This window comes from Streptomyces sp. NPDC096046 (genome assembly GCF_040303285.1).
Classification (GTDB): Bacteria; Actinomycetota; Actinomycetes; order Streptomycetales; family Streptomycetaceae; genus Streptomyces.
Window position 1 is genome coordinate 1 of the sequence record NZ_JBEOSZ010000011.1, and the last position, 114095, is coordinate 114095.

The window sequence follows — 114095 nt, forward strand, 5'->3', positions numbered from 1 at the left end:
CCTGCCCGGCCGAACGGAAGCATCAAGGCAAGCCTGCCCGACCTCAACTCCACCAACCAGAACGACACTTAGCCGCGACAGTCTACTAGTGCCGCAGCAGGCAACGTTCGCCCTGTTCGGCTGCGGCTTAGGTTCAAAGGGCGCGACCGCAGCACTGTGGCTGACGAGGGCGTCGGTCAACGGGCCCCGCGCCAAGTTGAGAATCCTTGGACCGGCGGGCTGCTCTTCTGCCTAGGGTCTCGAGCATGTTCAGGTCAGGGGTGGGGTTTTTCGCGTTGTTCGGGCTCGGCTGGTGGCTGCTGGGTTCGAGCGCATTCGACGGCTTGATGCGGCAGGTCCTGGTCGCAGTTGGCTGTGCCGTCATGGTGGGGCTGATGCTTGCCGCGCGCCGTTTCCTTCCCTCGTCGGCAGGGGGGCCATTCCCCGTTGGCCGACGTCGGCGGTTCAACCAGATCAACGGGCTCCAGTGGCTGCTGATCATCGCCGTCGCCGCAGTTTGCCGTCACGTCGGGGTGCCGATGCTCATTCCCCCGCTGATCGCGGTTGTCGTTGGGCTCCACTTCCTGCCGTTGGCAGCGGTGTTCGAGCAGCCCCAACTGCGCATACCGGCGGCACTGTTGATCGCTTCCGGGGCGGCGGGCATAACTGTCTGGCTCACGAACGGCCCGGACGAGACCGTTCGCCTCGTGGTGGGCCCTACTTCTGCGCTCTCCCTGTGGGGTATGACGGTCTGGACACTCGCAGGGGCGGCATCTGCTGCCGGGCATGGGGCAAATGAAGGATCTGGCGGCGCGTGACAGGCACCCTGTCCTGGTGGCAGAACGAGTACGCGTACGTGGGATCGACGATGGCGAGGGGCGGCGGCTCCTGCGGATCATCCGCAGGGGCACCGGGTCGGTGGTGACCTGGCGGCGGGCCCAGATGGTCCTGCTGTCCGCTCAGGGCATGCCCGTGGCGAAAATCGCCGAAGTGTCGTTCACCAGCGCCGACCGAGTCCGCGATGTCATCCACAACTTCAACACTGACGGCTTCGACTCGCTCTACCCGAAGTACAAGGGCGGCCGCCCGAAGACGTTCACGCTGCCCGAACGCCGCGAGATCAAGAAGATCGCGAAGTCCAAGCCAGCCGAGCACGACCTGCCGTTCTCGACCTGGAGTCTGACCAAGCTGGCGGACTTCCTGGTCGCAGAGGGGGTGGTCGACGACATCAGCCACGAGGGCCTGCGCATCCTGCTCCGCGAGGAAGGCGTCTCCTTTCAACGTCTGAGGACCTGGAAGACTTCACGCGATCCCAACTACGCGGCCAAGAAGGCCCGGGTCGAACACCTCTACGCGATCGCCGACGGCGAGGTCATACCCAAAGAAGGCGAGCCCGAAGTGGTCTTGTGCATGGACGAGTTCGGGCCGCTCAACCTGATGCCCCACCCCGGCCAGCAGTGGGCCGAACGGGGTGGCAGGCACAAGGACCCCGAACGCGGACCCCGCCGCAGACGCCGGGCCACCTACAACCGCTACGGCGGAGTGCGGCACCTGTTCGCCGCCCTGGACCTGACCAAGGACAAGCTCTACGGCCACATCAAGCCCCTCAAGAAGCGGACTCAGTTCCTGGAGTTCTGCCGCTACCTGCGCAGCCTCTACCCGCCCGAGACGCGCATCGCGATCGTCTGCGACAACTTCTCCCCACACCAGACCCACGAAGAGATGCCAGCGGGTCGGCACCTGGGCGGTCGCGAACAATGTTGAGATCGCCTACACCCCGACCAACAGCTCCTGGCTCAACCGCATCGAGGCCCAGTTCACCGCCCTGCGCTACTTCACCCTCGACGGCACTGACCACGCCACCCACAAAGAACAAGGCAGCATGATCCGCCGCTACATCATCTGGCGAAACCGCCATGCCGACGACCGGCGCCTACGCGCCATCGTCGACAGGGCGAACGTTGCCTGATGCGGCACTAGATCTCGAATGGGTCAGAGCCTCACGCTGACGTGCTTCACGGTCTGGACGAAAGAACGCCACGCGATGCTGCTCACCGCGATCACGTGCGTCTCCCCGCTCTTGGTGTCACGGACAAGAGCGCCGTCACCCGTGAACGCACACTCGACGCACTCACCTCCGGCACCGTTGCTGTAGGACGACGTGAACCACACCAGACGGCTGTTGCTGCTGGACTCGGGCCATATCACTACGTGTAATCCTTCAAAATCGACTCGATCAACAGGGCTGAGCGCTGAGGACTGAGAGCTGCCGCTCGCAGGCCGTCGAACGCCCTCGTGTACTCACGCACATGATTCTCGCCCTCCAAGTACACGGCATCCGTGATGCCGTCCCGATACACGACGTCCGGATCCTCGGGGGCCGGAAAGCCCAGCATGGTGAATGAACCGGTGGTCGGATAGGTCCCGGCGTCGAAGGGGAGGACCTGGAGGGTCACGGTCGGCAACTCGGCCGTGCCGAGGACTCGTTCCAATTGCTCCCGCATCAAGGCGCGATCTCCGATGACGTGGCGCAGTGCGCCCTCGTTCACGATGAACCACGCGTCCGGAGCATCCGGCTGTCGCAGCATGGCTTGGCGTTCCATGCGCACACGTACCGCCTTCGCAATGTCCTCCACGGACATGTGTGCACCGGCCTTGTGAAGCTCGGTCGCGTACACCTCAGTCTGCAGGAGCCCGGGAACCACCTCGCACTGGTACTGGCGGAAGGTGGAAGCGTCCTGTTCAAGACCGATGTAGATGTTGAACCACTCGGGAACGCCTGCGCCGTGGACCTGCCACCACCCACGCACCTTTGCCTGCCTGGCCAGTGACTTGAGGAACTCACGCAGTTCGTCGCTCGTGTCGTAGAAGCGACACAGGGCGTCGATGTCCGAGGGCTGGACACGACCACTTCCCGTCTCCATGCGGTTGACCTTGGAGCCGCTCCAGTCCAGGGCGTCACCGACCTGGGCGCAGGTGAGGGCGCTCTTCTCGCGGAGCTTCTTCAGCTCGATCGAGAGGCGCCGGCGGCGCGCCGTGGGTGATCCGGCCATCTCAACCCTCTTTCGAATAGCGAGTGTTCAGTCTCGCGCCAAGAGATGTGGCTGCCAATCACTCAGAAGTGGGAATCCCTTGCTGCACATTGCAGAACAGGATGTTCTCCCCGCACTCTGGTCCCGACGCAACCCACGGTGAACGTCCGTGACGCTGCGCTTCGGATGCGGTGCCAACTGTGATGAAAGGGGTCCGCATGAGTCAGGAAACCTGCATGCCGCGCAAACGATGGGACATTGCCTTCATGGCCGAGCCCGCGGAAGTGGCTGCCCTGCGCCGGATCATGCGGCTGCACCTGGAGGTATGGGGACTGCACGACGTTGTCGACGAAGCTCAGCTGTGCGTCAGCGAACTGGTGTCCAACGTCATCACCCACGTAGGGCCCGGCACTCCCGCGACCCTGGCAGTCTCCATGAAGGGCGCCCATCTGCGCATCGAGGTGCACGATCCTCACGCGCGTGCCCTGCCCACCGTCCGCGACGCGACCGCGGATTCGGAGGAGGGGCGAGGGATGGCGCTCGTCGATGCCGTCGCCGACCGCTGGGGCGTGCTGCTACGCCCGGACCACAAGGTCACGTGGTGCGAGCTGACGACACAACCCACCACCGCCGACGGCCACGGGGAAGTCGCAGGCGTGATCCGGGCAGAGGACCTTCTGCGCCACTATGCCGCCGCTGCGCAGCCGCAACGGAGAGCGGGTGCGAGCAGATTGACCTCGACCGTGGCGGAGGAGACGGTGATCGCGGCGATCACCGACTTCCTCCACTGGTTCCGAGCCCACGGCCGAGACGCGGACGACATGCTGGACCGAGCACAGATGCGTTTCGAGGCCGAGCACGCCGCTCGGCGTCGAGCGAGGTGAAACTTCCCTTCGTCAGCTCTGCAGTACGGCCGCGAAGTAGCCCACCTCGGGATCCTCCGGGGTTCCGACCAACAGTGCGCGGTCGAGCAGGATGTTGTTGTGCTCGCAGCTCGTCTCCGGGAGCATGACGCAGGCATGGCAGGCGGCGAGGTTCGTCCCGCCGGTGCCGGAGGCCTCGGTTTCGACGCACAGGGGGTCGGCAGAGCACCAGGAGGCGCGGCGGATCGCCGACCGGATCGCGTCTGCCAGCTTCTCGGGCTCTCCCTGGGCGACCAGGCCTCCGAGACTTCCCGCGGAGTCGCTGGTGGCGGTGTAGACGAGCAAGCCCGCCATTTCCTCGTCGGCATAGAGGCGTTCGCGGAGGGCCGCAGCCGGGTAGCCGGCATCCAGGCTCCACTCGTTGATCAGCACGTGGGCCAGGGTGTGCAGCAGCACCATGCGGGGAGAAGCAGGGGAGGGCTGAACCTGGGTGGGGTCGGAGGCCCACTGCTCCATAAGGCGCTGGTGGGCATTACGAACGCGTTCGGCGCGGTCGGTCACAGCGGTGAGCTTTTCCCAAGCGGTGAGCCGATCCTCTGCCAAGCGCAGGAAGACGCCTTCGCCGCGTACCTCCATTGCGGGCAGCCAGTTCAGGCGAGTAGCGGAGAGCGCGGCCTCGTAGGCCTCGGTGGCAGAGTTGGGGTCGGCGAGTCGGGTGAACGCCTTGAGCGCGCGGACCTCGCGCAGCTTCTTGACCAACATGGGGCCGGTGACGCCTGTGCCGTCGAGCGCGGCTGGGGAGGTGAGCGGAGTCTCGCAGATGAACTGTTCGTTGCGGGAGCGCTCACGCTCGTCGTTGCCACTGCGGAGGCGCTCGTACTCTTTGTTACGCAAGGCGCGGTAGCGGTGGTCGAAAGAGCGCACCTCGCTGGCTGCGGGATCTTCCTCGCGTTCCGCGGCGAGGAGCGCCATCACCTCGTCGACGGGCACCGGAATGTCATCTCCGAAGACGAACTTGAGGCGATCCTCCACCTCTGCCCGACTGTCCAGTTCGCGAAGCCGGTCCCAGTACTCGGCAAGTACGTCCGCCCGTCCGTCACTCCACGGCGGGATGGACAGCGCGGACTTCAGCACCGGCTGCCATACAGCGGACGAACCACGCTGGAGGGTGCGGGCGGTGCGGCTGCAGTTCTCCGCGGGGACGGAGGTGCCGAGCCACGGTCGGGTGCCACGGCAGCGCAGACCGAGATCCTTGAGCGCGCTCTTGCGGAACGAGCCCTCCATCGACACCTCGGGCACCCCGCAACTGCAGGACACGAGGATCGAGCGGAGCGAGGAACTGCGGCCGGAGGTGCGCAGCCCGAGCGTGCCGCCGCACTGGCCGGCGGTCATCGTGCCGCGACCTGCGGCGCGGTGAACCCAGTGCCAGTACGGGAACTCGTCGAGGTGTCCGGCCTCGCAGGCGACCACGAAACGGGAGGGAACCAGATCCGCCTCGCACGTGCCGCAGAGGCTCTTGCCGGGCGGCGAGTTGAAGTCGCGATGGCGGCGCAACTCGTTGCACTCGGGGCAGGAGTGCATGAGAGGGAAGCGGCGGACACGGAGGCCGTCCTTGCTGTACTCGTCGGACGCGGGTGGCAGCCGGAAGTGCTCAACTTTCAGGATGCGAGCGAGTCGACGTTCGTAGATGCGCGGTGCCTCGTCCGTGCTCCAGTGCTCGTCGGCCCCGTCCAGGCCGGACACGACGAAGGACTCATGATCGACCGCGATCAGCGAGCCGACACCGTACGTGGTGATCGCCTGGGCGCGACGGACCGCGCCGCGACGCGGAAGGTTGTGGGCTGGCGCGGAGCCGTTCGCGCCGGAGCGGCGCCGGCGCGCCGGGGGCGGGGTCATCGGGTGGCCTCCATGAACAGGGCGGACTCGGCATCGACGTCGCGCAGGCTCCACAGGGTGGGCCAGGCCTCGGCGTTCTCGGCTTCGTCGTCGTACGGCTGCAGAAGCGAAGGAGTGCGCCTTCCCCTCTTCGGTTCGAAGAGCAGTCCGCCGTGGATGTCGGCCTCCTTGCACCACCAGTCGAGGAATTCGTCGAAGGCACTGGAGACGGCGTCGGTCTCCTCAGGGGTGACGGCGCGGACTCGGTCGAGGAGGACAGGCTTGATCTCGTCACGGATGCGGTGCTCGTAGGACTCCACACTGCCTGCGGCCTCGTTGGGACGAGCCTCCGGGATCATGATTCGGGTCAGAGCGACGATCACCGCGTGCAGTCCGCGTTCGCGGGCGCGGGTGGAGAAAGGGGTGACGGAGGTCGACTCGACCTCGCGGTAGAGCGCAGAGTGGAAGTGGAGGAAGTTCTCGTAGTGGGAGCGGTCGCGCGAGCGCGTCGCGTTGAGCATCACGGCGACCAGACCCGGGTGGGCGCGGCCTACGCGGCTGGTGGCCTGGATGTACTCGGCGGTGGTCTGGGGCTGACCCATGACGGCCATGAGGCCGAGCCGGTCCACGTCGACGCCGACCGCGATCATGTTGGTGGCCAGGAGGACGTCCACGACGTCAGGATCGGGGTACTCCCGCTCGATGCCCTTGAGACGGGCCGGGATCTCGCTTGCGTCGATGCGGCTGGTCAGCTCCGAGTAATTGTCGAGGGCCCGCACGCTGGTCCCCTCGCGTGCCGCGAGCAGTTCCAGGTACGCCACCACGTCGTCGTGCACCTGGAGTTCGGCGGCGGAGAGCAGTCGGAGGCTGTTGAAGTAGCCGACCAGGCTCCAGTAGGCGTCGCGCACCTCGTTCGAGGTCTGCGCCTGCTGCGCCCGGTGCAACAGAGTCGCGTAAGTTCGGATGAGCAGGGTGGACTGGCTGGTGCCGGGGGCCAGGAGGCCCACGTAACGTCGACTCGCCTTGTCCTCGCGCGGGGTTTCCACGGCGAACCAGGAATCCCGGGAGTCCAGGCCCGCGGGCGGGAACTGGCGGACCTCGCGGTCGAAGAGACTGCGGCCCTGGTCGGCGGCGCGTCGGATGGTCGCCGTCGAGGCGATGACCTTGGGCCGTCCCGCAAGCTCGTCGACAGCGGTCTCGTAGAGGCCGGTGAGCGTGCCCAGCGGGCCGGAGATGAGGTGGAGTTCGTCTTGGACGATCAGCTCGGGCGGTGGGGTGCGGTCACTCGGGTCGTCCCGGTTGAAGAGGGCAGCGGTAGCCGGACGCCATGGCATGGACGCGAACTTGTCGACTGTGGCGATGACCAGCGTCGGTCGGGCGTCGTACACGGCCTCGTCGATCAGGTGGACGGGCAGACCGTCCGCGAAGTCGCAGTCCGCTCCGGGGCAGCGGACGTGCATGCGCTTGGCGTCCTCGTCGACCGCGTAGGCGCGCGCATCCAGGCGGGTGCCGCACCAGGGGCAGGCGTGCAGCTGGACGGGGTTCTTGGTCGCCAGGCGCTTGTCGAGGTCCTTGTGCAGTTCTGCCAGTTGGTCGTGCGCGTCCTTCAGCTTGTTCGGAGTTGCCGATTCACCGACCCACATGCCGAGCGAGAACGGTTCGGAGCCCAGTTCCGTCCCCCTTTCGCGACGCATCCGTTCCATGGCGCAGAGCAGGATCGTGGCGCGCTCGAACTGCTGAAGGGTGAGCAGGCGCAGGGTGTACCGCATCAGCACGGTGACGCCACCGCCGTTCGCACCGAGCCGGATCCGGCGCAGGAAGGAGGTGAGTGCGATCAGGCCCAGGTACGCCTCGGTCTTGCCACCACCGGTGGGGAACCACAGGAGGTCGGAGATCTCACGGTCGCGGTGCTCGGGGTCGTCGATGCCAGCGAGGCAGAGCAGGACGAAGGCGATCTGGAACGGCCGCCAGCGGCCCACTGCGGGATCGGGAGAGCCTTGGCGGCCGCTCTTCACCCAGGCGCTGCGGGCACGCTGGTCGGCCATGGCCTGGTTGGCCAGTCGGAATGCCGTCATCAAATCGGGCTTGCCGCGCAGGCGGTCGATGCCTTCGCGGATCCGGCCCAGTGCCTCGCGGCAGGTGTCGACCTGGTCGCGGGCGGCTTTCTCGTATGCCCTGCCGATCAGCGCATCGGCCTCGGCCTGTTTGCGGTCGATCCACTGCTCGTAGCCCACGGCGAGTGCTTCGAGCGCTGTGAGAACTTCCGTGTCCGGGCGCTCGGCCAGACCGAGCATGGACAGGGCGGAGCTGTCGATCTCCGGATTCGAGTCGGTGAGCAGGACTTCCACGGTCGGGACGAACTCGCTCCGCACCTCGGGCACACCGGCTCGCCTCGAATCCGTCATGCCGATCGGTGCCGGAGTCCAGTCCCATTCGGCGGCGCAGCCGTGCCCGACGGCGAAGGTCGGGGCATGGCGATGCAGCAGGCGGCTGGTGGCGACTTCGGGATCGTGTGCGAGGTCGGGGGCTGGACGCTCGACGAAGGCGCTGGAGCCGTCGGCCGCACGGACGACGAGCCCGCACTGGAACAGGGAGAAGGCGTCCTGCAGCTCCCGCTCGCCGACCTTGTGCGTGTTGACCAGGGTCACCGTGACGGTCACCGTGCGCGCCACAGCGTCGGGCCGTCGGACGTTGACGCGCAGCGCGACGCCGTCGGCCAACTTGAACCGCAGGTCAGGGGCAGGTGTGGTCACGTCGACCGTGGTCTCGGGCAACGCGAGTTCCTCCCGCCGCCAGTGCTCCTGCTGATCGGAGGTGGTGCGGGCCTCCGCGCGACGGGCAGGGACGGGGTTGCCGTCCGCATCCGTGGGCCGGTAGGCGGCGGCCCGCGCGCGGACCACGACGGAATCGCTTATGGCCGGGTCGATCGCGAAGGTGAGCCCCATGGAGGAGGGTCGGCGGGCCCCGGCGGCACCGACCTCCTGCGCCGTCCCGGACTCCTCCATGTTGTCGCGGGTACGGACAGGGGTCATGTCCAGCCCCTCGTGCTCCGCCTCGTCCTCGCGCATCCTCTGCTCAGCTGCGTCGTCTACCGACCTCGGGTAGAGGACACCGGTCAGGTAGCGGTCGATGGGGGCGTCCCGGGCAAGGACTTCCGCACGGTCCTCCGGAGCCGCGTCCGGGGCAGGACCGAGAAGCTCGCGGCGGAGGCCGGCCAGCAGTTCCTCGTCACGGACTCGGTAGTGCTCCACGTGCCGGTTCTCCGTGTCGCTCATGCGCGCTGCTCCTCGTAGTCGGACCGTCGATACCTTCCGATTCCGGTGATCCGAGGCGCGATCCAGACGCCCCGGTCGCCGAGGCCGGCGTTGGCACCGGCGGCAGTGCTGCCCGCGACGGACTCCAGGGTGTCGACCCGAAGCCCGTGGATCTCGTCCGGCCACCAGGGGTCCCACGTGCGGTTCACCTTCTGCACCTGGAACAGTTCCTGTCGGAACCGCTCCGAGACCTCGCCGATCTCCCTCCCGTTGTGCATCAGGGCGTACGGCGGGCTCTGCGACTCGCCGAGCGGCAGGTCATGGCGCCTGCGCAACACCACTTCGTGGCCAGGGGCGACGTGTACCAGAAGGTAGGACTGGAGCGTCACGGCGTCGGCCTCGTGGCCGGGAGGGTTGTCCGCGCACACGTCATAGGACTCGCCGACGATCCCAATGCGGTCGTACGGTCTCCAGCCGCCGAGGAACCTGCGGCCGTTGGCCCTGCCACCGGCCCGTTTGAAGATCGGCAGCTCGGGCCGATCCACGTGATACAGGTCCTGACGGGCTCGCGTCAGGGCCACGTACAGAGCGCGAGCCTCAGCCGGGAGGTCCAGACCCTCCTTGAACTGCTGCTGCAACTCCGCAACGGTCGGCGGGGCGAGCACGATCACTCGGTCGAACTCCAGGCCCTTGGCCCGGTGCACTGTGGAGACCACGATGCGTGCCGTCTCCGGATCGGCCAGCTCGTCCGGGAAACGGCCGTCGGCAACCAGGCGGCGTAGCCGGTCCAGGTCGAGAATGCCTCGTCCCGGGCCTCGCGCGGCTCGACGCAGCGCGGCCCACATCGCTTCTGGGTCCGGCTCGTACGGCAGGGATATCTCGGTGAGCAGTGCCCGGAACCGATCCTCGGAGAGTGTCGCGGACTCGGTGCGGCGCAACAAATCAGCGACCCAGTAGGGGACCGGGCGATCCTCCAGCGGACGCCGCAACCGGTGTTCCACGCCATGCCCGTGCAGCAGTTCCGAGACGACGAGGGCTTGCCGATTGTCGCGAGTGAGAATCGCGCAGGTGTCGGGGGAATTACGCAGTCCGTCCAGGGTGAACGGGTCTGCGAGGGGTCCCATCCCGTTCGCCGGATCGAGGAGCAGTTCGCGCATCTCTTCGTAGAGGGCCGCGGCCTCGTCGGCATCCGTGACGTTCTGGAGGCGCTGCCCGTGGGCGAGCGCGATCCGGGCCTCCGGGGTTGCCGCTCGAAAGTTCTTGGTGAGGCGAAGTTCGACCAGGTCGTCCGGGTACGAGGCGCGCAGCCAGTCGAAGAACCGGCCGGTCTCGTCGGCACGTTCGGAGAGGTCCGTGATCTGGAAGCCGTAGACGGACTGCGCGGCATCACCGACCACGGTGAAGCCGCAACTCTCCTGATAGCGATCGAGCAGCGCTTCCACGAGGTCCCGACGGTCGCCCAAGAGGTCCTGCACCTCGTCGATGACCACGTGGGCGGGGGGCCTGGCGTCGCCGGCCTCCAGCGCTCCTTTCTCGACCGCACGGGCAGCGGCCTCGATCCGCTCCAGAAAGGAGGCCGCACCCCAGTCGTTGTCCGGGTACGCCTGCCGCAGCACGCCGTATGCCCAGGCGTCGAAGGTCTGCGCCCGCACCCGACGCGCGCGTTCACCGTGCCGGGCGATCCGCTCCCGCAGCTCTCGGGCTGCCGCCCGGGAGAAGGTGAGCACCAGCACGTCCAAGGCCTCCAGCGCCTCCTCGGGGTCCTCGTGCCCGCACAGCGCGTCGAGCCGGCGCACCAGTGTGTGGGTCTTGCCGGCCCCCGCGCCGGCGGTCACCAGGACGCGGGCGTCCCAAGGCTGCTCCACAACCGCCCGCTGCTCCTCGGTGAGCGGAGGACTGTCGAGGTACGCGTCGGTCACGAACGGCTCCAGAGGTGCTCGAACTGGGTGAAGGCGAGATGGGTGTCGAAGTTCTCGATGTTGTCGCTGACGTTGAGGATCAAACAGCTGTCCTTGCCGCCGTTCCGGCGTCCGCGAAGGCCGCGACCGATCATTTGCTGGTAGACGTTCGTGCTGTAGACCGGCCTGGCCACGACGACGGCGCGGGTCGCCGGCGCGTCGAAGCCCTGAGTGAGAACACCGTAATTGGTGAGCACACGAATGCGGCCGTTTCGGAAGTTCTCGATACGGGTCCGACGGTCCTGTGTGCTGGTGGTCGAGTCGACGGCCGCGGATCGGATGCCCCGGTCGTTGAGCATGGCTGCCAGGTACTTGGCGTGATCCACGGAGGTGGCGAAGAGCAGCGTCGGCCAGCCCGCCGGCAGAGCGGCCACCTCGTCCACGATGCGACGGCTTCGCTCATGGTCATCGGCGAGCCGCTGTTCGGCGGAGCGAGAGAGCATCGCCATGCGGTCGGCGTGAGTCTTCTCGTCCCGGGTCAGTTCGATCTTGCCGCCCTGCAGGGTGCGGTGTTCGACCTGGGCGAGCATCCCCCACTCCTGCAGGTCCCGGTACGGGTCCCCGGACGGGAACACACCCTCGTCGAGGCGGCGGTTGCCGAAGCGGTTGACCAGCCGGCGGGTCTCCTCCTCGTTGGTGTTGCGGAACGGGGTCGCCGTCAGGCCGAGCAGATGACGCCCGGTCTCGTACTGGGTGAGTCCCAGCTGTCCGAGAATTTCGGTGTACCGCTTGGAGATGGCGGTGTGTGCCTCGTCCACGATCACGAGGACGGCCTGTCGCAGCCAGGCGTACTGGTCGGTGCCCAGGCACCGCTCGAGCTTGGCGTCGGTGGCGACCACCAGGTGGGGGTGGTCGACGACGTTTCCGACCTCGTGGCTGCTCCACAGTCGGCTGATGGTGAGCGGACGTTCCGCACCGACCTTGCTCCAGACGAACCTCCAGCTTTGAACTGCTTGTTCGCACAGTTCCTCGGTCTGCGCGATCCACAGCAGCGGACCTTTGAGGTCACCGAGCCGCTTGACCCAACGGATCACGGCCTCGGCGGTGACACGGGTCTTGCCAGCACCGGTGGGCAGGGACAGCATGCCGCGCTGAGGAGCCAGCCGGTCGAGCATGGTGGAGATGTTCCGGACCAGATCCTCCTGGTAGCCATGGAGGCTCGGGAAGTCCCGAGGGCCCTCGACCGTCTCGAATGGGGGAAGGGACGGGGTCCTCGAACCGGCGAAGGCGACGGGCAGCTTCAGCTCCGATACGAAGGCGATGGCGGCCGACGAGCCCGTGTAGCCGACCGGGGCGTCGGGGAAACGCGCTTGAATGTCCCGGGCATGCTGTTGCAGCACCCCGTCGCCGTGCGCGTTGAACGCCATCTGCGCGATCCGCCGCCCGGACGGCTCCACGCCGTCGGTCGCCTGCAGCTCGGCATCCATCAACCCTTCAGGGAGACCGGCGCGCAGCGCCTCCGCCCCGATCAACAGCTCGAGCTTGGCGACCACGTCCTCGACCTCGCGTACGGCCTTCCGGGCGGCCTGTGTCGCGCTGTCCCTAGCCATGCGCTCCTGGTGCTCCAGGACAGCCCGACACCCGGCCGTTCCGAGGCCGAGCCCGAGTTCGCGGTCGATCAGGATCAACATCGGCTCGGGATCCAGCGGGACGCGGACTTTGACTATGCCGTTCTGACTGACCGCCTTGAGGGGAGCGGCGTGTGTGCCGTTGGGCGTACGAGTGATCTCCTCCAGTTCGGCGCAGCGCTGCACCAGGCTGTTGCGGTTCCCGCTGTTCAAACGCTGACGCAGGGCCGGGTACAGCTCGACGAGCGGCACCGGGTCCCCCTCGACCACCTCGCGGGTCTCCCGGCTGATCACGTCGGCGTACCGGAGCATGCCCCACTTCTCGATCATCAGCTCGGCGTCCTCGGCGGTCGGTACGAGGAGCGCGGGCAGCTGTTCGGCACGGAGCGCCCTGTACTCGGCGGCATTGACGGCGAGGGTGATCTCCTCGTCGGGGCGGGTGTCCCACGAGTCACCGACCCGGCAACGGGTCAGGGAGTCCTCGGGGAATTCGGCACCGAAGCGGGTGAGCATCACATAGGTGGTGCCCACGAAGGAGTCGTCCTCGCTACGCGACACCTCGTCGAGGAGGGTGTTCCAGCGGTCGGCGGGAACCTCGTCGACGGTGATCGGGAGCCGCAGCTTGCGGGCCTTCTCGGGTGAGATGTCGGCGACCGGCAGCACGTCGCGGTAGGCGGCGAGTTGGGGACCGACGGCCTCGCGCAGCGGCTTGATCCCCTGCGAGGTGGCGACCGTGCCGTACTTCCTCAGCATCCACCGGATCGGCGAGACCACCGCCTGCCGGGTACTGGTCTGTGCGCCGATCTGACGCGTCCAGTTGTCCACCACTGCGTCATCGGGCAGCACCTTCAGAAATGCCGCTCGGGACTCCTCGGAAAGGACACGGAAGAGGTGCAGTGGGCCACCGATCGCGGCGCCCTCGACCTTGATCCGGTTCAGTGCCGGACGGGGGGCGCGGCTGTCGAGGCCGCGCAGATAGGCGGCGTGGACGGCTGCGCGGTACTCCTCGAACCAGGCCTCGTCCGCCTTGGGTTGCACCCCACCGGAAGGTCGCTCCTGCAGGCCGACCTGAGAGAAGAAGGGAGTGTCGTCGGAGTGGAACCCCATGTCGACGGCGACGCTCGGGTCGCGCTTCGCGTCGATCACCGCACCCGGCAGCATGCAGTTCTCGACCGGCCGGAACCGCCCGTCGGCCGTCCGCACATGGAGTGTCGAGCGTGGCGCGGGCACCCGCTCCAGAACCTTGTGAGCCACTCGACGGGCCCCGGCCTGGCGGAACAGCTCCCAGAACCGCTCCCAGTCCGACTCGCGGTAGTGGTCGAAACCCTGGTCGAGAACACTGAAGAACCGACCCTCGACATCGGCCTCCCGGATGCCCAGGACGTTGAGGGCGTGCAACAACGACGGGTCCTGCGCGAGTTGGTCGACCACGTACACCAAAGACTCGCGCAATCCACCCTGATCCGCTCGGCGGAACACCTTGCCGTGCACGGGCGCGACGAGACCGTGCTCCTCGGTCAGCACGATGCGGGCCCTGCGAGCTTCATCGGCGTAGGGGGAGCGGACCTCGATCATGTCGGCGAGAATGCGGATGGCGACGGCCGACGCCTCGGCGGTGCCGCTCTCGACCAAGGCCTCGAGCCATTCACGGACATCGGTTCGCCCGTGCCCGGACGCCGTCAGAATGTGCTCGACCTTGCCGGAGCGCAGGGAGTCCGCCTCGACGCTCGGGTGCAGCCAGTTCACAGGGCGCCCCGGGCACTCGTGCCACATCCGGAGCCAACCGGCCAGCTTCTTCATATCCCTGTCGAGCCGAGGGTGGACCCGCAACTCGGTCGGGACGCGCAGGACTCCGTCCTGGTCGGGCAGCGACGGACTGTCCGCGGTGCGATCCCAGATCTCCCGAGTCAGGAACTCGTCGGCCCAGCTGATCGCCTCCTTGACACGGCCGGGCAGCAGCGGGAGGTAGGCAGCCGGGTCTTCGGCGGGGGCCAGCGCGGGAAGAGACCCGACGACCAACTGCGCCGATACCCTGATCATCTCTTGGTTGAAGGGGGAGGAATCGAGAAGGTTCTGACGGTCCTCGTTGGTCTTCCAGGCCCCGTTGAGGATGCCGCTGAGCGACACCTCGTACTTGGTCGGGAAGAAGGACCAAAACTTGCCGCGACCACGCGACCGCGGGCTGATGTGCAAGCCGCTTACCGGGTCCTTCTCCAGCGCGGGCACTGCCCAAGCGATTTCGAGCGTGAGCCGGTCGTGCAGCTCTCCGGCGTCCGCACGGGCCGCCGGACCGGGCTCGTGGGTGGTGGTGAACACCCGCCACCGCTCGGTGGCGACAGCCTTCCCCGTCCGCTCCTCGACCACGGTGTGCAGATCACCGGCTTGCTGAGCGGTCAGGACGCGGCGCGCCACGGGCCGGGGCCGGCGGTCTTCCAGCACGACCCTCGCGACGTGCGGGGAGAAGAGCTGGAAGCCGGCCGGGAACTCTTCACGGGGCTCGCCGTGGTCCTTGGCGCGCCCCCCGTGCATGTCCCGGCCCAGGCGGTCGTCGGCCCTCCGGATCAGGGGGAGGCGAACTACGGTGGTTGCCCAGGTCAGCAGCTCGTTCAGGACGTGGTCGGAAGCGCGCTCGGCCTTCTCGTCGAGCGGGCGGGCCATGCGCAGGACCGGGGCGTCGAACTTCGGTCCGTAGCGCGCCGTCACGCCGGGGACGGCCCGGATCTGCTCGTACGACCAGGCCCGGTCAAATCCGAAACTCCCTGTGCGGCTGAAGAATTGAGGTGTGTCGGTCACGACCAGGACTGATTTCACGCCGACTCCGAATCGACCGATCTGTCCGCCGCGTTTCTTCGACATACTCATTCGGAGAATGGTCTCAGCGCCCTCCGGGGTCACCGCATTGCCCTCGTTGGCGCAGTACAAATGACTGTCTGTGAGTACGACATGGACGCGTCCGCCCGGCTCTTCGGCGATTTCATCGGCCGCATTCTGGACTAGCTCAAAAAGCTGACGGTCACCGTAACCTCCCTGCGTGATACGGCGTTCGCCATTGGCGTGCTCGGCGACGAGGCCGGGGTCGACAGCGTAAGTCTGCAGGACGCGGGTGGATTGTTCGAGGACGGTTTGAATAACCGGGTTCGGCGAAGACGACACTGCTCCTGCACTCCTCGGGTCAAGGGGGTTCGAACGTAATCGGGCGACGGGCCGGCTGTGACTCTGCAACAGTCGGCCGTCATCTTCGTGCGGTGTAGCACTTGTGGCGCATCGGGCGCCTTCTAGCGATTTCGGTGCGGGTGCGAGGAGAAGAGCAACCTCCGAACGCCCTGCTGCACCGCAGGAGTCATTTAGAGACGGAGGTGTGGTCCGGCAGCTCCTGAACCTTCTTGGCCAGTCCTGGGAAATTAGCGATGAAGTCGACCTCGGGGACGTCGAACCGCAGGAGAACCATTGCTGCTTCGGCCTTGCTCTTGGACAGCAGAATGTCCGTCCTGAAGGCACTTATCTCGCGGTCAGAGTTTACGTGGTCGCCGCAACTCTGTTCGTGCGTTTCGTTCATGAAGTGGTACACCCCCGTGATGTTGGGCCGTAGATTGGCACAGGGGTGTGTTGTGCGCAGGTTCCCCCGTGGAAATGCTGTTCTTCTCGGGTGAGACGCTTCCCTTGGATCACGCTAGCGGACGGGAGTTGTGCGCCACCACCGTTTTGGGAAAGGTGCTGCCATGCAGGGTCGAAACTGGTCCAGCGAGGTCATGCGCGAATTGCGGAATTTGGACAGGGTTCTGCCCCGGCCGCCCGGCCCAATCGGTCAAGAGTTTCGTGAGCGAGATGGATTCCCCATCGTTGAATACGGTATCGATGGTCACCCGATCGTGCAAGCAGAACTCCGGTTCCCCGTTGGGAAGTTGGGAACCGCGGCCCATCGGGCGCGTCGCATAACAGGTGAATCTGGATGTTCTGCGCAAGTCGGGCAGTAGAGCTGAAGCAGGTAAGGGGGCGACTTGGATCAACTTTTGGTTGACGTGGTCGCTCACGTCAAATTAGCCTGCGGTCGGCAGCAGGTGATCTGCAGGGCACTCCGAGGAAAGAGCAGGTGGCGCGTGGAGGCAGGAGAGGAGTTCGGGCCCTGGCTGGCCCGTCAACTCAAGCTCGCGGGGAAGACGCAGGCCGAACTGGCCCAGGAACTCGAGCTGACTCGGGCGGCCGTCTCCGCGTGGATCACCGGAAGGTCGACTCCCCGCCCGACTGTCATGCAGGACATCGCCAAGGCACTGGGCACGGATCTGGGTACGGTGCACACCCGCACCACCGACACCCAGGCCGGCCTACCGGTCACCTGGTACCACCGTCCCGGCTATCCCGACGGCGGCCGTGACCTGGGCAATGCCGCCGCCTTCGCCTTCGACGCCGACGTGCAGGTTCTCGCTCGCGAGACCTGCCAGAACAGCCTCGACGAGCGACTGGACAATGGTCGCCCGGTCCGCGTCCGTTACACGTTGCACGAGCTGACCGGTAAGGCTCTGGACGACTTCCGAGAGGCCATTCTCTGGAACGATCTCTTCCCGCACTACTCCGCCGTCTCGGAGATCGCCGGTAACCAGAAGGTCGGTCGGGTCGTGGACGCCGGGGTGCGTGACATGTACGAGAAGGGCCGCCTCGTACTGCTGCGCGTCGACGACTACAACGCTTCCGGGCTCGTCGGCGACGACTACGCGGACGGAAAGTTCGCCGCCGTGGTCAGACGTCAGTTGGAGAGCCTCAAGTCCGGGCACAACGCGGGTGGTTCATACGGCCTAGGCAAGGCGACGCTGTGGGCCACCAGCGCCCTCGGACTCGTGCTCATCAACTCCACTCTGTCCGAGTCGCACGAAGGGCGTAAGGAGGGCCGACTCATCGGCCGACTCGAACTGCCCTGGAGGGAGGTCGACGGCAAGCCCTACGCAGGCCCCGCCTGGTTCGGCCGCCCCGATCCCGATTCGCCCGGCGCGGAGGTCGCCCGCTCCTGGTGGGCGGACGAGGAGACCATCGCCAGACTGCACCTGACCCGGGAAAACGGCGAACCCGGTACTTCCTTCCTCATCGTCGGCGCACACGACGTGGCCAGCCTCGAAGAGAGGTCGTCCGACGTAGAGGACGAGACCACGGATGTGGATGAGGAGGGGACCGAGGACACGCGTGACATCCGCAGGATGCACCGGCGTCTGGTGAAAGCGCTGGGCCGTGACTTCTGGGCCGCGATGACCGGTGGTGGCGGCCAGTTGCCGCGCCTGGAGGTGTTCGTACGTGCTGTGCGGAACAACGGCGAAGTGGTCGTGGCGGAAGAGCAGGTGAATCCGGCTGCCGAGCAGCCCTCCCGGACCCGTGCCCTACGGACGTACTACGAAGGTGCCACCGTGGACCGGCTCACCGAGGCCGGGCAGGTGGCGGCACGGAGTATTCCCCTGAAGCTGCCACTGCTCGGAGGGGCCGCAGGGACGCTCGGGACGCACCAAGCAGTCCTGTTGGTCACCGAGGCGGCAAATGATGCGGACGCGCCGAAGAACCAGGTGCACTCGCTGCGGGGCAACCGCATGACCGTCAAAAAGGCCGGGGTTCAGAAACTGCCGCTGGGGACCAACCCGTTCCAGGCCGTTCTCCTGGTGGGAGAGGCTGCTGGTGAGTCGGCTCCCTTCGCTCAGGAAGCCGAGGAGTTTCTGCGGGCCGCGGAACCGCCCGAGCACGATCGCTGGGGACAGACGGAGGAACTGACCTTGCGCTGGTCACCCTCCGCATACCGGCGGATCAACCGGCTCACCACTGAAGTCAACCACGCGGTCAGGGAACTCGTCGCACGGCCCAGGCGCGGCAGAAGCGAGGGTGGTGAAGCCCTGCGCAAGGCCTTGACCGTGAAGACGAGGCCCAAGGCCAAGGCGCCCGCCGGGCCGGTCGTTCCGGTGCTGGACGCTCTCGACGCGACGATCGGCGACGACGGGGAGTGGCGGATCACCGCCGAGGTGAGCATCCCGCGCGGCGACGAGATTGTCCCGATGGTGCCGGTCGCCCAGCTGGACGTCCGATCAGGAGGTCGTCCGAAGCTGGAATGGGCGGAACTCGTGGCCGTGGAGGGCTGCGAGGTGGAGGACGGGGTTCTGCGCTTCCCACCCGGTACGCGGCGCGCGAGGTTCCGAGGGGCCACCGATGTCACCAGTCACCCGGTCCGGACCACGCTCACCCGCCTCGTCCTCGAACTTCGCGCCGGCAAGGGGGAGTGACGCGTGAAGATCTACCCGTACAAGCGACTCAACCGGCCGATCACGCTCAGAGTGACCTCGGTCTCCTTGAGTCTTTCGGACGGCACTCGCGACCAACTGGAGACCACCGCGTACTCGACCCAGCAACAGGCCGTCGCACTCGGTACAGCGGGCCACGCCGACTGGGTGAGCGCCACGATCGGTCTGTCGGCCACGCTCCCGCCCGGGGCGAACGCGCCGGACGCGGCCTGGTCCGATCTGAGCGTCCTCGCGGTGCTGACGGACGGCGAGACCAACGTCCGCACGTCCACGGTCCTCACGCGTGAGGCGGAGGGTGGTCTGGACTGGTCGGGCTCCCTGAAGGTGCTCCGCGACGACCATCTGGGACGGGCCTCACTCTCCGTGCACGCCGTCGGCACGGTTGACGGAGTGCCGGGCCGGTCGATCGCCGAGACCGATCGGAGCTGGATCGTCGACACGGTTTCCGACGAGCCGGTCCGTGGACTGCAATTGGACGTTCAGAAAGCCTCCTTCACGAAGAGCTCCCGGGAGATGTTGCGGGCCTGCGCCGACGCGCCCTGGGTCGTGGACGCCTCGGCCCGGGTCCCCACCGTGTTCGTCAATACCGAAGTCGAAGGGGTCATCGGACTGCTGGACAGCAACGGCTCCGGGGTCGACAGCAAGGTGCGTGATCTCTTGGTAGCTCAGATGGCCACCGACGTCTGGACGGCCGTGTTCCACGGCGCCATCGGCGATCTGGAGGTTGGTCCGGGCGGTAGCCCGGTCTTCCCGACCGACTGGCAGGGCGAGGTGCTGCGGGAAATGCTTCCGGATGTGATGCCCGGCATGCATGTCGAGGAGGCCCTACGACAGGTGCATCGCCGACGAACCGGCGAGTCGGGCTGGGTGGAGCTCCAGACCCGCATCCACTACGCGGCCGTCCGCCGCACCGATGCCACCAGGGCGCTCGCCTACGTCATCCGCAGCCTTGAACAGACGAACCGAGAGAGTGAGACGTGATCACCGCACCGAACCACGTACCCGAGCGCCTGGCCCTGCTCGCCACCTCGGCCGTCGATCCGTTCCTCACCGAAGAGCTGCTCAGAGGTGAGCAGGTGCACAGAGGCATCGACCTCGCCAGGGTCGTCGAGGAACTGCCCGAGGATGACGACAGGTGGTTGGTGGAGCCGATCCGAAGCCTTGTGGAAGACGCCAAGTTCGAGTTCCGCGAGGACCGTACCCGAGCCGACGCGTGGCTCGCCCCGCGGCTGCACGCCACGTTGCGCCTGACACGGCGAGAGGCGGCGGACAAGCGCTTGTGGAACCACCTCGCCTTGGCGGTGGCCCCCGACTATGTCGCCTGGCGCCACCGGTCGGAGCCGACAGCGAGCAGGCCGGAAAGGCGCATCGCCGCGGAGCGGTTCCGGGGCCCCGCCGACCGGCAATGCTTCTCCCGCCTGTGGTGGGCGGCTGAGCTGTTCCGGAACGGGCCGGACTACGAGCCGGTCGAGGCCGCCTGTGGAAATCAGGACCTCATCCACACCGTTCTCCGGATGGAGCTGATCGACCATCGTCCCACCGCCCAGGCCTTGGTCCGCCTCTTGAAGAGCGGTCAGGTAACCACTGGGCGAGAGATCTTCGGCCTCAGCGTCGCGATCAATGCAGCCGGAGCGACTCTGGTCTATGACGTCCTCGCGCGGGACGAGCCCAGGGACCCCCACCGTCTGAGGGACTGGATCGCGGGGGCGGGATCAGCACCACCGGTCGGGCGACACGAACTCCCACAGGGGCCCGACGAGGACCCCGTTCCCGAGGAGTCCGTGACCCGGCTCACGGACTACTTCGCGGAGCTGTTCGAGACCGCGCCGGTCAGGGGCAGGAAGAGCACGGACTGACCCGATGACTACTTCTTCGCGGACGCCTTCTTGCGCGCCGGCGAAGAAGGACGGGGCAGTGCTTGATCCGCAGGCTGAGGGCAGCTGGCTGTGCAGGAGTTGGCATCTCCGCAGCCGTGACTCCGCAGCTTGGCCCGCCGATCCTCCGTGGTCGGCGGCCATGGCTCCCGCATCACCTCCGGGTCCGGTGTGGGGAGGCCGAGCGCGGCGCTCAGCAGATGTGCACCGAACAGGGGCGGTACAGCGTTGCCCACTTGCTGCGCCTGTGCCGTACCGGACCACGGATAGTCCGGCGGGAAACTCTGCAGCATCCCCGCCTCGTTCATGCTGAACCGCGGACCTTCGTAGACGATCTTCTCGTCGAGGTGCTGGAAGACCACGAAGCGGGAGATGCGGCCGGTGACGGTGGCAGCGGGTTGTTGGTCGGTCCGCACTCCACGGCGCCCCGGGTTGCTTGAGCTGCCGTAATTCGAGCGGACCAGAAAGGGTGTGGGGCGGCCTGGATGTGAGCCCACGCGTTCCTCGAGAGCATCACCCATCGACCGCCAGTGCTTCAGGTTCTCATCGCCCGCTTTCCGGCATTCCTCCGCCTTCGGTGCGGTGCTCTCCTCAAGGGTCGGCTGGTGGACCTGGCCGGCCGCACGGCCGGTCGTCCGGTTCCAGTTCTTCGCCTCGTATGCACAGTGCGTCGCCGCGGGAAGCGAGGGCTCGCCGAGCCCGAAACGCCGAGCAATCAGTACTGCACGGGATCGCGTCTGCGGTACCCCATAGGTCTCGGTGTCGAGGACATCGACGACGACCTTGTACTTGGTGCCGTCGGGCAGGCCGGTCCTCTCCAACACCCTGGCATAGTGCTCCCAGAGTGGCTCCACCTCACGCACCTGTTCCAGAACGATGACGTCGTACGGGCGATTTTCCCGATTAGGACTCTTGATCGCCCTGATCGCGTACCTGAGCGGCTCGAGGACCATGGCGGTGCGCGGATCGCTCAGTGTCTTCAGATGCTCGTCGATCTTTTCGTCGGAGTCGCCCGCCACCAGTCGCTCGATGGCGTCTTCGACCTTGTTGCGGTCCTGGCGGCCGGCGCCCTTGCCGGCCGCCGAGAAAGTCTGGCACGGAGGGCCACCGGCGAGCACATTGATCTCCGGCGGCAGCGACTCGAAGCCATCCCTGCGCACCGCGCTCACATCAGCGTGAAGAGTGTCCAGCCCGGCCGCGTAGCGCGTCAGACACGCGCTTCTGTCCCACTCGATGCCGAGACTCGGGACGTCGAGCACGTGTGCGGCGACGTCCAGTCCCCCGGGCCCTGCGAACAGGTCCAGGACGAAGGGCTTGTCGAGGATGGATTCGTGGGGCGCCGAGCTGGTCATGTGGCGGAAGTGTAGCCGGCAACGAAGGTCGCTGGATCCCCGACGAGGGCTTCGGCGACGGCCCGACCCAAAGCCTCTCCGACCGGCGGGGGTGTGGCGTGCCCGACCTGGCGGTACCGAGCGGTCTTGCGCCCGGCGATCTCCCACGCCCCGGGGAAGCCCTGCAGCAGCGCCGCCTGCTCGACCGTGATCTTCACCATGTTGTCCCTGCCGAGTTGGGGGTCCCATATGAAGTCCGGGCCGGGGACCAGGTCGCCCACCGTGTGAGCGTTGACGCCCATGGTCGCCCACTTCCGCTTCGCCCCGGTCGGGCCGAGGTCCGCACCGCCTCGGTTCTTAGAGCCGCCGACCAGTGTCGGAGCCGGTTGATCGGCCTGGGCGGCCCAGCGGGCGGCGTCCTGCCAACCGCGCGAGGCCATGGACGGCCCTAGAGCGGTACCGACCGTAGTCGGCTCCCGCACGGTGGGTGTCGGTGGTCGGAACGCCTTTGCCCGCTGCCGTTCGACCGCCAACAGGACGCCCTGCTTGCGGTTCTGCGGTACGCCGAAGTCGACGGCGTTCATGACGAACCAGCTGAAGTCGTATCCCAAGTGGGCCAGTTCGGCCCGCGCGAAGTCACGGAACCGCTGATACTCGTCCGCATGAGCGAGCCCGGGGACATTCTCGATGAGTACGGCCCTAGGCCTGATCGCGTGGACGAGGTAGACAGCGGCCTCCAACAGCCGCTCCTCCATACCCGAGTCCGTCCGTCCGACGGTCGCATTCGACTTCACCCGCGGCAGGCCCGCCGCAAGGAGGTCCACATCGAGGCTCACCGGATGCTCAGCCGGGTCGAAGTCCAGCAGGTCGGTGTGAAGCACGTTCCACTGTGGCCGATTGGTCCGCAGAGTCGTGACGGCGGCATCGTCCTCGTCCAGTAACAGGCGCGGCTCGAATCCCGCCCGCTCGAGTCCGAGGGCAAGTCCGCCCGCCCCGGAGCACACGTCCACGAAAGTGAGTCCAGTCACTCCTCTTCCCCCCTGATTCGTTTCGACCGACGCCGCTGCACGGCTGCAGCCACCTGTATGGCTACTTCTTCGGGAGCTTCGTGCTCCCAGAACCGCAGCACGGTCCACCCCGCCCCGAGCAGATGCTCCGTCGTCTCCCGGTCACGGGCCATGTTCCGTTCCAGCTTCGTGCGCCACCACTCAGCGTTGGCCTTCGGATGAGTGGCGTGTTGGGGGCAGCCGTGCCAGAAGCAGCCGTCGATGAGGACCGCGACCTTGGCCCGGGGGAACGCCACGTCGATACGCCGCCGAGGCAGTCCTGGCACCGGATACTCCACGCGGTACCGAAGCCCGGCTGCGTGCAGCAGCCGCCTTACGGTCAGCTCGACGGCCGTGTCCTTGCTTGCCTGCCTGCTCATGCGCGCCGAGACGCCGGGAGACGAAGGCGTCATGCCGTTCACTGTCGAACCTCACGCATGCATGTCGTCACGGTTGAAGGGTCGCTGCTTCCGGGCTCAAGCTGATCCGCACTCGATCACTCATGGCCATGTGGTCAGTTCTAGCAGCAGCCACCGACATGCAGAGGGTCTTCGCCAGAAGCTGATCGTGGGAGCTGTAGGACCGCTCGCTTCCTGGCCATTGTCGCGCCTCCGCGCCCCGCCCCAAGGGCGCTTCACTCCGCTGCGCTGCGTTCCGCGTCGGCTGGCGCCGATGGCCCTTCAGCCACCCTTGAACCGGGCCGCTCCAGCACGGGAGAGAAGCGAGCGGGCGGCCCGCGAAGGCGGGCCAGGGTGGGGAGCGCCGCAGTGGGCTCCCCAGGTGCCCGGCGTTACGGGCGCGTCAGCGGTTCCGCGCACGCCGGGTCGGCTCAGCGGCGACCTGCCGGTCGCCTGGGTGACCCTCGTCAGCTGCGGCACCGCGGTGAGTTCGGCGGCCGGATCTCAGGCAGCGCTGCCGTGGCACTGGCTGTACGTCTCGCCCGAGCCGCACCAGCACGGTGATCCCTGCTGCGGCGGCCAAGCCACCGCCCGAGCCCGTGCCGCCAGCGTCGTCGCGTACTGCGGAAGGAGTGTCGTGTCGCCCGGGGACGAGCCCTCCGAGGCTGCGAAGGCCTCGTAGGACGGGACCGTGCCGGTGACGATGCCCAGGTTCGGGGTGCCGGAGGCGGAGAGTTCGCGGAGGGACTGCTCTATCGAGGAGAGGTGGTCGGCGTGGGAGGGGTACTCCGTCGACAGCGACGGGTACGCCTCCAGGAGTTCCGAGAGTTCCGGTGCCGGCCAGTGCAGGACCGCCACCGGGAAGGGGCGGGACAGGGCCGCCCGGTACGCGCCGAGTTCCGCTCGCAGGCGCAGGATCTCCGCTTCCAGTTCCGCGGGGTTCTCCGAGCCCAGGGACCACACGCGCTTGGGGTCGTGGAGTTCGTCCAGGGTGATCGGGAGGGAGTGGACCGAGTCCGCCAGGGCGTCCCACTCGTCGTGGGACTTGCCGAGCATGCGCCGTACGCGGTGGCGGCCGAAGAGGAGGGGGTGGGTGGCGTAGGGGGGCTCCGCGACGTCCGTCAGGAGGCGGCGTACGGCCTCGGAGAAGGTGTCGTGGGCCGCTTCCAGTTCGTCGTGGGATTCCAGGGACTGCGCGACGATCACCCAGGGGGCGGGGTCCTCGGGGGACGCCACCCGGACGCCCTCGATGATCGCGCGGGCCTCGGCCTCGTGGCCGTACTCCCAGAGGTTGGAGGCCTTGAGCGCCCGTACCAGGTGGGGGTTCTCCAGGCCGTCGGGGGAGGAGAGCAGGCGGTCGTAGAGCGTGGTCGCGGTGGGGCGGTCGCCGGAGAGCTCCAGGTGGGCCGCTGCCCGCAGCAGCAGGGCCTCGGCGTCCTCGGGATACAGGCCGGCGGTCCGCTCCAGGCGTGCCGCCTCGGCGGTGTGGTCGACGTTTTCGGCAGGCGTGTCGGGGCGCATGGGGGACACCGTACTGCCGACAGGTGACGAGCGTGAGAGATGTGCAGGCCAGACCCGATATGGGGGGCCTCAGAGTCTGCCGCGCTCGTCACCCGGGGGCTGCGGTTCGCCCCGAACCGCCTGCCGGCGTCGGCCTACCGCGTCACACCGTCGATGTGCAGGGTCTGCACCGACTTCGCCGCGAAGGGGACGCTGACCGACTTGCCGGACAGGCGGATGTCCGAGCGGGCCGTGTAGAGGTCGCCGCCGCCGGTCGTGACCGTGTTCCAGCGCGGGACCAGGCCTCCTGAGCCGCCCGTCACCGTCGAGAAGCGGGAGAGGTCGAAGGTGAGGGTCTGGGCGGATGCGGAGGTGTTCACCGCGACGATCACCAGGCGGCGAGCCGTCCCGTCGTACGCCGCCACCGCGTAGCTCACCCCCGTGTCCAGGATCGTCATGCCGGGGCGGATGTGGCGGCTGAACTGGGCCAGTACGTAGTGCTTGGTCTGGACGGTCGTCGGCTGGAGGGTGTCCTTGTCATAGGCGATCATCGCCCAGCCCGCCGTCGGGTCCATGACCTGCCAGTAGCACCAGGCCGTGGGGTGCAGCCAGCGGAAGTCGTAGCAGAGGTTCGAGGCCATGGTCAGGCCGGTGCCGTCGCTGTCGCCCGTCTCGGAGTTCCACAGCTTCTTGCGGGAGGTGGTGACGACGTCCGTGTAGAGGAGGTCGCGGCGGCCGCCCGAGCCCTGGTAGCCGTGCACGTTGACCTGGGAGACCAGGCCCTTGGTCGTCGAGTTGAAGGACGACCACGTGGAGCGGGCCGTGTCGTAGTTCGTCTCGTCCGAGGCGGCGATGCGAAGGCTGGTGAGGCCGCGTTTGTCCAGTTCGCTGCGCATGTGGGGGAGGACGGCCGCCTGGACCGCCGGGTCCATGTGGCAGCCCTCCTGGGTGCCGGTCGCGGTCCACCAGGTGGAGGCCGGCTCGTTGAAGGGGTCGACGGTCGCGAAGTTCACGCCCCAGTTGTTCTTGGCGTGCAGGGCCGTCGCCGCCAGGTGGGAGGCGTGCTGGCGGTAGTTCCAGGTCTGGAGGTTGTTGCCGCCGCCCGACGCGCCCGAGGGGTTGTGGTTGTTGCACATCCACCACATCGGGGAGTTGGCGAACAGTTCGGTGATCGCGCCCCGCTGCGTCGCCTTCACCAGCATCGCGCGCTGGTTGGCGTCCGCCGTCCACTTCCACGCCGAGGAGGTGGGGTCCTCGTTGTTCCAGTCCTGCCAGAAGCCCTCGATCTGCTTGAAGGCCGGGATGTTGGGCGACTCGACCATCGTCTCGCCGCCGACGCTGTTCCAGCTGCACGCGCCGAGGTTGTAGCGGGCGATGTTGAGGCCCAGGCCGGGCAGGGAGCGGCCGTTGTACGTCACGGACTTGGTGGTGAAGAACAGATCGGCGAAGTCGTCCCGGGCGCCGAAGACGTTGGCCCACCAGGCGAGGGAGGTGCCCCAGCCCTCCCAGGTGCCGTACGTCGTCGACGGGTTGACGGCGATGGTGGCGTCCGCGCGCGCGGTGCCCGTCGCCAGGGCGCTGCCGAGGAACGTACCGCCTGCTGCGGCCAGCAGACTTCTGCGTCGGATCACGGCTCCTCCGTAAGGGAGTTGGGTGCGCGCGCCGGTCCCCGGCCCGGCGCCGCAGGGGTGTCCCGTTGTCGGGTGACGAGAAGCATCGGGCGTGGCGGGTGGGTTGTCGAGAGTTCTGACGAACCTTCCTCAAACCCGTGTACGAAGTCGCGGGGCCGCCGGTGGTGGTGATCCTGTATAACGAACAGCAGGGTGTGCACGCGTAGGAGAGGAGGGGCAGCTCATGAACCGGAGCCGGGTGACCGTGCGTCCCGCTCTCACGCTGCTCTTCCTGCTCGCCGGGGTGGCGCTGCTCGACTCCGGCAGCCTCTCCGCCACCGTCGCCCTCGCCGCGACCGCCGCCGCCTCGTCCGCCCTGGCGCTCTGCGCCCTCGTCGCCTCGCGCTGCGCGCCCGCCGTGCCGCGTACCCGCGTGCGCACGGCCATCCGCGACCGGGACCGGCGTACGGCCTTCCTGCCGCAACGCGATCCCGACGGCCGGGGGCGTACCCGTCCCCGGGCACCCGGCCACGCCCTCCGGGCGACCGTCGCGTAGGGGCCACCACCACATCTGAAGTGACCCCGCGCGGGTCGTCATGCCGCCCTGATCTGTTCCGGCACGACGAGACCCCCGGAGGGCTCACCCATGTCCGTCTTCGCCAGCCTGGTCGAGCACCTGGCCGACCTGCTTCAGCCGCTGTTCGGCGCCTCGGCGGCCGCCGCGGCGATCGTCCTGTTCACCGCGCTCGTACGTCTCCTCGTCCACCCTCTGTCCCGGGCCGCTGCGCGCGGCCAGAAGGCCCGGACCGCGCTCCAGCCGAAGATCGCCGAGCTGCGGAGGAAGCACGGGAAGAACCCCGAGAAGCTCCAGAGGGCCGTGCTGGAACTGCACGCCGAGGAGAAGGTGTCGCCGCTGGCCGGCTGCCTGCCCGGACTGCTCCAGGCGCCCGCGTTCTTCCTGCTCTACCACCTGTTCTCCAGCGACACGATCGGCGGCCAGGCCAACGGGCTGCTCGCGCACCGGCTGTTCGCGGCGCCGCTGGGGGAGCGGTGGGCGGACGCGCTCCAGGGCGGTGTCCTCGGTGGCGCGGGCCTCGTCTACGCCGGGCTGTTCGTGGTCGTCGGATGTGTCGCCGCGTTCGGTTACCGGCTCAGCAGACGCATGATGGCCACGAACCCGGCCGCGCAGGCCGGTGCCGGGGAGCAGTTGCCCGGGCTGGGGGCGGTGACCAGGGTGCTGCCGTTCATGTCGTTCTTCACGCTCGTCACCGTGGCCGTCGTACCGCTGGCCGCCGCCCTGTACGTGGTGACCAGTACGACGTGGAGTGTCGTGGAGCGGGCCGCGCTGTACCGGTGACCGGGCGGTCGGGGTCCAGTACGTGAACGGGTGTTGCGGAGGGGACTCCCAGCTTGGAGGATCGACCAGTCCTCCGATGGCTGCCCGCCGCATCCGGGTCGCGCGCATCGGTCGGGCGCCCGCGATCGAGGGAGACAGATCATGAAGCTGCTGCGAGTCGGTACGGCGGGGTCGGAGCGGCCCGCTCTGCTCGACGCCGAGGGGACCCTGCGGGACCTGTCGGGCCTCGTACCGGACGTCGACGGCGCGCTGCTCGCCGACGAGGAGGCCCTCGGCCGGGTGCGGGCCGCCGCCGACGCCGGTGATCTGCCGGTACTGGACGCCACCGGGCTGCGGGTCGGGCCGCCGCTCGGGCGGATCGGCAAGATCGTCTGCATCGGGCTGAACTACCACGACCATGCCCGCGAGACCGGTGCGGAGCCGCCCGCCGAGCCGGTCGTCTTCATGAAGGCGCCGGACACCGTGGTCGGGCCGAACGACACGGTCCTCGTGCCGCGGCGGTCCCTCAAGACCGACTGGGAGGTCGAGCTGGCCGTCGTCATCGGACGTACGGCCAGGTACCTCGGGTCCGCGGAGGAAGGGCTCGCGCATGTCGCCGGGTACGCCGTGGCGCATGACGTGTCCGAGCGGGAGTTCCAGATCGAGCGGGGCGGGACCTGGGACAAGGGCAAGAACTGCGAGACGTTCAATCCGCTGGGGCCGTGGCTGGTGACGGCGGACGAGGTGGGCGATCCGCAGGACCTGTCGCTGAAGCTGTGGGTCAACGGGGAGTTGAAGCAGGACGGGACGACGGCCGAGCAGATCTTCCCGGTGGGGGAGGTCGTGCGGTATCTGAGTCGGTTCATGACGCTGTACCCCGGCGATGTGATCAACACGGGGACGCCGGCGGGGGTGGCGCTGGGGGCGCCCGAGCCCAAGCCGTTCCTGCGGGCCGGGGATGTCGTGGAGCTGGAGATCGAGGGGCTCGGGCGGCAGCGGCAGGAGTTCAAGGACGCGTAGGCGCTCCGCTGGGTGAGCCGGGGAACTGCGGTCCGCTTTTCGGCTGCGGGCAGTCCGTGACCGGTCGCGCAGTTCCCCGTGCCGCTCAGGGCGCGCTCCCGTCACGCCAGTGCTGAAGCCAGGTCGCGCCACGCCTTCCTCGGGAGGTCGTCCCGCGGCTCGCCGGTCAGGACCTGGAGGGCCACGTGGTCCGCTCCCGCTTCGAAGAAGGCGTCGATCCTGGTGCGGATCGCGGTGTCGTCGCCCCAGGCGAACAGGGCGTCGACCAGCCGGTCGCTGCCGCCGTCCTCGAGGTCGTCCTCGGTGAAGCCGTGCCGGAGGAAGTTGTTGGTGTAGTTCGCCAGCGGCAGGTAGATCCCCAGGAACTCCCGGGCCACGGCGCGGGCGCGGGCGGGGTCCGTCTGCGGGATGACGCCCAGTTCCGGGGCGAGCAGCGGGGTCTCGCCCAGGATCTCGCGGGCGTGCGCGGTGTGCTCCGGGGTGACCAGGTACGGGATCGAGCCGGCCGACCGGTCACGGGCCAGCCGGAGCGACTTCGGGCCCAGGGCGGCCAGGAGGCGGCGGTCCGCCGGCACTCCGGCGGCGTCCAGGCCGTCGAGGTGGCCGGCCAGGGCCGAGTAGGGGCGGGAGTACTGCTCCTCGCGCTTGGCGTGGCTCACTCCGAGACCCAGCAGGAACCGCCCGGGGTGCGTCGACTCCAGCTCCGCGAAGGCCGTGGCGGCGGCGTCCGGCTCGTGCTGCCAGATGCTCTGGATGCTGGTGCCGACCGTGAGCTTCGAGGTCGCCTCGATCAGCGGGGCGGCGTTGGCGGCGGAGCTGTTGCCGCCCAGCCACACGGCGCCGTAGCCGAGCTCCTCCAGTTCGGCGGCGGTCTCGGCCAGTTCACCGCGCCGGTCCGGGTCCTCCGAGCGCAGGCCTACGCTCCAGATGCCGTACCGGCCGACGGTCTCCTTCAAAGGGGTGGTCATGGTTCGGGATCCCTCCGGTCGGGGCGCCGCGCTCGATCACGCGTACGCGGGTGCCAACCGGAGGGAGCCGGTGATGATTCCGGCGCGGCCTACCGGTTCAGGAACCGCTCCAGCGCCTCCACCACGAGCCGGTGGTCCTGGAGTTGCGGCAGCCCGGACACCGTCACCGCGCCGATCACGCCCACGCCCTCGACGGTGATCGGGAACGAGCCGCCGTGGGCCGCGTAGATGTCGGGGTCGAGGCGCGAGGACTCCTCGAACGTGCTGCCCTTGGCGCGGAAGCGGGCGCCGACCAGGTAGGAGGCGGAGCCGTAGCGCTCGACCACCCGGCGCTTGCGGGCGATCCAGGCGTCGTTGTCCGGGCTGGAGCCGGGCAGCGCCGCGTGGAAGAGCTGCTGGCCGGAGCGGTGGATGTCGATGGCGACCGGGGCCTGCCGCTCCCGGGCCAGTTCGACGAGGAGTGAGCCGAGCGCCCAGGCGTCGTCGTGGGTGAACTGGCGGAACACCAGGAGGCGTTCCTGCTTCTCCAGCTCCTCCAGGCTCGGGGTGAGCTCGGGGTGGAACTTCGGGGTGAGCCCCTGGCTGTGGGAGGGGTTGCTCTTGTGGGTCACAGCGTCACCGTCACCTTCTCGCGGGCCGAACGTCGGGCGGCCTCCAGTACGTCCAGGGCGGCGGCCGCCTCCCGCGCGGTCACCGGGTTCGGGGCGCCCTCCAGCAGGGCCTTCGCCACGGCCGCATAGTAAGCGGGGTAGTCGCCCGGGAGGGTGGGTTCGGGGCGGCCGCCACCGGTGACCGGGGACTCGCCGGAACCCACGCGGCCCCACAGCGACTGGGGCTCCACGCCCCAGTCCGGGCCGGGGCGCAGTCCGTCCCGGAGCGCCGCCTCCTGGGAGTCGAGTCCGTATTTGACGTAGCCGGCGGTGGAGCCCAGGACGCGGAAGCGGGGGCCGAGTTGGGCGGTCGTCGCGGAGACGTAGAGATGGGAGCGGACGCCGTTGGCGTGGGTGAGCGCGATGAACGTGTCGTCGTCCGTCTCGGCGCCCGGGCGGCGGATGTCCGTCTCCGCGTAGACGGAGGCCGCCGGGCCGAAGAGGGTCAGGGCCTGGTCGACGACATGGCTGCCGAGGTCGTAGAGCAGACCTCCGATCTCTGCCGGGTCGCCGGACTCGCGCCAGCCGCCCTTCGGCTTCGGACGCCAGCGCTCGAAGCGGGACTCGAAGCGCAGGACGTCGCCCAACTCGCCCTCGTCCAGCAGCTTGCGCAGGGTGAGGAAGTCGTTGTCCCAGCGGCGGTTCTGGAAGACGGAGAGGAGCAGTCCGCGCTCCTCGCCGAGGGTTGCCAGCTCGCGGGCCTCGGCGGCCGTGCCCGCGACCGGCTTGTCGACGACGACCGGCAGACCGGCCTTCAGCGCGGTCCTCGCGAGGGGCACGTGCGTCTTGTTGGGGGACGCCACGACGATCAGGTCCAGCTCGTCGGCCCGGTCGAACAACTCGTCCGGGGTGGCGGCGAGGCGTACGTCCGGGAACTCGGCACGGGCCTGCTGCCGCCGTTCCGGGTTCGAGGTGACCACCGTGTCGAGGACAAGGCCCTCCGTGGCGGCGATCAGCGGGGCGTGGAAGACGGAGCCGGCGAGGCCGTAGCCGACGAGGCCGACGCTCAGGGGCGAGCCGGAGGCTGTGCCGAGGGGTGTGCCAGTCATGCCACCCACTTTCGCAACGCTGTTGCCAAAGTGCAAGCGCCAGGGACAATGGGTGGCGTGAACAGGGCGGACGACCGTACGGGCGGAGTGGGCGGCATGCGCGGGCCGGGACGGACGGGGACGGCCGGGGTATCGGCCGGGGCAGGGAGCGGGGTGAACCTGCTCGCCCTGCGCAGCCACAACACCGCGCTGGTGCTCGACCTGCTGCGGACGGCCGGGGACGAGGGCATCAGCCGCCTCGAACTCGCCGAGCGGACCGGGCTCACCCCGCAGGCCGTCAGCAAGATCACGGGCCGGTTGCGGGAGGACGGTCTGGCGGCGGAGGCGGGCCGCCGGGCGTCGACCGGGGGCAAGCCGCGCACGGTGCTGCGGCTGGTGCCGGAGGCCGGGCACGCGGTCGGGGTCCATCTGGACCGGGACGAGGTGCGGGCCGTGCTCGTCGATCTGCGCGGGACCGTGGTGGGGGAGCGGCGGGCCGCGCTGGATCTGGGAGCCGGGGCGCAGGCCGTGCTGGCGGCGGTGACGGGAGCGGTGCGGGAGTCGGTGGCCGGGCTCGGCAGCGCCCTGCTGGGGGCGGGCGTCGCACTGCCCGGGCCGCTCGACCATGCCCGGGGCGTGCTGCGCCGGGTGACCGGGTTCCCCGAGTGGGACGGCTTCCCGCTGCGGGAGGCGCTCGCGGAACGGCTCGGGGTGCCGGTCGTCGTCGACAAGGACACCAACGCGGCGGCGCTCGGCCTCGCCGCCGGGGGCGAGAGCGGCTCCTTCGCCTATCTGCACCTCGGAACGGGGCTGGGAGCCGGGCTGATGATCGGCGGCAGTGTGCACCGGGGTGCCAGGACCGGGGCCGGGGAGTTCGGCCACCAGGTGATCCAGCTCGACGGGCCGCCGTGCACCTGCGGGAACCGGGGCTGCGTCGAGGCCCTGTGCCTCGGAGCGGTGGAGCGCGGCGATCTGGAGGAGGCGGCGCGGGTCCTGGGGGCCGGGGCGGCGAATGTGGTGGGGCTGCTCGACATCGACGTCGTCCTGCTGGGCGGCCGCAGGGTGACGGCGGCACCGGAGGCCTTCGTGACCGGGGTCGCCACGGTTCTCGAGGCCCGTGCCCGGCGGACGGGCCAGGACACGGTGCCGGTACGCGTCGCGCCGGGAGGTGGCCGAGTGGTGGCGGTGGGCGCGGCCCAACTGGTGCTGGGGCCGGTGTTCGGCCGTGGGGGTGGCTGAGGTCGGGGTGCGCGTGTCCGCCGACCGGGGGGGGCCTGCGCCGGGTGGCCTCGCCGGGCGGCATTGCCGGGCGGGTCCCCGGCCACGCCCTTACGGGCTCGGCCGGGCTGGGCCGGGCCCGCCTCGCCGGGCGAAGGCGAGTGTCTGTGCGCTGACCGGGGATCGGTGCCGGTGCTTTGCTGGCGTCGGTGGCGTCGGTGGCGTCGGTGGCGTCGGTGGCGTCGGTGGCATCGTGGCCACCCTGGCGTCGGTGGGGAGGCTTCGGTCATACCCCTCGTAGGGGGCCTCGCCCAGGTGACGGCGGGGTCCGTTTGTGCGGTGACCGGGGACCTGTGCCGGTGGCCTCGGTGAGGGAGGCCTCGGCCGAGCCTCCCCTGCAGGGCGCGTCCCGCCCGGCCTCGCCGACCTCCAGGGCACCCCCGCCGCGAGATCGCCCTGCGCCGCCCGGCGACGGCGTGGGTCTGTCCGCATGTCGGGGGACCTGCCGGGCGGCCTCGGCGGGGAGTGCGCGGCCGGGTCTCCCCGCCGGGAGAAGGGCGGGGCGTGTCCGCCGAGCGGGCGGATCCCTGCCGCCGTTCGAGGGCTGTTCGCTGCGGCGGGGTATGCGGAGTGCCGTCGGTCGGAATGTCACATCATCATGCGACTCTGTACACCCGCTCACCTCGGCCTGGCGGCGGCAGCGGCGACCGCCGTCCTGCTCCCCGGCGCTCATCCGGCGCACGCGGACGCCCCGGCGCCCGCCTGTGCCGCGCCCGACGACCACACCTTCCCGCTCACCACCCGCATCCACGGCGGCCCGGCCTCCTACACGGCCGGTGGCGGGTTCGGGACCTGGTACGTCGACCTGACCAATACGACCGACCGGACCTGCACCGGCATCCACCCCGTCGTCGTGCTCGTCGACGACAAGCGGGCCCTGGAACCTTCCCAGCCGCGCCTGGAGTTCTTCGAGGGGGCGCGGGCCCACCCCGTGCGGTTCGAGAAGACCGGCGAGGACGAACTCGTCGGGGCGTTCGCCGACGAGGAGGACCGCTTCGCCGGGTTCACGGTCGGACCGGGCGGAACCGTCACCGTGAAGGTGCGGCTCACGCTCACCTCGGACGCCGTGCCCAACGACGTCACGGCCAACGCCGCGGTGGTGCAACGGCACGACGACGACGGCGACTGGGTCGGGCAGTCGAACGACTACCGGTTCGTGATCGACGGCGGTGAACCGGCCACCGACACCGACAGCGATACCGACAGCGATACCGACACCGACACCGACAGCGACATCGATACCGAGCCGCGCCCCGACTCCGACGCCTCCGTCCCGCCCCGCGAGGACCGGTTCCCCTTCGCCGAGGAACTGGCCCGGACGGGAACCGGCACACAGGTCGCCGCGGCCGCCGCGGCCCTGCTGCTCACCGCGGGCGGGGTGCTGCTCATCGCACGCCGCCGCCGCTGAGCGGCTCGTCCCGCCAGTCGGGACGCCGCACGCGGGCCGTTCCGCGAGATCCCGCCACTGTTTAGGCTGGGTCGCACGCTGGACCGCGCACGGCAGGGAGATCCCGCACATGGCAGACCGCAAGCCCATCGAGTCGTGGCTCACCGACATGGACGGTGTACTCATCCACGAGGGCGTACCGATCCCCGGAGCCGACGCCTTCCTGAAGAAGCTGCGCGAGTCCGGGAAGCCCTTCCTGGTCCTCACCAACAACTCGATGTACACCCCGCGCGACCTGCACGCCCGGCTGCGCCGCATGGGCCTGGAGGTGCCGATCGAGTCCATCTGGACCTCGGCCCTGGCCACCGCCCAGTTCCTGGACGACCAGCGGCCGGGCGGCTCGGCGTACGTCATCGGCGAGGCCGGCCTGACCACCGCGCTGCACGACATCGGCTACATCCTGACCGACCACGAGCCGGACTACGTCGTCCTCGGCGAGACCCGCACGTACTCCTTCGAGGCCATGACGAAGGCGGTGCGGCTCATCCTCGGCGGCGCCCGGTTCATCTGCACCAACCCCGACGAGACGGGCCCCTCCACCGAGGGCCCGCTGCCCGCGACCGGCGCCGTGGCCGCGCTGATCACCCAGGCGACCGGCAAGAAGCCGTACTTCGCGGGCAAGCCGAACCCGCTGATGATGCGGACCGGGCTGAACGCGATCGGCGCGCACTCCGAGAGCAGCGCGATGATCGGCGACCGGATGGACACCGACGTGCTGGCCGGCATGGAGGCCGGGATGCAGACGTTCCTGGTGCTCACCGGCCTGACCCGGCCCGAACAGGTCGAGGACTTCCCGTACCGGCCCTCCCAGGTCGTGGACTCGATCGCGGACCTCGTCGACCGGGTCTGAGCCCCCGCGGCAGCGCACGCGGCCTCAAACCCGCCGTCACCCGTACGGAGCAGCCGCCGCGTCCTTGAGGATGCGGCGGCTCACCGGGCGGGGGAGGCTCCAGGCATCTGGAGGTTCACGATGGGTTCCCTGAGAGTCACTGTCTGTACAAGCGTCCTGGCTGCCGTCGCTCTCGCCCCGGCGGCCTCCGCGGCGGACGCGGGGAGCGTGTCGGCGATCCCGGCGGCCCTCGCTCCCGGCAGTGACGTCACGCTCCGCGTGACAGGCTGCGCGCAGCGAACGGCCGTGGCCACCTCGCCGGCGTTCGTCGCGGACGCACGGCTGACCGTCACCGGCGCGCACGAGCTCACCGGCGAGAGCCGCGTCCGCTCCACGCTCGCCGCGGGTTCGTACGCGGTGCGGGTCGACTGCGGCGACACACGACGGACCGGCACGCTCACCGTCCACGACGATGCCCGGCACCGGCCCGGGGCCGCCCCCGTGCCGGGCGTCGGCGAACAGCCGCCTGTGCCCGGCGAAGGGGAACAGTCCACCGTGTCCGGCGAGGACGGGCAGCCGTCCGTGCCCGGGTCCGCGGGGCAGGAGCCCGCGCCCGGCGAGGGCGGACAGCCGTCCGTGCCGGAATCCGCCGGACAGGAGCCCGCGCTCCGCGAGGGCGGGGAGCCGTCCGTGCCCGGCGCCGACGAGTCGTCGTCCTTCTCCTCTCACCGGCCCGGCGCACCGGCCTCGCCCGTGGCCCCCGTGCAGGCGGGCGGTGGCGGCGCCGCCGCTCTCATCGCCGCCGAGGACCGCGGGAACGGTCCCGGTACGGCACAGGGGGTGACCGGGCTGGTGCTCGCGGGGGTGGCCGCGGTGGTCGTCGCCTGGCGCGGTGTCCGCCGGCGCCGTGGAACGGACTGACATGCGGCATCGGGACGAGGATCGGGACCAGGTGCGGGTTCAGGGACGCTTCTCGGGCACCGGACGGATGCTGACCGGCCTGGCCTGGGTGGTGCTGCTGCTCGGGTTGTGGCTGTGGGGCCGTGAGGTCACCGAGACGCGGCACGGCATATCCGCCCCCACCACCGGCGACATGGCGGCGGCGGGACGGCCCCCGGACATCAGGCTGCCGCCCGAGCACCGCCCGCTGGGCGACGCCCTGCCGCAGCGGGTCGACATCCCCGGGCTCGGCGTCCAGGCGCCCGTGGTGGGACGTGGCCTCGACGAACGCGGGGCGCCCGATCCGCCACCGTACGACCAGCCGGGCGTGGTCGGCTGGTACGCCGGCGGGGTCGCGCCCGGGGCGCCGGGCACCGCTCTCATGGTCGGTCACGTCGACACCGACACCCGGCCCGCCGTCTTCTACAAGGTCAGTGCCATGCGGCCGGGCCAGACGATCCGGGTGATCCGGGCGGACGCCAAGGTCGCCGAGTTCACCGTCGAGTCCGTCCAGGTCCTCACCCGCGACCGCTTCGACGCCCACCAGGCCTACGGGCCGCGCGAGTCGGGGCGGGCCGAGCTGCGGCTGGTCACCTGCGGCGGCAGCTTCGACCGTACGACCCGCAGCTACACGGCGAACGTGGTCGTCTCGGCGTACCTGACGGGAACCGGCCTGTGACGGTCGACGTGAACGCGGCCACCCAACCCGGTCGACGGCCCGCTCCCCCTGAAGCCGCCGACCGGGCCGGTCCTCGACCGCGCGCGCACGGGCCGCGGGAGTAACCCGGCGAGCTGCGCGGGAGGCCACCGGAGCCACGGTGGGTGAATCTCTGGCCGAAGGCCGGGCACGTGCTGAGAAGACTTTAGAACCAAAGGGCCGCCCCGGCCTAGAGGTTGATTAACGCCACGTCCCGATACGGTGGCGCTGCGTCATGCACGCAGGTGGGGTTTGCCTCGTGAGTGCTGCGGGGCGTATGTCAGGATTGAGACTTGGAACGGTGCATCAAGGGGGAGTTGGATGTACGGCAGCAGGGGGGTCGGGGCGTTCGCCGGGAGGCGGATGTCCGCAGTGGTGCTGGGGGCGGCACTGCTGATCACAGGGTGTTCCTCCTCCGGCGGGGGAGACGGATCGGACGAAGGCGCCGACGCGAAGATCACTCAACAGCCCAAGGAGGAGGCGCCTTTCTGGGTCAATCCGGAAGGGACCGCGGCCCAGGAGGTCGCCGCCCTGGAGAAGTCCGGCAAGAAACAGGAAGCCGAGCAGATCCGCGAGATCGCCGAGCAGCCGGTCGCCGAATGGGTCGGCCCGGACGATCCGCAGCAGCAGACCCGGGGCTTCACCGAGGCCGCCGACAAGGCCGGTCGTACGGCGCTGCTCGTCCTCTACAACATCCCGCACCGCGACTGCGGCCAGTACTCACAGGGCGGCGCCGCCGACGGCAACGCCTACCGGGAGTGGCTCGACGGCGTCGCGGCGGGCATCGGCGACCGGTCCGCCACGGTCATCCTGGAACCGGACGCCCTGCTGCACCTGGTGGACGGCTGCACCCCACAGCAGTTCCACGAGGAGCGCTACGACCTCCTCAAGGGCGCCGTCACCAAGCTGAAGTCCCTGAAGAACACGAAGGTCTACCTGGACGCGGGCAACGCCGGCTGGCAGCAGCCCGACCAGATCTTCGAGCCCTTGAACCGCGCGGGCATCGCACAGGCCGACGGCTTCGCGGTCAACGTCTCCAACTTCTACTCCACCGAGGACTCCATCGCCTACGGCAAACAGCTCTCCGCCAAGGTGGGGGGCAAGCACTTCGTCATCGACACCAGCCGCAACGGCAAGGGCCCTTACACCGGCGGCAACCCCGACGAGCGCTGGTGCAACCCGCCGGGCCGCTCCCTCGGCGAGACCCCGACGACGAAGACGGCCGACCCGCTCGTCGACGCGTACCTGTGGGTGAAGCGGCCGGGTGAGTCGGACGGTGAGTGCAAGGGCGGGCCCAAGGCGGGCCAGTGGTGGGCGGACTACGCGCTGAAGCTGGCGAAGGCCACCGGCTGACGTACCCCGCCGGGCAAGACGAACGGCAGACGAAAGGGGCGCCGGGAGGGCGCCCCTTTCGCCGGATCTCAGGGCACCTTGACCCACTGGGCCTTGCTCGGTGTGCCCTCGGCGTCCGTGACGAACATCATGTACCAGCCCGCCTGGACCAGGTTCCGGTTCTCCGGGACGGTGACCGTGAGCTTGTCGCCGGACGCCTTGAAGTCCAGGGCGATCGACCGCTGGTCGACGTCCGTGACGTGCGTGGCGGCGCTCGGCCGGATCAGCCGGACCTTCTTGACCTTCGCCGCGTCCGGCGAGGTGAACGTCCCCGTGCCGCCGCGCTCGATGGTCTGCGGCCCGCCCGCGAGCGAGGGCCGGTCGGCGTGGCCGTACAGATAGGGCGGCGTGTAGATCTCGATGCGCTGCTCGAACTCACCCGGCTTGGTGTTGGCCTTGTCCCCGTAGAGCGAGTCGGAGCCGAAGAACATCACGCGTCCGTCGGGCAGCAGGACCGACCCGGAGTGGTAGTTGCGGCCCACGAGCGGGTCGGCGACGCGCCTCAGCTCGTTCTTCTCCGTGTCGTAGAGCCGCGCCTCGAAGATGTTCGAGGCGCCGCGGCCGCGGTAGTCCTCCGAGCCGCCGGAGATCAGCACGCTGTCGTCGGGCAGGATCGAGGCGTTCGGGTACCGCGTGCCCTTGTCGAGGGACGGGCCGTCCACGAAGCGCGGGTTCGCCTTCTTCAGGTCGACGATGCGCGTCTTCTCGCTGGACCGCTCGGACTCGCCGACGCCACCGCCGCCGACCACCATGTACTTCTCGTCCTGCGCCGGCGGCAGCAGCACCGTGCCCGACGTCTCCATCAGAGTGGGGTCGCTCAGGCCCGGGATCTTCTTGAACTTGTTGGTGTCCACGTCCCACACGCCCGGCTCACGGCCCACGTCGTCCGGCCCGTACCCCGCGTTGGAACCCGAGTAGAAGACCTTGCCGTTCTGCATGAGGAACAGCGCCGGGTAGGTCGGGAACTGCCGGACCTTGCCGGTGTAGGTCCACTTCTTGGTCTTCGGGTCGAAGACCTCGTTCTTGCCCGGTACCAGCTGGCCGATGTCGTCGAGGCCGGAGACGCTGAGGATCTTCCCGTCGCTCAGGGTGGTGAGCGTCGGGTACCAGCGGGCCTCCTTCATCGGGTCGACCTTGATGTACTTCTCGGCGACCGGGTCGAACTCGAAGGCGTCCCGGATGCCCTGGAAGTCCTTCTTGTCCAGGGCGAGCTTCTGCGCGATGCCGTAGGTGTTCTTGGCGTCGGCACCCTTCAGGCCGTGCACACGGTAGTTGTCCTGCGTGCCGGTCTCGAATTTCTTGCCGCGCTTCTGCGCCTCGACGTAGATCCGGCCGAGACCGGGGTCGTTGCGCAGGAACCTGCCGGTCGCCTTGTCGAAGACCTTCTTGGCGCGCGGCACCAGCACCGGGTCCTTGGAGACGAAGGTCTTGCCGTTCTCCTTGCCGGTGAACCTGGTGCCCGCGGGCAGGGTGATCGGGGCGTCCGGATTCTCGTTGTGGACGATCATCAGGCCGCCGGCCTTGGTGACGTCACCCTTGAGCTTCTCGTACCGCTTGGTGCCGCCCGCGATCAGCAGATTGCCGTTGGCGAGCTGGGTGTGACCGGTGCAGAACAGGTCGGCGGGCGTGGGGACCTTCTTGACGGTGCCCTTGACCGGGTCCCAGATCCGGGTGTCGAACTTCTTCGCGTCGAAGTTGTCCTGGTCGTTGCCCGAGCCCGCGACGAGCAGCACCTTGCCGGTGCGCAGCAGCGCCGCGTGGATGGTGTTCTGCCGGTACTCCTCGGGGAAGTCGACGATCTCCCACTTGCCGTTGGCGGCCTTGTACTCCGGCTTGTTGATCGTGTACTGGTGGTATTTCTCGGTGCTGAAGCGGTAGAGCCACGGCCCGTTCATCCCGGCCAGCGCGAGTACCACCGCCGTGCCGATCGCGAGTCGACGAGCCCGGCGGCGGCCTGCACGGTCGTTCATTCCTTACGTCCCCCAAGTCCACCAAGGGCGATCTGCATGGTCTGGTCGGATCCCCCGACCTCCCCGGGTGCGCCCGGGGTCGCGGCCCACGTGGGCTTGTGCTGCGGGGTGTGCCCCGTTTGCTGCTGCGGGATGGGCAGCGACTGCGTGCGGGGCGGCGCCTCCGCGGGGTCCTGCGGCTGTCCCCCGGCATGAGCGGGAGGCTTCTTCGCGTCCTGCCGCAGCTGCCAGCGCCAGGCGAACACCGGCGAGGCGGTGATCAGCAGCGCGAACGTCGCCCAGATGATCATCGCGGGGTGGGAGTGGCCGAAGACGAAGCCGGCCGCGATCGACCCACCGAAGATCGCGACGAAGTACCAGTGGTAGCGGAACGTGCCGAACCAGCGGTCCGGGCTCGCCGAGTCACCCTTGGGCGTGACCACGAACTTGCTCTTGCGTCGCAGCACCGAGTCGATGAGCGCCTTCGCGTACAGCGGCGCCGACAGCGCGGACATCACCATGCCGGCCACACCACCGGAGCCCTCCGGCTCGTGCGGCGAGACGTTGTGCCGGCGGTTCCAGACGTACAGGCCGATCTGCAGGGCGGAGGCGTTGCCGTAGAGCATCAGCCAGACCGCCGGGTCGATGTTCACACCCGAGGCGCCCAGACCCAGGAACAGGCAGCAGCTCAGCGCCGCCAGGATCCAGTTGAGGGCCGACATCGGGTAGAAGATGATCATCATCGTGTAGTTGAAGAGCTTGCTCGGCGGCAGCGAGTACCAGCCCTTCCAGTACTGCCCGATGATCGTCTCGTACGTGCCTCGCGACCAGCGCATCTGCTGGGTGAAGAAGTCCGTCCAGGCGCTGGGGCCCTCACCGACGGCGAGCACGTCCGGCGTGTACACCGAGCGCCACTTGCGGCCCGTCGCCGGGTTCTTGTGGCGGTGCATCTCGAAGCCGGTCGCCATGTCCTCGGTGATCGAGTCGTACAGACCGCCGATCTGCTTCAGCGCCTTGATGCGCACGGCGTTGGAGGTGCCGACGAACATCGGGGAGCCGTAGCGGTTGCCCGCGCGCTGGATCAGCGCGTGGAACAGGAACTGCTGCGACTCGGCGGCCTTGGTGATGGGGTTGTCGTAGTTGCCGTAGACCTGCGGGCCGATGACGAAGCCGACGTCCGGGTCGCGGAAGAAGCCGAGCATCCGCTCCAGGTAGTTGGGCAGCGGCACGTGGTCGGTGTCGACCGAGGCGAAGAAGTCGTAGTCGTCGCCGTGCGCCTCAAGCCAGGCGTTGTAGTTGCCGTGCTTGGTCTTGGCGCGGTGCGGGCCCTTGGCCTGGTTCCACTTCGCGACGCCCTTGCGGGAGAAGTGGTGCACGCCGAGGCGCTCGCAGACCGCCTTCACGTCGGGGTCGTCGCCCTCGTCGAGCAGCCACACGTGCATCAGGCCCCGGTGGCGGATCTTCACCGCCGCCTCCAGGGTCTTCGTCACCATCTCCAGCGGTTCCTTGCCGGGCACGAAGGAGGTGAGGAAGGCCACTCTGGTGCCGGTCTCGGGCACCACCGGGATCGGGTCGCGGGCCACCAGCGTGGCGTGCGCGTTGGACAGCACGTTCATGCAGCGGAAGAACTCGATCAGGCCGATCGAGACGAGCATCACCATGTCGAGCGCGGGCAGCCAGTCGAAGGCCGGGTAGTCGCGCTCGGTCCAGTGCTCGGGCTGGAGCAGCCAGAACAGCAGCACCAGGGACAGCACCGGGGCCGCGGCCAGCATCAGGGCGACCCGGATGCGGTGCGGCTCCTGCGAGATGAGCGAGCGGTACTGCACCTTGTACGGCTTGCTCGGATCCGGCTGGGTGAGGGGACCCGCGAGCCGGCTGTAGTGCTCGTAGTCGTACCTCGGCAGGGTCTTCTTGATCCTCCGGAACGTCCCTGTCGTGCTCATCCGGTGTGACGGCACCCTGAGCTGGGTGGTCTGGGACGGGTCGTGGTCCTGCCGGGCACCCGTGGGCCTCGACGTCATGAGTCATCCCCCCACACGCGGACAACCGCGTGTTTCGTAGCTTCCTACCGTCTGCTCGGGTCCCCCTCGACCTTCACAGACGTATCAGTGGTGGATCGCAGTCACCACGTCATCCACACCCTATAGACACGGCAACGCGACCTTCCGGTTGCATGATGCCCCCCTAGGCATCGGTTCATGAACGAGGCCCCTACCCCCGCCCAGCCCGCAACCGGTTCCAAAGCCCCCCAACTGCCGCGAACCCGCAGCATCTTGTAAAACCAGAAGCACAGGGTTCTATGGCGTCCCTCATGATCGCAAGGTGCGAAACGCGGTGCTTACCGGTCATACGCGTTCATTGTGGCGGGTGCGGGGGCTCTGTGGAGTCGCTGTGGACAGACGGGCGCGGATGGTGCCGAAGTGCTCCCTTATGGCCTCCTCCGCCCGGATCGAGTCGCCGGACCGCACCGCGTCGAGGATCTCCCGGTGCTGCCGACAGGTGACCCTCGGGACCTGCGGCTCGCCCCCGAGATCCGTGCGCACCCGGTGGAAGGCGTCCCGGAACACCTCCAGGACCTCGCACAGCAGGACGTTGTCCAGCCCTCGGTAGAGGGCGGCGTGAAAGGCCCGGTCGGTCTCGGCGAGGCCGGCTCCCCGCGCGGCCTGCTCATCCATACGGGCGGCGAGCGCGTCCAGTTCAACGAGGTCCGCTTCCGGCATCCGGCCGGCGAGCCGGGACACGAGCCCCGTCTCCACCGCCTCCGTCAGCTCCAGCAGCTGGAGCAGGGAGTCCTCGCCCCGGTAGTGCCCGGCGACCGTGCGGAAGGCCAGACCCTCGATCATCGGGGCCGAGGACATCGGGCCGACGTACGTGCCGAAGCCGTGCCGGATCTCCACGATGCCCATCGCCTGGAGCGCCTTCAGCGCCTCCCGCACCGAGTTCCGGCTCGCGCCGAGGAACTCCATCAGCTCGCTCGGTCGGCAGCGGGGCCCCGGAGGCCAGCCGGCGGTCGATGATGAGCTTCTTGATCCGCTCCTGAAGGTCTCGCGCTGCCATGGCGAGAGGGTATCCGGCCCATCGTGCGGTGGGCCGGGTTCCGGCCAGAGAGATGTCTTGGCCAGGGGGAGGCAGGGAGGGGCGGGCCCTCCAGGGAGCGCGAGAAGGCCCCTCGCTTTCGCGAGAGGCCCCTCATCCGTGCGCCGCCAGGGACTCGAACCCCGGACCCGCTGATTAAGAGTCAGCTGCTCTAACCAACTGAGCTAGCGGCGCGCGCTGACGTCGTAACTCTACAGGACGCCGCGAGGTGCTCCCGACCACCCCGGTCGGGCCCGGGCGGACTCCCGCGAGGCGTCCGCGTACATCATTCGGACCGTCAGCATGCGCGTGCGGAAGACAGTTGCGAAACTGACGCTGCGCGCCCCGAGATGCCCGGGCGCCGCATTTTCCGCCGGAAGTGTGAGGGGAATCGCATGGAGTCTCCGGTATTCGAGGAAATCGACCCCGCGAGCGACTGCGACTGCCCCGGCTGTGTCCACTGGCGCCGCGTCCTGCCGCATTCCCGGTCCGGCCGGACCGGTGCCCACCCGGCCGCGCGCCTCCAAGCTCTCGGCGGCGCTCGGGCCGGGGGGACCCCCATGGCTCTCGCGCTGGCGGCCGTGGCCTCCGCGGCCCTGGGGGCGGGCCATGCCGTACCTGCCGCGGCCGCCTCGTACGGCCCCCACCGCCCGGGCATTCCGGCAGGTGACGAGCCTGACAGCCCGCAGGGTGACACGGCTCCGCTGCACGGCCTCGATGGTCGGCCGGGGAAGCCCTCGGTCGCCCCCAAGCCGACCGCGATCACCCGCTCGGAGATCATCGACCGGGCCAGGACCTGGGTCGCCGCGAAGGTGCCGTACAGCATGAGCGCCTATTGGCCGGACGGTTACCGGCAGGACTGCTCCGGCTATGTCTCGATGGCCTGGAAGCTGCCCGGAAACGAATGGACGGGAAGTCTCACCCAATACGGGGAGAGGATCTCCAAGGAAGAACTGCAGCCGGGCGACATACTGCTGTTCCACAATGCGTCCGACCCCGAGAACGGCTCGCACGTCACCATTTTCGGCGGCTGGGCGGACTCCACGCACACCCACTACATCGCCTACGAGCAGACCCGCCCGCACACCCGCCGGCAGTCCATCCCGTACGCCTACTGGAACAACTCCGACCGGTACGTGCCCTACCGCTACAAGGGCGTCACGCCGGAGGAACCGGCGCCCGAACCGGACAGCGGTCTGCCGGGCGCCCCGGCCGGCACGCCGTACCCGGGAGCGGCGTATTTCGGCCCCGGCGCGAACAACACATACGTCACACAGCTCGGCCGCATGCTCGTCGCGCGCGGTGCCGGCGGCTCCTACGCCTCGGGTCCGGGGCCGCGCTGGACCGACGCCGACCGGCGGGCGACCCGGGCGTTCCAGCTGGCGCAGGGCTGGAAGGGGGCGGACGCCGACGGGCTGCCCGGCCCGCGCACCTGGGAACTGCTGGCCACGGGGAAGGGCAAGGACGTGAAGGGCGGGGCGGCCGGCCCGCCGCCCGCCTCCCATGGCGTCCCCGGCTACCCGGGGCGGGCGATGTTCCGTCCCGGCGCCGACAACACCTACATCACCCAGCTGGGCAGACAGCTCGTCCGGAAGGGATTCGGCAGGTTCTACTCGGTCGGGCCCGGGCCGCGCTGGGGCGAGGCGGACCGGCGCGCCGTCGAGGCCTTCCAGCGCACCCAGGGCTGGCGGGGCGGCGCGGCGGACGGCTACCCCGGGCCGGAGACCTGGCGGCGACTGTTCTCGTAGCGCGTTCTCGGCCCCCTTCGGGTGGGCCTCGACATCCCGGTCGGCCCTTTTCGGGCGGGCCTCGGCAACCTGGTCGGCCCCTTTCGGGTGGGCCTCGACATCCCGGTCGGCCCTTTTCGGGTGGGCCTCGGCAACCTGGTCGGCCCCTTTCGGGCGGGTCTCGACATCCCCCGGTCGGTCCTCTCGCCGGGCCCTCATCCCGGTCCCCCCTTCGGCGGGCCCAGCGCCCGGGATCCACCGTTGTGACGCATCTGGCGCGGAGGCTGGAGGCACGTATGAGTACGACCACTTCCCACCCGTCCGAACCCGACGGACCGGCCGACGGCACGGTACGGCCCGCCCGGCTCATCCAGAACGAGTCCACCACCGAGATCCCCGTCCACCTGCTGTTCCGCGACGACCCCGACCCGGCGCCGGTACCGCTGAAACAGGCGGTCGTCGGCCGCAGGCAGGGCACGGGGGAGCAGCCGCGCCTGAGGCGCCCGGCGATCGCGCCGGGGCGGCCGGTGCCGCAGGTCGACCCCGACCTGGTGGAGCGGCCCGCGACGGTGCTGCCCGGCGCGGCGGGCGTACTGGCCGGTGCCTGTGGTGCGGCCGGGTGTGTGGCCACCTCCTGGTGGGCCGGGGTGCTGCCACCGCTCGCGCTGGAGGTGTTGCGGCTGCCCGCGTACGCCGGGGCCGGGCTCGGTCCCGCGCAGTGGGCGGCGTACGCGGCGGCCGGGGCGCTCGGGCTGTTCGGGCTCGGCGGGCTGGCCCGGGGCCGCACCGGGCGCGCCTGGGTACTGGACCTCTTCGGGCGCTACCGGGGGACCGTCCGGCGCTCCGGCCTGCTGTGGGTCAATCCGCTGCTGCTGCGCCGCCGGGTGGACATGCGGCTGCGGCACTGGCGCAGCGAGCCGGTGCCGGCGGCCGACGAGGCCGGGGTCGCGTTGCGGGTGGTCGTCCTGGTGGTGTGGCGGGTGCGGGACACCGCCCGGGCCACACTGGCCGTGGACGATCACGAGACGTATCTGCGCGAGTGCGTCGAGGCCGCGCTGGCCCGGGTGCCGGTGCCGATGCCCGGCGGGCCGAAGGGGGCCGGGGACGCGGCGGCCGAGGCGCTGACCCGGCTGGTGGCGGCGGACGCGGCCCCGGTGGGCCTGGAGGTGTTCTCCGTGCAGCCGGTCCGCGTCGAGTACGCCCCCGAGGTCGCCGCCGCGATGCACCGCCGGCGGATCGCCGCGCTCGACGCCCAGCACCGGGCGAGCGTGCTCACCTCGGTCGTGGACTCGGTGGAGGACACCGTGACCCGGCTGACCATGCGCGGGCTGGTCGAACTCGACGACTACGAGCGGAAGGCGCTGGTGAAGGACCTGACGGTGGCGTTCTGCGCGGGCCGCGGGGAAACAGCCCGGTGATTGGTATGGACATGTTCAACCACCGTCCCTACCCTCAGACTTGGTCTAGACCTACCTGCACGCCTCAGTGAAACTCCCCACGTTCTCCAGGAGCGGCAGCATGCGCACAAGGACCAAGTTGTCCGCGGTCGCGGTGGGACTGGCCACGACCGGAGCTCTCGTACTCTCCTCCGGCGGCGCCAGCGGCCACGGCTACACCGACCTCCCCATCAGCAGGCAGAAGCTCTGCCAGAACGGCACGGTGACCAACTGCGGTTCCATCCAGTGGGAACCGCAGAGTGTCGAGGGTCCGAAGGGCTTCCCGGCCTCCGGACCGGCCGACGGGCAGATCTGCAACGGCGGCGTCGGCCACTTCAGCCGGCTCAGCGCACCGCGGACACCGTCCGGCGGAGCCTGGCCGGCCACCCGGGTGTCGGGCGGGCAGAGCTACACGTTCCGGTGGCAGTTCACGGCCATGCACGCCACGACCGACTTCAAGTACTACATCACCAAGCCGGGCTGGAACCAGAACCACAACCTCGCCCGGTCCGACCTGAACCTCACGCCGTTCTTCACGGTGCCGTACAACGGGCAGCGCCCACCGCAGACCCTCTCCCACACGGGCAGGCTGCCGTCCGGGCTCAGCGGCCGGCACGTCATCGTCGCGGTGTGGACGATCGCCGACACGGCCAACGCGTTCTACGCCTGCTCGGACGTGACCTTCTGAACCTTCCGAGGTTCGCCTGAGTCACCGGTGAGGCCGGCGCGGGCAGGTTCCTCCCGCGCCGGCCGCGTCGCCGACCGCGGAAGGCGCGGGGCCCGGGACACGCTGAGGGGCCCCTCGCTCCCACGAGAGGCCCCTCATCCGTGCGCCGCCAGGGACTCGAACCCCGGACCCGCTGATTAAGAGTCAGCTGCTCTAACCAACTGAGCTAGCGGCGCATGACTCTCGCCTGCTGCTGAAACCGCGTTCCGCGGCGGGCGACGGAGAAAATAATACCCAATGCCGAGGGGTGCTCCGGACCACCCGGCGGCGTCCTAGATCGCCATGGAGAGCAGCACCGGAGCCGCGTTGCGGTTGAGGGCGTCCGCGGCCCGGCGCAGCCGGTGGGCGTGCTCGACCGGGAGGGACAGGGCCAGACAGCCGACGGAGGAGCCGGCCGTGATCGGGACGGCCGCGCAGACCGTGCCGATCGCGTACTCCTGGAGGTCCAGGACGGGCACGGTGGGCGGCTGGGCCTCCAGGCGGGAGAGCCGGAGCCGGTCGCTGGTGATGGTGCGCGAGGTGAGGCGGGCCATCTTGTGCCGGGCGAGGTGGTCGCGGCGGCCGGCGTGGTCGAGCTGGGTGAGCAGGCTCTTGCCGATGGCGGTGGCGTGGGCCGAGGAGCGGAAGTCGACCCACTCGTTGACCTTGGGCGCGGCCGGGCTGTCGGCGTACTGGGTGACGCTGATCTCGCCGTCGACGTACCGGCTCATGTAGACGGCGGCGCCGACCGAGTCGCGGAGCCGGTCGAGGGTGCGCTGGAACTTGTCGCGCAGGGCCTGCTCGCGGTGGTGGGCGGAGGCGAGGCGGGCCAGGGTCTCGCCGGTGACGTACGCGCCGTCGGCGATCTGCTCGACGTAGCCCTCGCGGCGCAGCATCCGCAGGAGCGTGGTCAGTCGCTCCGGGATGATGCCGGTGTGCCGGGTGATCTCGGTGTCGGTGACACCGCTGGAACCGTGCGCCACCGTCTCCAGGACGCGGAGGGCTTCCTGGGCCGAGTGGTACGGAGTGGTCGGCTCGTGCTTCAGCGCCACGGTGGTCTCCCCCTGCGCTTGCTGTAGGGCCGTAATCCGGTCAGTGAACCTTGTCCAGGTTAACCGGCAAAGGGCTTGCGCAGAGCGGGCGTTGACAGGATTCCCGGGGCCCGGACTGGGGCGATGACACACTGGCATATGCCGTACGCATGCCCCAGTCCGGTCCCCGTCAAGGGGCCTGGCGTTCCTCCTGTTCACGGGGTGTAGTCACAGCACTGCGCTGAGGAAGTCCCGTGTCCGGTCCAGCTCGGGCTCGCTGAAGATCTTCTCCGGTGTGCCCGACTCGATGATCCGGCCCGAGTCGAACATCAGTACCTGGTCGGAGATGTCCCGGGCGAAGTTCATCTCGTGGGTCACACAGAGCATCGTGATGTCGGTGGAGCGGGCGATGTCCCTGAGGACGTCGAGGACGCCCGCGACCAGCTCGGGGTCGAGCGCGGAGGTCACCTCGTCCAGGAGCAGCACCTTCGGGCGCATCGCCAGGGCCCGGGCGATCGCCACCCGCTGCTGCTGGCCGCCGGACAGCTGCGCCGGGTGCGCGTCCTGCTTGTCGGACAGGCCCACCATGTCCAGCAGGCCCTTGGCCCGTTCCACCGCCTCGTCCTTGGACATGCCGAGGACCGTGACCGGCGCCTCGGTGATGTTCCGCAGCACCGTCATGTTCGGGAACAGGTTGAACTGCTGGAACACCATCCCGATCTTCTTGCGGACCTCGCGGACCTGCTTGTCGGAGGCCGGGAACAGCTGCTGCCCGTCGACCGTGATCGTGCCCTCGTCGGGCTTGAGCAGGGTCATCAGCAGCCGCAGGATCGTGGTCTTGCCGGATCCGGACGGCCCGATCAGGGTGACGTGCTTGCCGGCGTCGACCGAGAAGTCCAGGTGGTCCAGGACGGTGTTGTCCCCGAACCGCTTGGTGACCTGTTCCAGCCGGATCAGCTCGCCGGTGCTCCTGGCGGGGTACTTCTCGGGCTCGGGGAGAGTGTCAGTGGGCAAGGCGTCGCTCCAGGGCTCGCAGGGCAAGGGAGGCCAGGTAGGAAATGACGATGAAGGCCACGCCGATCACCGTCAGGGGTTCGGTGAACTGGAAGTGCTCACGGGCGAAGAGCTGCGCCTCGCCGAGCATCTCCAGCACCGTGATCGCCATCAGGATCGGGGTGTCCTTCAGCATGGCGATGACGTAGTTGCCGAGTGCCGGGACGACTCGGCGCACCGCCTGCGGAAGGATCACCGCGGACCAGGTCCGGCGCAGGGGCAGGTTCAGCGCCGTGGCTGCCTCCCACTGGCCCACCGGTACCGCCTCGATGCCGGCCCGGTACACCTGCATGGTGTAGGTCGAGTAGTGCAGGCCGATGCCGACCACACCGGTGGTCAGGGCGGAGAAGGTCAGGCCCCACTCGGGCATCACGTAGAACAGGAAGAAGAGCTGCACCAGCAGCGGGGTGTTCCGGATGAACTCGGTGACCACGCCGACGGGCCAGGTGACCCAGCGCGAGGGCGACCGCATCAGCAGGGCCCACACCAGGCCCAGCACGAAGGAGATCACCGAGCCGATGACCAGGATCTGCAGGGTGACCAGCAGACCGTCCCAGAAATGCGGCATGAAATCGGCCACCGCGCTCCAGTCCCACTTCACGAGAAACCTCCCACACCGGTGGCCTGGGGCTGCAGCCTGGATTCGGCGTCGGCCTTGGGCTCCTTGCCCACCCCTGCCTTCAGCTTCTTCTCCAGGCCCCGCATGAGCCGGGTGAGCAGGAAGGCGATGACGAAGTAGATCAACAGGATGTACGTGTAGATCTCCGCGCTCTCCTGGAGGGCCAGGCGCACCAGGTTGCCGCTGAACGCCAGGTCGCCCATGCCCATGAGGGACACCAGCGCGGTGCCCTTCAGCAGTTCCACCAGCAGGTTCGAGAGCGGTGGGATCATCTCCGGCACCGCCTGCGGCAGCAGGATCAGCCGCATCCGCTGCCAGGGGGTGAAGCTGAGGGCGATGCCGCCCTCCCGCTGGGCCGGATCGACGGCGGCGATGGCGCCGCGCACGATCTCCGAGCCGTACGCCCCGTAGGTGAGCCCGAGCGCGAGCGTGCCCGCCCACATGGGAACGAGCTGCCAGCCGAAGCTCAGCGGCAGCACGAAGTAGATCCAGAAGATCATGATGAGCGCGGACGTCCCGCGGAACACCGTGGTGTACAGGCCCGCGAGGAACCTGACCGCCCGCGACTGGTGGGTGCGGGCGATGCCGGCGACGAACGCGACGGCCGCGCCCAGCAGGGCGCTGAAGACCAGCAGCTGGACGGTCGTCCAGATGCCTTGGAGGACGAGTTCCCAGAGTCCGGATGTCATCCGCCGCAGAGCTCCTTCGCGGTCATGTCCGTCATCTCGTTCTCGGTGAAGCCGAAGGGCTTGAGAATGCGGAGCAGTTCGCCGCTGTCCTTGAGCTTGTGCAGCTCCCGGTTGAAGGCGTCCCGCAGGTTGGCCTCGCTCGGCCGGAACGCGAAGGCGCCGCCGTCGACATGCGGTTCACCGTCGACGATCGGCTTGAACGGCTCGGTCACCTCGGCCTTGGTGGACTTCTTCACCACTTCCCGGGTGGTCAGCGCCGTACCGGCGAACACGTCGGCGCGCCCGGTCTCGACCGCGTTGAGACCGGCCACCTGGTCCGGCACGATGAGGATGTCGTCCTGCGGGTAGCCCGCCTCGACGGCGTAGGCGATCTCGGCGTAGCCGGTGCCGGTCGCGAACTTCGCCTTCTTCTCGACGACGTCCTTGTAGTCGCGCAGACCCAGGGGGTTGCCCTTGCGCACGATGAAGGAGTCGAGCATCTGGTAGTCGGGGTCGGAGAAGATGACCTGCTCGCAGCGCTCGGGGTTGATGTACATCCCGGCGGCCACGATGTCGAACTGCTGTGAGTTCAGGCCGGGGATGAGGGAACCGAACTCGGTGGGGACGGGCTGCACCCGGTCCACTCCGAGCCGCTTGAAGATGACCTTCGCCAGCTCCGGCGCCTCGCCGGTCAGTTCGCCGTTCTTGTCGATGTACCCGAAGGGGATCTCCCCGGCGATGCCGAGCCGCGCCACGCCCTGTGCGCGAAGCCGTTCCAGGAGCTCACCCCCCTCCGTTCCGGAGTCGGGGGCCACGCGCGAGCATCCGGACGCACCCAGCGCGCCGAGCGCCGCGACCCCCGCGAGCAGCGATCGGCGGGTGGGTCCTGACGCGCGGTCGCGCCTGACTATGGGCGGAATTCTGTCTGGTGGTGAGGCCATGGGCGCGCGGCTACCCGAAGCCCTTCCGGTTATGCCGATCTTTTTGGGACCGATATCGCGCCGATGCGCCCTTGACCGCGGCGGTCCTGGGCACTGCCATGGGGGGATGGCTGATCGCTTCATCGAAGTCTCGCTGGTCACACGCGACATCCAGTGCACCGCCCGGCTGCTGGACGACCGCGCCCCCCTCACCTGCGCGGCCGTCTGGGACGCGCTGCCACTCGCCGGCGACGTCTATCACGCGAAGTACGCGCGCAACGAGATCTACGCGCTGTTCCCGCCCTTCGCCCCGAGCGAGCCACCCCTGGAGAATCCGACCGTCACCCCCATTCCGGGTGATCTGTGCTATTTCGCCTTCGCCGGGGCGGAGTTGGGGACCAAGGCCTACGGCTACGACCGCGAGGTCCGCGCCGGGACCACGCTCGTCGACCTGGCCCTGTTCTACGAACGCAACAACCTGCTGCTGAACGGCGACGTCGGCTGGGTCCCCGGCATCGTCTGGGGCCAGGTCGTCGACGGCCTGGAGACCATGGCCGAGGCGTGCAACGACCTGTGGCGGTCGGGAGCGGCGGGGGAGACGCTCAGCTTCCGGAGGGCGTGAGCCGGCCGGCCGACGCCACCTCGGCCTCGTACAGCGCGTGGGCCGCCCGCAGCACCAGATCGTCCCGGTGCCGGCCGGCCACGAGTTGCAGTCCGATCGGCAGCCCGTCCCCGTCGGCACCGACCGGCACGCTGGCCGCGGGCTGCTGCGTCATGTTGAACGGGTAGGTGAACGGGGTCCAGCCCGTCCAGCGCCGGTGACCGGATCCCTTCGGCACCTCGGCGCCCGCCTCGAACGCGGTGAGGGGCATGGTCGGCGTGACGAGCAGGTCGTAGGTGTCGTGGAAGCGGCCCATCCGGCGGCCCAGATCCATCCGGACGTCCACCGCGGCCAGATAGTCCAGCGCCGAGTAACGGGCGCCCCGCGCGCAGATCTCCCGCAGGCCCGGGTCCAGCGACGCGCGCTGGTGCGGGCCCAGATGCTGCGTCACCCGGGCCGCTCCGCTGAACCACAGGGTGTGGAAGGCCTCCACCGGGTCGGTGAGGTCCGGGTCGGTCTCCGTGACGTACGCGCCGAGTTCCGCCAGGCGCTCCACCGCCCGCCGGACCGCCCTGGCCACGGCCGGCCGCACCGCCACCTGCCCGCCCAGCGACGGCGAGTACGCCACCCGCAGCCCGCGCACCCCGCCCGCCAGAGCGTCCGTGTACGGACCGGCCGGGGACGCGAGCGCCGACCAGTCGCGCGAGTCCGGGTGGCCGATGACGTCCATCAGCAACGCCGCGTCCGCCGCGTCCCGGGTCATCGGCCCGACGTGCGCCAGCGTGCCGAACGCGCTCGCCGGGTAGAGCGGCACCCGCCCGTAGGTCGGCTTCAGCGCGAAGATCCCGCAGAACGACGCCGGGATGCGGACACTGCCGCCGCCGTCCGTACCCAGCGACAGCGGCCCCGCGCCGAGCGCCACGGCCGCCGCGCTGCCGCCGCTCGAACCGCCCGCGGTACGCGACGGGTCGTGCGGGTTGCGCGTCACACCGCTGAGCGGCGAGTCCGTCACGCCCTTCCAGCCGTACTCGGGGGTCGTCGTCTTGCCGAGGAAGACCGCCCCGTGCTCGCGCAGCCGGGCCACGGAGGGGGCGTCCTCGTCCCACCGCCCCGCGGGGTCCACGGCCTTCGACCCGCGCAGGGTCGGCGCCCCGCGCAGCAGCAGGATGTCCTTGACGGTGACCGGCACCCCGTCGAGCAGCCCCCGCGGCTCACCGCGCCGCCAACGCTCCTGCGACTCCCGGGCCCGCTCCAGCGCGTCCTCGGCGGTCAGCCGGACGAAGGCGTTCACCTCCGGCTGGATCGCCTCGGCCCGCTCCAGCGCCGCCCGGGTCGCCTCCACGGGACTCCACTCACCCGTGCGGTACCCGTCGAGGAGCCGTGCGGCGGTCAGCTCGGTGAGCTCGGTCATCAGACCTCCCAGGAACGTCAGTGACCAGGTACGTACCCACGCTGCTTGTCGACCACGTTCGTCAGCGGCTCACCGGCCGCCCACCGTTCGTACAGCTCCACGAACTGCGCGCCGAGTTCGTCGCGCCAGCCGACGGTGTCGCCGCTCATGTGCGGGGACACGATCAGGCCCGGGGTCCGCCACAACGCGCTGTCGGCGGGCAGGGGTTCGGCCTCGAAGACGTCCAGGGCGGCGCCCGCGATCCAGCGTTTGGCCAGGGCCTCGGCGAGCGCGTCCTCGACGACCAGCTGCCCGCGGCCGATGTTGACGAACCGGGCGGACGGCTGCATCAGGCCGAAGCGGCGGGCGTCGAACATCCCCCGCGTCTCGTCCGTGAGCGGCGCCGCCGCGACCACCCAGTCGGCGCGGGCCAGCAGCCGGTCCAGGTCCTCCGGGCCGTGCACGCCGGAGCGCGCGGCGCGGCCCACGAGCGCGGTCGTGATGTCCAGCGCTCCCAGCGTGCGCGCGATCGCCCGGCCGATCGGCCCGGAGCCGACCACCACGGCCCGGGTCCCGGCGATCCTGTGCGACTCGCGGTGCCGCCAGGTCCGCTCCCGCTGGAGTTCCAGCGTCCTGGGCAGGTCCTTGGCCATCGCCAGCACGAGCGCGGCGACGTACTCGGCGATCGGCTGGTCGAAGACGCCGCGCGCGTTCGTCACCACCGTGTCCGAGGCGGCGAGCTCCGGACACATCAGATGGTCCACGCCGGCGCTCGCCGTGTGCACCCAGCGCGGTCGCGGACCCTCGCCCGGCCACGCGTCCCGTACGGCGCGCGAGGTGAAGTCCCACACCAGGAGTGCGTCCGCACGCGGGAGGCGCTCGGCGAGATGCGCCGCGTCGGTGTGCTCGACACGGGCGCGACCGGTGAGGCGCCCGAGGCGGGGGAGGGGTTCGGCGTCCAGGACGAGGAGGGTGGGGGTGGGCATGAGCAGCCGTTTCTCCAGCCGTTCGGCGAGGGCGGACGGCCTGGACGCGACCGCCGGTGACGACGAGTTAACCCGGTGTTGACCAAGGAGTGATCCGGGCGGATTGACCACGCTCGCACCCGAACCTACCGTCGTCAACACGGGCGTTCCCACGATCCGTTGCACACTCGTTGCCCAGCGTGAGGCCGGTGGCTGCCATGGACGTCTCATTTCTCGGCGGGCCGAGCCCGCAGCGGGGGGTCGGCGTCGTCGCTCCCTTCGACTTCGCCCTCGACCGTGAGCTGTGGCGCTGGGTGCCGGACGAGGTCTCCCTCCATATGACCCGGACCCCGTTCGTACCGGTCGAGGTCAGTCTCGACCTGGCCCGCCTGGTCAGCGAGCACGAGACGCTGAGCGAGGCGGTCCGCACGCTCAACGCGATCGCCCCCGAGGTGGTGGCCTACGCCTGTACGTCGGGCAGTTTCGTCGGCGGCATGATGGGCGAGCGGGCGATGTGCGAGGCGATGAGCCGCGCCGGTGCCGTACCGGCCATCACCACCTCCGGTGCGCTGCTGGAGGCCCTGGTCGAGCTGGACGTGCGGCGGGTGGCCCTGGTGACGCCGTACACGGTCTCGGTGACGCGGTCGCTGGAGGAGTACGTCGCCCAGGCCGGTGTCACGATCTCCGGCTGCGCCTTCATGGGGCTGACCCGGCACATCTGGAAGGTCCCCTACCGGGAGGTGGTGGACATGGCACGGCAGGCCGTCCGGGGCGACGCCGACGCGCTGTTCATCAGCTGCACCAACCTGCCCACCTACGACGTGATCCCCCAGTTGGAGGCCGAGCTGCGCATCCCCGTGATCTCGGCCAACCAAGTGACGATGTGGGCGGCACTGCGCCGACTGGGTACCCGTGCGGTGGGGCCGTACCAAGCGCTGATCAATCCGGCGGCGCGTTCCGGTCCCGTGGCGCCGGGGGCGGACCCCGGTCCCGTACTGCCGGAAGAAGAGCAGCAGCAGGAAGGCTGGACATGACAGCGCTGGGATTTCTCTACCCGGGCCACTCCGCCGAGGACGACTATCCGCGCATCGAGCAGTTGCTGGGCAGTGACATCCGGGTGGACCTGGTGCACACCGACATCGGCGAGGACGCGCACCGGGTGGACGCGCTGCTCGAGATGGGCTCCGCCGGCCGGCTGGCGGCGGGCGTGCAGGAACTGCGGCACGCGGGTGCCGACGCCGTGGTGTGGGCCTGCACGAGCGGCAGTTTCGTCTACGGCTGGGACGGCGCGCAGGAACAAATCCGCGCCCTGGCCCAGACCGCCGGCATGCCTGCCTCCTCCACGTCCTTCGCGTTCACGCACGCGGTGCGGGAACTGGGGGTGCGGCGGGTCGCTGTCGGGGCGACCTATCCGGAGGACGTGGCCCGGCTGTTCGCCGAGTTCCTCCGCTCGGCCGGCGTGGAGGTCGTCTCGGTCGGCAGCTCCGGCATCATCACGGCCGCCGAGGTCGGCACCTGGGGCGAGACGGAACTCCTCGCCCTGGCCCGGAACTCCGACCACCCCGACGCCCAGGCCCTTCTCCTGCCCGACACCGCCCTCCACACGGCGGCCCACATCCCCGCCCTGGAGAAGGAAGTGGGCAAGCCGGTCCTCACCGCCAACCAGGTCACGGTCTGGGAGGCCCTGCGTCTGGCGGACCGGCGGGTGAACGCGCCGGAACTGGGCGCACTCTTCTCGAGGGAGCCGCTCGTCCAGGCGTGAGGCCCTGGGCCAACCCGCCGTCCGCGACGGCACCACCGCGGGCGGCGCACGTGCCTACCTCGCAGGCCCGGGTGACAGCGGCTTGAGCCGGTGTTTCCGGCATGGCTCAGGCTTTGTGTTCCGGTGGTGGGGGCGGGGGGTGCGGCGGTGGCGGGGCGGCGGGCCGCTCCCGGCGGCGACGCGGAAGGACGGAGGGGAAGGCGAAGCCGGCGGCTGCGCCTTGCGACAGCCCCCACCGCCAAGGCCAGAAGGAGGTCCCCTCCGACTTCCCGAGTCGAGCGGCCTCCGCGGCCCGGCGACCACGGCTTTGAAGAAGCCCAGCGCGCAGGCGCCCTGTCGGCGGTCGCGCGGACCTGGCCGGTTCCTGCTCATGGACGCTCGGTCCTCGTGCGACGCCACCGCAGCACCCGCAGTACGACGTAGGTGACGAGGGCGACGGTGAAGAGCACACTCGCCGCCGTCCGGGCCGCCCTCCAGGCGAGTCCATCCGGGTCCCGGACGGCCTCGGTCGGATTCATGGCGACGGCCACCACAAAGGCCGCCTTGAGGCAGCCGGCCGCTCGTGCCACGCGGTGGGCACCCGTCGTCATGGAGTCCGAGTGCCCCGGAGCGGGGTGAGAAAGGGGGCCGTGCCCTCGAACGCGCGCCCCATACGGGCCGGAATCGGTCCCACCCCTTCTTCGGGAGGAAGCGGGACATCGGTGCGCCAACGCACCACCCGGAGCTGAGGAATGCTCAACTCCGCCGCGACAGGCGGCCCTTGGGTTGACCGAAAGCGCGTTCCCCTTTCGCTGTCCATTCCGTGCACACTGGCCACGTCCGCAGCCAGTCGTGCCGTGAAGGACTCCCCGATGGCCGAAACGGGCCCGTTCAGAACCTCCGCAAGCGCTGTCCAGCTGTCCGGTCGCCTGCTGTGCCGGAGTCTGGCCGTGGCCATGGCCTCCGCCGCCGCGGACGCCTTCCTCGATCCCCGGGCCGACTGGTGGGGCGTCGTGTGGCCGGTGCCCTGGTGGCTCGTCGGCGCGACCGCCCTCGCGTGGGCCGTCCTGCGGGCACGCGAGAAGGCCCACCGCCCGCCCCCGCGGGGCAGTGCGCGCGGCGACTGGGAGCAGGCCGCCTGACGCCTCGGCCGCAGTGGCCCGGAATAACCGGAGACAGTCCCCTGTTAGGGCCGGTACGACAGCACACGGCCCACAGCAGGAGGCACCCCACCGTGGCGGCAGACGAGATTCGCGGCGCAGCCCAGGGCAGCGCCCCCGTCCCCCTCTCCGTACTGGACCTGGTCACCGTGGGGGCCGGCCGTACCGCCTCCGACGCCCTGCGCACCAGCGTCGACCTGGCCCGTCTCGCGGAGAGCCGCGGCTTCCACCGGTACTGGGTCGCCGAGCACCACTCCATGCCGGGCGTGGCCTCCTCGTCCCCGGCCGTGATCCTGGCCCACCTCGCCGCGCACACCGAGCGCATCCGGCTCGGCTCGGGCGGTGTGATGCTGCCCAACCACGCCCCGCTCGTGATCGCCGAGCAGTTCGGGACGCTGGAGGCCATGGCCCCGGGCCGGGTCGACCTCGGTCTCGGCCGCGCCCCGGGCACGGACGGCGCCACCGCCGCGGCCCTGCGCCGCACCGAACGGCTCAACGAGGGCGCCGACGACTTCCCGCAGCAGCTCGCCGAGCTGACCCGGTTCCTCGACGACGACTTCCCCGGCGGGCACCCCTACCGCCGCATCCACGCCGTTCCCGGCCCGGTCCAGGCCACGTCCCCCGGCGGCGTCCAGTCCCCGCACCGCCCGCCGATCTGGCTGCTCGGCTCCTCCGGCTTCAGCGCCCGCCTGGCCGGCGTCCTGGGGCTGCCCTTCGCCTTCGCGCACCACTTCTCGGCGCAGAACACCGTCCCGGCGCTCGACCTGTACCGCGAGTCATTCCAGCCCTCCGCCGTGCTCGACGAGCCGTACGCCCTCATCGGCGTCTCCGCCCTCGCCGCCGACGAGGAGCGCGAGGCCCGCCGGCAGGTGCGGGCCGCCGCCCTGAGCATGGTCCGGCTGCGCACCGGGCGCCCCGGCCTCGTGCCCAGCCCGGAGGAGGCGGAGGCCCACGAGTTCAGCCCCATGGAGCGCGACTTCGTCGATTCCTGGAACGCCAACGTCGTCCACGGCACCCCCGACGAGGTCCGCTCCGGCCTGGACGACCTCGCCAAGCGCACCGGCGCCGACGAGTTGATGATCACGGCCAACGCGCACGGCGGAGACGTCCGCGTCCGCTCCTACGAACTCATCGCGGACGCCTACGGGTTGCCGACGCCCGCCTGAACATCCGGTGTGCCCAGCAGTTCGGAGATGCGATCCGGCGGCACCGGACGGGAGTAGAGCCAGCCCTGTCCGGTGTCGCAGCCGATGCGGCGCAGCCGGGTCGCCTGGGCCGAGGTCTCCACGCACTCGGCGGTGACGGTCAGCCCGAGCCGGTGCGCGAGCTGGATCATCGCCTCGACGACGACCTCGTCGGCCGGGTTGGCGCGGGCGGCCGCCTCACGGTCGTCGCACTGGAAGCCGCGTACGAACGATCCGTCGAGCTTCAGCACCGACACCGGCAGCCGGCTCAGGTAGGCGAGGTTCGAGTAGCCGGTGCCGAAGTCGTCGATGGCGATGCGGACGCCCATGTCGCTGAGGGCCTTCAGGGTCTGCAGCGGGCGGCCCGCCGAGCCCATCACCGCCGACTCCGTCAGCTCCAGCTGGAGCAGGTGCGGCGCGAGTCCCGCCTCGGTCAGGGTCTCCGCGACGTCCGCCACCAGGTCGGAGTCCCAGACCTGGCGTACCGCCACGTTCACGCTGACGAAGATCGGCGGTTCGTCCGGGTGGTCCAGCTGCCATCGGCGGGCCTGCTTGCAGGCCGTGCGCAGCACCCAGCGGCCCAGCGGGACGATCGAACCGTCCTCCTCGGCAAGTCCGATGAACCGATTCGGCGTCAGTACGCCGAACTGAGGATGATTCCAGCGGACGAGCGCCTCGACCCCGTGCAGCCGGTCGTCCTCCATGCCCACCAGCGGCTGGTACTCCAGCCGGAACTCGCCCCGGTCGATGGCCGGGCGGAGGGTGGAGGCGAGGGCCTGGCGGGTCATGCGGTGGGCGTTGCGCTCCGGGTCGAACAACGTCCAGCGGGCCTTGCCGTCGGCTTTCGCCCAGTAGAGCGTCGTGTCCGCCGCCTGCATCAGCGCGGTGGCGGTGGTGCCCGCCGCGTGGCGCTCGACGACGCCGATCGACGCCGAGACCGACAGCCGCTGGCCGCAGACGTCGAACGGGTCCTGGACCGCCCGCAGCGCCGACTCGGCCAGTTCGGCCAGCTGTTCGGTGCCCGTGGAGTCCTCGACGAGCAGCGCGAACTCGTCACCGCCCAGCCGGGCCACCAGCGGGATGCTGGCCCGTGAGTGGCCGGCCTCGTCCGCGCAGCGCGTCAGACGCTCGGCGACGGCGGCCAGCAGCCGGTCGCCGACCCGGTGGCCGAGGGTGTCGTTGATGGCCTTGAAGCCGTCCAGGTCCAGGTAGCACAGCCCGATCCGGCCCGTGCCGCTCTGCTCGTACGACTCCGCCTCCAGTGCCGCCGACAGCCGCTCGAAGAACAGCGTGCGGTTGGGCAGCCGCGTCACCGGGTCGTGCATCTGCAAGTGCCGCAGCCGGGCCTGCAGTTCCCGGCGGGCGCTGATGTCGGTGACGGACATCAACACACCGCTGTCCTCGGCGGGCAGCGGGGCGATCGTCACCTGCACCCACAGCGAGTGCCCGTCGGGGTGCTTGAGCCGGCGCGTGCAGCGCAGTCGTGACTGCCGGCCGCGCAGCACCTCGCGGTACGCGTGCCAGGTGCGGGCGTCGGAGGTCAGGTCGACCAGGTCGGCGGCGACGGACCCGGCGAGCTCGTCCGGGGTGCCGCCGAGCAGCGCGGCGAGCGCGTCGTTGGCGCTGACGACCGAGCCCTCGCGGTCCACCACGGCCATGGCGAGCGGGGCGGCCGTGAAGACGGAGCGATAGGGCTGCCGGGACGGGGGCTCGGTACGGGGAGACGTGTCGATCTCACTCTCTGTGACGACCGGCCGGTCCAGGTCTGCCGCGGGCGCCGGCCCTTCGGAGGTTCCGCTCACCGCTCGCTCCCGCATGTATTCGATCTCTGTCCGTGCAGGAAAGGTCAGGAAAGTGTGCCGATCATAGAGGCTGGCCCCGGGGCCTTCCAGCCGGTGTTCAGTCTTCCCGGCCAACCGGCCCTTCTGCCAGATCGTTTCTGCACGCACCTGGACGGCTCCTTCAGGGCCCCGACCAGTTGTGACGTTCTGTGAGTGCTTCGGGGGTGTCGGCTTTCGTGATTTTTCGCCCCCTTCACCCGACCGGTGTAGGCAAACAGGGTGCGGTAGGACAAATCATCACAGGCTGGGTGCGGTGTCCCGCGAACCGCACCGGAGGTACCCGTGCCGCGTCCGTTTCCGCGCGCCCGACTGCGCAGCACCGCGGCCGTGTTCACCACCATGTCCGCGCTCGCCGCCACCTCCCTGGGCACCGGCCCCTCGGCCGCCGGGCCCGACTCGGCCGTGCCCTGCGCCCTGACGCGCACCGACGCCCACCACTCGGAGGGCCTGGACACCTGGAACGCCGACTATCCCCGCCCGGCCAGGGCCCTGGACGCGGTCATGGTCTTCCTGTCCTTCCCGGACTCCCACCCGCTGACCACCCCGCAGGAGCTGACCGCCGACCACTTCCCGGCCACCACCCGCTTCTTCGAACGCGCCTCCTACGGCCGCTTCACCCTGCGCCCGCATCCGCTGCGGCACTGGATCGGGATGCCGCAGCCGTCCACCGCCTACGACATACGGCGCGACTGGAGCCCCGGGCACCGGGCCGCGTACCTGCGGGACGCGCTCTCCGTGGCCGACCCGCAGGTGGACTTCTCGCGCTACGACGTCGTGTACTTCATCGCCGACCCGGACGCGCCCGGCGTGGACTCCGACGCGACCAAGGTGGTGAACCTGACCAGTCCGCTGCGGGCCGACGGCACCGACCTGCGCCGGATCGTCACGGTGTTCGAACAGCACCCGCCGGACCGGCTGGTCCTCGCCCACGAGACCGGGCACGTGTTCGACCTGCCGGACCTGTACCGCCGTCCCGTGGACGGCAAGGGCGACTGGGACACCCACGTCGGCGACTGGGACCTGATGGGCAGCCAGTTCGGACTCGCCCCCGACCTCTTCGCCTGGCACAAGTGGAAGCTGGGCTGGCTGGATCCGCGGCAGGTGCGGTGCGTGCAGGACGCCGGGCCCGCCCGGCTGACCCTGGAACCGCTGGCGGCGGGACCCGGAGGGCCGATGACCGGGGCCGCGGGCGCGCAGGCCTTCGGTCTCGGGCGGGGCACCAAGCTGGCGGTGGTGCGGACGGGACCCGACAGTGTGCTCGCCTTCGAGGCACGGGGGCAGGTGGGCAACGACGTGACCGCCTGCCGGCAGGGGGTGCTCGTGTACCGGGTGCGGGGCGGGGCGCAGTCCGGGGGCGGACCCATCGAGGTGATCGACGCCCATCCGCGCACCGAGGCCTGCTGGGAGGACTCCGTCTACCCGCCCCTCGCGGACGCGCCGATCGGCATCGGGGAGCGATTCACGGTGCCGGGCGAGGACGTACGGGTCGAGGTGGAGGGGCGTACGGCGTCGGGGTCCTGGACCGTGAAGATCGCGGTGGGGCGCTGACGGGGCGGCGGTACGACGCTCGGAGGCGGGTGTGGGCAGCCCTCACGGCGCGCGGCGAAACCGCGCACAGACGACGGTGGCGGCTCGCGCTCGCGTTGTCCGCGAACACAAGCCGCCACCGGTACAGTGCGCCGCCAGGGACTCGAACCCCGGACCCGCTGATTAAGAGTCAGCTGCTCTAACCAACTGAGCTAGCGGCGCCTGCTGACGTCGTAGACCTTAGCACCCTGGTCGGCGGTAGGAAAAATCGAAATCCGCACGGCGGAGCGGGCCGCCCGGACGGCCGCCCAGAGCAGTACCTCGGGGCCGGGGAGCCAGGGCTGACGGGTGTCCGGGGCGACGAGCCAGCGGGAGCCGGAGCGGGACGGGGCGGCGGCTCGGCCGGACCCCGACCCGGTGCGGGCGGCGGGCGCCGGGCCGGTGGCGGAGGTGCTCTGCGACGGGGCCGGGACGGTCACCGCGTCGCCGGTGCCGTGGCACAGCAGCGGCGGCACCGCGTCCGTGCGGTGGGTCTCCCGGCGGCCCCGCGCGCCCCACTCCTCCCACTCCAGCAGGGCGGGGAGCCGCTGCGCCGTCCCCGGGGCGGCGAAGAGCAGCATCCTGCCCCGGAACTGCGCGACCGGCCCCGAGCCGGGCCCGTCGTCCCACAGCCGGTCGAGCATCCGCCGGCCGAACATCGCCGGTGTGCTGACCACGTCGAAGACCGAGCCGCAGGGCAGCACGACCGGCGCGTCCGGCCGCTCCAGCCAGAGGGCGAGTGTGCTTCGCGGATACGTTCCTGCCGAGGCGAGCCAGGCGGCCCCGTCCGGGGTGACATCGGAGGCGTTCCATGTGCTGCTCATGGCATGCAGGTCTACCCGCCGTGAGCACTCGGTTTCCATGGGTTGCGGGAAAGCGGGACAGGAGGGGGCCGGGAGGGGTATCTTGCCCACCTGGCATATGCCAGGTGATCGGGAAGGGCCGGTGTCAGGCGGTCTCGCCCGGTCCCCGGCCCTCGGCGTCGCCCCGCATCAGGTCCCGCCCGAACTCGACCATCTTCTTGGCGTAGTCCTCGGTCCACTCGGCCCGTTCGGCGATGTCCGCGGTCGTCAGCCGGTCGAACCTGCGCGGGTCGGCCAGCTGAGCCGCCGCCATCGCCTGGAACTCCACCGCCCGGTCCGCCGCGGCCCGGAACGCCAGCGTCAGCTCCGTCGCCCGGGCCAGCAGGGCCCGGGGGTCGTCGATCGACTCGAGGTCGAAGAAGTGCTCGGGGTCGGAGGCCGCCTCCGCGGGCTCGAAGAGCAGGGGCGCGGGGCGTAGCCGCGGTTCGTTCCGACGCGGCGTGGGCTCCGCCATGTCTTCTCCTCCTCGTACGTCGCGCTGACCCTCCCGGTGGAGTGGGCCACCGTCCATTGTCTCGCGGGCGCGCAAGTGGGCATCGCGGTCTCGGGTACGGCCGGCACACCACCCTGTGTTCGTCACAGCTCCCGGGACAGGCGAAGTCCGGCCACGCGCAAGTGCTCGCGGGCGCCGGTCACGGGCGCCACTCCACGCGGTGCTCCGCCAGGTGCGCGAGCACCGCGTGGTTCGCCTCCCAGCCGTCCGGGAACTTCACCACCGTCCCCAGCTGCACCGGCTCCGTCGACGGATAGTCGTCCAGCAGGTCGGTCACCCCCGCTCGGCAGACCACGACGCAGGCGTGCCGGTGGCGGGAGGCCAGGACGCACAGCCGGCCGGTCTCCAGGTGGAAGGCCGTGGCGTCGGGGCGGCCGGACAGGGGGTGGAGGACCACCGTGACGTCGTACTCACGGCCTTGCAGCCGGTTGGCCGTGTCCACGACCACGTCGGTGGCGCCGAGACCGGCCAGGGCCGAGCGGACCGCCGCCGCCTGGTCCCGGTGGGCCGTGCCGACGGCGATCCGGTCGGCGGTGAGGGGGGAGGCGAAAGGGGATCGTTCCGAGGTTGCCGCGCCCGCGCGGTCCAGCAGGCGCCGTACCACCGTCGCCACCGCCCGGACCGCCTCCGGGTCCGTGCGCGGGGTGTGCCGGGCCGGCAGTTCCAGCAGGCCCCAGCCCGACCCGGCCGCCTCGTCGATCACCCGATCGGGGGCCGAGCCGTCCGACGGCACCCCGAACGCCAGGGTCCGGTCACCGTGGCCGGTGCCGCTGCGGAACGGCGTGTACGGGTAGAAGGCGTCCGAGACCAGGGGCGCGGCGGAGGCCGGGAGCCGCCAGGAGACCGGCAGCCGGTGCTGCGGAAGGTCCGGGTTGTGCGCCAGCAGGGTCGTCACCGCCGAGGCCGACGGGTCGTAGGACAGGCCCGCCCACTGCTCGCTGCCCACGATCGCGAACGGATCCAGCTGCCCCGGGTCCCCCACGAACAGCGCCCGCTCGAACAGCCCGGCCACCGCGAGCAGCGCGTCCGAGCGCATCTGGTACGCCTCGTCGACGATCGCGTGCCGCCACGGTTCGTCGACCTTCACATGCGCCCACTTCGCGGCGGTCGAGATCGTCACGGCCAGTCCGGCGAGGTCGGCCGCCTTGGCCGACGTGCGCACGTTCGGCAGCTCGTCGAGCGCCTTGTCGTACGGGTCGGAGTCGCTGCTGTGCAGCCGGCCCACGGGCAGCTCGGGGTTCTTCTCGGCGAGCCGCAGGACCAGGTCGTCGACCTGGGCGTTGGTCTGCGCCACCACCATCAGCGAACGGCCCGCCTCGGCCAGTTCCAGCGCCGCGCGGACCACCAGCGTGGACTTGCCCGCGCCAGGCGGGGAGTCCACGACGACACCGCGCGCGGTGCCCTGCAGCGTGTCGCGCAGGATCGCGTCGGTCGCCTGCGCCGCGGCGGCCGAGGGATCGAACACCGTGGTCACAGCACGTCCTCCTCGGTCATCGGGTCGGCGGCCTCCAGGGTCGCCTCACCGGGCGGCCCGCCGTGCGTCCACGGCGTCCGGTCCGGGTCGGGCAGCTTCGCGCCACCCCGCTGCTCGTGCTCGAAGAGCGTGAAGCAGACGCGGTCGCCCTTCTCCGGCACCGAACCCGGTTCGGGCTCCTTGCCGCGGCCCATCTTGTCGAGGACCCGCAGCACCACGTGCCCGCCGTCCTCCTCGGCCGCGACGAACTCCGCCGCCTGCGGCTTCCCGCCCAGCGACCGGTACACCCTCGTCCGCTCGCCGAGATGCGGCCGGTCGTCCGTGCGCACCGTGACCAGGGGGCGCGGGGTGGGGCGCCTGCCCTCGCCGTACGCCATCACGACGTCGGTGACCTCACCCGCGAACGCCTCCCCGGACAGCCGCCGACCGGCCATCACCAGCGGGTCGTCGAGGGCCTCCTGCGCCTCCAGCCGGGCCTGTTCGCGCTCGCGCGTGGCGAGCTTGTTCGCCGCGGTGACGGCGTCGTCGCGGCGTGGCTGCGGGGGCTCGCCCGCCAGGACGCGGTCGCGGTGGCCGGTGAACGACCAGCGGTCGCGGGTCCACCGCTCCTCGACCCGTGTCCCCTCGGGCAGCTCCCGCAGCAGGTCGAGGCCGCGCCAGACCGCGTCCCAGGTCGGGCGGGTGCGGCTGAGCACCAGGTCGCGGATCTCCCGCTCGGCGGCGGTCAGCGCCCCGAGCCGGTCGTCGGCCTCCAGGCCGTCCTCGGCGGCGGCGAGGGCGGTGCGGGCCCGGTCGTAGCGCTCGATGGCCGGGGCGAGCAGCTTGTTGTCGAACGCCGGGTCGGTGGCCGGGCCGGCCGGCGGGCAGATCAACTGGCCCCGCTCGTCGCGCTCCAGCTCGGCGCGCAGCGCGGCCTCGGCGCCGGTGACACCCTCCGGCGGGTCGATCCAGGCGAGCAGCGCCCCCAGGTGCTGGTCCTCCAGGGCGGACTGCCCGGTCACCCAGTGCCGGCTCAGCACGTCGGTCATCGCCAGCAGCAGCGAGGAACCGGGTACCCGGGCCCGCTCCCCGAAGTGCGTCAGCCACCGCCCGAGCAGCGGCACCCGGGGCGGTGCCGGGTAGGGGGCCTCCGGATCCTGCTCCGCCGTGCGCCGGAACCGCGTCGAGCGCCCGAGCAGCCGCACGAGGTCGATGCCCGCGCGGCTCGGCACGATCAGCTGGGGCGCGTCCGCGCACAGGTCGACCTCGACCTTGACCCGCTTGCCGGTCTCCGGGTCGGTCTCGGTGCGCTCGGCGGCCTCCACGGCCTCGGCGTACGCGTCGACGTACGGCAGCACGATGTCGGCCAGCTCGGCCAGGAACGCGAACCTGAGGTCGCGGTCGCGGGGCTGCGGGACGGCCAGCAGGCGCGGCGCGTCCCGGTCGGTGCCCACCAGCGCGCCGAGCGGGGCGCCCGCCTCACCGGCGGTGGTCAGCGGCACGAACACCAGGGGGCGCTCGCCGAGATGCCGGTGCCGGACGGTGGCGGCGGGCTGGGCACGGCCGGTGCTGACGGCTTCCAGCCGGGCCAGGGTGGAGATCAGCGACACGCCGCCTCCAGCGCCTCGGCGCGCAGGGCGGCCGCCCGTCGCAGGGCCGCCACGGCCGGGTCGTCGGGATCGCCCGCCTCACCGCGCGCCGCCGCGAGGACGTCCTCCACGGTCGTCAGGCCGCCCAGCTCCGCCCGCACCGGGCGCCCGAGCGTGGTCACCGCGCCCTCCCGGCGGGACCGGGCCCGGCAGTGGAACGCCAGCTCGCACGCGGACAGGCACTCGGGCGCGTACGCCGCCGGGACCGACTCCACGGCCGCCGACAGGTCCTCCACGGGAAGCTCGGGCGAGAAGCACGTGCCCTCGGGGAGCGCGTCGGCGATCTCCTCGATACGGGTCAGCCGGGCCAGCTGGCGGGCCGTCACCGCCCGCTGCTTGCGGATGTCGACGGCGGACGCGGCCGGCAGGTTGGAGAAGTCCCGCGGGCAGACCAGCAGGATCCGGTGCCGCACCCGCGGGGCCCCGCCCGGGGCGCTCGGCCTCGGAGACGCTTCAGCCGGTGCCGCGACCTCCTCCAGGGCCAGCACGTACACCGCCGCCTGCCGGGCCGCCGCCCCGACCTTCGCCGGATCCGCCGAACCGTCCAGCAGCGGGAACGACTTGATCTCCACCACCGTCCAGCTGCCGTCCGGATGCACCACCACCGCGTCGGGCTCCAGGAAGGCCGGGGAGCCCGCCACGTCCAGGGCGAGCATCGGATGGTCGAGCAGCGTCCACGCGCCCGGGTGCGCGACGGCCTCCCGCAGCTCCAGCGCCGTACGGGCCGTGCGCCCCTGGGGGCCGGTCGCGGTCAGGTCGGGCACGCGCGCCCGCGTGGGCGGCTCGGCGGACCGGTCGAGCTTCTCGTGCACCAGCCGCAGCAGCTCCGCGCCGGCGTCGGCCTTGACCTTCGCCTCGAAGGCGTTGCCTCTGGTGAGGGCGAACTGCGACTGCCCGAAGGCGGACGGCGAGCCCAGGGCGCTCGCCAGCGCCGCCTTGTTCACCCCGGCGCCGTCGAGGATCGCGCGCCGCGCACAACCGGGGTTGGCGGCCAGCGCGGCCAGGGCGCGCGCGTCCAGCGCCTTCGCGGGTACGTCGGGGCCGCGCAGCTCAGCGAGCCGGTGCCGGAGCGCCGTCCCCCGCGTCCTTGGGAGAGGCACCCGGCTCGGCTCCCGCTCCGACCGACTCGCGCTGCCGTGGAATTCGCTCACCCGCGGAAGTCTGGCATCCGGCACTGACAATCGAGGAACCCGCGGCGGAAGAGTCCGCCGTGACCGGTGCGGCAGACGGCACGAACCGCGCCTTGATCCGGTCCGCGCCGCGCATCACGAGGGGTGCCAGCAGCAGCCCGACGCCCATGACGGCCGCGCCCGCGACCGCGTCGAGGAAGTAGTGGTTGGCGGTGCCCATGACCACGATCGTGGTGATCAGCGGGTAGGCGACACCGGCCGCCTTCGTCAGGCGCGTACCGCCGTGACGCCACAGCATCACCCCGCACCACAGGGCCCAGCCCACGTGCAGACTCGGCATGGCCGCGTACTGGTTGGTCATGTCCCCCATGCCGCGCGGCGCGCTCGCCGCGCCGCCCCACCAGCCGTACGAGCTGTACTGCGCCATCGTGTCCACGAAGCCGTGGCTCGCGTCGAGGAGCCGGGGCGGGCAGGTCGGCAGCAGTGTGAAGCCGATCAGGCCGATGAGGGTGGACGTCATCAGCCAGGTGCGCGCGGCGCGGTAGCGCACGGCGCGGGAGCGGAAGAGCCACACCAGGACGGCCGGTGTGACCAGGTAGTGCAGCGACGCGTACCAGAAGTCGGCGGGTATGCCGATCCACGCCTCGCGTGTGAAGAGGCGGTTGAGCGGATGCTCGAGGTTGAGATACAGCGCCTTCTCGAAGCGCAGGATCGTCAGACCGTGGTCGACCGCGCCGGAGACGTCACCGCGGGCGAGGAGCCGGCCGGCCGAGTAGCACGCGTACACCAGCAGGATCAGCGGCAGCTCGGTCCACCAGCGCAGCCTGGGCGCGGGGGCCGCCTCGGTGCCCGGTGTCTCGGTGTGCGGCATCCGATCGCCCTCCCCCTTCAGTTCAGTCTCGTAGCCCGGTCGGCCGTGCCACTTTACGGTGTGCGCGCCCGCCACGAGGGGGCGCCTCCGGACCTCGAAGACGCAGAGATCGCCCCCCGGGTTGCCCGCGGCGGCCGTGCGCGATGATGGAGGAGTCCCCCTTGCAGTTCCTCTTGCGTTCCTCCTCCGGAAAGGTGCCTCATGGCCGCGCGCATCCTGCTGGCCCGCCACGGACAGACCGAGTGGTCCCTGTCCGGCCGACACACGGGCAGGACCGATGTGCCGCTCCTCGAGGAGGGCCGGCGCGGCGCCAAGCTGCTCGGCGAGCGCCTGCACCGGGCACCGTACGAGGGTCTGGCCGGGGTCGAGGTGCGCACCAGCCCGCTGGCACGCGCGCGGGAGACCTGCGAGCTGGCCGGTTTCGGCGACCGCGCCCGGACCTGGGACGCGCTGCTGGAATGGGACTACGGGGCGTACGAGGGCATGACCCCCGCGGACATCCAGGCCGTCCGGCCCGGCTGGCTGATCTGGCGCGACGGTGTGCCGGACGGGGAGTCGCTCGCCGAGGTCACGGCCCGGGCCGACGAGGTGGTCTCCTGGGCACGCGCCGAGGACCGCGACGTCCTGGTCTTCGCCCACGGGCACATCCTGCGCTCCATCGGGGCGCGGTGGCTCGGCCTCCCGGTCGACTTCGCGGCCCGGATACGGCTGAACCCGACCTCGCTGTCCGTGCTGGGCTGGGCCTACGGGGAGCCCGCGATCGAGAGCTGGAACGACCTGGGGCATCTCGCCTGAGGCGGGCCCGCGCCGCCCTCCGGTGCCGCGGCGGGCAACGTTCGCCCGTCGCGGAGCGGTGTCCGGTGCCTGCTCTCGGCGGGCCGGCCGGGCGTCGTCGTACGGGACGTCCTCCGGCTTTGGGCCGGTGCGGCGGCGGGGGGCCACTCCCGTTCGAGCGCGGCCGGAACGGGGGAGCGCCCCGGGCGTCGCGGCGGGGCCGCGCAGCCGGGACCGGAGGAGCGTGCCGGGTGTCGCGGCGGGGCGAACGTCGCCTGCCGCGGCCTCAGGTCATCCGCGGGGACGCGGCGTGTCTGTCCAGGAACGCCGACACCCCGGACGCCCTGCGATGCGGCAGCAGGACCCGTGCCGTGGCCGCCAGCATGGTCTGCACGCGGGACGACTGGACCTCCTCCAGCAGATCCAGCACCCGCATCCCCGCCACCGCGGCCTCGTCCGGCCGGCCACCGCGCGCGAGGTCGTCGGCCAGCTCCGCCGTGTAGAGGGCGATGTTCCGGGTGAAGTGCGGATCCTGCAGCTCGGCCGCGCGCCGCGCATGCCGTGCCGCCCGGGGCCAGTCGCCGAGCGTGGACCAGCACTGCGCCTCCAGGCCCTCCAGTTCGGCCTCGCCGTAGAAGCTCATCCACTCGGGGTCGGTGTCCGAGGGGCCCCGTTCGAAGAAGGCCTGCGCCCGGACCAGCGCCTGCTCGCAGCCCACCCGGTCGGCGAGCCCCGCCCAGCCGCCCGCCTCGCGCAGGGAGAGCAGCGACATCAGCCGGGCCGAGCCCACCGGCCGGGCGACGCGCTGCGCGGCCTGGGCGGCCCGGACCGCCTCGCGCGGCCGGCCCGCGTCGCGCGCGAGGAACGCCGTGTTGCAGAAGGCGTGCGCCTCCAGGCCCGGGTCACCGGTCATCCGGGCGGTCGCCAGTGCCTCCGCGTAGTGGGATCGGGCATCGTCGAAGCGCCCCGAGTCGTGGGCCAGCCAGCCCACGGAGATGGCCAGTTCACCGGCGCCCGAGTAGAGCCGGTCAGCGGTCGTCTGCCGGGTCGCGCCGGCGTCCAGCAGGGTGTAGGCGGCCCGCAGCGGGGCGGCGGCGCGACGGTAGAGACCGTCGGCCCCGTGCCGGTCGTCCAGCAGCCGGATCCGGCGGACGGCTTCTTCCAGGGCGCCCGCGTCACTCGCCCCGGCGCGGTGCACGGGGCGCTGTGCCGCCGTCGCGTCGAGGGCGAGGCCGACAGGCCCCAGTGAGGCGGCGGCCACCGTGGCGCCTCCGCCGGTCATGAACGCGCGACGTAGCACGTCGCTCTCCTCGTAGGTGTCGTGCGGGTTGTGCGGGTCGTACGGGTTCTGTGGTGTATACGGCTCGCACGCCCCGCTGGTCTCGCTCGTGGCGTGCGCCGGGTTCGTGGTGCGCGTCAGGGGCGCGTGCTCGACGTCGCGCGCCCGGCGTCCGCGTACCGACGAGCGGGGCGCGAACCCGAGATCGGTGAGTGTGCGGCCTGGGAACATGTGCAGGAACACCCGTTCGTACGCGTAGTTGGGGCAGCGGATCTCGCCCGCCTCGACCCGGCCGATGTACCGCGCGTCACAGCTGACCTGCTCGCCGATCTCCAGTCCGGCCCGGCGGATCGCCGCGGCGAACTCGGCCGGTGAGCGCTGTCCGCGCAGTCGCCGGAAGACGAGGTTCGGCCGTGCGGGCCGATCGGATGGAGACGAGGTCAGCGGTGACGACGCCATGGCCGGGTCCTCTCGTGCGAACCGTCGAACCATGCCGGATTCGAGGCGGACTGCTGCGAGTTGTCCGCATAGTCTGCCCCGTGTCCGGCGGGCAAGAACGTACCTGCTGTGATGGATCCACCACGCTGAGTTTGGCTACAAACCGGATATCTCATCCGTGATCTGCCATGAAGTGCCATCCTTTGCGGCTGACTTCCGCCGTAGCCCTTGACGGCCTGTCGCGTTGAACGCTGCGGACCGGGAGGCCCCCGACTCCCGACCGCTCGTCCAAGCAGGGGTTTTCGTGGTGGAGGCCGGGATGAAGACCAGCCGGATCAACGATCCTCGTCCGCGACCGGGCGGACCGCCGGACGCACCGGCCGTCGGCTGCGATGTGGTGACGGTGCCGGCGCGACAAGGGCTGGAGGCGGTCGACATCCTGCGGCGCGGGCCGGGCGACGCCGTGGGACCCGTACTGCACGACGACGGCGGCGACACCCTCGGCTTCCTGGTCCCGCCGGGGACGGCGGCCGCGTGGGACGTGCCGGGGAGCATTTGCACCGAGACCGACGGACGTGGACCGACCCTGGCGCCCGAGCCTCCCGTGGAGGGTTCGGACTGGCTGCTGCCGCCCGGCGAGGCCGACCTGGCGACGGACCCCGCGATGCTGCGCGAGGCCCTCGGCGAGGCGGCCCGGATCCTCAGGGCGGCGGACAACTGCCGCTGAGGCCTCCTCCGATACCGGGCGGCAGCGGGTGCGTGCGCCCCGCTCGGCGGGCCACCCCGATAATGACCCCGTGGGAAAGTCCAGGGGCGGCCGACGCAGACAGGCCGAAGCGGAGGCCGTCGTCGAGAGCGTCGACGGCGGGCTCGCCGAGCTCGTCCCCGACCGTGAGCGGGCCCGGGCCTGGACCCTGGTGATCGACGGGGCCCCGCAGTCGCACGTCGACCTGGACGACCCGTGCCACCTGTCCTTCGAGTACCAGCGCCGCCTCGGGCACGTGATCGACCTCGCCGCCCCGCCCGGCCGGCCCGTGCACGCCGTGCACCTCGGCGGCGGCGCCCTCACCCTCGCCCGCTACGTCGCCGCCACCCGGCCCCGCTCCACCCAGCAGGTCGTCGAACGGGACGGCGCCCTCGTCCGGTTGGTCCGCCGCGCGCTGCCGCTGGACCCGAACGCGCGCGTCCGGGTGCGGTCCGCCGACGCCCGTGAGGGCCTCGCCAAGGTGCCGGACGGCTGGGCCGACCTCGTCATCACCGACGTGTTCAGCGGGGCGCGGACACCCGCACACCTGACCTCCACCGAGTTCCTCGACGACGTGCGCAGGGCCCTCAAGCCCGGCGGGGTCCACGCCGCCAACCTCGCCGACGGACCGCCGCTCGCCCACCTGCGCGGCCAGATCGCCACCGCCGCCGCCCGTTTCGAGCAGCTCGCGCTGGTCGCGGACGCGGCGATGCTGCGCGGCAAGCGCTTCGGCAACGCCGTCCTGGTCGCCTCCGACCGTCCGCTGCCGGTCGCCGAGCTGACCCGCCTGGCCGCCTCCGACCCGCATCCCGCCCGCGTCGAGCACGGCAGGACGCTCACCGACTTCACCGGCGGGGCCGCGCCCGTCACGGACCTCGCGGCGGTGGCGTCGCCGGCCCCGCCCCCGTCGGTGTTCGGATGACCGGGTACGGCACGCGGGCGCCGATGACCGACCGCGGCGGTCAGTAGGTCCCGATCTCCACCCGGGGCGGCCCGTCGTGCCAGGTGCAGAACACCGACACCCGGTCCGCGCCCGAGGCGAACTCCACGCGGATCCACGACTCCGTCTTCCACACCTGCATCGACCAGCCCGGCCCGGGCGTCGCCGAGACGAGCGAGGCGGCGGTCTTCCCCAGATCGAAGACCGCCCGGCCGCCATCGGTGTCATAACTCCTCACCCGGCTGGAGGCGCCGGGGGCGGTGCTCGGCGAGGGCGAGGGCGACGACGGCGTGGCGGCGGGGCCCGGTTTCGCGGAGGTGGACGCCGGAGGTGTGCTCGGCTCCCGCCGCTTCGGCGAAGGCGTCCGTTCCGGCACGCCGGCCGACACCTTCGGCTCCCGCGTGGACGCGTCGACGGCCTTGACGGGCAGAGCGCGCGGCGGATCGTAGGCCGTCCCCGCCAGCACGGTATGGACTCCCCACCACGACAGCGTGACCGCCGCGCCCGTGGCGAGCAGCCAGGCCAGTATGTGTACGAGTCCTCTGCGCATCGCGGGCCATACTGCCTCACGGGTCCCACGCGTTGTCCACAAGGGGCCGCGCACGGGGGCCGGTTGTCCCCGTCCGGGGAGTTGTCCACAGGCCTGCGCCCGGCTGTTCGAGATGGCGTACGGTGCGGCGCATGGCAAGTGTGCTCGTGGTCGAGGACGACCAGTTCGTACGCTCGGCGCTGATCCGGCACCTGACCGACGCCGCGCACGCCGTGCGCAGTGTGGGGACGGCCCTGGAGGCGCTGCGCGAGGTCGCCCACGTCCGCTTCGACGTGGTGATCCTGGACCTCGGACTGCCCGATCTCGACGGGTCCGAGGCCCTGAAGATGCTGCGCGGGATCACGGACGTGCCGGTGATCGTGGCCACGGCCCGGGACGACGAGACGGAGATCGTCCGGCTGCTGAACGCCGGGGCGGACGACTACCTGACCAAGCCGTTCTCCGTCGAGCACCTGTCGGCCCGTATGGCGGCCGTGCTGCGCCGCGCCCGCTCCGGCGCCGCGGACGGGGAGCCGCCCCCCGTGATCCGGGTCGGCGGCCTGACCGTCGACCCACTGCGCCGCAGGGCCGAACTGGACGGCGCGCGGCTCGACCTCACCCGCCGCGAGTTCGACCTGCTCGCCTTCCTGGCCAGCCGGCCCGGCGTCGTCGTGCCCCGCAAGGAGCTGCTCGCCGAGGTGTGGCAGCAGTCGTACGGCGACGACCAGACCATCGACGTCCATCTGTCCTGGCTGCGCAGGAAACTGGGCGAGACGGCGGCGCGTCCGCGCTATCTGCACACCCTCCGGGGCGTCGGAGTGAAGCTCGAACCACCGGGGGCGGGGGCGCCGCGATGAGGTGGGCCCTGGTCAAGGTGTCGCTGGCGGTGACCACCATGGTCGTGGTGGCCTTCGCGGTGCCGCTCGGACTCGTCATCCGCGAGATGGCCCGCGACCGCGCCTTCTCGGACGCCGAGCGGGAGGCCGCTGCCGTCGCCCCCGCCCTGTCCATCACCACCGACCGCGACCAGCTCGAACGGGTCGTCGCCTCCGCCGGCTCCGACGCCGGGATGGCCGTGCACCTCCCCGCGGGCGACGGCCGGGAGGCCCTCGAACTCGGGCGGCGCCGCGCCGCCGACGAGGACATCGCGGCGGTGCGGACGCTGGGCCGCGCCTCCACCACCGCCGTCCCCGGCGGCTCGACGCTGCTCCAGCCGGTCGCGCTCAGCACCGGCAAGATCGCGGTCGTCGAGGTGTACGTGCCGGAGTCCGAGGTCACCAACGGCGTGGGCACGGCCTGGGCGGTGCTCGCCGCGGTCGGGGTGGCGCTGGTCCTCGGCTCGGTCGCGGTCGCCGACCGGCTGGGCGTCCGCATGGTCCGCCCCGCGCAACGCCTCGCCGAAGGCGCGCACGACCTGGGGGAGGGCCGCCTGGGCGCCCGCGTGCCCGAGGAGGGCCCGACCGAACTGCGGCTCGCGGCGATCGCGTTCAACTCGATGGCCGACCAGGTCGTCCAGCTCCTGGCGAACGAGCGGGAGCTGGCGGCCGACCTGTCCCACCGGCTGCGGACGCCCCTGACCGTGCTGCGGCTCAACACCGCCTCGCTCGGCGAGGGACCGGCCGCCGACCAGACCCGGACCGCCGTCGAGCAACTGGAGCGCGAGGTCGACACCATCATCCGTACGGCGCGGGAGGCCAAGCCGCAGACGGCCGCGGCCGGTCCGGGCGCGGGATGCGACGCGGCCGAGGTGGTCCGGGAGCGGATGGCGTTCTGGTCCGCGCTCGCGGAGGACGAGGGCCGCAAGTGGCGGGTGGCCGGGGCCGACCGGCCGGTGCGCATACCCGTGGCCCGCGCCGACCTGGCCGCCGCGCTCGACGCGCTGCTCGGCAACGTCTTCCGGCACACCGCGGAGGGCACCGCCTTCGCGGTCGACGTGCACAATGGCGAGGACGCGGTGATCGTCCTCGTCTCCGACGCGGGCCCCGGCATACCCGACCCCGAGACGGCGATGGCGCGGGGCCGCGGCTCCGGCAGCGACGGCTCGACCGGGCTCGGCCTGGACATCGTGCGCCGGCTCGCGGAGTCCACCGGCGGAGACGTGCGGATCGGTTCCTCGGTGCTCGGCGGCACCGAGGTGCGCATCTGGATCCAGCTGGACGGCCGCGCCCCCGCGGGCCGAGGGCACCGCCAGCTGCGGCGTCGCCGCCCCGGCAGGCTCACCGCCGTCTACCACCGCTCACGGTCCCACTGACCGCTCTCGTGAGGGCCCCTCACGTGTCGGTCACGTTTCGACAAATGGAGGGACCGGCTCTTGACGTATGACCGGACATGAGGCTGTCATTGCGCCACCGTGTTCGGTCAAGTTGATTTCTGGTTGATTGCGACCGGAATTCACGCCACACCCTCGTGGCCGAACCCTGCCCTCAGGAGCCGTTCATGCACGACCTCTCTCCCTCCGGTGTCTCCCTCCCCGCACCCAGCCGCCGCACCCTGCTGCGCGGAGTGGGCGGTGCGGCCCTGCTCGGAGCCGGCATACCCCTGCTGAGCGCCTGCGGCGGCAGCGGCGCGTCCGCCGACCCGAAGACGGTCAGCCTCGGCTCCAACTCGTCGGACGCCGTGCCGAAGAAGGCGTTCGCCGAGATCTACGCCGCCTTCACCAAGAAGTCCGGCATCAAGGTCGACGTGAACACCAAGGACCACAACACCTTCCAGGAGCAGATCAACTCCTATCTGCAGGGCACGCCCGACGACGTGTTCACCTGGTTCGCCGGCTACCGCATGCAGTTCTTCGCCTCGAAGAAGCTGGCCACGCCGATCGACGACGTGTGGGAGAAGATCGGCGGCAACTTCCCCGAGGCGATGCACAAGCTCAGCAAGGGCGAGGACGGCAAGTACTACTTCGTGCCGCTGTACTCGTACCCGTGGGCGGTGTTCTACCGCAAGAGCCTCTTCGCCCAGCACGGCTACGAGGTCCCCACCACCTGGGACGACTTCGTAGCCCTGTGCAAGCGGATGCAGAAGGACGGGCTGGTCCCGATCGCCTTCGGCGACAAGGACGCCTGGCCCGCGATGGGCACCTTCGACCAGATCAACTTCCGCACCAACGGCTACGACTTCCACGTCGAGCTGATGGCCGGCAAGGCCTCCTGGACCGACGCCAAGGTGCGCAAGGTGTTCGACCACTGGACGGAGATCCTGCCCTACCACCAGGAGGGCGCCGTCGGCCGCACCTGGCAGGACGCCGCGCAGACCCTGGTGGCCAAGAAGGCCGGCATGTACCTCCTGGGCACCTTCGTCGGCCAGCAGTTCACCGACAAGGCCGACCTCGACGACCTGGACTTCTTCGCCTTCCCGGAGATCGACCCGCAGTTCGGGCAGGACACCGTCGAGGCACCCACCGACGGCTTCATGCTCTCCAAGGCGCCGAAGAACCGCGCGGGTGCCGTCAAGCTCCTGGAGTACCTGGGCACGCCCGAGGCCGAGGAGATCTACCTCAAGGCCGACTCCAGCGTGGTGGCCGCCTCCACCAAGGCCGACACCTCCTCCTACACCGCGCTGCAGAAGAAGTCCTACGAGATGATCTCCGGCGCGAAGAGCCTGACACAGTTCATGGACCGCGACTCCCGCCCGGACTTCACCGCCACGGTGATGCAGCCCGCGCTGCAGAACTTCGTCCGCAACCCCAAGAACATCGACAGCATCCTCTCGTCGATCGAACGACAGAAGAAGACGATCTTCGCCTCCTCCTGACCGAACGGAGACTCGACGACTCGGATCCCACATGACTGCCACCCCCGCGAAGGCTCCGGAGCCGGCCGCCCAGCCGGCTCCGGCACCCGCCCCCGCACCCGCGCCCGCCAAGACGCCCCACGGCCACCGGCGGCTGCTCACCCGCCGCGACCGCCTCACGCTCGGCCTGATGGCGGGCGTGCCGACGATCCTGCACGTCGCCCTGGTGTGGCTGACGGCGCTGGCCTCGATCGCGCTGGCCTTCACCACCTGGGACGGCATCGGCTTCGACGCCATCAAGTGGGTCGGACTGCACAACTTCAGGGAACTGTTCACCAGCAACCCGCAGTTCTGGCCCGCCGTCGAGCACAACGTCGTCTGGTTCGTGGTGCTCATCCTGCTGCCCACGCCGTTCGGCCTGTTCCTGGCCGTGCAACTGGACAAGAAGATCCGCTTCAGCCGCGTGTACCAGACCGCGTTCTTCCTGCCGGTGGTGATGTCGCTGGCGGTCATCGGATTCGTCTGGCAGCTGATCTACAACCCGGACACGGGCCTGATCAACAGCCTGATCGGCGCCAACGAGCCCGGCCACTACATCGACTGGATCGGCGACCCGGACCTCAACCTCTGGGCCATCCTCGTCGCCGCCTCCTGGCGGCACGCCGGCTACATGATGATCCTGTACCTGGCCGGCCTGAAGAGCGTCGACCCCGCCCTGCGGGAGGCCTCCGCGCTGGACGGCGCGAGCGAGTGGCAGACGTTCAAGAACGTCATCTTCCCGACCCTGCGCCCGACCAACACCGTCGTCCTGGTCGTCACGATCATCGAGGCCCTGCGCGCCTTCGACCTGGTGTTCGTCTTCAACAAGGGCGCTCAGGGCACCGAACTGCTGTCGATCCTGGTCACCAACAACATCATCGGCGAATCCAGCCGCATCGGGTACGGCTCCGCCATCGCCGTCGTCCTGCTGGTGATCTCCCTCGTGGTGATCATCCCGTACCTGGTCGCCACCTTCCGGAAGGAGCGGCGCGCATGAGTACCCTGAGCGCCCCGCGCAAGCAGCGCGCCCCGATCCGCCCCGCCCGGATCCTGCTGCACACCTTCCTCGTCGTCACGGCGCTGGCCTGGCTCGCGCCCCTGCTGTGGGCCCTGCTCGCGGCGATGCGGCCGTACGCGGAGACCAGCACCAAGGGTTACGTGTCCTGGCCCGACAAGCTCACCTTCGACAACTTCACGAACTCCTTCCAGCAGTCGGACATGCTGCACTACTTCGGCAACACCCTGCTGATCGCCATCCCGGCCGTGCTGCTGACACTGCTGCTGTCGTCGATGGTCGCCTTCTACGTCAGCCGCTTCGACTTCCGCCTCAACCTGTTCCTGCTGCTGGTGTTCACGGCCGGCAACCTGCTGCCCCAGCAGGTCATCATCACCCCGCTGTACCGGCTCTACCTGCTGATCGACCTGCCCGGCATCACCATGAGCGGCAAGCTCTACGACTCCGCGCTCGGCCTGGTCCTCATCCACGTGGCGTTCCAGTCCGGCTTCTGCGCCTTCGTGCTGAGCAACTACATGCGCTCCCTGCCGCACGAGCTCACCGAGGCCGCCCTCGTCGACGGCGCCTCCGTCTGGCGCCTGTACTGGCAGATCGTGCTGCCGCTGTGCAAGCCCGCGATGGCCGCCCTCGCCACCCTGCTCTCCATCTGGATCTACAACGACTTCTTCTGGGCCATCGTGCTCATCTCCACCGGCGAGAACATGCCGATCACCTCGGCCCTGAACAACCTCTCCGGCCAGTACTTCACCGACCCCAACCTGGTCGCCGCCGGCGCCCTGCTCACCGCGATCCCCACCCTGATCGTCTACTTCGCGCTCCAGCGCCAGTTCGTCAGCGGCCTCACCCTGGGCGCCAACAAGGGCTGACGTCCATTCCCCGGAAGAGGAACCCCGTGGCCACCGCCGCCGTCCCAAGGCCCGGTGGCCACAGCCAACCCGGCCAGGGCCCGGCCGAGTTCACGGGAGCGGCCCGCCGGTGGCGGCGTCCTGTCCGAGCACTCCCCGCTGCGAGGGTGTGGGGCGCGGCACTCCCCTAAGCGTGCCGCGCCCCCGCCCCCCGTCGGTCAGACCGCCTCCACCTCGGGCAGTGACCCGGTCCGCGCCGCCCTGCCGTACCACAGGGCGCTCGTCTTCGGGGTGCGCTCCAGCGTCGCGTAGTCCACGTAGACCGCGCCGAAGCGCTTGCCGTAGCCGTACGACCACTCGAAGTTGTCCATCAGCGACCACAGGTAGTAGCCGCGGACGTCCGCGCCGTCGGCGATCGCCCGGCGCACCGCCGACAGGTGGCCGTGCAGATAGGCGACACGCTCCGGGTCGTGCACCCGGCCGTCGGAGTCGATCTTGTCGTCGTAGGCCGCGCCGTTCTCCGTGATGTAGAGCGGCAGGCCCGGCGCCTCCCGGGTGTAGCGCATGATCAGCTCGTGCAGTCCGGTCGGGTCGATCGTCCAGCCCATCTCGGTGCGGTCGCCGGGCGTCTGGTGGAAGGCGACGTCGTCGGCGGCCGGCCACGGCGAGTGGTCGCTCGCCCCGTGGCCGTCGGCGCGCGGCGCCTTCGCCGACGCGTCCGCGGCCGAGACCAGCGCGGGCGTGTAGTAGTTGAGGCCCAGCGCGTCCAGCGGCTGGTTGATCAGCTCCAGGTCGCCGTCGAGGACGTGGTCCCAGTCCGTCAGGCCCGCCGTCGCCACGTACAGCGACTCCGGGTAGGCGCCGTGCAGCATCGGCCCGTGGAACACGCCGTTGGCCAGGTCGTCGATCCTGCGGGCCGCCGCCAGATCCGCCGGGTCCTGCGAAAGAGGCCGCACGACCGAGGAGTTGAGGCTGATCGCGACCGTGTTGCGGGCCGGCATCACCGACCGCAGCGCGGACGCGCCCAGCCCGTGCGCGAGGTTCAGATGGTGCGCGGCACGCAGCGATGCCGCCGGGTCCGTACGGCCCGGGGCGTGCACCCCGGAGGCATAGCCCAGGAACGCGCTGCACCACGGCTCGTTGAGCGTGATCCACTGCTCCACCCGGTCGCCCAGCGCCTCGCCGACGATCTGCGCGTACTCCGCGAACCGGTACGCCGTGTCGCGCTCGGGCCAGCCACCCGCGTCCTCCAGCTCCTGCGGCAGGTCCCAGTGGTAGAGGGTGACGGCCGGCTTGATGCCCTTGGACAGCAGCTCGTCCACCAGCCGGCGGTAGAAGTCCAGGCCCTTCTGCACGGCCGGGCCCCGGCCGGTCGGCTGCACCCGCGACCACGAGACGGAGAAGCGGTAGGCGCCCAGGCCCAGCTCCGCCATCAGCGCCACGTCCTCGCGGTAGCGGTGGTAGTGGTCGACAGCGATGTCACCGGTCTCACCACCGGCCGTCTTGCCCGGCGTATGGCTGAAGGTGTCCCAGATCGACGGCGTACGGCCGTCCTCCCGCACCGCACCCTCGATCTGGTACGCGGACGTCGCCGCGCCCCACAGGAAGGCGGGCGGGAAGGACACCGCGGTGGCCGGGTTCTCGGAGTCAGGCATGGAAGCGCTCCCAAGGGGGTCGTGTGGACCGACGAGTGGAGGGGGAGGGGAAAGGGGCCGAGGCGGCTGTGGTTCGGCCCCCGGGAAGGCAGGACGCAGCGGCAGGACTCAGCCCTTGACGGCGCCCTGCATGATGCCGCCGACGATCTGCTTGCCGAAGATCGCGAAGACGATCAGCAGCGGCAGCGTGCCCAGCAGGGCGCCGGCCATGATCAGCGACTGGTCCGGCGTGTAACCGCGCCCCAGCCCCGCCACCGCCACCTGCACGGTCGGGTTGCCGGTCTGGGTCAGGACCAGGAAGGGCCACAGGAAGTCGTTCCAGGTCTGCACGAACATCAGCATGCCCAGGACGGCCATCGCGGGCCGCGCGGTCGGGAACACCACGTGCCACACCACACGCCAGCTGCTCGCGCCGTCCACCCGGGCCGCCTCGATGATCTCGTCCGGCAGCGCCTGGATCAGGTACTGCCGCATGAAGAACACACCGAACGCGCTCACCAGCGACGGGAAGATCACCGCCTGGAGCTGGTCCGTCCAGTCGAGCTTGGCGACCATCATGTAGAGCGGGATGATGCTGAGCTGCGGCGGCACCATCATCGTGCCGATCACCACCAGCATCGCCGCGCCACGGCCCTTGAAGCGCAGCTTGGCGAAGGCGAATCCGGCGATCGTCGACAGGAACACGATGGTGAACGACGAGATGCCGGCCACCAGGGTGGTGTTGAGGAACGCCTCGCCCAGGTTGGCGTCCGTCCAGGCCACTTCGAGCTTGTCGAAGAGGCCGGAGCCGAACCAGAAGGGCGGCGGGGTCTGCGCCAGGCGCTGGTTGTCGCGCGAGGCGGCGATCGCCGTCCACACCAGCGGGAACAGCGAGATGACGGTGAAGAGGGCGAGGATGACGTACGCCACCGGGCCGGCGTGCAGCTGCCCGCCCGCGCGTGCCGCCTTCATGCCACGTGACCGCTTCGGCGGTTCGGGGACCGCGTCGGCCGGGGGTTTCGTCAGGGTCGTCGTCACGGCCGGTTCTCCTTAGCTACTGGCGCGCAGCCGGCGCGAGATGACGTAGTTGACGACCCCGATCACGATGAGGATCAGGAACATCGTCCAGGCGATGGCGGAGGCGCGGCCCAGGTGCTGGTTGATCCAGCCCTGCTCGTACAGGTACAGGCCGAGCGTCTGGAACTGGTGCTGGGATCCGCCGGAGGCGCCCTTGTTCGCGTCGAACAGCAGCGGCTCGCCGAACACCTGCGAGGCGCCGATGGTCGACACCACGACCGTGAACAGGATGGTCGGACGCAGCGAGGGCAGCGTGACGTGGAGGAACTGCCGCCAGCGGCTCGCTCCGTCCAGGGCCGCGGACTCGTAGAGGTCCTGCGGGATCGCCTGCATCGCGGCCAGGTAGATCAGCGCGTTGTAGCCCGTCCAGCGCCAGATGATGATGCTGGACACGGCGATCTGGGACGGCCACTTGTCGTTCTGCCAGTCGACGTGGTCGATGCCGACGGCGTTCAGCGCCCAGTTGATCATGCCGTAGTCGCGGCCGAAGAGCAGTACGAAGACCAGCGAGGCGGCGGCGATCGACGTGGCGTAGGGGGCCAGCATGACGACGCGGTAGAACGTGGAGCCGCGCAGCTTGTAGTTGAGGATGTGCGCCAGGCCCATCGCCATCAGCAGCTGCGGAACGGTGGAGATGATGCCGATGGTCAGGGTGTTCTTCGCCGCGTTCCAGAAGAAGTCGTCGTCGAAGATGCGGGTGTAGTTGTGCAGGCCCGCCCAGGTCATGTCCGTGGGTGCCGTCAGCTCCACCTGGTGCAGCGAGGCCCAGCCGGTGTACAGCAGCGGGAACAGGCCGAACGCGAGGAAGAGCAGGAAGAAGGGCGAGACGAACGCGTACGGGCTCCAGCGCATGTCGCGCTGCCAGCGACGGGAGAGCCGGGCGCGCTTCTTCCGCGCCGCCTCCGCGTCCGCGTCGGCCGGCGGGCGGCCCGGGGCCGCGCCCCCCTCCTTCACGGGGGGCGCGGCGGTGTCGTGCCTGGTTGCCATTCGGGTCACTGGTCCAGGTTGTTGTCGATGGTCTTGACGGCCGTGTCCCACGCCTCCTCGGGCGACTTGCCCTGGGTGACGAGGATGACGCCGTTGTCCGTCAGACCCTGCTGGATGATCTGGTCCTTCGGGCCGATCGTCTGCACCGGGCTGCTCTTGGCGGCGGCGGCGAAGATGGTGCCGATCGGCGCGTCACCGGTCATCTCGTTCTTGGCGTTCTTCACCGCGTCCGACTCGTAGGCGGCCGGGGTGCTCGGGAAGCTGCCCTGCACGGCGAACAGCTTGGCCTGCTGCTCGGGCGCGGTCAGCCAGGCGGCCAGCTTCGCGGCCTCCTCGGCGTTCTTGCCGGACTTGGGCACCGTGAGGAAGGAACCGCCCCAGTTGCCGGACTTCGGCGACGCGGCCACGTCCCACTTGCCCTTGGCCTCCGGCTTCGACTTGCCCTTGATGTAGCCGAGCATCCACGGCGGGCAGGACATCGCGGCGAACTTGCTGTTGGCGATCGTGGTGTCCCAGGCAGGCTGGAACTGGGTCTGGTTTCCGATCAGTCCGTCCTCGGCCGCCTTGGCGGTGAGGTCGAAGGCGGCCTTCACGGCCGGGTTCGACTTGTAGATGACCTTGCCGGAGGAGTCGTAGAAGCGGTCCTTCTCGCTGCTGAGGATCGCCTGGAGCAGACCGCCGGGGGAGTCCAGGAAGGTGGTGCCCTTCGGCGCCTTCTTCTTGTAGTCCTCGCCGACCTCGACGAGCTTCTTCCAGTCACCGGCCCACAGCTTGGCGACCTCCTCGCGGTCGGTGGGCAGACCGGCCTTCTCGAAGAGGTCCTTGCGGTAGCAGATGGCCATCGGGCCGACGTCCGTGCCCAGGCCGATGGTCTGACCGTCCTCGGTGGTGGCCTGCTGCCACTTCCAGTCGAGGTAGTCGCTCTCCTTGCCGTACTTGGAGAGGTCCAGCAGCTTGGCGGACTGGGTCTTGACGATCTCGGCGATGTTGCCGACCTCGACGCCCTGGATGTCCTGCAGACCGCTGTTGGTGGTCAGGTGGTTGACCAGGGTGGGGTAGTAGTTCTCGTTCCGCTCGACGACCGTCTGCTGGATGTCGATGTCCGGGTGGAGCTTCTCGTACTCCTTGTAGAGGTCGGCCTCCTCGAACCCGAAGGTGCCGAACAGCCCCAGAGTGATCTTGGTCTTGCCGCCGCTGCCGCCGCTGCCGCCCGACGAGGAGCCGTCGTCTCCGCCGTCGTCGGCACAGCCGGCCAGCAGCCCGGCGCCCAGCGACGCGACGGCCGCGACGACCATCGCCTTGCGGGCGGTTCGGATGCGTGCTCGCATGTCGTCCTCCTGTTGCCCTGACGTGCCGACCCCCCGGCCACCTGCATGGTCGGACCGTTTTTCGCGCTTAAGGCTCGGGTGGGGAACGTGCGGGTTGTGTATGTGTCAGGTACTGTGGGAGCGCTCCCACCAGTGATGTGTTGAAGAGTCCCCGGTCGCGGCGGGGGTGTCAAGGGACCGGACAACGAGAGATGCGTTCAGTTATCGGGCTGTTAACTGGACCCGCCCGGGACCGGTGGGAGTCGGGCCGGTGGTGTCAAGCCGGCCGGGGCGCCGGTCGCCCCGGCCCGTCCGGCCGAACCGGAAGGCCGGGGGCGCCGAGCCCTCGTCGGCGGTCATACGGCTGACGAGCCTGTTAAATTCCAGGCCAGTCGCAGAGTGCGGGTGTGGACGGGAAGGCGGAGCCCATGGCAACCCACGGAGCGCGGGGCCGAAGCGGTGGCCGGCCCACTCTCGAAGAGGTGGCGGCGCGCGCCGGTGTCGGGCGCGGCACCGTCTCGCGGGTGATCAACGGCTCGCCCCGGGTCAGCGACGCGACCCGCGCGGCCGTCGAGGCGGCGGTGGCGGAGCTCGGCTACGTCCCCAACACAGCGGCCCGGGCCCTGGCCGCCAACCGTACGGACGCGATCGCCCTGGTCGTCCCCGAGCCGGAGACCCGGTTCTTCGCGGAGCCGTACTTCTCGGACATGCTGAAGGGCGTCGGGGCGGCGCTGTCCGACACGGAGATGCAGCTGCTGCTGATCTTCGCGGGCAGCGACCGGGAACGCCGCCGCCTCGCGCAGTACTTGGCGGCGCACCGGGTCGACGGCGTCCTGCTGGTGTCGGTGCACGCGGACGATCCGCTGCCCGACCTGCTGGCCCAGCTGGAGATTCCGGCGGTGATCAGCGGCCCGCGCTCCTCGACGGAGACCCTGCCGTCGGTCGACTCGGACAACTACGGCGGCGCCCGCCAGGCCGTCGAGCATCTGCTGTCCCGGGGCCGGAGCCGGATCGCCCACATCACCGGCCGCCTCGACGTCTACGGCGCGCAGCGCCGGGTCGACGGCTTCCGCGAGGCCCTGAGCGACGCCGGCCGGTGGGTGGACGAAGGGATGATCGAGGCGGGGGACTTCACCGAGGAGGGCGGGCACCGGGCCATGACCGCCCTGCTGGAGCGTCACCCGGACGTGGACGCGGTCTTCGCCGCCTCCGACGTCACCGCGTCCGGCGCCCGCCGGGCGCTGCGCGAGGCGGGCCGCCGCATCCCGGAGGACGTGGCGCTCGTCGGCTACGACGACTCCGCCATCGCCCGCCACATGGAGCCGCCCCTCACCAGCGTCCGCCAGCCCATAGAGGAAATGGGCCGCCGGATGATAGACCTCCTGCTCACGGAGGTCGCCGACCGCCGTCCCCTCGCGTCCCGCGGCCTGGAGCGCCGGCAGATGGTCCTGGCCACGGAGTTGGTGTCCCGGTCGTCGTCGTGACGGACCGCGTCGTACGGGCTCCTGCCGGTGCACGGTGAGCTGGTCCGTGATCAGGGCCGACCCGGGTGAACGGCTCGGCTGTATACGGGAGTTGATCCCGGCCCGGCGGCGGTCGGTGGGCTGGGACCGGGAAGCCGCCGCAGGCCCCTCCACCCCGTCCGGCACGAACAGCCACCTCCGGAGCGCCGCGCACGCAGGACCAGGAAGCTCCGCCTCGCCGAACCAGCCGTGCCAGGCGATCCCGGACGGGCTGATCACCCCGGGGCAGACGTGGAAGAGCGGGAGCCGCACCGGGGCCCGCACGCCCGGCTCCTCCGTCAGCACCCGGGCCGCCGCCTTCGCCGTTCCACCGGCTCACCCATGGGCCCACGACCGCACGTGCTCACGCCCGAGCCGGTGCCGGGCGGCGTACCAGGTAGGCCGCCGCCGTCACGACCAGAATCGCCATGCACGCGATGAACACCAGCCCCGCGCCCTCCAGACCGATCGGGCCGGTCAGCAGGCCGACGCCGATGACCGGGAGGGAGATGCCCGCGTAGGCCACCACGAACAGGGTCGAGATCACCGCCGCGCGCCGGTGTTCCGGAGAGGCCTCGGCCACCTCGGACAGGGCACCGCGGAACGCCAGGCCCTGGCCGATTCCGCCGACGAGGGCGCTGGCGACCAGCAACGGCATCTGGTCCCACCACAGCGCCCCGGCGAGCAGTCCCAGCCCGGCCAGGAGCACGCCGCAGCCCAGCGGGAGGGAGCGCCGTACACCGACCCGGCCGACCGCCAGTTGCCCGGCCGTCGACGAGAAGAAGGCCAGCGCGACGAGCAGCCCGCTCACGGCGTGGTCGTCCACGTCCAGGGACTCCGCGAGGAAGGCCGGGCTGACCGAGGTGAACACGCCGAACAGGGCGAATCCGGCGAAGGCGGCGGTGGCCGCGGGACCGAACACCGCACGCACCCGCGGGGGCAGCGCGGGCCGCTGCGGGCGTACGGCGCCCAGCGGCCGCCGCTCCCGTACCGTCTCCGCGAGCCGCAGCAGGACGACGGCAGAGGCGGCCACCAGGGCGAGGTGGGCGACGAACGGCAGGTACAGCGGCCAGGGGGCGTACTCCGCGAGCACCCCGGACAGCAGCGGACCGCAGCCCAGTCCGCCCATGTTGGCGGCCGTCGCCACGAACGTGGCCCGCGCGGCACCGCCCTGCGGCGCCAGCTCCATCACGTACGCCGTGGCGGCCCCGGTGAACAACCCGGCGGACAGTCCGGACAGCAGCCGCCCCGCGTACAGCCAGCCGAGCCCGGTGGCGCACAGGAAGCAGACGGCGCTCACCGCCGCGAAGCCCAGCCCGCACAGCAGCACCGGGCGCCTGCCCACGGCGTCCGAGGCGTCGCCGACCAGCAGCAGCACCCCGATCACGGCGAAGGCGTACAGCGCGTACACCACGGTGACGGTCAGCTCGGAGAAGCCGAACTCGTCCTGGTAGAGGGGATAGAGGGGAGTCGGCAGCGTGGTGCCGGCCATGCAGACGGCGAAGACCGCTCCGCCGAGCACACACGCGCGCCATCCCGGGCGTCCACCGTCCATGGCGCCGACGGTAGCCGCGCCCCGCGGACGTCATTTCGACCGGCGCGCTGGAAAACGCTTCAGCCGGTGGCCTCTTTCGAGGCCACCGGCTGAAGACTCAGGGTGAGTGACGGGACTCGAACCCGCGGCATCCTGGACCACAACCAGGTGCTCTACCAGCTGAGCTACACCCACCATGACCGGCTTGGAGATCAGTGTTTGTCTCCGACCGGCCGAGAAAAAGTGTACAGGGTCCGAAGGGGTGCTCGCGCCAGGCTTTCGCATCAGCCCCCGACGGGCCCCTCTGCCGCCTACTGAGCAGGCAGGACGTGCTTCGCGGCGATCGTCCGCGCGGTGTCCGAGTCGGGCCCGGGCTGCGGGACGAACACGGCCTCGCGGTAGTACCGCAGCTCCGCGATCGACTCACGGATGTCGGCGAGCGCGCGGTGGTTGCCGCTCTTCTGCGGGCTGTTGAAGTACGCCCGCGGGTACCAGCGACGCGCCAGCTCCTTGATCGACGACACGTCGACGATCCGGTAGTGGAGGTAGGTCTCCAGCGTCGGCATGTCACGCAGCAGGAAACCGCGGTCCGTGCCGACGGAGTTCCCGCACAGCGGGGCCTTGCCCGGCTCCTTGACGAACTCCCTCACGTACGTCAGGACCTGGTCCTCGGCGTCCTTCAGCGTCGTGCCCCCGGCCAGCTCGGTGAGCAGCCCGGAGGAGGTGTGCATCTGACGCACCACGTCCGGCATCGTCTCCAGCGCCCGCTCCGGCGGCCGGATGACGATGTCCACGCCCTCGCCGAGCACGTTCAGCTCGGAATCGGTCACGAGGGCGGCCACCTCGATGAGCGCGTCGTCCGACAGCGAGAGGCCGGTCATCTCGCAGTCGATCCACACCATGCGATCGTTCATGTGTCTCACCCTACGGCCCGTCGTGTCCCGGCCGGTCCGCCCGGGCCGGGAAAGCCGCGGGGCCCGCGAGGAGGCGTGCTCCTCGCGGGCCCCGCGGCCCGATCACGGCGCGCTGCGCTGCCCGGGCAGGCTCGCCGACAGGGCCGGGGACTGCCCGACCGCGCTCGCCGCCGCCGTACGGCGGGACTGGAGCGGGACGGGGTGCTCCGGGTGCAGCGGCGACGACACCTGGCCGGGCTGGCCCGGATGGTGTCCCGCGTGGCCCGGCATGCCGGACCCCGGACCGCCCGGTGCGCTGTCGGTGTCCTGAGGCCGCTCGCCCTGCGGGCGCCGGGCACGGTACGCCGCCCGGTACGCGGCCGGGGACGAGCCCAGCTGGCGGCGGAAGTGCCCACGCAGGGCGACCGGTGACCGGAAGCCGCAACGCCCCGCCACCTCGTCCACCGAGTAGTCCGACGTCTCCAGCAGGCGCTGCGCCTGGAGCACCCGCTGGGTGATCAGCCACTGCAGCGGAGCACTCCCGGTCAGCGAGCGGAAGCGGCGGTCGAACGTACGCCGGCTCATGTACGCGCGTGCCGCCAGGGTCTCCACGTCGAACTGCTCGTGGAGGTGCTCCAGCGCCCAGGCGACGACCTCGGCGAGCGGGTCGGCGCCGATCTCCTCGGGTAAAGACCGGTCGAGGTAGCGCTCCTGCCCGCCGCTGCGGCGCGGCGGCACGACGAGCCGCCTGGCCAGGGCCCCGGCCGCCTCGTTGCCGTGGTCCGTGCGCACGATGTGCAGGCACAGGTCGATGCCCGCGGCGGTGCCCGCCGACGTCAGCACGTCGCCGTCGTCGACGAACAGCTCACGCGGGTCCACGTGCACCGACGGATAGCGCTTGGCCAGTGTCGGTGCGTACATCCAGTGTGTCGTCGCGGGACGGCCGTCCAGCAGGCCGGCCGCCGCGAGGACGAAGGCGCCGGTGCACAGTCCGACGATGCGGGCGCCCTCCTCGTGGGCACGGCGCAGCGCGTCGAGCGCCTCCTCCGGTGGCGGAGAAGTGATCGAACGCCAGGCCGGCACGACGACCGTGCCCGCGCGTGAGATCGCTTCCAGGCCATGTGGTGCGGTGAGTTCGAGTCCTCCGGTGGTCCGTAGCGGACCGTCCTCGCCCCCGCACACCAGCAAGCGGTAGCGCGGTACGCCGGCGTCCTGGCGGTCAACCCCGAACACCGACAGTGGTATGGAACTCTCGAAAATGGGGCCGCCGCTGAACAGCAGCACCGCGACGATCTCCTTGCGGCGTCGCCCGGAAAGCTTCCGGGCCGCGGCTTCCGGCGCGGCAGTGGAGTCGTGGCTCATACTGCTAAGCCCCCCTCGGTGGTCGCGGCTCCTCGGTTGTGTCGCTCCTGCACGTTTCCCCTCGGTCCTGCACGAGTCCCCCGCCGTAGACAGTCAAGATCGAATCTACTGTGTCCCGTTGCGCCGAAGTGGCCGGTTCGGCACTCGGCACATTGTCGACTTGGCAACTTGGCGTGAAGCATTCGATCACGAAGCGTTGCACTCGTGGGGCGTGCAGGGAAGTGCGCCTTGTCGCGGTGGCCAATCCACGTAGGGTGCGCCGACCCCCTGAGGCCCTTTCCGTGCAGGTCGAACGGGGGTTGGGGGGTGGTGGGACCCGCAGATGCACAGGTGCGAGAAGTTGGCTGAAAAGCAGCGTGCGCGTGCGCGGAAACCGGTCAGCCGACCGGTGTATCTCCTCCGGTGTGCCGTCCGCCGCGGTGCGACCCCGTGCCGGTGCGGTGGCGCCGGCCCCGGTGGGGTGCCCGGTCCTCGGCCGCGAGCCGGGCCGCGCCGCGCTCGGACTGGCGCAGCAGGACCCGGCAGGCGCCCGTGACCGCCGCGAGCCCGAGGGCGGTGCCGGCGGCTCCGGCCGGAGAGGCGCCGTGGACGAGGAGTACCACCGGGACGAGCAGGCAGCTGAAGGCGGCCCAGCGAACCACATCCGTCGCGGTGTCCCGCGGCGGCGGGGTCGCGCGGTCCGCCTCGGCGGCGGGACGTGGTGCGGACATGGGTGCTCCCTTGTGGCGTGACTCACGGGGTTCAACGCGCGGCGGGGGCGTCGGTCACTGGCTGTCCCGATCGCCGCAACGGACAGTTGAATCTCGTGCAAACCGCCTGTACAGCGCAGCAACCATTGCGTTACGGGCGGTGCCTCATGCATGCTCCCTGGAACCCGCACGCACTGTGAGCGGGATCTGGGCTAAGGAGGCGTGCCGCCGTACCCTTGAGGGTATGAGGTTGGGAAGACCATTCCCGGACACAGCTCCGCCGCACACCGTTGTCCCTCCCGTATAAGGATCACAACGCCGAGACAGCCATGGCCGGTCACGAATTCTTCGAACCCGCGGACCGCAAGCGGCCCGTCGCCGATCCCACGGCGGCCGAGCCCCTGGCGGCGGAAGAGCCACGCCATTCCTGCGACCCCGCCTTCAAGCACGGGGTCGTCGTCGGCTTCGACGGCTCCATGTCCAGTGAGCGCGCCCTGGCGTACGCGATCGGCATGGCCCATCGCTCCGCTTCGGGCCTGATCATCGTCCACGTCGCCAACCGGCTGCCGACCACGGTGTGGGCCGGCTGCGAGCCGCCCGTCTTCGTGGACGTGCCGGACCACCGCACCGAGGTGCTCGGTCTGGAGCTGGCCTGTGCGGACTATCTCGCCGAGGTGCCCTGGATCCTCGTCGAGCGCGGCGGTGACATCTGCCACGAACTCGAGGAGGTCGGCCGGGAGTACGAGGCCGACGCGATCGTCGTCGGGTCCACCCACGGCCTCGTGGGCCGCATCTTCGGCTCGGTCGCCGGGCGGCTCGCCAAGCGGGCGCAGCGGCCCGTCATCGTCATCCCCTGAGCTTCAACTCCCTTCGCGCCGCGTGAGTCTCCTCGCGCGCAGAGGTGTTTGTGCCCTTGTGAAGGGCATATACGGAACACCGCACGACTGCACATGCGCGAAGGGGGCCCGCCGTGGCCAAAGACGTCTCCGCGGGAAGTGGAATCACGACCGTGGCCGGTCGACTCGCCCTCGGAGTCACCCTGCTGGCCTTCGGGCTGGGGAACACCGCCGTGATCGACGGCGTGTCAGCCGCTGACGCCCTCTCAATCGCCCAGTACGTGGGGGGAGTCGCCCTGTTCCTCGCCGGGATGGTGGCCCTGCGCGAGGGCGACACCGCCGGTGGTACGGCGTTCTCGGTGCTCGGCGCGCTGTGGTTCACCTGGGCCGTGTCCGAGGTCGCCGCCGGCAACGGGGCAGGGATGTTCCTGCTGTTGTTCGCTCTGGTGGCGCTGTCTCTCACGCCGGCCGGCGGGGATCGGCTCGGGCGGGGCGTATACGGACTGTTCTTCGTGTCGCTGCTGCTGCTCGCGGTCGCCGCGTTCGCGGAGAACGACGGGCTCACCAAGGTCTCGGGCTGGTTCGCCGTCGCCGCCGGGGCGGTGGCCTGGTACGCGGCGACCGCGGCGCCGGCGCACTGGCCGACGGCGCTCCCGCGACGCGCTGCCGGCCGGGGAGTGACGGCCACCGGTTAGCCGCGCGGGCCGGGGAGTTGGGCGGCTTCCCGGCGCTGAAGACGGACCCCCCGTGCGTGTGGTCGCAGCACGTGGGGGTCCGTCCCTCTTTGTTCGGCCTGTGCGGGCGGGTGGGGGCTTGTAGCGCCGGCCGCGCGGGCCCGCGCATCCGCCGGGCGGCAGTTCGCGGGCTGTGGGCCGGTGCGCGCGCAGTCCCCGTGCCCCGGAAAGGAGTGCCTCTACTCCACCGTCACCGACTTCGCCAGGTTGCGGGGCTTGTCGATGTCGCGGCCGAGGGCCAACGCCGTGTGATACGCGAGGAGCTGGAGCGGGATGCCCAGCAGGATCGGGTCCAGCTCGTCCTCGTTCTTCGGGACGACGATCGTCTCGTCGGCCTTCTCCTGGTGCTGGTGGGCCACCGCGAGGATCCGGCCGCTGCGGGCCTTGATCTCCTCCATGGCCGCGCGGTTCTTCTCCAGCAGGTCGTCGTCCGGCACGATCGCGACCGTCGGCAGGGCGGGCTCGATCAGGGCGAGCGGGCCGTGCTTGAGCTCGGAGGCCGGGTAGGCCTCGGCGTGGATGTAGGAGACCTCCTTGAGCTTCAGGGAGGCCTCACGGGCCACGGGGTAGCCCCGGACGCGGCCGATGAAGAGCATCGAGCGGGCCTCGGCGAACTGCAGGGCCAGCTTCTTGACGTCGTCCTCCTGCTTCATGATCTCGGCGATCTGCGCGGGCAGCCTGCGCAGGCCCTCGATGATCCGCTTGCCGTCGCGGACCGACAGGTCGCGGGTGCGGCCCAGATGGAGGGCGAGGAGGGCGAAGGCGACGGTGGTGTTGGTGAAGCACTTGGTGGAGACGACGCAGACCTCGGGGCCGGCGTGCACGTAGATGCCGCCGTCCGCCTCGCGGGCGATCGCCGAGCCGACCACGTTCACCACGCCCAGGACGCGGGCGCCCTTGCGCTTGAGCTCCTGCACGGCGGCCAGCACGTCGTAGGTCTCGCCGGACTGGGAGACCGCGATGTAGAGGGTGTCGGGGTCGACGACCGCGTTGCGGTAGCGGAACTCCGAGGCGGGCTCGGCGTCGGCGGGGATGCGGGCCAGCTCCTCGATCATCTGGGCGCCGATCAGGCCCGCGTGGTACGAGGTGCCGCAGCCGAGGATCTTCACGCGGCGGATCCGCCGGGCCTCGCGGGCGTCCAGGTTGAGGCCGCCCAGGTGCACGGTGGAGAAGCGGTCGTCGATGCGGCCGCGCAGCACGCGGTCCACGGCGTCGGCCTGCTCGTGGATCTCCTTGTGCATGTAGGTGTCGTGGCCGCCCATGTCGTAGGAGGCGGCCTCCCACTCGACGGTGGTGGGTTCGGCGGTGGTGCGGGTGCCCTCGGTGGTGTACGTGCGGAAGTCGTCGGCTTTCAGGGTCGCCATCTCGCCGTCGTCCAGGGTGACGATCTGGCGGGTGTGGGCGACCAGGGCGGCGATGTCCGAGGCGACGAACATCTCCTTCTCGCCGATGCCGAGCACGACCGGGGAGCCGTTGCGGGCGACGACGATGCGGTCGGGGAAGTCGGCGTGCATGACGGCGATGCCGTACGTGCCCTCGATCAGCCGGAGCGTCTCGCGGACCTTGTCCTCCAGCTTGGTCGCCTGCGAGCGGGCGATGAGGTGGACGAGGACCTCGGTGTCGGTCTCGGAGAGGAACTCGACGCCGTCCGCCTCCAGCTTGCGGCGCAGGTCGGAGGCGTTGTCGATGATGCCGTTGTGGACGACGGCGACCTTGCCCTCGGCGTCCAGGTGCGGGTGGGCGTTCACGTCGGACGGGGCGCCGTGCGTGGCCCAGCGGGTGTGGGCGATGCCGGTCGTGCCCTTGAAGCGGGCCGGGACCTTGGCCTCCAGGTCGCGCACGCGGCCCTTGGCCTTGACCATCTTCAGGCGGCCGCTCGAAGGGGTGGTGACGACGAGGCCCGCGGAGTCGTAGCCGCGGTACTCCAGGCGCTGGAGGCCCTCCAGGAGCAGGGGCGCGACGTCACGCTTCCCGATGTAACCGACGATTCCGCACATGTGTAGGTATTCCTAGCCGTAGACGATGCGCCGCAGCTGCCGGAGCGAGAGCTCCGGCGGGGCCACCGCGCGGTATGTGAGATCCGCCTCGATCCGCTCGAAGATCGCCGCGTTGACCAGGCCCTGGGCCTGGAGCTCGCGGTGGCGGCGACGGACGTACTCCTCGGTCGTCTCGTCGAAGTAGGCGAGCACGTCCTGGATCACGCGCAGCGCCTCGCCCCGGTTGAGGGGCGTGGACCGCGTCAGGTGATCAACGAGTTCGTCGTGCACTCGCTAGATCCTGGGGTACCGGCGCCGATTTCGCAAGAAATCTGCCCGGTTTCGGGCAGACATCCGTGGTGAGCCTTTAGGTGAGCGTTGAACGCGTGCCATGAGGGCGTGTTCGTGACGCGTCCACGCCACGCCGGCGGTGTGCGGCACCGCCGGGACCGGTGACCAGGTCGACCACTTCACGGTGGCGCGCCGGGCGAAGCAGTGCCCCCGCCCGCCCGGGGTGTCACATGCGCTTGAGGACCGCCTGCTTGGCCAGGGTGAACTCCTCGTCCGTCAGCACGCCGATGCGGTGCAGCTCACCGAGCTCGCGCAGGCGGCGCAGCAGGGCGTCGTGGTCGTCCTCGGCGGACGCGCCCGAAGGAGGGGGCAGCTCCGGCCGCGGGTCCACCGGGTGGGCGGCGGCGGCCCGGGCCGGGTGCGGAAGCCTGGCCTGGACCGCCGCCGCGACCAGCGCCATCAGCGGGTCCTTCTTGAACCCCCACAACTCCACGGCGTTGGGGTCGTACTTGGGCGGGGTCTTGGTGGGCGCGTGCCGCACGGTGAAGCGCAGATGGCCGTTCTCCAGGCCGGCCGCCGGGTGCCACTCCACGTCCGTGATGTCGGCGAGCGCGAGGGTGCGGGCGCCGGCGGCGGCCTTGGCGTCCTCCGTCTTCCAGTTCCACTCCAGGCGTATGCGCTCGCCGTCGAAGCTCGCGGTGCCGTCCCCGGCGGAGACCGAGAGTGGCACGGCGGGGCCGGGCAGCAGGTACGCGTCGACCGGCTCGGCGGGAACCTGGTCGAGAAGCAGGGCGTTGCGGACCTCGTCCGCGACGTACTCGGCGACGCCGTAGCGGTCGGACTCCACGATCAGCTGGTACGGATCGTGGGGCTCGGTGAGCCGGCCGCCCGTGGCGTGCGTCAGCGGATCCGCGCCGTCCCTCAGGCGCAGCCTCAGCCGGCCGCTCCTCTTGCCCTGTTCGAACGAGATGCCTGCCAACGCCTTCAGTGGGACGACCAGTTCACCAAGTTCCCTGCGCAGCACACTGACGTTCTTGTCCCGTCCGGGGGTCAGTCGCAGGGCGTCGCCGTCGAAGATCCACGAGCCGTCCTTCTGGATGATTTCCGCCATGGGGGTGGATTGTTCCATCAGTGGCCCGGGATAGTGGTCCAGACCTCTTGGAGCTCAACGGCTCATGGAAGGGACGGTTTTGTGAGAGACGGTCTTGTGAGACAGCACCACAGAACGCTTCACCTTCTCGGTTCCCTGCTGATGGTCGCGATGGGCACCTCGGTGACAGGGGCCGCTCCCGCACCGGAGGCATCCCCCACCCCGCTCGACCGGGTGGTCCCCGCGCCGGCCTCGGTCGCCCCGGCCGGATCCCCGTACCGGATCACCCGAGGCACACACATACGCGTCGACGACTCCCGCGAGAACCGCCGCGTCGGCGAGTACCTCGCGAAGATCCTGCGCCCGTCGACCGGCTATCGCCTGCCCGTCACCGCCCACGGCGACGGAGGCATCCGACTGCGCCTCGCCAAGGGCTCCTTCGGCGCTGAGGGCTACCGCCTCGACAGCGGCCGCAAGGGCGTCACCATCACCGCCGCCGAGACCGCCGGCCTCTTCCACGGCGTGCAGACCCTGCGTCAGCTGCTCCCCGCGTCCGTCGAGAAGGACTCCGCCCAGCCCGGCCCGTGGCTCGTCGCGGGCGGCACCATCACGGACACCCCGCGCTACGGCTGGCGCGGCGCCATGCTCGACGTCTCACGCCACTTCTTCACCGTCGACCAGGTCAAGCGCTACATCGACCAGCTCGCCCTCTACAAGATCAACAAGCTGCATCTGCACCTCAGCGACGACCAGGGCTGGCGCATCGCCGTCGACTCCTGGCCGCGCCTGGCGGCCTACGGCGGCTCCACACAGGTCGGCGGCGGCCCCGGCGGCTTCTACACCAAGGCCGACTACAAGGAGATCGTGCGGTACGCCGCCTCCCGCTACCTGGAGGTCGTGCCCGAGATCGACATGCCCGGCCACACCAACGCGGCCCTCGCCTCCTACGCCGGACTGAACTGCGACGGGGTGGCGCCTCCGCTCTACACCGGCACCGAGGTCGGCTTCAGCTCGCTGTGCGTCGGCAAGGAGATCACGTACGACTTCGTGGACGACGTGATCCGGGAGGTCGCGGCCCTCACCCCGGGCAAGTACCTGCACATCGGGGGTGACGAGGCGCACTCCACCAGCCACGAGGACTACGTGACGTTCATGGACCGGGTGCAGCCGATCGTCGCGAAGTACGGCAAGACGGTCGTCGGCTGGCACCAGCTGACCGGGGCGACCCCGGCGAAGGGGGCTCTCGCCCAGTACTGGGGGCTGGACAGCACCGGTGCCGAGGAGAAGGCGCAGGTGGCACAGGCCGCGCAGAGCGGGACGGGGCTCATTCTGTCTCCGGCCGACCGGGTCTATCTCGACATGAAGTACACCAAGGACACGCCGCTGGGGCTGTCCTGGGCGGGGTACGTCGAGGTGAAGCGGTCCTACGACTGGGATCCGGGTGCGTATCTGCCGGGGGTGCCCACGGGTGCCGTACGGGGGGTCGAGGCGCCGCTGTGGACGGAGACCATCGAGGACTCCGGGCACATCGAGTACATGGCGTTCCCACGGTTGCCGGGTGTCGCCGAGCTGGGGTGGTCGCCGGCCGGCACGCATGACTGGGAGCGGTACAAGGTGCGGCTTGCCGCGCAGGCTGAGCGGTGGAACGCCCTGGGCATCGAGTGGTACCGGTCGCCGCAGGTGCCGTGGGGTTCCGCCGGTCGGTGATTCGTCCGCGGTTGCGTGCGGGCTTGTCGCGCCCACGCGGCGGAGCCGCACATCGACACAGCCCCGCGCCCCTGAAAGGACCGGCACCCCGGGGGACCGTACTCCGGGGTGCCCGTCCGTCTGTGGGTCAGAACCCCGCGATCGGGTTCTCCAGGGTGCCCACCAGCTGGAGGGCGCCCGACGGGTCCGACAGGTCGACCATCTGCTCGTTGTTGCGGAGTTGCAGGCGGTTGAGGCAGGAGAGGGCGAACTCGGGGGCGAACATGTCGTACTGCCGGAACCTGTCGGCGAGTTCCGGTTTCGACTCCTGGTACGCACGGGTGACCTCCGCGACCGTGCGCCAGAAGTCGTCCTCCTCCAGAAGGCCCTCCGTGGCGAGGTTCGCCGCGAGGAAGCGGAAGAAGCAGTCGAAGACGTCCGTGAAGATCGACAGGAGCTTCTTGTCCTCCGGGACCTCCACCCGCAGCCGCTCCACCGTCGGCGGCAGCACCGCGTCCGGGTCCATGACCGCGATCTCCTCGGCGATGTCCTTGTAGATCGCGCGCCGCACGACCCCGTCCTTCAGCACCAGGATGACGTTCTCGCCATGCGGCATGAACACCAGGTCGTAGGCGTAGAAGCTGTGCAGGAGGGGCGTGAAGTAGGCCTGGAGGTAGCGGCGCAGCCACTCCTTCGGGGTGAGGCCCGACCGTTCGATCAGCGCGCCCGCGACGGACGATCCCTGGTGGTCGACATGGACCAGGGCCGCCATGGTGGCCAGGGACTCGCCCTCCTGGAGGGAAGGCACCGGGCTCTCCCGCCACAGCGCGGCGAGCATCTTGCGGTACGGCGAGTAGCGGTCCGTCGCCTGCTCGTACTCCAGGTGCCGGTAACCGACCGCCGCGCGCTCCCGGATGATCGACAGGCCCGTGGACTTCAGCACCGGGTCGCCCTCGATCAGCTGGGCCAGCCAGTCGTTGATCGCCGGGGTGGCCTCCATGTAGGCCGCCGACAGACCGCGCATGAAGCCCATGTTGATGACCGACAGAGCCGTTTTGACGTAGTGCTTCTGTGGGCTCGTCCGGTTGAAGAAGGTCCGGATGGATTGCTGGGCCAGGTACTCGTCGTCGCCCTCGCCCAGGCACACGAGGTGCTTGCGGGCCACCTCGGCGGCGAAGGTGACGGTCAGCTTGTTCCACCACTGCCACGGGTGGACCGGGATGAACAGGTAGTCGGCCGGGTCCAGATCCTGGTCGCGCAGGACGCCGTGGAAGCGCTCGACCGTCTCCGCGCCCAGCTCCTCACGCAGGAAGGACTCGTACTCGATGCCGACACCGGCCGTGAACGCGGCCCGTGACCTGTGCGCGGCCAGCCACACCAGGCGGACCGGGCTCGCCGTCTCCGGCGCGTACGACAGGTACTCGTGAATGCCGAAGCCCAGCCGCCCGTTGTTGGCGACGAAGCAGGGGTGGCCCTCGGTCATCGAGGTCTCGATGGTCTGGAAGTCGCCGCGCGCCAGCTCGGCCGCCGTGGTCTCCGGCTTGGTGAGCTTGTAGCAGGTGCCGGAGAGGGTGGAGGAGATCTCCTCCAGGTAGACCGGCAGGATCTCCTCGCTCAGTCCCAGGGACTTCTGCAGTTCGATGAAGAAGTCCAGGGCGGCCAGCGGGAGTTCGGTGTCGTCCCGGTGCCGGGTGATGGACTCGGCGTCGACCTGCCAGTGGTCCAGGGCCCGGCGGGCCGCGGAGAAGCGGTAGCTCGTCAGGCCGTCGTCGCTGCGGACGACGTACCGCTCCCCGTCCTTCTCGGGGGTGATCAGCCGCTCGTGCGCGAACTCGGCGAGCGCTTTGCGGATCAGGAGGCGGTTGGCCCGCGCCCAGCGGTGGGGGGACAGATGCGCTACGGCGTCGGACAGGGTCATACGGCTACTCCTCGGGCGGCCAGGAACTGCTCACGCGTGCAGAAGCTCAGCAGCGCGCGCTTCTCCGGCTTGTCGATCTCGCGCTCGGCCACGAAGCCGACGGCCTCGTTCAGCGCGTGGACTGCCTTGTTGCTCACGTCGGGCTCCACCACGACCCGGCGGGTGCGCGGGTCGGCGAACAGCTCGTCCATCACGGCGGTGATGACGGCCTTGGTGAAGCCGTGGATCGGCCGGTCGGTCGGCGCGACCAGGAAGTGCATGCCGACATCGCCGGGCGCCGGGTCGTACAGCCCGACCAGCTCGACGTACCGGGGGTCGTATGTCTCCATCAGGAACGCGGGCCGGCCCTCGTGCAGACCGAGGTACGCGTGGTGGTGCTCGTGCGCAGCGATCCGCATGTACTCGCGCTCGACGTCCGGGAGTTTCGCGTCCTGCATCATCCAGTAGGCCGCCTTGGGGTGGGTGACCCAGGAGTGCAGCAGAGCGGCGTCCTTCAGGGGGTCGAGGGGGCGGACGGTGAGCGTTCCGATGCCGGTGCTCATACGGCGAACTCCTGGAACGCGATCGTCTTCTCCACCGGGTAGTACTCGCTGCCGAGCAGCTCGCGGATGATGTACGCGTTCCGGTAGGGGCCCATGCCCAGGTCGGGGCTGGTGATGCTGTGCGTGTGGACGCCGGCGTTCTGGAGGAAGATCCCCCGGCCGGTGACGTCGATCGCGTAGTTGCGGGCGACGTCGAAGTTGCCCTGCGAGTCGTAGACCAGGCGGTCCTTGACGGGCGCCAGGAACTCCGGCTCGGCGTACCGGTAGCCGGTGGCCAGCACCAGGCCCTGCGAGTCCAGTTCGAAGTCCTTGCCCTGCTCCTCCTGGCGAAAGCCCAGGGTGTACGTGCCGTTCTCGTGGCGGGCGCTGTTGAGCGAGCAGTTGGTGAGCAGCCGGGTGGGGACCTGGCCGCCGAGGTTCTTCTGGTAGAGCAGGTCGAAGATCTCGTTGATGAGGTCTCCGTCGATGCCCTTGAACAGGCCCTTCTGCTCGGCTGTGAGACGGTAGCGGGTCGCCTCGGGCAGCTCGCGGAAGTAGTCGACGTACTCCGGGGACGTCATCTCCAGCGTGAGCTTGGTGTACTCCAGCGGGAAGAACCGCGGGGAGCGGGTGACCCAGTTCAGCCGGTAGCCGTGGACGTCGATCTCGCTGAGCAGGTCGTAGTAGATCTCGGCGGCCGACTGGCCCGAGCCGACCAGCGTGATGGAGTCCTTCTTCTGGAGCTCCGCCTTGCGGCCGAGGTAGCGGGAGTTGTGCAGGAAGTCGCCGCCCAGGCCCTGGCAGGCCTCGGGTATGTAGGGCGGTGTGCCGGTGCCGAGGACCAGGTGACGGGCCCGGTAGGCGGCTCCGGCGGTGGTCCGCACGACGTAGAGCTCGTCCTCGTACGTCACCTCGGTGACCGTCGTGCCGAAGCGGACATTGCTCAGTTTGCCGGCGGCCCAGCGGCAGTAGTCGTCGTACTCGACGCGCAGCGGGTAGAAGTTCTCGCGGATGTAGAACGAGTAGAGCCGGCCCTTCTCCTTCAGGTAGTTCAGGAAGGAGTACGGGGAGGTCGGGTCGGCGAGGGTGACCAGGTCCGACATGAACGGGGTCTGGAGGTGGGCGCCGTCCAGGAACATGCCCGCGTGCCACTCGAAGTCGGGCTTGGACTCCAGGAAGACGCCGTCGAGCTCGTCGATGGGCTCGGTGAGGCAGGCCAGGCCGAGATTGAAGGGGCCGAGCCCGATGCCCACGAAGTCATGGATTCCGGTCGGGTTTTCAGGACGCGCGGTCAAGGGACTCTCCCAGGTACTGCTCGGCGTGGCCGGCGATCAGATCGAGGACGGCGGCGATGTCGGAGGCCCGCGTCTCGGGGTTGAGCAGGGTGAACTTCAGGTAGTGGCGGCCGCCGACCTTGGTGCCCGCGACGATGGCGTCACCGGAGGCGAACAGGGCCTTGCGGGCGTAGAGGTTGGCGCGGTCGATCTCGGCGGGGTCGGTGACGGCCGCCGGGATGTGGCGGAAGACCAGGGTGGACAGGCTGGGGCGGACGACGACGTCGAAGCGGGGGTCGGCGGCGAGCAGCCGCCAGCCCTCCTGGGCCAGGTCGCACACCTCGTCGAAGAGCTGCCCGATGCCGTCGGCGCCCATGGTCCGCAGGGTCATCCACAGCTTCAGGGCGTCGAAGCGGCGGGTCGTCTGGAGGGACTTGTCCACCTGGTTGGGGATGCGCTCCTCCACCATGCGGCGCGGGTTGAGGTACTCGGCGTGGTAGGTGGCGTGGCGCAGCGTGGCGGCGTCCCGCACCAGCACGGCCGAGGAACTCACCGGCTGGAAGAAGGACTTGTGGTAGTCGACGGTGACGGAGTCGGCGCGCTCGATGCCGCTGATGCGGTCCCGGTGCTTCAGGGAGGCGAGCAGTCCGCAGCCGTAGGCGGCGTCGACGTGCATCCAGGTGCCGAACTGCTCGCACAGTTCGGCGATCTCGGGGAGCGGGTCGATGGAGCCGAAGTCGGTGGTGCCGGCGGTGGCGACGACGGCCATGGGGACGAGGCCGTCCTTGGTGCAGCGCTCCAGCTCGCGGGCGAGCGCGACGGTCTGCATGCGCTTGTCGTGGTCGACGGGTATGGAGACCACGGCGTCCGGGCCGAGCCCGAGCAGCTTCGCGGACTTCTGCACGCTGAAGTGGCTGACCTCGGAGGCGAAGACGCGCAGTTCGGCCAGGGTGTCGGTCTTGGCCTCCTCGCGGGCGAGCAGCAGTGCCTGGAGGTTGGACTGGGTGCCGCCCGAGGTGAACACACCGTCGGCGGCCGGGCCGAGGCCGATCCGCCCGGTCGTCCAGTCGATCAGTTTCCGCTCGATGAGCGTGCCGCCGGCCGACTGGTCCCAGGTGTCCAGCGAGGAGTTCACGGCGGACAGGACGGCCTCGCCGAGCACGGCCGGGATGACGACCGGGCAGTTGAGGTGCGCCAGGTAGCGGGGGTGGTGGAAGTAGATCGCGTCCCGGAGGTAGACGTCCTCCAGTTCGTCGAGCACCGCGGTGGTGTCGTGCAGCGGCCGGTCGAGGTCGATCCCGTCGATGCGCGGGGAGAGGGCGTCGACGGTGATGCCGGTGAACGGCCGGTCGGTGGCGGCGAGTTTGGCGGCCACCCGCTCGACTCCGTCGGTCACGGAGCGGCGGTACTGCTCCGCGGTGGTGTCATTGAGCAGGTGCGAGCGCATGGGGGGGGGTCCTCCGGTGGGGACAGTCCGGTGTGGGACGGGGTGGGCTGGTCTCCGGCGTCCAGAACTCAGGTAAGGCTAACCTAAGTTGATCGAGGTGGGAGCGGGGGTGTGCCGTGACCGTGGTCACTCGTGTCGCCATGGTCCTGGCGTGACCGCGGCTAGGCCCCTTCTGATGAATCTCCGTGGGAGACGGAGCGGCGTTCGGTGCGTGCTCTCGGCGTGCCGCGGGGAAGGCCCTCGTAGCGGAGCTACCTGGGCTTCCCCGCGGTGCGGCGAGAGTGCGTGCCGGGCGTCGCGACGCCGCGGAGATTCATCGGAAGGGGCCTAGGCCTCGGCCCGCAGCTGCTCCTCGCTCACGCCACGCCGCCAGTAGCCGACGAACGTCACCCTGCGGCGGTCGATGCCGCGCTCGCACACGAAGTGCCGGCGCAGCTCCTTCACACTCCCGGACTCACCTGCGATCCAGACGTACGGCCGCTCGGCGGGCGGCAACGGGGCGTCCCGGAGGACGTCGAGGGCCATCGGGTGCCCCTCGGCGCTCCGCTCGTCCCGCACGAGCCAGGTGATCTCGGCGTCGGCCTCGCTCACCAGGTCCTGGATGTCACCGGCGTGCGGCACCTCCAGCCAGACCCGGGCGCGGGTGCCGGCCGGCAGTGCCTCGACGATGGCCGAGGCGGCCGGTACGGCGGTCTCGTCGCCCCAGACGACCACGAGGTCGGTGTCCTGCGGCGGCCGGAAGCGGATCGCCCGGTTGTCGGCGACGGCCGGGCCGAGCACCAGCACCCGGTCCCCGACGGCGGCCCGGGCGGCCCAGCGGGAGGCCGGACCGGCCTGGACGGAGGCGCCGGCGCCGATGCCGTGCAGGGCGAAGTCGATGTCGATCTCGTCCGGGTCCCGGCGCAGACCGCGCAGGGTGTACGACCGCATCACGGCCCGTACGTCGTCCGGGAGTTCGCGCCAGCCCTGCCACCATCCGTCCCCGAGTTCGAGCGGCACGACCGGCTCGCTCTGCCCCGGGTGCGGCAGGAACAGCGACAGCGACTGGTCCTGCCCGTCGGAATGGAAGGCGCGCAGATCGGGCCCTGCGAAGGTGACCCGCACCAGAGACGGCCCGAGCCGCCTCGTCCGCACGACCTGGAGGGAGAAGAAACGGAACGGGGCGGCTACGGCGGTGGTCACGTGCGGCTCCTGGAGGTCAGGAAGGGGGAGGGGTCAGGCGACCTTCTTGGCCGACTCGATGGCCTTGGCGAGGTTCTCCACCAGAGGCGTGCACTTGTCGTACGACAGGATCGGCTCGGGCGAACGGGAGATGACCTGGCCGGCCTTGACCGCGGGCAGCTTCTTCCAGGTGGCCTCGGTGATGTCGGCCGGCTGGATGGTGGAGGCGCGGTCGTCCATCATGATGATGTCCGCCGGGTACTTGTCGACGTTCTCCCAGCTGAGGTTCTCGAACCAGCCGCCGTTGGCCTCCTTGGCCTTCTCCGGCGGCTCGACGAGGTTCACGCCGAGGGCCTTGAAGTACTCCAGGTCGATGGAGAAGTTGGAGCCGGAGACGTAGAAGATGGCGTCCGAGGCGGAACCGGCCAGCACCTTGATCTCGGGGCGGGACTTGGCGGCCTTGCGCAGCCGCTCGGAGGCGGCCTCGAAACGCTTCTTCGCCTCGACGACCTCCGCGGCCTTGAGGTCGGCGCCGAGCGACTCGGCGAGGTCGGCCATGCGCTGCAGGGGCTTCGGCATCTGGCGGTCGAAGACCGAGATCGCGACGCTCGGGGCGAGCTTGGCGATCTTGTCCTTGGAGGTCTCCGGGACGTACCAGAGACTGCCCGCGGCGTCGAAGGTCGTGGTGATGAGCACCTCGGGCTGGAAGGCCGCGTACTGCTCGACGTTGAACTGGTCGAACCTGTTGCCGAAGACGGTCAGCTTGCTGACGTCCATGTCGCCGGCCTGGACGTCGGCCTTGCCGTCCTTGGTCTTGGTCGGCCCGAAGACGCCCTTGACCTCGATGCCGTAGTCGTACAGGGCGGCGGCGACACCGGTGAACGCGACGATGTTCGAGGGGACCTTGTCGAGCTTCACGGTCGTGCCGCGATCGTCCTTGAAGGACCAGGGGCCGGCCGTGGCGGCACCCTTCGCGTCCGAGCCGGCGTCCTCGGAGTCTTCACTGCCACACGCGGTCACGAGGGCGCCGAGCCCGAGAGCACCACCGGCGGCGAGAAGGCCGCGGCGGGAGAAGCGGGCGGTTCTGGCGTTCGACATGACTGGGTCTGCTTTCGTGCGTACGGAGCCACTGCGGGCACGGCTGAAAGCCGCTTGGCTGGAACGAGACTTAGGTTAGCCTAACCTCGTTTTGTGTCCAGAGGGGCCTGAGGTGTCCCGGGGATGCCTTCGGGTGTGCCCGGGGTGTGCCCAGGGGGCGGGAGGGGATTCCCGTGGACGCAGTGATCCGAATCACGAGTGCGCCGAGGTCTCGCCCCGTGTCCTCGTGCTTGACCGGGCCCGGGTTGATGCGCGTCGGCTACGGCCTGCGGCGGCCGGTCACGGCCCGAACCAGGTCGGTACGGGCCACTCGCAGGGCGAACTCCTCGCCGCGATCCGGCACGGGCTCGGCGTACCAAGGAAGGCCGCGGCGGCGCCATTTGGCGGGCGGAAGGTCGCGGGGGAGCGGAGGAAGACGCAGCGTCCACGGCCCGAGCCGCAGTCGTCCCGTCCACAGCCCGGCGCGCAACTCGGTGACCGGCACCCGCACCAGGAAGTCCTCGGCGGCCGACGGGACGGGGCGGGCGGGGAAGACGGCACTGCCGCCCGCCTCGTCCTCCAAGTGGACGGCGAGAGTGCCGTCCGGGAAGCCGGCCAACGCGCACCGCCCGGCGAACTCAAGCTCAGTCGGCGCGCCGGAAGCCCAACGCACGGTGGAGAGGGTCAGTTTCGGCACTACCTCGTGCTTCCGCTCGCCTATGTCAAGCGTGAGGTTGCCGTGCGGTTTGGTGGCGTACAGCGTCACGGCACGGATCTGGTCGCCGTCGGCCACGATGTGCGTCGTCGGGGCACCGGAGATGCCGCCGTCCCTCTTGTTGCCGATCCGCACCTCGCGGCAGATGCCTTGAGCGCCGACAGCGAGGGAAACGTCCCACAGTCCGTCGTGGAGGGATGCGCCGTCGCCGCAGGTGGTGATGTCGACGGCGGCTTCGAAGCCGGCCCGGTCGTAGGCATATCGCCCCTCGTCCTCTTCCCTGCCGAGGCCGGGTGTCGCCGTGTGCGTGACCGGAAGCCGATATTCCGTCCCGCTCTCCCGCTCACGCAGGAGGAGTTCGGTGGAGACATCTTCGGTGGCGATCCGGTGCACGTACCCGTGTCCGGCCAGGTGCAGCACGGAACCACGCAGTTCGGCGCGGGTGACGTGGTGACGCAAGCCGAGTTGCCGGGTGACGTCGTAGCAGGTGTCCCTCGAACGGCACCAGCTCTCCGTCCAACACGAAGACCGAGCACGTCTTCTTCCGAGGTCTTCACGGTGACGTCAACGCGAGCGGTGCCACGCGCTCCGCATCGGTGACCGACTCGAACGGGACCTCCTACGAGGACACGGAGTGGAAGGCCGGTCAGGAACTCGAGACCCTCACCTACGACGGCGCCACTGTCACCGAGAAGTCGGTGGCGGTGCCGTGGACCGCGGTGACGGCCACGAGTACCAAGGACTGGGGCACTCGCAGGGCTCGCTACGTCGCGAACGGCGCGACCGACACCTACGTGGCGCTCGCCGTCGGCGGCTGGCGTCGTACGAGGGCCACCACCCAGTACGACTCGAAGACCGGCCGGGTCCGTCAGGTCGACGACTACGGCGCGGTCGGTGTCGCCGACAACGAGTGTGTCCGCACCGAGTATGCCGACAGCGAGAGCCGGCACATGTACGCGTACGTCTCCCGGGTGGAGAAGGTCAGGGTCGAATGCGGCGTGACTCCCGACCGGCGCACCCAGGTCATCTCCGACGACCTGACCCTCTACGACGGCTCCACCACGCTGGGCGCGGCCCCCATCAAGGGCGACGTGACCACGACCAAGCGCTTGGAGTCGCACACCGGCACGACGGCGAACTACCGGACAACCAGCGTCACGACGTACGACGACTTCGGTCGTCCGCTGGTGGTGAAGGACGCGGAGACGGCCTCGTCTCCGACGGAATACGCCACGTCGACCACGTACGCGGAAACGTACGGGCTGGCCACGAAGTCGGTGGTCACCAACCGAGCGGGCTGGACGGCCACAAGCGAGTACGCGCCGCACTGGGGCGTGCCGACCGCCAAGGTCGACCAGAACAACCGGCGCACCGAACTCGCCTACGACGGGCTGGGCCGCCTGACGTCGGTCTGGCTCCCGGACCGCATCGGCGCGAGTGCGTCGATCAAGTACCAGTACCTGGTACGCGGGAATTCCGGCCCCACCGCTGTGCACACCCAGAAGATCGAGAAGGGCGGTCAGTCGTACGGCAGTGAATGGACGCTGTACGACGGTCTGCTGCGGCCCCGCCAGGAGCAGACCGAGGGGCCGGGAGGCGGCCGCATGGTCGCCGACACCCTCTATGACGGCTCCAACCGAGTGGTACAGGTGAACGACACCTACTACGCGGCCGGTGCACCGTCCTCCCAACTCTTCAAGCCGGTCAACGCCGACCTCACCGGTCAGACGGTGACCGAGTACGACGGGGCCGGAAGAGTCACCGCCTCGATCTTCAACGTGCAGGGTGAGGAGAAGTACCGCACCTCGTACGTTCACGGCGGCGACCGCGTCACCACGACCCCGCCGGCGGGTGGCACGAAGACGACGGTGGTGAAGGACGCCCGGGACCACACCACGACCCAGATCCAGTATCCGCAGGGCGGGGACGCGGTCACCACGTCCTACGGCTACACCCCGGCCGGTCAGCTGCAGAAGGTGACGGACGACGCCGGGAACGCGTGGACCTACACCTACGACCAGCTGGGTCGTAAGAAGAAGGCGGTCGACCCGGACACCGGGACGGCGGAATTCACGTACGACGTCCTGGACCGCCAGACGTCGGTGACCGTGAACGGCAACAAGACGTCCACCAAGTACGACAAACTGGGGCGTCCGGAATCCACCTGGCAGGGTGAGCCGGATACGGGTACGAAGCTGTCGGTGACGAAGTACGACACCGCCGCCAAGGGGGAGCTGTACGGCGTCTACAGCTACAAGGACGGCGCAGTCCACTCGTCGGTCACCTATCCGACCCTCGACGCGAACAACGACTACAAGCCGGTTTCGACGAAGTACTACCTGTCGAAGACGGCCGAACCGCAGCTGGGCGGGACCTACGAGTTCACCGCTCAGTACAACGACGACGGGACCGTGCGGGGGCAGGGCCTACCGGCTGCGGGTGATCTCCCCGCCGAGGCCCTCGGCTACTCCTACGACGAGTTGCAGCGGCCGACGGGCCTGAACACCTCGCTGGGCGGACTCAAGTACGTCACCGACGTGTCGTACTCGCCGACGTCCGACCTGGAGCAGGTGGAACTGTCCACCGGCGAGTCGGCGGCCAAGAAGACCTGGCTGAACAACACCTTCGAGGCGGGCACACACCGGCTGGCCAACGCGAGCGTCAGGGTGGAGGGCGCGGCGACCGCCGCCTACGACGCGGACTTCACCTACAACTCCGTCGGCGACGTCCTCTCGATCGCGGACACACCGGGCAGCGGCACGAGCGACGTGCAGTGCTTCCGGTACGACGGCCTACGGCGTCTGACCGACGCGTGGACGTCGTCGGTGGCGCCCAACGGCAGCAGAGGCACCGGTAGTTCGGATGCGGCCTGTACGTCGGAGGCGTCGTCCTCCACGGTCGGCGGAGTGTCGCCGTACTGGACCGAGTACGGCTATGACGCGATCGGCAACCGGAAGAGCGAGACGCGGCACGGCCTGAACGGAGCCCCGACCTCGACCCGGACGTACACGTACGGCGAGAAGTCCGGTCCCGATGGCACGAACTCCGGTCCGCACACGGTGTCGTCGGTCGTGGAGAAGACGGCCGCCACGAGCACGACGCCCGAAGTGACCTCTCAGGACACGTACACATACGACGTAACGGGCAACACCAGGACGCGAGTCCTCAACGGGGACACCCAGTCTCTGGACTGGGACAAGCAGGGTGAGCTGACCAAGGTCACCAACGCCGACGGCGCGGTGACCCAGTACACGTACGACTCGTCGGGCGAGCGGATCCTTCGGGACACCTCCAAGGAGAAGACGTTCTACCTGCCGGGCATGGAGCTGCACCTGGACAAATCGACGTCCAAGGTGACGACGACTCGCTACTACGCGTTCGGCTCCCTGCAGATCGCCATGCGGGATGCGGGCGGTGTCCACTTCCTGGCGTCGGACCACCAGGGGACGGCTCAGCTGGCGATCAACGCCAAGACGGGCGAGACGACGCGCCGCCGCACGGACCCGTTCGGCAACCCGCGCGACGAGTCCACGTCGTCGTCCTCGTCTCGTGCCTGGGTGAACGACAAGGGCTTCGTCGGCGGCACGGTTCAGAAGTCCACGGGCCTGACCACCCTCGGGGCGCGTGAATACGACTCCGACACGGGCCGCTTCATATCGGCGGACCCGATCATCGACTACACCGACCCGCAGCAGATCAACGGCTACTCGTACAGCAACAACAACCCGGTCACCTTCTCCGACCCGAGCGGCCTCAAGCCCGACGACTGCGTGAACGTCGGCATCACCTGCACCCTGGAGCGGGACGGCGGGTGGGAGGTCAAGGCGACCGACACCTACTACACGTACTACGGCGTCAAGAAGCCGAAGGAGTCGCCGGCGCAGCACCGGGCGCGCCAGCAGAAGACGCGGGCGGACGCGGCCAAGCAGCGGGCGATCGCCGTCGCCAAGGAACTGGCGAAGATCGTCGCGGACGAGCTGGGCATCACGGACGCGCTGGACTGCTTCACCACGGGGGCGTTGGGTTCCTGCGGGGCCACGGCACTCAACGTGGTGTCGTCACTCGTCGCCGGCGGACCGTTGGCGCGGCTGGCCGCGAAGTACTGGAACAAGATGGACAAGGCCTGGGCTCTGATCAAGCGCATCGGAGGCCTGAGCCGCAGACTGTGGGACAGCTTCCAGGACTGGCGCAAGAGCAGCAAGGCGGCGGACGAGGCGACGGCGGCCGTCACCTGCAATGTGGGCAACAGCTTCACACCCGATACCAAGGTGCTGATGGCGGACGGCTCCACGAAACCGATCAAGGACGTCGACATCGGCGACAAGGTCGTGGCGACGGACCCGGAGACGGGTGAGACGAAGGTTGAGACGGTCACAGCCGAGATCAAGGGCAAGGGCCTCAAGCATCTTGTCGAGATCACGGTGGACATCGACGGCAAGAAGGGTGCAAAGACGGCTTCGGTCACGGCGACCGATGGTCATCCGTTCTGGGTGCCTGAGTTTGGGGAGTGGGTCGACGCCACTGATCTGAGGGCGGGGGAGTGGCTGCGGACTGGCGCGGGGACGCGGGTCCAGGTCGCTTCCGTGGAGCGATGGGTGGTCGGTTCGGCGACGGTCCACAACCTAACTGTCAGCGATCTGCACACGTACTATGTGCTGGCGGGGGCTACGCCGGTACTCGTTCACAACTGTGGGGACGTGTATCGCAGCGACACCCGGGATCCCAGCGAAATCTTCGATGGAGGATTCGCGCCCAAGGGAGACAATATGAATCTAGAAGAGCACGTAGCGGGTGTCTCCGGTGTCTATACCCCCGACTCTGGATTCGTGTCGACGACCACCTCGAAGTCTCACGCGTTGAGCCGGAAGGGCCACACTTGCGTAATCGACTCCAGAGGTGCATCTGGAGGGATTGACGTGAACAAGAGGATCCCCGGAAATGTTCACGCAAACGAGGCAGAGATAGCTGTTCCGCGTGCCATTGATTCGTGTCACATACGTGGGTGCTGGCATGAAACAACCGGAGAGTGGATCCCAAATCCGAACTATCGGGAGTGAGGCATGGAATCGCTTGAACTGCTGGCTGTAGGGCGAGGATCCTCAGTCGTTCCAGTCTCATTCGAGATCCTTGATAGCGAAGGGGCGGGCTTGAGGATGAAGTTCTCGGGTCGAGATTGGCAGTCCTTCACTGAGTCGAATCTGTTCAAGTGTCTCCTGGGTGCTCGAACCTACTTGGAGAAGGAAGATCTTCTGCTCTGCTGCCAAGGGGCGCGACCGGACGTCTTTCCCTCCGGAATGCAACAGCAGATGGATAATGGCCGCTTTGCCGCAGTCCTCTCCCGATCTGCCGAAGAGGAAGAGATTGTCGACATCTTCGCTGCGGCTGAACCATCGCAGGTGACTTCTGTGGAAGCCCAGCGAGTAGCCGTATATCAGTTCTTCAACCTGCCGATTTCTGATGCAGGCGGAGACGCGTAGAAAGGACCTGCATCGGCGTGTGACGGCAACGCTGACGGCAACAGGGCCGCACGTCGGTGCCCCCCACGAGACCTCGTGGGGGGCACCGACGTTCGTAGAGTGGATCAGTCATCTGTTGCTGTGTGGGGCGGATGGTCGAGGCGCTTCCCCTGTAGTGCATCCCCCAAGGTGTTGATGGCTTGGCGTTGGAGCCGGAGTCGGACATGGGCGTAGACGCCGGCGGTGACGCCGATGTGAGCGTGCCCGAGGAGTTCCTTAATCACGACGAGGTCGACACCTAGTTCCAGGAGCAGGGTGGCGGTCGAGTGGCGGAGGCCGTGGAAGAGGATGCGGCGGAGTCCGGCCCGGTTGAGGAAGCTGCGGAAGCGGCGGGTGAGGTTGGCCGGGTCGAGGGGCCGTCCGGTCGGCGTGGTGAAGACGAGGCTGCTGTCCTGCCAGGCAGACCCTGCTGTCTCTCGCTCCTTGTCCTGCCGTTCCTGTTGCTTCTTGAGGGAGTGGAGGCATTCGGTGGGGAGGGCGATTCGGCGTTCGGACGCGCGGGTTTTGGTGGGCAGGTGCGTGAGGCCGCCGGTGCGGGTGCGCTGGAGTGAGTGCCGGATGCTGGCCGTTCCGGTGGTGAGGTCGAGGTCTTCCCAGTGGAGGCCGAGGAGTTCGCCCTTGCGGAGCCCGGTGCGCAGCGCGAGTTCGTACAGCGCGTGGAGCCGGTCGGCGCGGGCTGCGTCGAGGAACTGGCGAGCCTCGGCTGCGGTGAGGGGCTGGAAGCGCCTGGGCGGGGTGCGGCGGTTTTGACGTTCCGGGCGACGTGCGCGGCAGCTCGTCTTCACGGACGGCGTGTTCGAGGGCGGACTTGAGGACCGAGTGCACGTAGGTCACGGTCGAAGGGGACAACTGCTTCTGGCAGCATTCGCCGATGGCGCAGCACTGCTTCCGTTCGGTGTCCAGGCCCTGGGTGCAGCACTGGCAGGTGGTGCGGAGCCGGTCGAGGAAGGTGCGGACGTCCTTGGCGGTGAGACGTGCGATCTTCTTGGTGCCGAGGCCGGGGACGAGGTGGAGGCGGACGCAGGCGGCGTAGCGGGTGTGGGTGTTCTCGCGGAGCTGGTGGACAATCGAGCCAGTCAATCGAGTCGGCCCGAACTTCAGCGTGTTCGTCGAAGCTGGCGTTCCTTGATCACGACGAGTTCGACGCCCTGTTCCAGAAGCAGGGTCGCGGTCGAGTGCCGGAGGTCGTGGAAGCGGATGCGGCGGTGGCCGGCCTTGCGGAGGAGCGTGGTGAAGGCGCGGGTGAGGTTGGTCGGGTCGATCGGTCGGCCGTGCGCCGTCGTGAACACGTGCCGTCGTGCTGCCACGTGGTGCCCGCGGCCTCACGCTCGCGCTGCTGCTGTTCGTGGTGGCGCTTCAGTGACTGGAGGCAGCGGGCAGCGAGGGCGATGCGGCGTTCGGAGGCCCGGGTCTTGGTGGGCAGCGTGGTGAGTCCGCCTGCGCTGGTGCGCTGGAGTGTGCGGCGGATGGCGGCGGTTCCCGCGCGGAGGTCGAGGTCTTCCCAGTGCAGTCCGAGGACGCCGGATCGCAGGCGCAGGGCCGACCAGGGGGCCGACCCTTCAGGTGCGTGGCGCAGGCTACCGAGGGCGGCGGCCGGCGTCGCCACCAGCGGGGAGCGATACCCCGCCGCGGCCCACCCTCTCGGCGGCCCCTCTTCACCGGGCCTCCGCGCTGCCGCACTGGCGGGGACACCGGCATCGCCTCGGCGCCCGAGGCCGCCTTCTCGGCGAACGGGCCGCCGGGGGAAGTGCCAGACAGGACACATGCGGGGACATCGACCAAGTTCTTGGCAATCGTCGGGCGACTGCCCGCAAGCCAGCGGGGGTGAACCTCTGCCGATACCGCTGTCCGGGGCCGCGGGGCCGTCCTACACTGCTGGCGTGACCGCTGCATACGACTACGAGGACATGCACCACCTGGTGGACCGGCTCACCCCGACCCAGGTGCGACGCCTGCGCCTGCTCGTTACCCAGGATGAGGAATTGTCCCAGGTTGCCCAGTCGCTGCCGGCAGTCGACGCGAACGAGGCCGAGGAGTCGGTCCCGGCAGGGCTGCTGGCCCTGATCGGCAGCGTGAATGGACCAGAGGATCTGGCTGAACGGCACGACGACTACATCCGAGAGCGGATGCGCGAGCGCTTCGGCGACTCGGCATGATCGCCACGGTCCTGGACACCGGACCTCTGGCTGCGGCATTCAACGCGGCCGACCGGCGTCACCCGGAGTGCGCTTCCCTGCTGACCTCGCTGACCGGCCGCCGTCTGCTGCCCACCCCGGTCATGACCGAGGTCTGCTGGTTGCTGGAGCGCTGGCCCCAGGTCGAAGCGGCGTTCCTCGCCGAGGTCGCACGGGGAACATTCGAGCTGGTGCACCTCACTCCCACCGACCTGACGCGCATGGGCGAGCTGGTCCTCCAGTACGCCGACTTCCCGCTCGGCGGAGTCGACGCCTCGGTCATCGCGGTGGCCGAGCGCTTCGGCGTGGACCGGGTAGCCACCCTCGATCGGCGGCACTTCAGCGTCGTCAAGCCCGCCCACGTCCCCGCGCTGACGCTCCTGCCGTAGGCCGAGCAGTGGTCTACACCTCTGGCGGCAACAAGCACGGATGCCGGCGCACAACCACGCATCTCGACGCACTGCCAAACCGCCGCTGACCTGCGAAAACGCAGGCGGGGAGGTGGTTGTGGCACACGTACTAGGCGCTGGCGGGGGTGACGCCGGTTTCTGCGCATAACTGCAACAAAGCTGGTTTGGATTTCACTGATGCTGAGAAGCAGAAGGTCTACGACGCTACCGCCGGCGAAGAATGGCGGCGAGTACAAGTGTGACTACTGTGGTCGGGCGGTGGGACGGCGCGCATCGCGAGATGCCAACGGAAACGCCATCAAGGGAAGGCTCGATGATGCTCAGATCGATCACGTGGAGCCGAGGGCCAGTGGCGGATAGGGCGGCGATCATAATGGTGCTATGGCCTGCCGCCGATGCGACAGGGATAAGTCCACGAGGTCTCTAGAGGGTTGGGACGAGAAACGCTCTCCTTCGTATTGCCGGTGAAGGGAAAATCGGCATCGAAGAGAGTGCGCTTGCGAGGGGGGCACCGCGACGGACTCGGATTGCCAGAGTCGGATCGTTGATATGGCCCCTGAGAAGCCCCGCCGGATTTCAATCCGGCGGGGCTTCTCAGGGACTTGATGGCAACGGGGACGGCAAGGTCAGCAGACGGCCGTAGCGGGTGGGTCGCGGGGGGCGTCGCCAGTGGGGCTGAGGGCGTTGCCAAGGGTGTCGGTGGCCTGGCGGTCGAGGCGGAGTTGGACGTGGGCGTGGACGCAGGCGGCGACGCCGACCGGCGTGGCCGACGAGCGCCTTGATCATGACGAGGACGACGTCCTGTTCCGGTAGCAGGGTGGGGGGCGAGTGCTGGGAGGAACAGGTCCTGCCACTCAGCCCACCAGCCCCAACTCCCGCGCGATCAGCATCCGCTGTACCTCGCTCGTCCCCTCGCCGATCTCCAGGATCTTGGAGTCGCGCCACATGCGGGCGACCGGGTACTCGTTCATGAAGCCGTAGCCGCCGTGGATCTGGGTGGCCTCGCGGGCGTTGTCGACCGCGACCGTGGAGGAGTGGAGCTTGGCGAGGGCTGCCTCCTTCTTGAAGGGGGCGCCGGTCACCAGGCGGGCCGCCGCGTCGCGCCAGGCGAGGCGGGACGTGTGGGCCTTCATCTCCATGTCCGCGATCTTGAACTGGATGGCCTGGTTGGCGGCGATGGGCTTGCCGAAGGCGTGGCGCTCCTTGGCGTATTTGACCGACTCGTCGACGCAGCCCTGTGCCAGACCCGTCGCCAGGGCGGCGATCGCGATGCGGCCCTCGTCGAGGATGCGCAGGAACTGGGCGTAGCCGCGGCCCTGCTCGCCCAGGAGGTTCGCCGCCGGGACGCGGACGTCCGTGAAGGACAGCTCACGGGTGTCCGAGGCGTTCCAGCCGACCTTGGAGTAAGGGGCCGCGACCGTGAAGCCGGGGGTGCCCGAGGGGACGATGATCGAGGAGATCTGCGGGCGGCCGTCGGGCTTGCGGCCTGTGACCGCCGTGACCGTCACCAGGCCCGTGATGTCCGTGCCCGAGTTGGTGATGAAGCACTTCGTGCCGTTGATGATCCACTCGTTCGTCGACTCGTCCAGGCGGGCCGTCGTGCGGGTCGCTCCCGCGTCGCTGCCGCCGTCGGGCTCCGTCAGGCCGAACGCGCCGAGGACGTCGCCCGAGCAGAGGCGGGGGAGCCACTCCTGCTTCTGGGCCTCGGTGCCGTAGAGGTGG

The 114095-nt window shown here is 70.0% G+C and carries 92 protein-coding genes, 4 tRNA genes and 4 pseudogenes (1 of these 100 running past the window's edge); 40 read left to right on the forward strand and 60 right to left on the reverse strand.

Annotated features, from left to right (window positions below; all coding sequences use genetic code 11):
* The first annotated feature begins 245 nt into the window (after positions 1-245).
* Both ABTX62_RS12460 and ABTX62_RS12465 read left to right on the forward strand, forming a co-directional pair.
* The gene (locus ABTX62_RS12460; RefSeq protein WP_352116124.1) at positions 246-797 is read left to right on the forward strand and encodes a hypothetical protein; all 552 of its coding nucleotides are present in this window, start codon (positions 246-248) and stop codon (positions 795-797) included.
* 16 nt (positions 798-813) lie between these two features.
* A pseudogene (locus ABTX62_RS12465) lies at positions 814-1948 on the forward strand (IS630 family transposase).
* Positions 1949-1971: 23 nt separating this feature from the next.
* Here the strand turns inward: ABTX62_RS12465 and ABTX62_RS12470 are convergent.
* Positions 1972-2187 (reverse strand): DUF397 domain-containing protein, encoded by a 216-nt coding sequence (locus ABTX62_RS12470; RefSeq protein ID WP_352116125.1) that lies wholly within the window; start codon positions 2185-2187, stop codon positions 1972-1974.
* Positions 2187-3032, reverse strand: a complete 846-nt coding sequence (locus ABTX62_RS12475) for a helix-turn-helix domain-containing protein (RefSeq protein WP_352116126.1) — start codon at positions 3030-3032, stop codon at positions 2187-2189. Before ABTX62_RS12475 ends, ABTX62_RS12470 begins: the two co-directional genes overlap by 1 nt.
* A 197-nt stretch (positions 3033-3229) precedes the next feature.
* Between ABTX62_RS12475 and ABTX62_RS12480 the strand changes: the two genes are divergently transcribed.
* Positions 3230-3895, forward strand: coding sequence for an ATP-binding protein (locus tag ABTX62_RS12480; RefSeq protein WP_352116127.1), 666 nt, complete (start codon positions 3230-3232; stop codon positions 3893-3895).
* A 12-nt stretch (positions 3896-3907) separates the two neighbouring features.
* Here ABTX62_RS12480 and drmB read toward each other — a convergent pair whose 3' ends face one another.
* From drmB to ABTX62_RS12505, 5 genes are all read right to left on the reverse strand, one after another.
* A complete protein-coding gene (gene drmB / locus ABTX62_RS12485; protein ID WP_352116128.1) occupies positions 3908-5770 on the reverse strand; it encodes a DrmB family protein in 1863 nt (620 codons plus the stop codon).
* Positions 5767-9024 carry a helicase-related protein gene (locus tag ABTX62_RS12490; RefSeq protein WP_352116129.1) on the reverse strand — a complete coding sequence of 1086 codons (3258 nt, stop codon included), beginning with the start codon at positions 9022-9024 and terminating at the stop codon, positions 5767-5769. Before ABTX62_RS12490 ends, drmB begins: the two co-directional genes overlap by 4 nt.
* On the reverse strand, positions 9021-10922 hold the full coding sequence (locus ABTX62_RS12495; RefSeq protein ID WP_352116130.1) for a UvrD-helicase domain-containing protein: 1902 nt from the start codon (positions 10920-10922) through the stop codon (positions 9021-9023). The genes ABTX62_RS12490 and ABTX62_RS12495 overlap by 4 nt, the downstream gene beginning before the upstream one ends.
* The gene (locus ABTX62_RS12500; RefSeq protein ID WP_352116254.1) at positions 10919-15682 is read right to left on the reverse strand and encodes a DEAD/DEAH box helicase; all 4764 of its coding nucleotides are present in this window, start codon (positions 15680-15682) and stop codon (positions 10919-10921) included. The genes ABTX62_RS12495 and ABTX62_RS12500 overlap by 4 nt, the downstream gene beginning before the upstream one ends.
* 187 nt (positions 15683-15869) lie before the next feature.
* Positions 15870-16085: a hypothetical protein gene (locus tag ABTX62_RS12505; RefSeq protein WP_352116131.1), complete on the reverse strand. Its 216-nt coding sequence runs from the start codon at positions 16083-16085 to the stop codon at positions 15870-15872.
* A 541-nt stretch (positions 16086-16626) separates the two neighbouring features.
* On the opposite strand from ABTX62_RS12505, the gene ABTX62_RS12510 reads away from it, so the two are divergent.
* From ABTX62_RS12510 to ABTX62_RS12520, 3 genes are read left to right on the forward strand one after another with little or no spacing between them, the layout of a single operon-like run.
* A complete protein-coding gene (locus ABTX62_RS12510; RefSeq protein WP_352116132.1) occupies positions 16627-18777 on the forward strand; it encodes a helix-turn-helix transcriptional regulator in 2151 nt (716 codons plus the stop codon).
* Positions 18778-18780: 3 nt separating this feature from the next.
* On the forward strand, positions 18781-19776 hold the full coding sequence (locus ABTX62_RS12515; RefSeq protein WP_352116133.1) for a hypothetical protein: 996 nt from the start codon (positions 18781-18783) through the stop codon (positions 19774-19776).
* Positions 19773-20651: a DUF6339 family protein gene (locus ABTX62_RS12520; protein WP_352116134.1), complete on the forward strand. Its 879-nt coding sequence runs from the start codon at positions 19773-19775 to the stop codon at positions 20649-20651. Before ABTX62_RS12515 ends, ABTX62_RS12520 begins: the two co-directional genes overlap by 4 nt.
* A gap of 8 nt (positions 20652-20659) precedes the next feature.
* On the opposite strand, the gene ABTX62_RS12525 is transcribed toward ABTX62_RS12520, so the two are convergent.
* The 5 genes from ABTX62_RS12525 to ABTX62_RS12545 all read right to left on the reverse strand — a co-directional run bounded on the left by ABTX62_RS12525 (position 20660) and on the right by ABTX62_RS12545 (position 26575).
* The gene (locus ABTX62_RS12525) at positions 20660-22021 is read right to left on the reverse strand and encodes a DNA cytosine methyltransferase (protein ID WP_352116135.1); all 1362 of its coding nucleotides are present in this window, start codon (positions 22019-22021) and stop codon (positions 20660-20662) included.
* Positions 22018-23028, reverse strand: a complete 1011-nt coding sequence (locus ABTX62_RS12530; RefSeq protein ID WP_352116136.1) for a DNA cytosine methyltransferase — start codon at positions 23026-23028, stop codon at positions 22018-22020. Before ABTX62_RS12530 ends, ABTX62_RS12525 begins: the two co-directional genes overlap by 4 nt.
* The gene (locus ABTX62_RS12535; protein WP_352116255.1) at positions 23025-23426 is read right to left on the reverse strand and encodes a very short patch repair endonuclease; all 402 of its coding nucleotides are present in this window, start codon (positions 23424-23426) and stop codon (positions 23025-23027) included. Before ABTX62_RS12535 ends, ABTX62_RS12530 begins: the two co-directional genes overlap by 4 nt.
* A 522-nt stretch (positions 23427-23948) precedes the next feature.
* On the reverse strand, positions 23949-24965 hold the full coding sequence (locus tag ABTX62_RS12540) for an SEC-C domain-containing protein (RefSeq protein ID WP_352116137.1): 1017 nt from the start codon (positions 24963-24965) through the stop codon (positions 23949-23951).
* A gap of 134 nt (positions 24966-25099) precedes the next feature.
* Complete coding sequence (locus tag ABTX62_RS12545) at positions 25100-26575, reverse strand: glycoside hydrolase (RefSeq protein ID WP_352116138.1); 1476 nt, start codon at positions 26573-26575, stop codon at positions 25100-25102.
* Positions 26576-26798: 223 nt separating this feature from the next.
* On the opposite strand from ABTX62_RS12545, the gene ABTX62_RS12550 reads away from it, so the two are divergent.
* From ABTX62_RS12550 to ABTX62_RS12560, 3 genes are all read left to right on the forward strand, one after another.
* Complete coding sequence (locus ABTX62_RS12550) at positions 26799-27110, forward strand: DUF6412 domain-containing protein (protein ID WP_352116139.1); 312 nt, start codon at positions 26799-26801, stop codon at positions 27108-27110.
* 90 nt (positions 27111-27200) lie between these two features.
* Complete coding sequence (locus tag ABTX62_RS12555; protein WP_352116140.1) at positions 27201-27911, forward strand: YidC/Oxa1 family membrane protein insertase; 711 nt, start codon at positions 27201-27203, stop codon at positions 27909-27911.
* A 141-nt stretch (positions 27912-28052) separates the two neighbouring features.
* Positions 28053-28910, forward strand: coding sequence for a fumarylacetoacetate hydrolase family protein (locus ABTX62_RS12560; RefSeq protein ID WP_352116141.1), 858 nt, complete (start codon positions 28053-28055; stop codon positions 28908-28910).
* Between the two features lie 101 nt (positions 28911-29011).
* Here the strand turns inward: ABTX62_RS12560 and ABTX62_RS12565 are convergent, their stop codons facing one another.
* The 3 genes from ABTX62_RS12565 to ABTX62_RS12575 all read right to left on the reverse strand — a co-directional run bounded on the left by ABTX62_RS12565 (position 29012) and on the right by ABTX62_RS12575 (position 31577).
* Positions 29012-29878 carry an LLM class F420-dependent oxidoreductase gene (locus tag ABTX62_RS12565; RefSeq protein ID WP_352116142.1) on the reverse strand — a complete coding sequence of 289 codons (867 nt, stop codon included), beginning with the start codon at positions 29876-29878 and terminating at the stop codon, positions 29012-29014.
* An 89-nt stretch (positions 29879-29967) separates the two neighbouring features.
* Positions 29968-30489, reverse strand: a complete 522-nt coding sequence (locus ABTX62_RS12570) for a heme-degrading domain-containing protein (protein ID WP_352116143.1) — start codon at positions 30487-30489, stop codon at positions 29968-29970.
* A complete protein-coding gene (locus ABTX62_RS12575) occupies positions 30486-31577 on the reverse strand; it encodes a Gfo/Idh/MocA family protein (protein ID WP_352116144.1) in 1092 nt (363 codons plus the stop codon). The genes ABTX62_RS12570 and ABTX62_RS12575 overlap by 4 nt, the downstream gene beginning before the upstream one ends.
* 96 nt (positions 31578-31673) lie before the next feature.
* Here ABTX62_RS12575 and ABTX62_RS12580 point away from each other — a divergent pair, with 96 nt between their 5' ends.
* The 6 genes from ABTX62_RS12580 (at position 31674) to ABTX62_RS12605 (ending at position 38099) form a co-directional block, all read left to right on the forward strand.
* Entirely contained in the window at positions 31674-32795 is a 1122-nt protein-coding gene (locus tag ABTX62_RS12580; RefSeq protein ID WP_352116256.1) for an ROK family transcriptional regulator, read from the forward strand.
* 637 nt (positions 32796-33432) lie between these two features.
* On the forward strand, positions 33433-34242 hold the full coding sequence (locus ABTX62_RS12585; protein WP_352116145.1) for an LPXTG cell wall anchor domain-containing protein: 810 nt from the start codon (positions 33433-33435) through the stop codon (positions 34240-34242).
* Between the two features lie 109 nt (positions 34243-34351).
* Positions 34352-35131, forward strand: coding sequence for an HAD-IIA family hydrolase (locus tag ABTX62_RS12590; protein WP_107455180.1), 780 nt, complete (start codon positions 34352-34354; stop codon positions 35129-35131).
* A 285-nt stretch (positions 35132-35416) separates the two neighbouring features.
* Entirely contained in the window at positions 35417-36031 is a 615-nt protein-coding gene (locus ABTX62_RS12595) for a hypothetical protein (RefSeq protein WP_352116146.1), read from the forward strand.
* Between the two features lies 1 nt (position 36032).
* Positions 36033-36728 carry a class F sortase gene (locus ABTX62_RS12600; RefSeq protein WP_352116147.1) on the forward strand — a complete coding sequence of 232 codons (696 nt, stop codon included), beginning with the start codon at positions 36033-36035 and terminating at the stop codon, positions 36726-36728.
* A gap of 339 nt (positions 36729-37067) precedes the next feature.
* Complete coding sequence (locus ABTX62_RS12605; RefSeq protein ID WP_352116148.1) at positions 37068-38099, forward strand: glycoside hydrolase family 6 protein; 1032 nt, start codon at positions 37068-37070, stop codon at positions 38097-38099.
* 68 nt (positions 38100-38167) lie between these two features.
* Here ABTX62_RS12605 and glxA read toward each other — a convergent pair whose 3' ends face one another.
* The 4 genes and pseudogenes from glxA to ABTX62_RS12625 all read right to left on the reverse strand — a co-directional run bounded on the left by glxA (position 38168) and on the right by ABTX62_RS12625 (position 43357).
* Positions 38168-40108 (reverse strand): radical copper oxidase GlxA, encoded by a 1941-nt coding sequence (glxA, locus tag ABTX62_RS12610; protein ID WP_352116149.1) that lies wholly within the window; start codon positions 40106-40108, stop codon positions 38168-38170.
* Complete coding sequence (locus ABTX62_RS12615; protein WP_352116150.1) at positions 40105-42108, reverse strand: glycosyltransferase family 2 protein; 2004 nt, start codon at positions 42106-42108, stop codon at positions 40105-40107. The genes glxA and ABTX62_RS12615 overlap by 4 nt, the downstream gene beginning before the upstream one ends.
* Positions 42109-42432: 324 nt before the next feature.
* A pseudogene (locus ABTX62_RS12620) lies at positions 42433-43144 on the reverse strand (FadR/GntR family transcriptional regulator).
* Between the two features lie 139 nt (positions 43145-43283).
* Positions 43284-43357 (reverse strand) — tRNA-Lys (locus ABTX62_RS12625).
* A 200-nt stretch (positions 43358-43557) separates the two neighbouring features.
* On the opposite strand from ABTX62_RS12625, the gene ABTX62_RS12630 reads away from it, so the two are divergent.
* From ABTX62_RS12630 to ABTX62_RS12640, 3 genes are all read left to right on the forward strand, one after another.
* Positions 43558-44910: a peptidoglycan-binding protein gene (locus ABTX62_RS12630; protein WP_352116151.1), complete on the forward strand. Its 1353-nt coding sequence runs from the start codon at positions 43558-43560 to the stop codon at positions 44908-44910.
* 275 nt (positions 44911-45185) lie between these two features.
* Positions 45186-46307, forward strand: coding sequence for an SPFH domain-containing protein (locus ABTX62_RS12635; RefSeq protein ID WP_352116152.1), 1122 nt, complete (start codon positions 45186-45188; stop codon positions 46305-46307).
* 100 nt (positions 46308-46407) lie between these two features.
* Positions 46408-47013 (forward strand): lytic polysaccharide monooxygenase auxiliary activity family 9 protein, encoded by a 606-nt coding sequence (locus tag ABTX62_RS12640; protein ID WP_352116153.1) that lies wholly within the window; start codon positions 46408-46410, stop codon positions 47011-47013.
* A 141-nt stretch (positions 47014-47154) separates the two neighbouring features.
* Here ABTX62_RS12640 and ABTX62_RS12645 read toward each other — a convergent pair.
* The 6 genes from ABTX62_RS12645 to ehuB all read right to left on the reverse strand — a co-directional run bounded on the left by ABTX62_RS12645 (position 47155) and on the right by ehuB (position 51343).
* Positions 47155-47228, reverse strand: a tRNA-Lys gene (locus ABTX62_RS12645).
* Positions 47229-47324: 96 nt separating this feature from the next.
* Positions 47325-48083 (reverse strand): IclR family transcriptional regulator, encoded by a 759-nt coding sequence (locus ABTX62_RS12650; protein WP_352116154.1) that lies wholly within the window; start codon positions 48081-48083, stop codon positions 47325-47327.
* Between the two features lie 207 nt (positions 48084-48290).
* Positions 48291-49076, reverse strand: coding sequence for an ectoine/hydroxyectoine ABC transporter ATP-binding protein EhuA (gene ehuA / locus ABTX62_RS12655; RefSeq protein ID WP_352116155.1), 786 nt, complete (start codon positions 49074-49076; stop codon positions 48291-48293).
* Positions 49066-49716 carry an ectoine/hydroxyectoine ABC transporter permease subunit EhuD gene (ehuD, locus tag ABTX62_RS12660; RefSeq protein WP_352116156.1) on the reverse strand — a complete coding sequence of 217 codons (651 nt, stop codon included), beginning with the start codon at positions 49714-49716 and terminating at the stop codon, positions 49066-49068. Before ehuD ends, ehuA begins: the two co-directional genes overlap by 11 nt.
* A complete protein-coding gene (gene ehuC, locus ABTX62_RS12665; protein ID WP_352116157.1) occupies positions 49713-50423 on the reverse strand; it encodes an ectoine/hydroxyectoine ABC transporter permease subunit EhuC in 711 nt (236 codons plus the stop codon). The genes ehuD and ehuC overlap by 4 nt, the downstream gene beginning before the upstream one ends.
* On the reverse strand, positions 50420-51343 hold the full coding sequence (gene ehuB, locus ABTX62_RS12670) for an ectoine/hydroxyectoine ABC transporter substrate-binding protein EhuB (RefSeq protein WP_352116158.1): 924 nt from the start codon (positions 51341-51343) through the stop codon (positions 50420-50422). The genes ehuC and ehuB overlap by 4 nt, the downstream gene beginning before the upstream one ends.
* Positions 51344-51449: 106 nt before the next feature.
* On the opposite strand from ehuB, the gene ABTX62_RS12675 reads away from it, so the two are divergent.
* The gene (locus ABTX62_RS12675) at positions 51450-51944 is read left to right on the forward strand and encodes a DUF3830 family protein (RefSeq protein ID WP_352116159.1); all 495 of its coding nucleotides are present in this window, start codon (positions 51450-51452) and stop codon (positions 51942-51944) included.
* Here ABTX62_RS12675 and ABTX62_RS12680 read toward each other — a convergent pair.
* Both ABTX62_RS12680 and ABTX62_RS12685 read right to left on the reverse strand, forming a co-directional pair.
* Complete coding sequence (locus ABTX62_RS12680; RefSeq protein ID WP_352116160.1) at positions 51925-53334, reverse strand: amidase; 1410 nt, start codon at positions 53332-53334, stop codon at positions 51925-51927. The two genes, ABTX62_RS12675 and ABTX62_RS12680, sit on opposite strands and share 20 nt — an antisense overlap.
* Before the next feature lie 17 nt (positions 53335-53351).
* Positions 53352-54299, reverse strand: coding sequence for a D-2-hydroxyacid dehydrogenase (locus ABTX62_RS12685; protein WP_352116161.1), 948 nt, complete (start codon positions 54297-54299; stop codon positions 53352-53354).
* A gap of 197 nt (positions 54300-54496) precedes the next feature.
* Here ABTX62_RS12685 and ABTX62_RS12690 point away from each other — a divergent pair, with 197 nt between their 5' ends.
* Together ABTX62_RS12690 and ABTX62_RS12695 are read left to right on the forward strand one after the other, a co-directional pair.
* A complete protein-coding gene (locus ABTX62_RS12690) occupies positions 54497-55312 on the forward strand; it encodes a maleate cis-trans isomerase family protein (RefSeq protein WP_352116257.1) in 816 nt (271 codons plus the stop codon).
* Positions 55309-56040, forward strand: coding sequence for a maleate cis-trans isomerase family protein (locus ABTX62_RS12695; RefSeq protein ID WP_352116162.1), 732 nt, complete (start codon positions 55309-55311; stop codon positions 56038-56040). The genes ABTX62_RS12690 and ABTX62_RS12695 overlap by 4 nt, the downstream gene beginning before the upstream one ends.
* A gap of 368 nt (positions 56041-56408) precedes the next feature.
* Here the strand turns inward: ABTX62_RS12695 and ABTX62_RS12700 are convergent, their stop codons facing one another.
* On the reverse strand, positions 56409-56630 hold the full coding sequence (locus tag ABTX62_RS12700) for a hypothetical protein (RefSeq protein WP_352116163.1): 222 nt from the start codon (positions 56628-56630) through the stop codon (positions 56409-56411).
* 339 nt (positions 56631-56969) lie between these two features.
* On the opposite strand from ABTX62_RS12700, the gene ABTX62_RS12705 reads away from it, so the two are divergent.
* Complete coding sequence (locus ABTX62_RS12705; RefSeq protein ID WP_352116164.1) at positions 56970-57161, forward strand: hypothetical protein; 192 nt, start codon at positions 56970-56972, stop codon at positions 57159-57161.
* A gap of 92 nt (positions 57162-57253) precedes the next feature.
* Complete coding sequence (locus ABTX62_RS12710) at positions 57254-58345, forward strand: LLM class flavin-dependent oxidoreductase (protein ID WP_352116165.1); 1092 nt, start codon at positions 57254-57256, stop codon at positions 58343-58345.
* Here the strand turns inward: ABTX62_RS12710 and ABTX62_RS12715 are convergent.
* Positions 58321-60180, reverse strand: coding sequence for a putative bifunctional diguanylate cyclase/phosphodiesterase (locus ABTX62_RS12715; protein WP_352116166.1), 1860 nt, complete (start codon positions 60178-60180; stop codon positions 58321-58323). The genes ABTX62_RS12710 and ABTX62_RS12715 overlap by 25 nt on opposite strands.
* A 306-nt stretch (positions 60181-60486) precedes the next feature.
* Between ABTX62_RS12715 and ABTX62_RS12720 the strand changes: the two genes are divergently transcribed.
* Entirely contained in the window at positions 60487-61752 is a 1266-nt protein-coding gene (locus ABTX62_RS12720) for a M6 family metalloprotease domain-containing protein (RefSeq protein WP_352116167.1), read from the forward strand.
* 127 nt (positions 61753-61879) lie between these two features.
* Here the strand turns inward: ABTX62_RS12720 and ABTX62_RS12725 are convergent.
* The 7 genes from ABTX62_RS12725 to ABTX62_RS12755 all read right to left on the reverse strand — a co-directional run bounded on the left by ABTX62_RS12725 (position 61880) and on the right by ABTX62_RS12755 (position 68229).
* Positions 61880-61953 (reverse strand) — tRNA-Lys (locus tag ABTX62_RS12725).
* Positions 61944-62594, reverse strand: a complete 651-nt coding sequence (locus tag ABTX62_RS12730; protein ID WP_352116168.1) for a bifunctional DNA primase/polymerase — start codon at positions 62592-62594, stop codon at positions 61944-61946. The genes ABTX62_RS12725 and ABTX62_RS12730 overlap by 10 nt, the downstream gene beginning before the upstream one ends.
* Positions 62595-62718: 124 nt before the next feature.
* A complete protein-coding gene (locus ABTX62_RS12735; protein WP_107455154.1) occupies positions 62719-63087 on the reverse strand; it encodes a DUF8844 domain-containing protein in 369 nt (122 codons plus the stop codon).
* A gap of 178 nt (positions 63088-63265) precedes the next feature.
* Entirely contained in the window at positions 63266-64600 is a 1335-nt protein-coding gene (locus ABTX62_RS12740; protein WP_352116169.1) for an AAA domain-containing protein, read from the reverse strand.
* Positions 64597-66189 carry an amino acid adenylation domain-containing protein gene (locus ABTX62_RS12745; RefSeq protein WP_352116170.1) on the reverse strand — a complete coding sequence of 531 codons (1593 nt, stop codon included), beginning with the start codon at positions 66187-66189 and terminating at the stop codon, positions 64597-64599. The genes ABTX62_RS12740 and ABTX62_RS12745 overlap by 4 nt, the downstream gene beginning before the upstream one ends.
* On the reverse strand, positions 66180-67328 hold the full coding sequence (locus tag ABTX62_RS12750) for a hypothetical protein (protein ID WP_352116171.1): 1149 nt from the start codon (positions 67326-67328) through the stop codon (positions 66180-66182). The genes ABTX62_RS12745 and ABTX62_RS12750 overlap by 10 nt, the downstream gene beginning before the upstream one ends.
* Entirely contained in the window at positions 67279-68229 is a 951-nt protein-coding gene (locus tag ABTX62_RS12755; protein WP_352116172.1) for a phosphatase PAP2 family protein, read from the reverse strand. Before ABTX62_RS12755 ends, ABTX62_RS12750 begins: the two co-directional genes overlap by 50 nt.
* Before the next feature lie 201 nt (positions 68230-68430).
* Here ABTX62_RS12755 and ABTX62_RS12760 point away from each other — a divergent pair, with 201 nt between their 5' ends.
* Positions 68431-69024 (forward strand): histidine phosphatase family protein, encoded by a 594-nt coding sequence (locus tag ABTX62_RS12760; protein ID WP_283973151.1) that lies wholly within the window; start codon positions 68431-68433, stop codon positions 69022-69024.
* Positions 69025-69289: 265 nt separating this feature from the next.
* On the opposite strand, the gene ABTX62_RS12765 is transcribed toward ABTX62_RS12760, so the two are convergent.
* The gene (locus ABTX62_RS12765; RefSeq protein WP_352116173.1) at positions 69290-70741 is read right to left on the reverse strand and encodes an NsdA family TPR-like regulatory protein; all 1452 of its coding nucleotides are present in this window, start codon (positions 70739-70741) and stop codon (positions 69290-69292) included.
* Between the two features lie 298 nt (positions 70742-71039).
* Here ABTX62_RS12765 and ABTX62_RS12770 point away from each other — a divergent pair, with 298 nt between their 5' ends.
* On the forward strand, positions 71040-71447 hold the full coding sequence (locus ABTX62_RS12770) for a hypothetical protein (protein ID WP_352116174.1): 408 nt from the start codon (positions 71040-71042) through the stop codon (positions 71445-71447).
* 70 nt (positions 71448-71517) lie between these two features.
* Positions 71518-72387 carry a spermidine synthase gene (locus tag ABTX62_RS12775; protein ID WP_352116175.1) on the forward strand — a complete coding sequence of 290 codons (870 nt, stop codon included), beginning with the start codon at positions 71518-71520 and terminating at the stop codon, positions 72385-72387.
* A gap of 40 nt (positions 72388-72427) precedes the next feature.
* Here ABTX62_RS12775 and ABTX62_RS12780 read toward each other — a convergent pair whose 3' ends face one another.
* Complete coding sequence (locus tag ABTX62_RS12780) at positions 72428-72955, reverse strand: hypothetical protein (protein ID WP_352116176.1); 528 nt, start codon at positions 72953-72955, stop codon at positions 72428-72430.
* Between the two features lie 131 nt (positions 72956-73086).
* Here ABTX62_RS12780 and ABTX62_RS12785 point away from each other — a divergent pair, with 131 nt between their 5' ends.
* From ABTX62_RS12785 to ABTX62_RS12805, 5 genes are all read left to right on the forward strand, one after another.
* Positions 73087-73791: a response regulator transcription factor gene (locus tag ABTX62_RS12785; RefSeq protein ID WP_352116177.1), complete on the forward strand. Its 705-nt coding sequence runs from the start codon at positions 73087-73089 to the stop codon at positions 73789-73791.
* Positions 73788-75185, forward strand: a complete 1398-nt coding sequence (locus ABTX62_RS12790) for a sensor histidine kinase (protein WP_352116178.1) — start codon at positions 73788-73790, stop codon at positions 75183-75185. The genes ABTX62_RS12785 and ABTX62_RS12790 overlap by 4 nt, the downstream gene beginning before the upstream one ends.
* Positions 75186-75370: 185 nt before the next feature.
* Complete coding sequence (locus ABTX62_RS12795; protein WP_352116179.1) at positions 75371-76684, forward strand: ABC transporter substrate-binding protein; 1314 nt, start codon at positions 75371-75373, stop codon at positions 76682-76684.
* Between the two features lie 31 nt (positions 76685-76715).
* Positions 76716-77699, forward strand: coding sequence for a carbohydrate ABC transporter permease (locus tag ABTX62_RS12800; protein ID WP_352116180.1), 984 nt, complete (start codon positions 76716-76718; stop codon positions 77697-77699).
* Complete coding sequence (locus ABTX62_RS12805) at positions 77696-78583, forward strand: carbohydrate ABC transporter permease (RefSeq protein WP_283973160.1); 888 nt, start codon at positions 77696-77698, stop codon at positions 78581-78583. The genes ABTX62_RS12800 and ABTX62_RS12805 overlap by 4 nt, the downstream gene beginning before the upstream one ends.
* Before the next feature lie 197 nt (positions 78584-78780).
* Here ABTX62_RS12805 and ABTX62_RS12810 read toward each other — a convergent pair whose 3' ends face one another.
* The 4 genes from ABTX62_RS12810 to ABTX62_RS12825 form a co-directional block, all read right to left on the reverse strand.
* Entirely contained in the window at positions 78781-80217 is a 1437-nt protein-coding gene (locus tag ABTX62_RS12810; protein WP_352116181.1) for a GH1 family beta-glucosidase, read from the reverse strand.
* A 108-nt stretch (positions 80218-80325) separates the two neighbouring features.
* The gene (locus ABTX62_RS12815) at positions 80326-81234 is read right to left on the reverse strand and encodes a carbohydrate ABC transporter permease (RefSeq protein ID WP_102912406.1); all 909 of its coding nucleotides are present in this window, start codon (positions 81232-81234) and stop codon (positions 80326-80328) included.
* A gap of 12 nt (positions 81235-81246) precedes the next feature.
* On the reverse strand, positions 81247-82260 hold the full coding sequence (locus tag ABTX62_RS12820; RefSeq protein WP_352116182.1) for a carbohydrate ABC transporter permease: 1014 nt from the start codon (positions 82258-82260) through the stop codon (positions 81247-81249).
* A 5-nt stretch (positions 82261-82265) separates the two neighbouring features.
* The gene (locus ABTX62_RS12825; RefSeq protein ID WP_352116183.1) at positions 82266-83588 is read right to left on the reverse strand and encodes an ABC transporter substrate-binding protein; all 1323 of its coding nucleotides are present in this window, start codon (positions 83586-83588) and stop codon (positions 82266-82268) included.
* A 407-nt stretch (positions 83589-83995) separates the two neighbouring features.
* Here ABTX62_RS12825 and ABTX62_RS12830 point away from each other — a divergent pair, with 407 nt between their 5' ends.
* Positions 83996-85051 carry a LacI family DNA-binding transcriptional regulator gene (locus ABTX62_RS12830; protein WP_283973164.1) on the forward strand — a complete coding sequence of 352 codons (1056 nt, stop codon included), beginning with the start codon at positions 83996-83998 and terminating at the stop codon, positions 85049-85051.
* A 382-nt stretch (positions 85052-85433) separates the two neighbouring features.
* Here the strand turns inward: ABTX62_RS12830 and ABTX62_RS12835 are convergent, their stop codons facing one another.
* From ABTX62_RS12835 to ABTX62_RS12855, 5 genes are all read right to left on the reverse strand, one after another.
* Positions 85434-86624: an MFS transporter gene (locus ABTX62_RS12835; RefSeq protein ID WP_352116184.1), complete on the reverse strand. Its 1191-nt coding sequence runs from the start codon at positions 86622-86624 to the stop codon at positions 85434-85436.
* A 101-nt stretch (positions 86625-86725) separates the two neighbouring features.
* A tRNA-His gene (locus tag ABTX62_RS12840) sits at positions 86726-86798 on the reverse strand.
* A gap of 116 nt (positions 86799-86914) precedes the next feature.
* Positions 86915-87517, reverse strand: coding sequence for an oligoribonuclease (orn, locus tag ABTX62_RS12845; RefSeq protein ID WP_352116185.1), 603 nt, complete (start codon positions 87515-87517; stop codon positions 86915-86917).
* Between the two features lie 102 nt (positions 87518-87619).
* Positions 87620-88858, reverse strand: a complete 1239-nt coding sequence (locus ABTX62_RS12850) for a helix-turn-helix domain-containing protein (protein WP_352116186.1) — start codon at positions 88856-88858, stop codon at positions 87620-87622.
* 377 nt (positions 88859-89235) lie between these two features.
* The gene (locus ABTX62_RS12855) at positions 89236-89568 is read right to left on the reverse strand and encodes a hypothetical protein (protein WP_352116187.1); all 333 of its coding nucleotides are present in this window, start codon (positions 89566-89568) and stop codon (positions 89236-89238) included.
* Between the two features lie 308 nt (positions 89569-89876).
* On the opposite strand from ABTX62_RS12855, the gene ABTX62_RS12860 reads away from it, so the two are divergent.
* Both ABTX62_RS12860 and ABTX62_RS12865 read left to right on the forward strand, forming a co-directional pair.
* The gene (locus tag ABTX62_RS12860) at positions 89877-90404 is read left to right on the forward strand and encodes a universal stress protein (RefSeq protein ID WP_352116188.1); all 528 of its coding nucleotides are present in this window, start codon (positions 89877-89879) and stop codon (positions 90402-90404) included.
* A gap of 113 nt (positions 90405-90517) precedes the next feature.
* A complete protein-coding gene (locus ABTX62_RS12865; protein WP_352116189.1) occupies positions 90518-91078 on the forward strand; it encodes a GPR1/FUN34/YaaH family transporter in 561 nt (186 codons plus the stop codon).
* Between the two features lie 218 nt (positions 91079-91296).
* On the opposite strand, the gene glmS is transcribed toward ABTX62_RS12865, so the two are convergent.
* From glmS to ABTX62_RS12880, 3 genes are all read right to left on the reverse strand, one after another.
* The gene (gene glmS / locus ABTX62_RS12870) at positions 91297-93114 is read right to left on the reverse strand and encodes a glutamine--fructose-6-phosphate transaminase (isomerizing) (RefSeq protein ID WP_352116190.1); all 1818 of its coding nucleotides are present in this window, start codon (positions 93112-93114) and stop codon (positions 91297-91299) included.
* A gap of 12 nt (positions 93115-93126) precedes the next feature.
* Positions 93127-93384: a hypothetical protein gene (locus ABTX62_RS12875; RefSeq protein WP_283973736.1), complete on the reverse strand. Its 258-nt coding sequence runs from the start codon at positions 93382-93384 to the stop codon at positions 93127-93129.
* 226 nt (positions 93385-93610) lie between these two features.
* Positions 93611-94495, reverse strand: a complete 885-nt coding sequence (locus ABTX62_RS12880; RefSeq protein ID WP_352116191.1) for a DUF4429 domain-containing protein — start codon at positions 94493-94495, stop codon at positions 93611-93613.
* Positions 94496-94645: 150 nt separating this feature from the next.
* On the opposite strand from ABTX62_RS12880, the gene ABTX62_RS12885 reads away from it, so the two are divergent.
* Positions 94646-96181 carry a beta-N-acetylhexosaminidase gene (locus ABTX62_RS12885; RefSeq protein ID WP_352116192.1) on the forward strand — a complete coding sequence of 512 codons (1536 nt, stop codon included), beginning with the start codon at positions 94646-94648 and terminating at the stop codon, positions 96179-96181.
* A 127-nt stretch (positions 96182-96308) separates the two neighbouring features.
* On the opposite strand, the gene ABTX62_RS12890 is transcribed toward ABTX62_RS12885, so the two are convergent.
* From ABTX62_RS12890 to ABTX62_RS12920, 7 genes are all read right to left on the reverse strand, one after another.
* Positions 96309-98078, reverse strand: coding sequence for an IucA/IucC family protein (locus ABTX62_RS12890; protein WP_352116193.1), 1770 nt, complete (start codon positions 98076-98078; stop codon positions 96309-96311).
* Positions 98075-98620, reverse strand: a complete 546-nt coding sequence (locus ABTX62_RS12895; RefSeq protein ID WP_352116194.1) for a GNAT family N-acetyltransferase — start codon at positions 98618-98620, stop codon at positions 98075-98077. The genes ABTX62_RS12890 and ABTX62_RS12895 overlap by 4 nt, the downstream gene beginning before the upstream one ends.
* Positions 98617-99894: a lysine N(6)-hydroxylase/L-ornithine N(5)-oxygenase family protein gene (locus ABTX62_RS12900; protein ID WP_352116195.1), complete on the reverse strand. Its 1278-nt coding sequence runs from the start codon at positions 99892-99894 to the stop codon at positions 98617-98619. Before ABTX62_RS12900 ends, ABTX62_RS12895 begins: the two co-directional genes overlap by 4 nt.
* On the reverse strand, positions 99878-101320 hold the full coding sequence (gene desA / locus ABTX62_RS12905; protein WP_352116196.1) for a lysine decarboxylase DesA: 1443 nt from the start codon (positions 101318-101320) through the stop codon (positions 99878-99880). The genes ABTX62_RS12900 and desA overlap by 17 nt, the downstream gene beginning before the upstream one ends.
* Positions 101321-101647: 327 nt before the next feature.
* Positions 101648-102502: a siderophore-interacting protein gene (locus ABTX62_RS12910; protein ID WP_352116197.1), complete on the reverse strand. Its 855-nt coding sequence runs from the start codon at positions 102500-102502 to the stop codon at positions 101648-101650.
* A 33-nt stretch (positions 102503-102535) separates the two neighbouring features.
* Complete coding sequence (locus ABTX62_RS12915; protein WP_352116198.1) at positions 102536-103579, reverse strand: ABC transporter substrate-binding protein; 1044 nt, start codon at positions 103577-103579, stop codon at positions 102536-102538.
* Between the two features lie 259 nt (positions 103580-103838).
* Positions 103839-104732, reverse strand: a complete 894-nt coding sequence (locus ABTX62_RS12920) for a hypothetical protein (RefSeq protein WP_352116199.1) — start codon at positions 104730-104732, stop codon at positions 103839-103841.
* 137 nt (positions 104733-104869) lie between these two features.
* On the opposite strand from ABTX62_RS12920, the gene ABTX62_RS12925 reads away from it, so the two are divergent.
* Positions 104870-109330 (forward strand): RHS repeat-associated core domain-containing protein, encoded by a 4461-nt coding sequence (locus ABTX62_RS12925; RefSeq protein WP_352116200.1) that lies wholly within the window; start codon positions 104870-104872, stop codon positions 109328-109330.
* A gap of 3 nt (positions 109331-109333) precedes the next feature.
* Positions 109334-109750: a hypothetical protein gene (locus ABTX62_RS12930; protein WP_352116201.1), complete on the forward strand. Its 417-nt coding sequence runs from the start codon at positions 109334-109336 to the stop codon at positions 109748-109750.
* Between the two features lie 104 nt (positions 109751-109854).
* Here the strand turns inward: ABTX62_RS12930 and ABTX62_RS12935 are convergent.
* Together ABTX62_RS12935 and ABTX62_RS12940 are read right to left on the reverse strand one after the other, a co-directional pair.
* A pseudogene (locus tag ABTX62_RS12935) lies at positions 109855-110863 on the reverse strand (tyrosine-type recombinase/integrase); the annotation flags it as partial.
* 47 nt (positions 110864-110910) lie between these two features.
* Positions 110911-111401 (reverse strand): annotated as a pseudogene (locus tag ABTX62_RS12940) (site-specific integrase); the annotation flags it as partial.
* Between the two features lie 268 nt (positions 111402-111669).
* Between ABTX62_RS12940 and ABTX62_RS12945 the strand changes: the two are divergent.
* Complete coding sequence (locus ABTX62_RS12945; RefSeq protein WP_334476569.1) at positions 111670-111945, forward strand: hypothetical protein; 276 nt, start codon at positions 111670-111672, stop codon at positions 111943-111945.
* Positions 111942-112352, forward strand: coding sequence for a type II toxin-antitoxin system VapC family toxin (locus ABTX62_RS12950; RefSeq protein WP_352116202.1), 411 nt, complete (start codon positions 111942-111944; stop codon positions 112350-112352). Before ABTX62_RS12945 ends, ABTX62_RS12950 begins: the two co-directional genes overlap by 4 nt.
* Before the next feature lie 875 nt (positions 112353-113227).
* Here ABTX62_RS12950 and ABTX62_RS12955 read toward each other — a convergent pair.
* A protein-coding gene (locus ABTX62_RS12955) for an acyl-CoA dehydrogenase family protein (protein WP_352116203.1) crosses the window boundary here: on the reverse strand, positions 113228-114095 show its 3' portion. 293 nt of this gene lie beyond the right edge of the window; the window shows 868 of its 1161 coding nt (coding positions 294-1161); its start codon lies beyond the right edge, outside the window — the gene reads right to left on this strand; the stop codon is at positions 113228-113230.

What these genes read in the sequence shown, in the direction of transcription:
- ABTX62_RS12460 (WP_352116124.1), top strand. Translation starts at nt 246, where the DNA reads ATGTTCAGGTCAGGGGTGGGGTTTTTCGCGTTGTTCGGGCTCGGCTGG.
- ABTX62_RS12475 (WP_352116126.1), bottom strand. Translation starts at nt 3,032, where the DNA reads ATGGCCGGATCACCCACGGCGCGCCGCCGGCGCCTCTCGATCGAGCTG.
- ABTX62_RS12480 (WP_352116127.1), top strand. Translation starts at nt 3,230, where the DNA reads ATGAGTCAGGAAACCTGCATGCCGCGCAAACGATGGGACATTGCCTTC.
- drmB (WP_352116128.1), bottom strand. Translation starts at nt 5,770, where the DNA reads ATGACCCCGCCCCCGGCGCGCCGGCGCCGCTCCGGCGCGAACGGCTCC.
- ABTX62_RS12490 (WP_352116129.1), bottom strand. Translation starts at nt 9,024, where the DNA reads ATGAGCGACACGGAGAACCGGCACGTGGAGCACTACCGAGTCCGTGAC.
- ABTX62_RS12505 (WP_352116131.1), bottom strand. Translation starts at nt 16,085, where the DNA reads ATGAACGAAACGCACGAACAGAGTTGCGGCGACCACGTAAACTCTGAC.
- ABTX62_RS12525 (WP_352116135.1), bottom strand. Translation starts at nt 22,021, where the DNA reads ATGACCAGCTCGGCGCCCCACGAATCCATCCTCGACAAGCCCTTCGTC.
- ABTX62_RS12535 (WP_352116255.1), bottom strand. Translation starts at nt 23,426, where the DNA reads ATGAGCAGGCAGGCAAGCAAGGACACGGCCGTCGAGCTGACCGTAAGG.
- ABTX62_RS12540 (WP_352116137.1), bottom strand. Translation starts at nt 24,965, where the DNA reads ATGCGCCCCGACACGCCTGCCGAAAACGTCGACCACACCGCCGAGGCG.
- ABTX62_RS12550 (WP_352116139.1), top strand. Translation starts at nt 26,799, where the DNA reads ATGAACCGGAGCCGGGTGACCGTGCGTCCCGCTCTCACGCTGCTCTTC.
- ABTX62_RS12555 (WP_352116140.1), top strand. Translation starts at nt 27,201, where the DNA reads ATGTCCGTCTTCGCCAGCCTGGTCGAGCACCTGGCCGACCTGCTTCAG.
- ABTX62_RS12560 (WP_352116141.1), top strand. Translation starts at nt 28,053, where the DNA reads ATGAAGCTGCTGCGAGTCGGTACGGCGGGGTCGGAGCGGCCCGCTCTG.
- ABTX62_RS12565 (WP_352116142.1), bottom strand. Translation starts at nt 29,878, where the DNA reads ATGACCACCCCTTTGAAGGAGACCGTCGGCCGGTACGGCATCTGGAGC.
- ABTX62_RS12575 (WP_352116144.1), bottom strand. Translation starts at nt 31,577, where the DNA reads ATGACTGGCACACCCCTCGGCACAGCCTCCGGCTCGCCCCTGAGCGTC.
- ABTX62_RS12580 (WP_352116256.1), top strand. Translation starts at nt 31,674, where the DNA reads ATGCGCGGGCCGGGACGGACGGGGACGGCCGGGGTATCGGCCGGGGCA.
- ABTX62_RS12585 (WP_352116145.1), top strand. Translation starts at nt 33,433, where the DNA reads ATGCGACTCTGTACACCCGCTCACCTCGGCCTGGCGGCGGCAGCGGCG.
- ABTX62_RS12590 (WP_107455180.1), top strand. Translation starts at nt 34,352, where the DNA reads ATGGCAGACCGCAAGCCCATCGAGTCGTGGCTCACCGACATGGACGGT.
- ABTX62_RS12600 (WP_352116147.1), top strand. Translation starts at nt 36,033, where the DNA reads ATGCGGCATCGGGACGAGGATCGGGACCAGGTGCGGGTTCAGGGACGC.
- ABTX62_RS12605 (WP_352116148.1), top strand. Translation starts at nt 37,068, where the DNA reads ATGTACGGCAGCAGGGGGGTCGGGGCGTTCGCCGGGAGGCGGATGTCC.
- glxA (WP_352116149.1), bottom strand. Translation starts at nt 40,108, where the DNA reads ATGAACGACCGTGCAGGCCGCCGCCGGGCTCGTCGACTCGCGATCGGC.
- ABTX62_RS12615 (WP_352116150.1), bottom strand. Translation starts at nt 42,108, where the DNA reads ATGACGTCGAGGCCCACGGGTGCCCGGCAGGACCACGACCCGTCCCAG.
- ABTX62_RS12630 (WP_352116151.1), top strand. Translation starts at nt 43,558, where the DNA reads ATGGAGTCTCCGGTATTCGAGGAAATCGACCCCGCGAGCGACTGCGAC.
- ABTX62_RS12635 (WP_352116152.1), top strand. Translation starts at nt 45,186, where the DNA reads ATGAGTACGACCACTTCCCACCCGTCCGAACCCGACGGACCGGCCGAC.
- ABTX62_RS12640 (WP_352116153.1), top strand. Translation starts at nt 46,408, where the DNA reads ATGCGCACAAGGACCAAGTTGTCCGCGGTCGCGGTGGGACTGGCCACG.
- ehuC (WP_352116157.1), bottom strand. Translation starts at nt 50,423, where the DNA reads ATGACATCCGGACTCTGGGAACTCGTCCTCCAAGGCATCTGGACGACC.
- ehuB (WP_352116158.1), bottom strand. Translation starts at nt 51,343, where the DNA reads ATGGCCTCACCACCAGACAGAATTCCGCCCATAGTCAGGCGCGACCGC.
- ABTX62_RS12675 (WP_352116159.1), top strand. Translation starts at nt 51,450, where the DNA reads ATGGCTGATCGCTTCATCGAAGTCTCGCTGGTCACACGCGACATCCAG.
- ABTX62_RS12680 (WP_352116160.1), bottom strand. Translation starts at nt 53,334, where the DNA reads ATGACCGAGCTCACCGAGCTGACCGCCGCACGGCTCCTCGACGGGTAC.
- ABTX62_RS12685 (WP_352116161.1), bottom strand. Translation starts at nt 54,299, where the DNA reads ATGCCCACCCCCACCCTCCTCGTCCTGGACGCCGAACCCCTCCCCCGC.
- ABTX62_RS12690 (WP_352116257.1), top strand. Translation starts at nt 54,497, where the DNA reads ATGGACGTCTCATTTCTCGGCGGGCCGAGCCCGCAGCGGGGGGTCGGC.
- ABTX62_RS12695 (WP_352116162.1), top strand. Translation starts at nt 55,309, where the DNA reads ATGACAGCGCTGGGATTTCTCTACCCGGGCCACTCCGCCGAGGACGAC.
- ABTX62_RS12700 (WP_352116163.1), bottom strand. Translation starts at nt 56,630, where the DNA reads ATGACGACGGGTGCCCACCGCGTGGCACGAGCGGCCGGCTGCCTCAAG.
- ABTX62_RS12715 (WP_352116166.1), bottom strand. Translation starts at nt 60,180, where the DNA reads ATGCGGGAGCGAGCGGTGAGCGGAACCTCCGAAGGGCCGGCGCCCGCG.
- ABTX62_RS12730 (WP_352116168.1), bottom strand. Translation starts at nt 62,594, where the DNA reads ATGAGCAGCACATGGAACGCCTCCGATGTCACCCCGGACGGGGCCGCC.
- ABTX62_RS12735 (WP_107455154.1), bottom strand. Translation starts at nt 63,087, where the DNA reads ATGGCGGAGCCCACGCCGCGTCGGAACGAACCGCGGCTACGCCCCGCG.
- ABTX62_RS12755 (WP_352116172.1), bottom strand. Translation starts at nt 68,229, where the DNA reads ATGCCGCACACCGAGACACCGGGCACCGAGGCGGCCCCCGCGCCCAGG.
- ABTX62_RS12760 (WP_283973151.1), top strand. Translation starts at nt 68,431, where the DNA reads ATGGCCGCGCGCATCCTGCTGGCCCGCCACGGACAGACCGAGTGGTCC.
- ABTX62_RS12765 (WP_352116173.1), bottom strand. Translation starts at nt 70,741, where the DNA reads ATGGCGTCGTCACCGCTGACCTCGTCTCCATCCGATCGGCCCGCACGG.
- ABTX62_RS12770 (WP_352116174.1), top strand. Translation starts at nt 71,040, where the DNA reads ATGAAGACCAGCCGGATCAACGATCCTCGTCCGCGACCGGGCGGACCG.
- ABTX62_RS12780 (WP_352116176.1), bottom strand. Translation starts at nt 72,955, where the DNA reads ATGCGCAGAGGACTCGTACACATACTGGCCTGGCTGCTCGCCACGGGC.
- ABTX62_RS12785 (WP_352116177.1), top strand. Translation starts at nt 73,087, where the DNA reads ATGGCAAGTGTGCTCGTGGTCGAGGACGACCAGTTCGTACGCTCGGCG.
- ABTX62_RS12790 (WP_352116178.1), top strand. Translation starts at nt 73,788, where the DNA reads ATGAGGTGGGCCCTGGTCAAGGTGTCGCTGGCGGTGACCACCATGGTC.
- ABTX62_RS12795 (WP_352116179.1), top strand. Translation starts at nt 75,371, where the DNA reads ATGCACGACCTCTCTCCCTCCGGTGTCTCCCTCCCCGCACCCAGCCGC.
- ABTX62_RS12800 (WP_352116180.1), top strand. Translation starts at nt 76,716, where the DNA reads ATGACTGCCACCCCCGCGAAGGCTCCGGAGCCGGCCGCCCAGCCGGCT.
- ABTX62_RS12805 (WP_283973160.1), top strand. Translation starts at nt 77,696, where the DNA reads ATGAGTACCCTGAGCGCCCCGCGCAAGCAGCGCGCCCCGATCCGCCCC.
- ABTX62_RS12810 (WP_352116181.1), bottom strand. Translation starts at nt 80,217, where the DNA reads ATGCCTGACTCCGAGAACCCGGCCACCGCGGTGTCCTTCCCGCCCGCC.
- ABTX62_RS12820 (WP_352116182.1), bottom strand. Translation starts at nt 82,260, where the DNA reads ATGGCAACCAGGCACGACACCGCCGCGCCCCCCGTGAAGGAGGGGGGC.
- ABTX62_RS12825 (WP_352116183.1), bottom strand. Translation starts at nt 83,588, where the DNA reads ATGCGAGCACGCATCCGAACCGCCCGCAAGGCGATGGTCGTCGCGGCC.
- ABTX62_RS12830 (WP_283973164.1), top strand. Translation starts at nt 83,996, where the DNA reads ATGGCAACCCACGGAGCGCGGGGCCGAAGCGGTGGCCGGCCCACTCTC.
- ABTX62_RS12835 (WP_352116184.1), bottom strand. Translation starts at nt 86,624, where the DNA reads ATGGACGGTGGACGCCCGGGATGGCGCGCGTGTGTGCTCGGCGGAGCG.
- orn (WP_352116185.1), bottom strand. Translation starts at nt 87,517, where the DNA reads ATGAACGATCGCATGGTGTGGATCGACTGCGAGATGACCGGCCTCTCG.
- ABTX62_RS12850 (WP_352116186.1), bottom strand. Translation starts at nt 88,858, where the DNA reads ATGAGCCACGACTCCACTGCCGCGCCGGAAGCCGCGGCCCGGAAGCTT.
- ABTX62_RS12855 (WP_352116187.1), bottom strand. Translation starts at nt 89,568, where the DNA reads ATGTCCGCACCACGTCCCGCCGCCGAGGCGGACCGCGCGACCCCGCCG.
- ABTX62_RS12860 (WP_352116188.1), top strand. Translation starts at nt 89,877, where the DNA reads ATGGCCGGTCACGAATTCTTCGAACCCGCGGACCGCAAGCGGCCCGTC.
- glmS (WP_352116190.1), bottom strand. Translation starts at nt 93,114, where the DNA reads ATGTGCGGAATCGTCGGTTACATCGGGAAGCGTGACGTCGCGCCCCTG.
- ABTX62_RS12880 (WP_352116191.1), bottom strand. Translation starts at nt 94,495, where the DNA reads ATGGCGGAAATCATCCAGAAGGACGGCTCGTGGATCTTCGACGGCGAC.
- ABTX62_RS12885 (WP_352116192.1), top strand. Translation starts at nt 94,646, where the DNA reads ATGGGCACCTCGGTGACAGGGGCCGCTCCCGCACCGGAGGCATCCCCC.
- ABTX62_RS12890 (WP_352116193.1), bottom strand. Translation starts at nt 98,078, where the DNA reads ATGACCCTGTCCGACGCCGTAGCGCATCTGTCCCCCCACCGCTGGGCG.
- ABTX62_RS12895 (WP_352116194.1), bottom strand. Translation starts at nt 98,620, where the DNA reads ATGAGCACCGGCATCGGAACGCTCACCGTCCGCCCCCTCGACCCCCTG.
- desA (WP_352116196.1), bottom strand. Translation starts at nt 101,320, where the DNA reads ATGCGCTCGCACCTGCTCAATGACACCACCGCGGAGCAGTACCGCCGC.
- ABTX62_RS12915 (WP_352116198.1), bottom strand. Translation starts at nt 103,579, where the DNA reads ATGTCGAACGCCAGAACCGCCCGCTTCTCCCGCCGCGGCCTTCTCGCC.
- ABTX62_RS12930 (WP_352116201.1), top strand. Translation starts at nt 109,334, where the DNA reads ATGGAATCGCTTGAACTGCTGGCTGTAGGGCGAGGATCCTCAGTCGTT.
- ABTX62_RS12950 (WP_352116202.1), top strand. Translation starts at nt 111,942, where the DNA reads ATGATCGCCACGGTCCTGGACACCGGACCTCTGGCTGCGGCATTCAAC.